The organism is Sporosarcina sp. Y352 (assembly GCF_056786535.1).
In genome coordinates this window covers 288,357-403,699 of record NZ_JBXCJE010000001.1, presented here as the reverse complement: position 1 = coordinate 403,699, position 115,343 = coordinate 288,357, and the positions used below count along the sequence as shown (strand labels likewise).

The following is a 115,343-nucleotide window of genomic DNA, read 5'->3' as shown; positions in this document are numbered from 1 at the left end:
ATTTTTACTAGAGCCAATCTGATTGCTCGCAGGGATGACGGTAACGAAGCAAGATTTTTTAGTAGGAATTTATAATAAATGTATAGTGAATTGGCCTAATTAAGGAAGGAGATTTCAAAATCGCGATTGTAACTTTTCTAATCATTGGATGGATATTAAGTTGGTTTAACTTTAATAAGTTATTTATTCAGGCAATCAAAGAACTATTTAAATTGGAAATTACAAATGCAAGCTACTATTTCGCGTTCTTTTGCAAAGGCTTTTTCGGTGATTTAATTTTATTTATTAAAGGAACTTATGAAATTATTTTACTGGGCTGATGAAAATACAAAATATGTGGAGGGGAAATGAAAAATGAAATCGGTAAAGGTTTATCATTATGATGCATTTAGTAAAGAAGCTAATAAAGGGAATCCAGCAGGAGTTGTTTTTAATGGGGATGACCTAACAGCTGAGATGATGCAAGAAATTGCTTTAAAAGTAGGATTTAATGAGACTGCTTTTCCAGTTAAATCTGAGGTAGCTGACCTTAGAATACGTTATTTTACACCAGGTCATGAAATGGATCTTTGTGGACACGCAACAATAGCTACAATTTATGCTTTAAGAACAAAAGGTTTGTTAGGAGATAAAATAGATATTACGATTGAAACAAAAGCAGGTATTTTACCAATAAAGATTAATGAAACAGCTGATACTGAAATAAACATAACGATGAAACAGATCCCGCCACAGTTTGAAGAATTTAGAGGTTCAAAGGAAGATTTAGCCAACTCAATGGGATTAATCAAAGAGGACATTGATGATGATTTACCGATTCTATACGGTAGTACAGGTACTTGGACACTATTGGTACCTATAAATAAACTTGATGCATTTAAAAAAATGAAACCTATTAATATGCTATTCCCCGCTATATTAAAAGAAATGCCAAAAACATCTATCCATCCTTTTTGTTTGGAAACCTATGATTCCAATGCACATATGCACGCTCGGCACTTCTCTTCACCTTATTCTGGTACTACAGAGGATGCAGTGACTGGAACTGCTTCGGGGGTAATGGGCGCATATTATGCTAAATACATAAACAGCAACTTTGAAAAAAATCTAAATCTAATAGTGGAGCAAGGGCAGGAAATTGAAAAAAATGGTCGGGTTATGGTGCGGGTATCTAAAAATAAAAATAGTTATGATATAGAAATTACTGGAAATGCTGTTTACGTTAAAGATTTCGAAGTGAATTTCTAAAGGTGGAATAAAGTTACTAAACCAAAGGATGCGCCGCATTCGTATCAGATTAATAATAACAACGAAAAAGCATCACCCATTGAAGGATGATGCTTTTTCGAAAAGTACTGATGCTAATAGCTTTATAAAGCATAGCCGCCTTTGCCGTATGGTCTTAGAAAGTTTTAAACCACCACTCCTCAAAGTGGGTGTTCGCAGAAACATTCCTGTATGTCCCAGTTGTCGAAAGAACTGGGCGTGTCATTTCTGTTTCTAGGTAAAACTCCCGTTTACAGCTTAAAGGTTAAAACTTAATGGGTATACGCACAACGCAGCTTCTATATATAGTGTATAACAATCAAAGTATATTATCAAATGAAAAATTTGGAATCCTGTTTTTTTAGCTTGAAAAAAGTCAGCCGCCTTTGCCGTATGGTCTTAGAAAGTTTTAAACCACCACTTCTCCAAGTGGGTGTTCGCAGAAACAATCCTGTATGTCCCAATTATCGAAAGAACTGGGCTTGCCATTCCTGTATCTAGGTAAAACTCCCGTTTACAGCTTAAAGGTTAAAACTTAATGGGTATACGCACAACGCAGCTTGTAAATATAGTTTACATCAACCGATTTGTAATTTCAAATGAAAGTATTGGAAATTCATTGCAAAACATTTGTATGATTTCCGTGTCAGGTGACGTAACAACGTTTATACTAGTAAGGAAAGATTTATGGGGAAAAGGAGAAAACAGCATGACAGGGAAAACACACATCGTAGGCGGCATTGCAGCAAGTCTTGCTTATGCACAATTAACAAATCATGATCCGATTATCATGCTAGGGGCAGGAGTGATTGGCGCATTGCTTCCTGACATCTGCCACGGCGGCAGTAAAATCGGAAGGAAATTGCCTTTGTTATCGAAACTTATCAATATGCTATTCGGTCATCGCACATTTACGCACAGTTTGTTGTTTTTAGTACTAATCGCAGCTTTATTGAATACATTCATTCCTAATGAAGCTGCCAAGGCGGGATTCATGGCAGGAATGGTGAGCCATTACATCCTAGATATGGCGACAAAAAATGGCATTAAACTGCTATTTCCGCTCAAGATGACTGTACGCTTTCCGTTGACGACAAGGACAGGTGGCGCCGTAGAAAACGTCGTATTTAGTATTTTATCGCTTTTATCATTTTATTTTGGATACGAAGCATTCGGTTTCTATATATAATCTTGTTAAATCTAAAAAAATGATGTCATCGCTCGCTTTTTTTCAAATGAGCAAGGCGAAAGAAAGGGATCATAAATTAATGGCAATACAAAAATTCAGGAAAACGGTCTTATTTGAATACATACAGATTATTTTCGGGGCTGCACTTGTTGGCTTGGCCTTCAATATTTTCTTATTACCATCTAGATTAGCTGCAGGCGGAGTATCCGGGATTAGTACAATTTTGTATGAACTTTTCCTATTTAATCCGGCGTACGTGCAATGGTTTATTAATATTCCATTATTATTTCTTGGAGTCATACTTGTCGGCAAGGAATTCAGTTTAAAAACACTAGTCGGTACATTTTTTGTACCGTTTGTTATTTGGTTAACAATGGACATGAAGCTCGCTGTCGACAATCCATTGTTGAGTGCGATTTATGGAGGCATTATGCTTGGTGTCGGTCTCGGCATTGTGTATAGGGGAAACGGTTCGACAGGCGGTACTGCTTTAATCGCTCAATTGGTCAAGAAATACACCGGCCTTTCGAGTGGCTTTTCCCAGTTGCTTGTAGATGGACTAGTTGTCGTCGCTTCGGCATTTGTCTTCAACTTCGAACTTGCACTTTATGCGATGATCGCAATTTATGTTACGAGTAAGGTAATTGACTTTGTTCAGTTGCAAACGTCACCGACTAAATTGGTTCTCATCATTACGGATAAAGAAGAGGAAATCCAAGACATCATCAAAAATGAAATCAATCGAGGATTAACGAAAATCAAAACAATCGGCGGCTATTCCAATCAAGAGAAAACAATGGTTTTATGTGTCGTCGAACAAGCAGAAGCCGTCTATTTCAAAAAGCTTCTTCAAAAAAAGGAGCCGACTTCGTTTGTCATCTTCTTGAATGCATCTGAAATTCTCGGCAGGGGCTTTTCTAAAGCGCAATATGACGTAGACGATATGAAATGATTTTCAACAAAATGACTTGACGCGGAGAGTATTTATCCGTATCAAGTCATTTTTGCTTGTTAAAAGGTTTTATTGTAGCGGATGTCGAAATAGACTGTATGTTTAAATTATTTGATTGATGGGAGGAATAGAGATGGCTTATACAGTAAAACAGGTTGATAATTTAGGGGAAATAGATATTGCCCATTTAGTGAAGGAAAGTGAAACAGAAGGGTATCGATTTTTAACACGGTTGGTCAATGACTATCAGGATGGAACAAATACGTTCAATAAACCGGGAGAAGCGCTTTTATCTGTTCGAAATGAAGTAGGTAATGTAGTAGCAATCGGCGGGGTGAATCAATCACCTTTTTCCGAAGATACACAAGTTGCTCGTTTGCAAAGATTTTACGTGCTGGATGAAGCTAGGCGGCAAGGTGTAGGATCCCTTTTACTCAAAGAAATCGTCGACCATTCACGAAGTACGTTCAATGAAGTGACAGTACGAACAGATTCATTCAAAGCAGATGCTTTTTATAGAGCAAATGGATTCGAATTGGACGACTCCGCTTCCGAGACGACACATTTATTGAAGTTATAGTAGCTGTCAACGGAATCGTTTCTGTGCCTTGCATGGAAGCGATTCTTAATTTTTATGGTCAAATTGAGGGGGATTGGAATGGGTTTCCGCATAGCAAATAGAGAGGATGCAACTGGTGTAACAAAAGTCCAGGTGGATAGTTGGAGGACGACATTCAAAGGGATTGTGCCGGACGATTTTTTGAATAACCTCTCATATGATAAACGGGAGCCGATTTGGAAGCGAGCGATTATCGAGAATAATTTATACATAGCAGAGGATGAAAATGGACATGTGATTGGATTTTCTGCAGGTGGAAAAGAACGTACGGGTACCTACAAAACGTATTTAGGTGAATTATATACGATTTTCATTTTGAAAGAGCACCAAGGAAAAGGGCTTGGGCGATCACTGGTCAAATTGGTAGTAGATGATTTAAAGAGAAATAATTTGAATTCAATGCTCATTTGGGTCATAAAAGAAAATCCAGCATGCCAATTTTATGAGGCATTAGGCGGAAAAGAAATTGACACACGAGAAATTGAAATTGGGGGCAAGAAGTTGAGTGAAGTTGCATATGGATGGAGTGATATATCAGATTAAAAATACTAACCAAATATGTTGAAATAGAGAATCATATTGAATTCGCTACGGCGCTAGGAGGTGCTTTACATAAAACTGGAAATTCACCCCAGCCTTATTTTATACACAGTATTTAATCCTACAACTTTTATAGGGTCATTCGTTGACAACTGGTATTCAAGATTTCTTCAATTAGTGCTTATTACATGGTGGGTATTAATTTAGTAAATCCCACAAACAACTTTTAGAATAGAGGGTAAATGGATGAAAAGGAACAATCATGCTCTAATCATTGGCGGTACGGGTATGCTTGCCGGAGTTTGTATTTACCTTGCAGGTGAAGATTATTCTGTTTCTGTCATTGGGCGTACATTGTCGAAATTTAAACGATTGCAAGAAGAAAGTGCGCCAAATTCTATATTTCCCCTTATGACTGATTACGATACAGATGATATATATGACGAAATTAATATAGCGCTTAGAGAACGTGGTCCGTTTGATCTTATTATCAGTTGGACACCAAATTACAGTGTGCTTGAGCGTATTTGTGAAATGAACCCTGGAGAAGCACCGTTTCGTGTATTTCATGTAAAGGGAAGCCGGCGGTATTTCGAAGATGAACATATCCGTATTCCTAGCTCGTGCAAATACCGGAAAATCTATTTGGGGTTTGTATTAGAAGACAGCGGTTCACGTTGGCTTATGCATAATGAGATTGCAAATGGAGTGATTAAGCAAATTGAAACAGATGAAAAGGTAGGCATAATAGGTCAAATCCATCCCTATGAGGCACGTCCAAAATAACTTTTTATAGTTGGTCGACCTGTTTTCCAGGTCTTCTTACAAAGATGAAAGGAGTGAGCGAGATATTAATTCGGATAGCACAGGTAGATGATGCAAAAGGAATTGCAAAAGTACATGTAGATAGTTGGAGAACGACATACAAAGGCATTGTACCGGACACTTTTTTAGAAAGCCTTTCCTACGAGAAGCGTGAGCTGATTTGGAAAAAGGGGATAACAGAGAATCACGTATACATAGCAGAAGATGAAAATGGGCAAGTCTTAGGATTTTCTACAGGTGGAAAAGAACGTACCGGGAAATATGAAGCATATACAGGGGAATTATATGCGATTTATCTCTTGAAAGAATACCAAGGACAAGGGATCGGGCGATTGCTTTTTCAGGCGGTTGTGGAAGATTTGAAAGATAATAATTTTAACTCAATGCTCATATGGGCGATAGAAGAGAACCCGGCTTGCCTATTCTATGAAGCGTTAGGTGGTAAGAAAATTGAAATTGAAGATATCGAAATTGCTGGTAAGAATTTGAGTGAAGTCGCATATGGATGGGGTGAAATGTGAAAATAAGGAAGTTGAGAAGATTATCTAGATTATTGCCCAAGAAATAATTAAAAAATTTTGTGTAGATAAGGTATATACGGGAATAGAAGTAAAGAACCTGTCATAAATTTAAACTTCCATTTTTTAGGTTATCAAGATGATTGTAAACATTACAATAATTGGCGATAAATCCAATATAGACGTTTTTGAAGTTCTTGAAAAGTGAATGTATCTCCGTTATTAGTTAGTTTCGAGTGCTCTGTTTAGTACTACTGCAATTATCTTTTCCAAGCAATTAGCATACTATCTAAAGAAGCATAATGATGCTCAGGAAAGGTGGAGGCAAATGTATTATCCGTATGCACAACAAATGAGTCGACGGCAACATCGCGTTATGACTGTTACTGGGATTGGGAGTCTTTCAGTTGCCCCGGATACAGCTCAAATTCAATTGGAAGTAATTACAGAAGCTAAACAACTTAGCCATGCACAGCAAGAAAATGCTTATTTGATGAATCAAGTCATTGAATCATTACTGAAATTAGGAATTGCAAGGAAAAATATACAAACTGTTTCGTATAATATACTTCCTGAATATGACTATATTGAAGGTGAACAAATATTTAGAGGATACGAAGTGACAAATGCAATCACTGTAAAAATTTCAGATATTGATCAAGTTGGAAATGTGATAGACGTGGCTGTTCAAAACGGGGCTAACAGGGTTTCAAACATTCAGTTCACTGTTGAAGATGAACAACTTCATTATCAAGAAGCATTGAGCCTAGCATTGAAAAATGCTCTCGTTAAAGCGCAAACCATTGCTGCGACAATGCAGCTGCAACTTGACCCTCAGCCAATTAAAATTGTAGAAGAATTAAAAGCAGAACCCATCTTATATCGTTCTTTTTCAGCGAAGGAAATGGCAGTGGCAACTCCGATTGAACAAGGACAAATCACGATTAACGCTACTGTAAGAGTTGAATTTCAATATTAAAACGGAATCCCAGTAATGATGAAAAATTAAGAGAGTAGGAGAGAAATGGACGCTGAAAAAACTGCTGTATACCAATCACCAGTTGGAAGGATATTTGAAAAATTTAGACGGCAGCGGGACGTATCGTTGGTTTTCGGTGAACCGGTTGAATTTAAAAACAAAAAAGTTCTTCCTGTAGCAAAGATCAATTATATCGTTGGCGGAGGAGGGGGTTATTCAGAAGAAACTGGAAACTCTTCGGTAGGCCAAGGAGAAGGAGGTGGGGGGCGTATTGCCATCCGACCTCTAGGGGTCTATGAAATAGATTCGGAAAAAGTTAAGTTTAGACCTATCATTGACCCTAAATTCACTTTAATACTCTTTTCTGTTTTCACATTGGGTCTAATTCGGTTATTGAAAAATGCTCGTTAAATATGTATTTGTTTAAGGGAGAATCATTATATGCTGTATCGCAGAAAAACGTACAAGATAGAACCGCCGATGTACGAAACGTTTACACAGTTTTTCCACACCTATTTGCTTCCGAATCAGCTGACGCATGGGGCGCAGCTGGTTGGACGGTGGGTTGATGAAGAACTGACGGAGATTATGGCATTATGGTCATACGATAGCAGAGCACATTATGAAACGGTGGATGCCGCCATCCGAGCTTCTGAAATGCATACACAAGCGCAAAGACATCGAAAAACATTCGGTTCGTTATATACCTCATCAAATGAAGAGTTTTTCACTTCGACAGGGGATTATGGGCAATCTAAACAGATTGTTGCTGTTAGTGGTTACATTGTAAATGAGGAAGGACAGGTATTGCTTGTACGGAACAATCACCGAAATGATACATATGAAATGCCGGGTGGACGAGTTGAGCCAGGTGAAACGTTAAAAGAAGCGGTTAAACGGGAAGTGCTAGAAGAAACAGGCATCTACGCTGAAATCGGTGACATGGTCGGCGTTTATCAAAATATCACGGCGGGCATCATCTGTATAGTTTTCCGTGGGAGAGTCATTACTGGTGTGCCGGCTGCACAGCCTCCTGAAACGATTGACGTACAATTTGTTGACTTTGATAAAGAACAAGTAGAAGACTGGATAAAACGCCCGCAATTCGTTTCTAGAGTGAAGGATGCCTTGAATAAAGAGACGATTGCCAATGAGGGTTATGAAGTGAGGCCATATCGATTGGTCGAGCGTTCATGAATAATCACTCTTGGGTTGGAAGTGAAAAGGACTTTATCGATGAACGGGATGTTCGGTGGGTTAATCGGATGGCAGTTGGTCGTTTTGGAGGCAATTCTTCAGCGGGACAAACCAAGAACGAGGATGGCTTTGTTATTTGGCAAAATGAGGATTGGGAATTCGCGGCTATTTTGGATGCACATAAAAGTGCCGAAAGTGCGAAACTTGTCATTGATACACTTGAACAGTTTAAAAGTGATTTTGTAGAGAATATAAACATAAAGGGTTTTCTTGATTTTAAATATTTGGAAGTAAAGCTCCTTGAGATTTTTCAATCCAAGAAGTTTTTGGACAAATGCAGGTGTGTCACAGGAGAAACGGCTTGTCTTATCGTAGTGAGGAAAGCTAATTATGTATGGTGGTTTTCCGTTGGAGATTGCCTAGTATACGTATTACATCCGGATCTGATTGCGCTGAACCAATTTCAACTCAACCAAAGGCAATTCTTCGAGTGGATTGGTCAGGTGAATACGTTTGAGCAAGCAGTACCATGCTACACTTCAGGAACAAGAGAATTGAGAAAAGGGAACAACCTTATTTTTTTGACGACTGACGGTTTGGTGGAATGCCCAGGTGAACCTTTTTCGAATCCATCAAATCTTGTTGCTGAGCTGAATGAAAAAAAACTCGATGAAGGTATTTCACAGTTGTTAACGGAAATTGAAAGACAAAATGTACGAGACAGTACAACAATTGTTGCATGGAATGTGGAAGTAGAAAAGGAAGGCAGCATCCCGAGCGATTATAGGGGATAAAGGAAGATTTAAAGCAAGCGCAGAACGCAGACTGAGTATAAATAAACTCCCGCGTCAGCATGACGCTGGCGCGAGGGTTCATCGTTTTACTTACTCATTTTCTTTTTCTTGCATTTGGATTCATACGTTCTCGCTTTGGTTTCAGGGAACTCAGTTCAGCAAACTCGCGAGCAATTTCTTCACTCATGTCACCAGGTTTTATTTTTTGGTTTTTCGGTGTCTGCGGTAACGAACGCGCATTGTTCCCGCCAGTTTTGTTGTCATCTCTCCCCATTGTAACAGCTCCTTTCATTTCAATAAGTACTTTGTTAAGGTGGCTTTATAAGAGGGATTTATCCGATGAAAATTTTTGCAATAGAAAAAGACCTTTTACAATAGTAAGTTAAGTAGTATAATGGAAGTTAATTAAATATTCTTATCAAGAGAAGCAGAGGGAATTGGCCCTGTGAAGCTTCAGCAACCTCTGACCTAGTCAGGAAGGTGCTACCTCCAACAAGATCAATTCTTGAGAGATAAGAGCTTAGAGCCTAAAAAGAACCCTCTTTTCTTATCATACAGAAAAAAGGGTTTTTTATATTTTAAAAAGGTAGGAAGTTATAAGGTTTTCAATATGAATTGCATCGAGTTGCAGGAGCCTACCGCTATTTAAAAAATCATACATATAAAATCGAAAAGGGGATACGACAAATGCCAATCAATATACCGAAACAATTACCGGCAGTAGAACTATTGAAGAAGGAAAAAATATTCGTGATGGATGAAGATCGTGCAACATCTCAAGATATACGTCCTATGACTATTGCAATTCTAAATTTAATGCCTGAGAAAGAAAGAACTGAGTTACAGCTACTACGATTGCTGGGAAATACACCGTTGCAAGTAAATGTTACATTTTTGAATACAGCAACACATGATTCGAAAAATGTTAGTAAAACACATCTAGATGCATACTATGCGACATTTGAACAAGTGAAACATCGCCGTTTCGATGGCTTGATCATTACCGGTGCACCTATTGAGCATTTGGAATTTGAAGATGTTAACTACTGGAAAGAATTAACGGCAATTATGGAATGGTCAAAATTAAATGTAACATCAGTTTTACATATTTGTTGGGGTGCTCAAGCAGCTCTTTATCATCATTATGGAATTGGAAAATTTGAATTGCCGAAAAAATGCTCAGGCGTTTTTACACATCGTTTATCCGATCCTACCATCAATCTTTCACGAGGCTTTAATGATGAATTCAGAGCGCCGCATTCACGTTATACGTCTGTCTCAATAGAAGAAATTGAAAATGATCCTCGTTTACTTCTACTCGCCAAGTCTGAAGATGCAGGAGCTTTCATAGTCCTTTCCAAAGACAACAAACATATTATGGTTACAGGTCATTTGGAATATGACGCGGATACACTTGCGGAGGAATATGCACGTGACCTTAAAAGAGGGGTAGACATTGAGATACCACAAAACTATTTTCCGAATGATGATCCCACTAAAGAACCTTTGAACACATGGCGCTCACATACTCATTTGCTTTTCTCTAATTGGCTTAATTATTATGTCTATCAAGAAACGCCTTATGTGTGGGAATAACTGTTTAATGACCTTTTTATCGTATAGTGCATAAGATAATACGACAAAGGGGGAAAAAGTGTGGGGTTGTTTATCAATGAAAAAGGGCATCCGAATGTCTTTAAAAATAATGAGGACATTAAAAATCAAAATCAAGAACACTTCAAAATAGACCCTTTAGCGGAATGGATGAAAGAACAGAAGGAAGCGACCGAAACAACCAACCGCCGGTTTAATATGATGGAGAACTTACTGAAACGACAAAGTAAAGCACAATCAAATCGAATGATATCAATCCATGAACAACTATCGGGATTAAAAGAAAATGATATCCGTCGTGAAAGTTTTGAGAAGGAAGCACAAAATTCGTTTTCGAAATTAGAAGATAAGAATCAAGTGCTTCTTGAGAGGTTTTGGAACCTGAGAAATTTGAATCAGGATTATAATTTGCAAGTAAAGGGTATAAGTCAATCAAATCAAGAAATTATAAAGCGCATTGAAATAATTACATCTGCAAACGAGGAAGTACTCTTTAAAATAAATGAGCAGATGAATCAGCAACAGCAATTATCTGACCAATTTTCGCAGCATAAGAACGTTCAAAAGGATGTAATCATAAGGTTGGACAACCAAGAGGGATTGTTGGAGAAGGTAGTAAGACAACTGGATAATCTCCGCTCTGCCCTTTACGAGCGAACATCCTTTTTAACAAGAAAAATAGAAGGCAGCTATAATACGACAACTTCGCGCGTTCCTAAAGTACTGAGCGGACAGGAACAAAATTCGACACGTTTCATGTTGAATCACAAGCAGGAAGAAAAAGAGGAAAATACTGAATGAACAGGTGACGCTCACTTGATTTGAATCCAAACATGGTAATTGATACAGAGAGAGCAGTCCAACAGTCATTTCACATGGCTATTGGATGTGCTCTCTTTTTAATAATTATACTTCAAGATACTTACATGTATAGGCGATAGGTAATAATGGAACACTTCCTCTATAGTGGAGGTGTGGTTTTGGATAAATTTTTAGAAGTGGATTTTTGGGAAATGATCATTAGGACAACGTCTGCATTTCTAGTCCTTCTTATACTTGCCCGGTTTTTAGGGAAAAAGCAAATTTCTCAGCTAACTTTTTTCCATTATGTTACCGGTATTACAATTGGGTCAATTGCAGCAGATATAGCAGGAGAATCTAGAACGCCATTTTTAAATGGGGTGATCTCAATGATCTGGTGGGCATTTTTGACAATGCTAATGAGTTATATTGCATTTAAATCTAAGAAAGCACGAATAATACTAGATGATCAGCCGACTATTGTCATATATGAAGGAAAACTCGTTGAAGAGTCAATGAAGAAATTACGTCTGCATTTAAATGATTTAACGATGATGTTGCGTGAACAAAGTATTTTTTCATATACAGACGACCATTATGCGCTTCTTGAAACAAATGGACAGTTAAGTGTCTTAAAGAAAGTGGAATTACAAGGGGCTACAAAAAAAGACGTAAATGCTAACGCTCCTGCTCCCAAATATCTTCCGACTGAACTAATTGCAGAAGGGAAAATTGCCACAAGGAATTTAAGAGAGCTGAATCTGACGGAAGAGTGTTTGTACGAACAATTAAAAAAGCAGGGTGTTGGTAAAGTTGAACACGTATTCTTTGCTGAAGTACAAACGGACGGCAGTCTCCAAATTGAAATGAAGAAAAATGCGGAAAGTTGAAAAAAACGTCGAAAAAAGGGAGGTATCCCTTTTTTACGACGTTTTTATACTGGTTCTATTTAATGGACAGCGAGCGAAAGGGCAGAAGCCCCTGATTCTATTGCCGCTTTACTCACAGCTTCTGTGACCGCTTTTACAACGCGTTCATCAAAAGGATCAGGAACAATATAGTCTTCATGCAAATCGGAATCGTCAATGACAGAAGCAATGGCAAAAGTAGCTGCAAGCTTCATGCTTTCGTTGATTTCGGTTGCACGCACATCTAGAGCGCCTCGGAAAATACCTGGAAATGCAAGCACATTATTCACTTGATTTGCAAAATCGGATCTACCTGTTGCCATAATACGTACCCCTAATTCCTTCGCTAAAGCAGGTGCAATTTCAGGGTCGGGATTAGCTAAAGCAAAGATAATTGGATTGGAGTTCATGCAGTCGATATCGTCTTTTGATAAAATGTTGGCCGCAGAAACACCAATAAAGACATCTGCACCTGTCATAGCGGTTTGTAAAGACCCTTGTAGACCGTGTGGGTTTGTAATTTGTGCAATTTCGTCTTTAGTCGGATTCATACCATCAGGACGGCCTGTGTAAATAATGCCTTTTGAATCACAGATGACAATTTGTTCAAAACCAATGTTCAACAGGTGTTTTACAATTGCAATCCCGGCGGCACCAGCTCCATTTACAGCTATTCTAAGGGTTGCCATATTTTTTTTGACGACTTTCATAGCATTAATTAATCCAGCGGCAACGACGATAGCAGTACCATGCTGATCATCGTGGAATACTGGGATATTGCATTCCTCGCGTAATCTCTTTTCAATTTCAAAACAGCGCGGGGCTGAAATGTCCTCTAAATTAATTCCGCCAAATGTCGGGCTTATAGCTTTGATTGTTTGAACGATGGTGTCCACATCTTTTGTACCTAAACAGATTGGGAACGAATCAATATTGGCGTATCGCTTTAACAATAGAGCTTTTCCTTCCATTACAGGAAGTGCCGCTTCTGGTCCAATATCACCCAAACCTAACACAGCAGATCCATCTGTAATCACTGCTACTAAATTCCCTTTGATTGTGTAGTCATATACTGCGTTGGGGTTTTTGGCAATCTCTATACACGGTTCTGCAACTCCTGGTGAATAAGCTAGGCTAAGATCCCTACTATTTTCAAGTGGAACCTTTGAAATAACTTCCATTTTGCCCTTGTGAATTTGATGCATTTCTAAAGATGACCGGTAAGAACTCGTCATTTAACATACCCCATTCCATTGTAGTGTTTTTATCTGTTGTTATAAATTATTAACATGAAGCAGATAATAATGCAAGAGTGAAAATTCCGTACAATTAGAAAATTTAGCGAATGGAGCGCTTACATTGCTTTTATATCAGTGTTTGCTTAAAATCAAAAATAATTCGAAAAAAAGCTCATTTAATAAAATTATCGGAAATAATGAATCTTCAAGAAAAAAATATGGTACATTAAAAGGGGCAGGCAACTAAGATTAGAAATGTGAAAGTAGATGCTGACTTTATGAAAAATATAGTAATTATTGGTTTGTTTTATTTAATAGGACTTGCATTATTGTCTTTAGGGATTTGTTTAATGATTCTTTCTGATTTGGGTGCGGGACCTTGGGATGCTCTGTATGTGGGGCTTTCAGATATTATTGGATTTACGGTAGGAAGTTGGGTCTTTATTGTTGGCGTGCTATTGATCATTATAAATAGTGTCCTACTAAAAAAAGTACCGGATTTCTCAGCGATTATAACAATATTAATCATTGGTTCTTTTATCGATTTTTGGTTGCTAATCGTATTTTCTACGTACTCGGTAACCGGAATGGCTATGAGAATCTTCTTATTAACAGCAGGAATTGTTATTATTGGAATAGGTATTTGCTTTAAACTTCAATCAAGTTTTGCTAGAAATCCTGTGGATAACTTGATGATGGCCTTACAATCACTTTCAGGAAAAAGTTTGGCTGTAACAAAAACAGTGATGGAAGTATTTATCCTAGTTTTGGCATTTTTTATTGGAGGACCTATTGGCATTGGAACAATCATTGTTACCTTTGCTATTGGACCACTTATTCATATCATCTATCCGCCAGTAACGAAATTTAGAAACCGAATTTGTATGACAGAAATAAACAAAAAACCAACATCCTTTTGAGTGGATGTTGGTTTTTGTAGTTTGGACGTAGGGTACGTTTAAAATCTGTCATACTGGCTAATTTCAATATATTTTTCGTTTAAACTATTTCCCATTTCCGTTCAGTAGCAATTGCATGTAATCTTGGTTCAGGTCTAACGGCCACGGGGTTACCAACGAGTTCCAAGACGGATAAATCGGACAGGCTGTCACCGTATGCAAAACTATTTTGCCAATCGATATCATAGCCATCTAAAACTTCCTTGATTTTTTCGTTTTTACGTAGTCCTTGTATATGATAAATAGGTGTTTTATAATCGATGATTTCTCCCTTCAGAGGAATCTCGGTGCCGATAATTGTGTCAAATTGCAATTCTTTGGTTACCGATGTTAAAAGAGAAGTATACGCTCCCGAAACAAGCATTATATGTACATTGTCATTCGCATGCTTCTTTAGCCGTGCAATGACTTCAGGATTAAAACCTTCACGTACTTTCTCAGTTAGTTCACCAAAATAGGTATTCATCTCCGCAATGGATGCAATTTGGAGTGCGTTTAAATAGACTTGCATGGATCGTTCTTTCATCTTAGCCTCTGGAACCAACTTTAACTTATGACCGATAAATGGAGGTAAGATAGCACGGTAAAAACGCTTATAATTTGATTTGTAAACGGGGTGGTATCTTAAATGGTTCATGAGAAGTTGGAAAGTCTCATCCGAATACAGTGTTCCATCAAAATCGAATATTGCAACTCGCATAAAAATCCCCTTTTTCTTGCTATTTGTAATTAATTCTTATGTTTAATCATACAGCGTTTGTATTGTTGTAGCAATTTGAGGATAATAAGAGATGAGAGTGAGGCGTATTATATTATGAAAAAAAATCATAAGAATTCTTCTAGCAGAAAAGACGACACAGCAATTTATCTGGTTAAAGAACCTACAGAACTATTACCTTTTTTACTCGAGTCGATGTCTAAGAGCAGTAGGAATTCAGTGAAATCGATACTGACGCGCGGGCAGGTTACAGTTGATGGAAAGGGAATCACGCAACATAATCATCCCCTCAGACCGGGACAGCGTGTTGAAATCCTTAAAAATCAAGCAGCATTGAAAGAGGAAACGCTGGTCGGTGTTACGATTTTACATGAGGATGACGATATTATTGTTATTAATAAAGAGGCTGGACTTCTATCTGTCGCATCGAAAAACCCGGAAGATATGACGGCTATCAGACAGTTAATGGACTATGTAAAAGAATCCAATTCCAGAAACCGTGTTTATATTGTTCACCGCCTTGACCGGGATACTTCGGGTGTGATGTTATTTGCAAAGAACGAAGAAGTGAAGAACGGTTTACAAGCTGCTTGGAATGAGGTCGTGAAGGAACGTACGTACACTGCACTTGTTGAAGGTAAAGTTAGAAAGAAAGAGGGTACAATTTCATCATGGTTAAAAGAAAGTAAAACATATAAAATGTATTCTAATCCTACTGACAACGGTGGACAACATGCTATTACCCATTATAAAACACTGCAGTCAAATGCAAATTACACGTTACTTGAAGTTCAACTTGAGACAGGTCGTAAAAACCAAATTCGCGTGCACATGGAAGATATCGGTCATCCGATAGTCGGCGATAAAAAGTATGGATCTTCTGTAAATCCAATCAAACGTATTGGACTTCATGCAACTGCGTTAGCAATTATACATCCTCGAACTGGAGAACTTGTCCGCTTTACGGCAGACGTACCATCATCTCTTGTTGCCAAATCAAAATAATTGGTTGGAATACACATGAAGACCTAGTCATTAAACAAAAATCAGGTGCCCACTTTAAATTGAGTAGGCACCTGATTTTTGTTTAAAGTTATTTTACTGAAGTTTGTTATTCGGCATACCCGGTTGACCAGTCGATGATGCAAATGCATTTAGTAGTTGCTGCATATCTTGCTCTGCCAATTGTGGAATTTGGTAATAATGATGCTTATTTTGATAAATTGACAGTTCATAAGCCATTTCGATACAGTTTGGAACGGAGTCGGCCAACACACGGCGAAGTACAGGGTTACAGGTTTCCGTAGCTACCATCGTTTTCATCGATGATGCTGCTTTGGCTGACCCTAGTAGAAAACCTGAAATGATCTCGTCCGAAATTTCTGAAACAGATTGCATAGGCTTCTTGGGTTGCGAGGGTTTCATGCCATAGACAAAATCATTTCCTTGTTTCATTTTGTAGCTACCGGTCGGATGTGAAGGATCCTGTCCCGTTTTGAAGGTTTCAACAGTAATATTATATTCGTCTAATGTGAAACGGTATTGGCGATCCAAAATATCAAGTAACTCAGGATCCTGAACGTGTGGACGAAGCAGCATTGCTTGATTCAGGGCTGCCACTGTACCAGATAGTGCCTCATGAACATCGAATAATTCATGACCACCGTGATTCATTTGTTGAGGAACCGTACCCGTATGCATGTTCTCATGAGTTTGATTTTGACCGAATGGATTTTGCGTCACTTAAATAATTCCTCCTAATAATAAAGTTTTTCATCAACAGTAGTATGGTTTGTCATGTAATAGTTATACGCAAAGATCTTCAATTAAAAAAAATGATGCATAACTTCTTCCTAACAAAAATAGTCTAAGGTAGAGGACATTTTTGTCAATGAAAGGCAGATGATGAGTATGCAGATTCATGTGGTTCAAAAAGGGCAAAGTTTGTATAGGATTGCTCAGGCTTATGGAATTAATTACACGGAAATTGCACAAGCTAATGAATTGCCGGACCCATCACGGCTCGTTGTTGGTCAAGCCTTAGTCATTCCGACAACTGGTAGCTTCCACTGGGTTCAGCCAGGTCAATCACTGTATGTCATTGCAGGATTGTATGGTATGACAGTCAATGAGCTAGCAACAATCAACGGGCTTTCACCAACACAAACTCTTCAAATCGGCCAGCGACTATACATCCCGCCAAAACCGAAAAAGCCGGCTGAATCATTACTTTACGTCGAACCCCGGACCCCGGTAACTCAAACGATGATTGATGAAGTGAGAAATCGGGTCGGTGCACTGACGTATCTCGCTATGTTCAGCTATGAAGCACAGCGGGACGGTTCATTAAAAGCGCCTCCGCTGGATGATATTCCGAATATCGCCGAATCAGCGGGTGCGGCAAATGCGCTAGTCGTAACGAACCTGGAAGAGTTCACATTCAATGCTGATCTTGCACATGTATTATTTACAGACGAAGAGGCTCAAAACCGTCTGTTCGGAAATCTCATCCAAGTTGCCAATGATGTCGGATATAAGGACATCCATTTTGACTTTGAACTATTACATCCGGAGGATCGCGAACTGTACAATAGTTTCCTTCGAAAAGCGAGAGATCTTATCCATCAAGCCGGATTCACAATTTCCACTGCGCTTGCGCCTATGACAAGCGACGTCCGGACAGGGATTTATGGCGCCCATGACTATCGTACCCACGGAGAAATCGCGGATTTCGTTTCTTTAATGACATATGAATGGGGATATACGTATAGTGATCCGCAAGCGGTCAGTCCAATCGGTCCTGTACGGAATGTAGTTGAGTATGCTGTCACTCAAATCCCGAGTGAAAAAATATTCTTGGGCCAAAATCTTTATGGCTATGACTGGTCGTCTCCTTACCCTAGTCAAGGCGGATCTGCAGCTAAGGCAATTAGCCCACAACAGGCGATAGAACTTGCAGTAGAGGAAGAGGTTGACATTCAGTACGATTATGTAGCGCAGGCACCGCATTTCAACTACACAGACGACACAGGCGTTCAACATGAAGTATGGTTTGAAGATGCTCGTAGCATTCAAGCAAAATTTGACTTAATTAAACAGTTTAATTTACGAGGAATTATGTATTGGAAGTTAGGGTTGGCGTTCCCACAAAATTGGTTGCTTTTGGAGGATAACTTTACTATACGCAAAATAGAATAAATAAAAAGAACCGCGGTGCTTTAAGCACTCGCGGTTCATTTTTTCATCATCTACACTATAATATTTTGGATAAATAGGTTAGTCTCTATTAAGATAGTTGTTAAAAGCTGACAATAATTCTAAATCTGGATTAAAAATTAATGCAGGTAGGAAAACGAAAGTCATAATCAACATTATATTAGCTCCTACAAATGCACGTATCATTTTTTTGATTTTCATAATCGTTCTCCCTCTTTCTCCTGATTGTCATTTTCTAATAGCATTTAACAGCAATACGGTTTAATATATGCAAAGTCAATTGATACTAGAATAATTAGATAATACACCATTTTCAGAAATATGTAAATGTCTTTTTTTCGTATACATAAAAATAACAAAATGATGTATAATTACTTATTCAGAATCAAAAAAATGTTGAATAATATCATGATTTCAGAGATACTATTAAAACTAACCGTTTAATTCTTAAATGTTATTTGTCTTTGAGAGTGGGGATTCAGCAGTTCCTGCAGTTAATTATATAAGAAAGGGATGAGTGACCCATGACGAAGTTGAATGAAACGCACGCAGAAAATAAAAAAAGAGCAAATGATTATGTTCATGAAGTCTATGAGCTGATTAAAAAGAGAAATCCAGATGAAAAGGAATTCTTACAGGCGACAAGAGAGATTTTCGATTCGCTTCGACCTGTCTTTTCCATGCACCCCGACTATATTACAAATGGTATTTTAGAGCGTATTACAGAACCAGAAAGAATCATCATTTTTCGAGTTGCATGGGAAGATGACAAAGGGAAAGTCCATGTAAATCGTGGTTTCCGCGTTCAATTCAATAGTGATCTTGGTCCTTACAAAGGCGGAATCCGATTTCATCCTTCCGTAAATAGTAGTATCATGAAATTCCTCGCATTCGAACAGATTTTTAAAAATGCCTTAACAGGTCAGCCGATTGGCGCGGGAAAAGGTGGATCTGATTTTGATCCAAAAGGAAAGTCGGATCGTGAAGTTATGCGTTTCACCCAAAGTTTCATTACAGAGTTAAGTAAGTATATCGGTCCCGATACAGACGTGCCAGCTGGCGATATTGGCGTTGGGAAAAGAGAAATCGGTTATATGTTCGGACAGTATAATCGCTTGAAAGGTGGATATGAAGCAGGTGTATTCACCGGGAAAGATCCGAAACACGGCGGTAGTCTTGGGCGTAAAGAAGCGACTGGATATGGAACTGTCTATTTTGTTGAAGAGATGTTGAAAGAAGCAGGTTTAAGTTTTGAAGGACAAAAAGTTATTGTTTCTGGGTCAGGAAATGTGTCGACATATGCAATTGAAAAAGCGATTCAATTAGGAGCGACGGTTCTGGCTTGTAGTGATTCAAGCGGTTATATTTACGATGAAAATGGCATTAATCTAGAGACCATCAAGCGTTTAAAAGAAGTTGAGAACAAACGGATATCTGAATATATTAAAGAACATCCACATGCGGTGTATCATGATGATTGTTCCAATATCTGGACAATTCCATGTGATATTGCGCTACCTTGTGCAACTCAAAATGAAATTGATGAGATAGCTGCACGTATACTGATTGCAAATGGTGTGAAAGCGATTGGGGAAGGTGCGAATATGCCTTGTACGTTGGAAGCAATGTCCGTTTTCCATGAAAACAATGTATTATTTGCTCCAGCTAAAGCGGCAAATGCAGGTGGTGTTGCAGTATCGGCAATGGAAATGTCACAAAATAGCATGCGTTTATCTTGGACGGTTGAAGAAGTTGATGAAAGACTTCAAAACGTTATGAAAAATATATATGCGAGCTGTTTAGATGCTGCAGAGACATATGGCCATCCGGGAAATCTGGTAGTTGGAGCTAACATTGCAGGATTTTTAAAAGTAGCAGATGCAATGGTAGCCCATGGTCTTAGTTAAGGTTATGACAGTCCCCTAAAAAGAGTACACAAAATAGTATTTGTGTACTCTTTTTGTTTATGAAAAATTTATTCAGACCTATTGTATTAATTTTAAAATATGTTATTATAAAAATACAAAATGATGCATAAAGATACAGGCGGATGAATGGGAGGGAAATTTATTATGATTAAGAAAAAAGTAGTATTGGCATATTCCGGTGGACTGGATACTTCTGTAGCAGTTCAGTGGCTAACAGAACAGGGGTACGAAGTTGTTGCAGTTTGTTTGGATGTTGGAGAGGGAAAGGATTTGGACTTCATCCAAGCGAAAGCATTGCAAGTTGGAGCAGTTAACAGTTATGTAATTGATGCGAAAGAGGAATTTGCTCAAGAGTATGCATTACTATCTCTTCAAGCTCAAACATATTATGAAAACAAATATCCACTTGTTTCAGCTCTTTCACGTCCACTCATCTCAAAAAAACTTGTAGAAGTTGCACATAAAGAAAACGCTACGGCTGTTGCACATGGCTGCACCGGAAAAGGTAACGACCAAGTTCGTTTTGAAGTTGCTATTAAAGCACTTGATCCCTCACTTGAAGTAATTGCTCCTGTTCGTGAATGGAGCTGGTCACGAGAAGAAGAAATCGCCTATGCGAAAGAGAAAAACATTCCGATACCAATCGACCTAGGTAGTCCGTATTCAGTTGACCAAAACTTATGGGGACGTGCTAATGAATGTGGAGTTTTGGAAGATCCATGGGCAGCACCACCTGAAGACGCTTTTGGACTAACGGTTTCAATTGAAAATGCACCGGATACGCCGGACGTCATTGAAATTGAGTTTGTAAAAGGTGTACCGGTAAGTATTGATGGTCAACAATATCCGCTTAGTGAATTAATCCTAAAGTTAAATGATATCGGCGGGAAACATGGTGTGGGGAGAATTGACCATGTGGAAAATCGTCTGGTCGGTATCAAATCACGTGAAGTGTACGAGTGCCCGGGTGCTATTACATTATTGAAAGCACACAAGGAACTAGAGGATTTAACACTCGTCAAAGAACTGGCTCATTTTAAACCAATTATTTCACAAAAACTGAGTGAATTGATTTATAATGGTCTCTGGTTTTCGCCGCTTAAAGAGGCGTTGCATGCATTCATTAAAGAAACACAGCAATATGTCAATGGTACAGTCCGAGTGAAACTCTTCAAAGGACATGCAATTGTTGAAGGTAGGAAGTCAGCAAATTCGCTTTATGATATGAACTTGGCAACATATACTTCTGATGACTCATTTGACCAGTCTGCGGCTGTTGGTTTCATAAAACTATGGGGCTTACCGACGGAAGTTCATAGCATGGTAAATAACAAACAAGCAGTGAAAAATTAAATTACTTCATATTTAGAACCTTCTACTAAGGATAGTAGAAGGTTTTTTGACTTATTATTGTATAAAGTTCCCACTCAGAGAATTATATGTAAAAGATTAGTGCTACAAGTAAATGGGTATTTACCGATGTCTTTAGCTGATGCACGCTCTTCTTTTGTCTGAGTGAAATTGAAGGGATTAGATGCTATTTGGCGAATAAATTAAAAGTGTTAGTAATTTAAATAAGGAGGTTGGACAGTATAATTGTACTAACAAGGAAAGTAGCTGAACAAAATTAGATTGGGGGGAAGTACATGAATAAAAATAGGTTTAAACTACCATTACTTTTCGTAGTTGCACTTATGTTCCAGATGGTTGCAGGTCCATTACATTTCTCTGCTGAAGAAGCGAGCGCACTTGATACAAATGCACCGTCTTGGGTAGTACCAGTCGATTATGTGGCACTCGGTGATTCTTTGGCGGCAGGAGTAACTCCAAACAATGAATTAGGGGAAGGCTATACGGATTACCTTGCACAATCAATGCATTCGATTGGTGCATTAAAGTCCTTTAATAAAGGTTTCTCATTTCCAGGGTATACAACAGGAGATATAGTGAAAGACCTTCAGGAGGATGTGACTAAAGATGTTTTCGGTAGTGGCTATAATGTGGAGAAGGTTCAACTTCACCAGTCAATAGCAGACGCAGAAGTGATTACAATTAGTGCTGGGGCTAATGATGTATTACCACTTGTTAAAATAGACTCAACCACTGGTGTTGCAACTGTCGATCAGCAAGCGATGGCAACAGCAATCCAACAAGTAGCACTGAACTATAAACTGACTTTGAAGCAAATTAATAACCTCAATCCAGATGCACAAGTTTATGTAATGGGCTATTACAATCCTTATCCCTATATGTCCGCTGAAATACAACCATTTCTTGAACAACTTCTTAACTCATTGAACAAAGGCATTGAACTGGGGCTCACGGGATCGACAGCGAAATTTGTACCAACCGGCGAAGTAATTGCTACTGATCACTTGGCTCACGTTCCAAACCCTAACAATATCCACCTAAGTGAACTCGGTTATCAAAAGGTGCAAGATCAATTTTGGACACAGATGCTTACTGCGAATCCATGGATACCAGCCAACAGTCTGGTTGCTGAATCGAGTGAAATTGATTCAGTTAACTTAAATTGGCAGCCTGCTACTGATAATCTAGCAGTGACGAGTTATGAAATTTATAGTGGGACAGAACATATTGCCACAGTAAATGGAGATGCTACGGCTTATAAAATAGAAAAATTAGATAAAAATACAGCGTATTTCTTTTCTGTTGTAGCTGTCGATCAAGCTGGAAATAAAAGTATCTATAATCCGATAGTAACAGTAACGACTAAGGATAGAGAACAGTTGCTATTCACAGATATAGAAAATAACGGATTGAAATTGTACATTGAACAGGCAGCAGTGAAAGGGATTATTGGTGGTTATCCAGATGGTACATTTAAACCCAATCAAAATTTGACTAGAGTACAAGCAGCGGCAATCCTTGTACGTGCACTTAAACTAGAAACAAACGAAGCTGCTCCATTTGGTGATATTAACGGTTATGCTGCACAAACCAAGGCGGAAATTAATGCTGCATATAAATATGGAATTATTAAAGGTGACAAAGGAAACTTTAAACCAAGTGCAGAAGTAACGCGAGTTCAACTTGCATTAATGATTGAACGTGCATCTAAAGTTGTGACGGGTAAGGCATATACAGCTACTAAAAAAGCTCCTTATACTGATTTAGGAAATTATAATGCGGAAGCAGTTAATGCCATTTCCATGCTCCGTGAATTAAACATTGCAACAGGATTTCAGGGGAAATTCATGCCTAGCAGTTCCACTACACGTGCACAAGCTGCAAAAATAGTTGTGAATTTCACAACTATATTAAAGCCTGTACAGCAATAGAACAGAAAAATAGTCCGTCACATCTTTAGAAATCAGGATGTGACGGACCGTTTTGTGATTTTATATCAAATTGCTAATGGAATGGAAGGTTGGTTTTTGATCGGTAAACGTAGTGATATACTTGAATCCAGTGGCCTGTAGCAATTCGAGTGATTCACTGAATTGAAATGCAATATCTTCGGGCTTATGTGCATCAGAACCAAGCGTAATTATTTCGCCTCCACATTTTTTATAAAGCTTTAATATATCATCACTTGGCATGCCATTCGCTAATCCATAGCGTACACCAGATGTATTTAGCTCAATACCTTTACCTTCAGGAATGATTATATTGAAAATCTCGGTTATTTCATCATGGAATGGATTATCGCAGGACTTTTGTGTATATCTTTTTACGAGGTCAATATGACCAAGAATGTTAAAACGTTTAAAGTTTTTTACACAGTCCAGCAACTCAGCATAATAAATGCCATATGCTTCCTCTATCGTTTTATTCTCAAAAAACTCTCCGTAATGCATTCCCTTTCTCTCGACTGTATGCATAGAACAGATGACAAAATCGAACGTTTCGTTATCCATTAAATCTTCATATTTGTTTAATAAATGGGGTTGTACGCCGATTTCGACGCCTTTCTTAATTTCAATAAGTCCCTTATACTTTTTCTGCATTTCTAATAATTTATTTGTGTAATCCAATTTATCAAAATCAAAGACGATTGAATCATCAGGGTATTGATAGTCGATATGTTCAGTAAAACAAACCTCTGTCAATCCTTTTTGAATGGCTCCATCAATCATATCTTCCATTGGAATTGAGCAGTCTCCTGAGAACGAGCTGTGCATGTGATAATCAAACATTAATAATCATTCCTCCTGTTGACAAATCGTAGTTATACCTTTATAGTACTAAATAACTTTAGTCTAGTAAAGCAATAAAGTAAGGGGTGCTAAATTTGGTTAGAAATGAAGTGTATCCGGACAGGATGCTTAGTGAGAACGAGAGATTTGAAAGAATCATTAAAACGATAAATAAGCGTTTTACAACATACGGCTATAAACGCCTTAAGACATCTGCATTTGAGCAATATGACTTGTATTCAAAAGTAAAGAGTTCAATCAATCAAAATGAAATGATAAAAGTAATCGATCATACTGGACAAGTCTTAGTATTGAGACCCGATGTTACGATTCCGATAACAAAAGAACTTGTACAAAACTTCCCGGGAATTTCGAGTGAGCTTCGCTATTTCTATGTTCAAGAAGTATTTCGCCAGCCATTAGATAATAATGAAAGCATAGAACGGACACAGGCGGGTATTGAATACTTTTGTGAAAGCTCTCCCGAAGCAGATGCAGAAGTAATCGCACTTGCGTGTCACTTAATGAAAGATTTAGGTTTCAACGATATTAAAATTGAACTAGGTCACGCGGGTTTTTTTAACGAAATTATTCAGAGTCTTCCGCTATCTACACCGCAAATTAATCAATTAAAGTCATTGATACAAGCGAAAAACGTTGTGGAAATTGGACCCTTTCTCAAAAAAATGGAAATCGATGACGATGTGAGAGAGTTAATCGAACGTATCCCATTTTTATATGGAAATCCTAAGGATGTAAGCGAACGTACTAAAGGAATTGCCTTGACGGATAAAATGCAGGAAACGCTCGATTATTTAATGGATGTCTATAGTATATTGGAAATGTATGGACTGGAACAGTATATCGTCATGGATTTAGGCTTAATTAATCATATGGGCTATTATACAGGCGTTATATTCCAAGGTTATGTCGAGAAATTTGGCAAGCCTGTATTAATGGGCGGACGTTACGATGAATTAGGAAACGAGTTTGGCGCTTCCCTCCCGGCGATCGGATTTGCTTGCGAAATTGAGTCATTGGTTAAAGCGACTGATAGCAGGGAAGCCGTATCCCCTTATCCGATTGATATTAAAATCATCTACGAAGATAACGAATTGGAGCAGGCCATAGTTATTGCAAATGACTTAAGGGAACGTAAGTATAGCGTTCTATCATTTTCTGAACAGAAAGAGCTGGCAGATTTACGGCAAAGCGAATACTTGATTCGTTTGGGGCAAGGTCTCAATTCACTTTTATATAAAGATAAAACAACGACATTTTCAGATTTGAATGAGTTACTGGATTTACTTGCAGGAGGATTGAATTGAAATGAACCATTTGACGATTGCGTTGGCAAAGGGACGAACTGCTGACAAAGCATTATTATTTTTTGAAAAAGCGGGAATTCATTTTTCAGACTTTCATGAAAAAAGTAGGAAACTCGTAATCTACGATGACAAAAATACAGTTAAACTCATTTTTGTGAAAGCGGTGGATGTACCGACTTATGTTGAAAAAGGTGCAGCAGACATTGGAATTGTCGGAAAAGATACTATAATGGAGGATCCGGTTGATGTCTATGAATTGCTTGATTTGGGAATAGGAAAATGTCAGTTGGCGGTTGCTGGATTCCCAGATAAACAACTGGAGAGTAGTTCATTATTGACTGTTGCTTCAAAGTATCCGGCCGTAACAAAAGCATATTTTGACAGCAAAGGCATTCGCATTGAAACAATCAAGTTGAATGGTTCGATTGAATTGGCCCCTCTCATCGGTATGGCAGATGTCATTGTTGATATTGTTGAATCAGGTAAGACGCTTAAAGAAAATGGATTGGTCGTATTAGAAGAAATTGCAGATATCAGTGCACGATTAATTGTTAATAAAGCAAGTTACGCTACAAAAACGAGTCAAATCCAGCAATTCATTTCGGACTTAAAAGCCGTATTGGAGTGATAATTCATGAAGATTGTATCATTGAAGCAATATATAGAAGAGAAAGCGCTACACACAACAGGACTAGCATTTGACCTTGAATTTGATCGAACTGTGTTAGGAATTATCGAAGCGGTTCGCAAAGAGGGAGATCAAGCCTTATTAAGTTATACGGCTCAGTTTGACGGTGTCCAACTGGATAACCTGATTGTGACAGCTGAAGAGTTCGCAGAAGCGCAGACGTTGGTTACAGAGTCGTTCATTAGTGCACTCAAAAAAGCGAAACAAAATATTACCGTATTCCATGAAATTCAAAAAGAACAATCATGGTTTATCAATCAAGAACAAGGGATTATGTTAGGCCAGAAAGTGACGCCTTTAAAAAGTGTAGGAATATATGTACCTGGAGGGAAAGCAGCTTATCCATCTACTGTTCTGATGAATGCCATACCGGCAAAAATTGCTGGGGTCGGAAAGATTTCAATGGTCACACCGCCTCAGGCAGATGGCAAAGTAAATCCACATGTACTCGTAGCAGCACAAGAAGCTGGAGTTGATGTAGTTTATAAAGTCGGTGGGGCACAGGCGATTGCAGCACTAGCGTATGGAACGGAAACGGTAGAAAAAGTCGTAAAAATAACGGGGCCAGGAAATGCATACGTAGCACGGGCTAAAAAATGGGTGTTCGGAGACGTCGCCATCGACATGATTGCAGGTCCGAGTGAAATTTGTGTCGTGGCAGATGATAGTGCAATACCGGAATTTGTCGCAGCCGATCTGCTATCACAAGCGGAGCATGATGAAAATGCAACAGCGCTATGTGTGACAACGAGCAGGGGATTTGCTGAGGCACTTCAAAAAGAAGTTTTACGACAAACCGAAATCGCAGAACGCAAGAGAATCATCGACGTTTCTATTAAGAGAAATGGAAGAATTATTTTGGTTGAATCAATAGAAGAAGCTTTTGATTTTGTAAACGAGATCGCCCCGGAACATCTGCAGTTAATGGTTGAAAATCCGTTAGAGCAATTACCCTTCATACACAATGCAGGGGCAATCTTTTTAGGAAACTATTCCCCTGAGGCTTTGGGCGATTATATGGCTGGTCCAAATCATACATTACCGACAAGTGGGACATCCGCATTTTCTTCTCCGTTAGGTGTCTATGACTTTATGAAGAAATCAAGTATCATTCATTATACAAAGCAGGCACTACAAGATGTTTCAGATGACATTATAGCACTTGCAAATGCAGAAGGTTTAACAGCCCATGCAAATTCAATTCAAGTTAGGAAGGCGGATAAGAATGCGTAGAAAATTGATTTCAAGACAGACTGCTGAAACCAAGATTAATTTGGATTTTGCGATTGATGGAACTGGTAAAGGGAACATTAATACAGGGGTTGGCTTTTTCGATCATATGCTGACACTGTTTACGAATCATGGACGATTTGATTTGACAGTTGATTGTGATGGTGACATTGAAGTTGACCAGCATCACTCGGTCGAAGATATTGGTATCGTTTTGGGACAGGCATTTTACGAGAGTATCGGATCAAAGGAAGGCATCGAACGCTATGCAACGGTGTCAACCCCGATGGACGAAGCGTTGTCCACGGTATCCATTGATATTAGTGGTCGTCCGTTTTTCGTGTATAACGTAGAAGGATTGAAAGACAAAGTGGGAGAATTCGATACGGAGCTTGTAGAAGAGTTTTTCCATGCATTTACAAGTCATGCCAAAGTGACATTGCATATTAATTTACAGTACGGGAAAAACAGTCACCATATTATCGAATCCATATTTAAAGGATTTGGACGTGCTTTGCGTGTAGCGAGTACAATCAACCCGGATGTAAAAGGAGTTCCATCAACAAAGGGAATGCTGTAAAAACAGTACCGTACTTCATATAGACATATCTACTACAAATAGGAGGAGAAGGCATGATTTTATTTCCTGCAATTGATATTCGTAATGGTAAGTGTGTTCGGTTAATTCAAGGTGATTATGATCAGGAGATTATCTATAATGATTCACCTACAGAGATGGCAAAGGAATGGGAAAGACAAGGTGCCGAGTACATACACGTTGTAGATTTAGATGGAGCTAAAACAGGAAATTCTTTAAATTTGGAAGCAATCCAGGCGATTGCTAAAAGTGTTGCGATACCAGTTCAAGTAGGTGGCGGTATACGGAACATGGAAATCATTGACGCACATATTGTGGCAGGCGTAAGTCGAGTAATAATTGGAACTGCTGCAATTCAGGACAAACCATTTTTAAAGCAAGCTGTAGAAAAGTATGGAGACAAAATTGCAGTTTCCATCGATGCTAGGTTAGGAATGGTAGCAACGGACGGTTGGACGGAAACGAGTGATGTGTCGGCTGTTGACTTATTACATGAATTGGAGCTAATTGGCATTAAAACAGTCATTTACACAGATATTATGAAAGATGGCATGATGCAAGGCCCTAACTTTCAAGAACTAGAATTAATGGACAAAGCATCTTCCATTAATATTGTGGCGTCAGGCGGCGTTTCTACAGAGACTGACATCGCTCAGTTAGAGGACCTCGATTTATATGGTGCAATTATTGGTAAAGCGTTATATGAAGGTAAAATCTCTTTAGAAAAAGTATTAGGGGGAAGTAGAGGATGACAAACAATCGAATTATACCATGCCTCGATTTTGATAACGGTAAAGTTGTTAAGGGTAAAAAGTTTTTAGAAGTTCAAGAAGTTGCGGATCCACTAACATTAGCGAAGAAATATGTGGCTGATGGCGCCGATGAACTTGTGTTTTATGACATAGCCGCTTCAACAAAAAACCGTCCAATGTTCCTAGACCTAATTGCACAAATTGCAATAGAAGTACCAGTGCCATTTATTGTAGGAGGCGGCATCAGGACAATTGAAGATATCCAGAAGGTATTTGATGCAGGTGGGGATAAAGTATCCATCAATAGTGCAGCGCTCATCGATTCATCTCTAATAGAAGAAGCAGCAAAAAAATTCGGTTCTGGACGAATTATTTTATCGATGGATGTGAATGAAGTGGGACCTTCCAAATGGTCCGTCTTCTCAAATGGTGGCATGAAAGACACAGGTATAGATGCTATTGAATGGGCAAAGCAGGCTGAAAAGTGGGGCGCAGGTGAACTGGTAGTTAATAGTATCGGTGAAGACGGCGTGAAAGACGGGTATAATCTCGAATTGACAAGAACAATTGCTGAAGCAGTTAGTATCCCTGTCATTGCAAGCGGTGGAGCGGGAACGCCTGAACACTTCCACACTGTCTTAACAGAAGGAAAAGCCAACGCTGCACTAGCCGCATCTGTATTTCATTTCGAAGACATTAATATTGGCGAACTAAAAACATATTTAGCAAACAAAAATACCTCCGTTGGGAATGAGTAACTATGACAATACAAATCGACACGGTTGCGTTTGACGAAAATGGATTGATTCCTGCCATTGTTCAAGATGATCGCACCGGTAATGTACTAATGCTCGCATATATGAATAAGGAAGCGTTACAAAAGACGATTGAAACGAAGGAGACTTGGTTTTACAGCAGGTCTAGAAAAGAGCTTTGGAACAAAGGGGCTACTTCCGGCAATCGTCAACTAGTGAAAAGTCTCGCATTGGATTGTGATAGTGATTCCATATTGGTTCAAGTTGCACCTATGGGTCCGGCTTGTCATACGGGGGAAGTTACTTGTTTCCATAAACCTGTATTCGAAGAGAAATTATCGAACCGATCCATTGTTCATGAAATAATAGATGAAATAAAAGATCGCCATGCCAATCCCGTAGAAGGTTCATACACAACGTACCTATTCCGCGAAGGATTAGATAAGATTTTGAAGAAAGTCGGGGAAGAAACAACTGAAGTTGTCATTGGTGCAAAAAACCGTGATAAAGCTGAAGTGACGAGTGAACTTGCTGATTTGACGTACCACTCACTTGTGCTCATGGAAGAGTTAGGCGTAACTGTTGAAGACGTCAAAAAAGTATTGACAAATAGAAGACCTAAAAGTGAAGTACTTCGGGATGAGTAAGTTTTGGAGCACAATGGCGAAAAGAACAGAACCCTATATTCCCGGTGAGCAGGTTGAACAACCCAATATCGTCAAATTGAATACAAATGAAAATCCATATCCTCCAAGTCCAAATGTATCGATTGCTATCCAGGAGGAGATGGCGCGCAACCTTCAATTGTATCCATCACCTACAGCGACGGAACTCTGTGAAACGATAGGGCGGCACTATAATCTTTCTACTGATGAAATATTTGTAGGCAATGGCTCTGACGAAGTATTAGCATTCTCTTTTATGGCATTTTTCGAACCAGGTAAGCTGATTCGCTTTCCTGACGTAACCTATAGTTTTTATCCTGTGTATGCAAAGTTATTTGATATTCCCTATGAAGAAATTCCATTGAATAAAGATTTTACTTTGTCTGCAAAAGATTATTTTGACTCGGAGGGCGGCGTCATTTTACCGAACCCGAATGCACCTACCAGTATTTATGCTGAGCTTGAAGTGATTGAAGAAATTATCCGAAAAAACCCGAATCAAGTAGTTATCATTGATGAAGCGTATATTGATTTTGCTTCAACATCAGCAACCGAGTTGATTCGGAAATATGATAATGTACTCGTCATTCAAACAACATCAAAATCGCGTTCACTTGCTGGTTTACGTGTCGGTTTTGCAATGGGTTCGCATTCTTTGATCGAGGCATTGATACGAATTAAAGACTCATTCAATTCTTATACCTTGGATCGGCTAGCATTAGTCGGTGCAAAGGCGGCATTTGAGGATGTATCTTATTTTACTGAAACAGTGGAAAAAATAATTGTTACGCGGGAAAAAACGATAGAGCTATTGAATCAGCTTAACTTCAAGACATTGCCTTCACAAGCGAACTTTGTTTTCACAACTCATAAAACGGTGCATGCAGAAATTCTTTATAACGAATTGAAAAAAGAAAATGTGCTAGTCAGGTATTTTAATAAACCTGGAATTGATAATTATTTACGCATTACAATTGGTACAGATGAGCAGATGGAACAATTAGTTGATAAATTGGTCAAAATTATCAACTCATATTGAACTACTTGATGCGAAAACGAAATAATTTGGTGTAGTGTGTATTGAAACTGATATAGTTGTGTTAACAAAGGAGTGTCTTACATGGGATCTAAATACATTGATATTGCACTTATCGCATTTATGGGTTATTTTGCATTTACGCGATTTTCAAGTGGACAAACCGGCTTCGGCATTTTTTTCACGGTTCTTGCGCTATTGAACATTTTAACACTTGTTATGAAAATCAATAAAGAAAAAGAAACAAATAAAGATGTTCGATGAATAGGAAATAAGCAACGAAGATTGACTAGTCTCCCTCCAAGGAATATGGAGGGGGCTAGTCTTTTTAACTTTATATAATAGGCATCATTTAGGAGTGTAGATTTCTAGACCGCTTGTCGCTTTGGGGATGCCTCTGGCCCTGAGCCTGGATTGGCGCTTCGCATCCAGGCTCAGGGCTTCGGCTACCCCTTTGCCGCGCCTGCGCTGGTGTGTACATTATCGGGAGAGTTGTAATTCAGAAAGTGGATTGAAGAACGCTTGTCGCTTTGGGGATGCCTCTGGCCCTGAGCCTGGATTAACGCTTCGCATCCAGTCTCAGGGCTTCGGCGACCCCTTTGCCGCGCCTGCGCTGGAGTTTTCCATTATTGAAATTGATTTTGAGATTTATGGACTGAGATTATAATGTGATTACTATTTGATACAAATTACCTTGAAGAAAGAAGCACTACAGGCTACAGGTCTTGTCCCTGATAACGAAATGTGTTTCCAGAGACCATCCACAAAGCGCAGAAGCGGTATTAGCAGGATTTCTGGTTAGTATTATGTAACGAGAGTTTTTCATTGGCCTCGCGTCCTCTGGGATCAAGCTCAATTCAAAATCTGGACGCAATCACACCAAAGCGTGGCGGAAAGTATAGTGAAAAATGATGAATCATAGACTATTTGAATTCAAAGCTTCATAGAATAGGTTAGTAGTGTTAGCTATATAAAAAAGAAGGAAGGGAAGGGGAATTTGAGTAAAAGGTTCCTTAAGATTTCTGTTGTCTATTTCATGATTGGAATTTCATTTGGGCTCTACATGTCTCTCACACACGTCTTTACATTGACGTCTGTACATGTTCACATCAATTTATTGGGGTGGATGTCATTAGCTCTCATAGGGATATTTTATCATCTATATCCGAATCTGGAGAAAACAGGTTTAGCTAAAGCACATTTTTGGCTTCATAACATCGGACTTCCAGTTATGATGATTGCGATTGCTTTGGCGATTCTAGGAGTTGGTAATGTATTTTTCCCGATTGCGACAGCAGGCGGAGCTGCTACACTGATTGGTATATTCTGTTTTGGTTTCAACGTCCTTATGAATATCGATAAACGCACGGCTTGAAAGTAAACAAACCGCTTAAATTTGCCGCTAGATAAATGCGGAAAACAGGCGGTTTTTTTATTACTAAAAAACTCAGTAAATTAAATTAGTTGTTCCATTTTCTAATTTCATGTAGTATAATGTTAAGATTGCATTTTTTGAAATGAGGATTATTAATGAAAAGCTCGATATATGGTCTTACGATAGAACAACTAACAGAATGGTTACTGGAACAAGGACAGAAAAAATTCCGTGCAGCACAAATTTGGGACTGGTTATATAAAAAACGAGTAACAAATTTTGCAGATATGAAAAATATTAATACAGAATGTATCGAACTGCTTGAAGCAAATTACTACATCCAATCATTGGAACAGACTGTTAAGCAGGAATCAGAAGATGGGACGATCAAATTTCTATTCAAAATGCAAGATGGCAACTTGATTGAAACTGTTTTGATGAAATTCCCTTACGGCCAATCGGTTTGTGTAACGACACAAGTCGGCTGTAATATCGGTTGTAGCTTCTGTGCAAGCGGATTGCTGAAAAAGAGCCGTGATTTAAGCGCAGGGGAAATTGTTGAGCAAATCATGGAAGTGCAGCATCACCTCGATGCCAAAGCTGAAGAGGAGCGTGTAAGTCATATTGTTGTAATGGGAATCGGCGAACCATTTGATAATTACTCAAATCTGATGGATTTCCTACGTGTTGTCAACGACCAAAAAGGTCTTTCAATTGGTGCGCGTCATATTACCGTTTCAACAAGTGGAAATCCTCAAAAAATCAGAGAGTTTGCGAATGAAAATATTCAGATTAACTTAGCAGTTTCACTGCACGCACCAAACAATGAACTTCGTACACGTGTTATGAAAATTAACAAAGCGTTCCCGCTTGAAAAATTGATGGATTCTGTTGATTATTATTTGGAAACAACAAACCGCAGAATTACGTTTGAATATATTATGTTATCAGACGTGAATGATCACATTGCGGAAGCACAACAATTAGCAAAACTGCTTGAAGATAAACGTCACCTGTCATATGTTAACTTGATTCCCTACAACCCGGTTGACGAACATGACCAGTATCGCCGTAGCACACCAGAGGCGATAAAAGCATTTTATGAAACGCTTAAGAGAAAAGGTATAAATTGCGGTGTCCGTCTTGAACAGGGTACAGACATTGATGCGGCATGTGGTCAGTTAAGAAGTAAGCAGATTAAGAAAGAAAAAACTGTCTAATATAGGTAAAAAAAGACACATCCATTAAATTGGATGTGTCTTTTTGATTCCGAAATGGAAAATTCGATGAATCTCGTATTTATGAAATTGATTATTTATTTTTCCGCATTAAAATCACAATGAACTGCACGATAAAGGCTAGTCCCAAACCGAAGGAAGAAATGATGAATAAGGACAGCATTCCAAGTGCGTCGCCCATATTATTGGGGTTTATTAGTAAACTACGGAAAAACTCTACAAAACCGATTACAACTGCAACCATAAATATCCTAAAAGCTATCTTCAAATGGTAAAATAATAGTAAAAAAGAAAATGTACCAATGATTAACCCAAAAATACCGAACGTTAAGTAGTTCGTAAAGAGAAGTGTTTGGCCTAGGATAGTACGTACACCTAATATAAGAAGGACAAAACTCGTAAGTCCAGTAAAAAAACCAATCTTCCACAACTTATTCAACATAAACCGCACCCGCTTTCATTATACATCATATCGAATAATGGGGCTCAAATGCCAATAAAAGCATTGTAAGGCTTAATCATTTTCTAAGCTATGAAAAAATCTCAATCCCCAACGAAGGGAATTGAGATTGGATATTTCTTTAATTATTTCTTTGCAATAAGGATTAGTTTACCTTGATCAAGTTCTTCTTCGGCAGAAGCAGCTTGTTCTTTTGTTAGACCTGCACCTTCCATTTTGCTGCGAAGTTCATCGCCACGGGAAGAGAACATATTCTTCATGCTATCCAAGAAACCTTGTTCTTTCATACCGACGGTTTCTGTATCGAGTGCATCAGTAATGTGGTCGCTTCTTTTTTTGTCATGTGCGAAAATATAAATATCATCATGTGTATATCCTTGTGTAAGCAACTCATCGATTTCTTTCTTTGCCTGAATGGCGTTTTCAACAGTTTTTTTAATAGTCATTATAAAATCCCTCCATTTTTTTATCTCTCTCTTTATATACCTTCAACAGGGGGAAACTAAACAAAACTTTTAAAAAGGGAATGATTACCTCCGTAAATTTTTATACGTCAGAATGAAGTGAGTCGGATTTGTATCGACTTCATAGGAAAAGACACCTTGTGTTGTGTGTAAATAGAAAAAACCGTTTCCACTGGAAAAGGGTTTGTATGACATGTCATGTACGTGGTCTAATTTAAAAGTGTGTTGTGCTGTTGAAATCGTATCATTATATAAATGGATTTGGTGAACAGTACGACTTGTTTTTTGGTCGTACCAACCCATAATACGTTCGACTATAATATATGTAAGAGTTGAAACGCTTTGTGTGTCTTTGTCATTCATTGTGATACCTCCAAGCTTTAGTTTGAACATAATATGTAATATCTAAGCATATTGTAACAGAATTGTATTCATATGATGATAAAAGTAAATTGGGTTATTATTTAAATTAGCTTGTACCATAACATCTAATTCTATTACACTTCGTGACAATTTCAGTTGAAAGAAGTATGATGAATGAGGTTGTGCCCATCAGTTTATCTGATAAATAAATTTGAAAGCGAGTTTGTGAATGACTATAATTCAAAATCTAATCAACTTCATATTGCATATAGATCAGCACTTGGTTGAAATTATTCAGAACTTCGGTATTTGGTCTTATGCAATTGTATTTTTAATCGTGTTTGTTGAAACAGGTCTTGTGATTTTTCCTTTTTTGCCAGGTGATTCATTATTGTTTGCAAGCGGTGCACTTGCAGCGATGGACGCATTCAATATCGTCGTTCTACTCAGTGGCTTCTTTATAGCGGCAGTCATTGGCGACACGGTGAATTATCACATAGGTATGAAAGTTGGAATGACAATTAAGCCGGGCAGTTTTATGGGGAAATTAATTAATCAGGATAAGATGAATAAAGCTGAGAATTTCTTTAATAGTCACGGTGGAAAAACAATAGTAATCGCACGTTTTATGCCTTTTGTTCGTACGTTCGTTCCTTTTGTAGCAGGTGCTAGCAGGATGAACTACCGTTATTTCTTAATTTACAATATTGTAGGCGCAGCATTATGGGTAGGTATATGTACAATGGCAGGCTACTTCTTCGGTAATATACCCATTATTAAAGAAAACTTTTCTACTGTTATATTATTAATTATTTTTATATCAGTTTTGCCTGCTATTATTAGTATTGTAAAAAGTCGCTCTCGAAAAAAATACTAACAGCGAAACACCTCCTGATTGTAATTACAGGAGGTGTTTTGGAGATTCAATTTCACAAAAAAAGTTGGACCCGTGCGAAAAGATCACCAGGTAAGAAGTGCTTTGCGATAGAGTTGCTCTGCCAAATTTAAGTCCTTGAAATTTACCCCATTCATCTTCATTTCTATAAACATGCGAATCAGTTCCCTCATTTGCTGTTCATCGCTATAATCATAATGGGGGGTGAATTCAAGATAGGAACTTATTTCAATATAATCATTATTTCCAATAGATATGAAAAACCTGTGAAACATATTATCTCACAATAAGTTCTAACTTATCATTTACTAACATAGCGAACTACGTTAAGTAAAAAGACAACGGGGGGATTTCAATGAAGAGAAAAATTGGAGTGGTATTGGCTGTACTTGTGTTACTAACAATGGCAGCATGCGGTAAAGAGGATGCTGTGAAAAAAGACGCAGCAGGAATAGCACTACCACTTAAAGTAGACCTAACTGTTACAGAAGAGGTTGAAGTGAATGGAACTGTAGAAATGTCTGCTGTCGTTACACAGGGTGAAGACAAAATAGATGATGCAGATGAAGTTGTATTCGAAATCTGGGAAGAAGGTAAAAAAGACGCTAGTGAAAAAGTTGAATCAACAAACGACGAGAATGGAATATACTCAGCCGAAAAAACATTTAATCATGATGGACTGTTCCATATTCAAGTCCATGTAACAGCGAGAGGCTTGCACACAATGCCCGTGAAAGAAGTTACAGTTGGTGACGGCGGGCATTATGAAAAGGCAGCTGAAGGAGAAGTTGAAAATCACCACGCAGACGGATTTTCGATGGACTTTATGGAACGTGAAAATATAAAGTCGGGCGAGGATAATGAATTCATCGTGAACTTGCAATTTGATGGAGAGCCATTTGAAAAAGTGCGTGTACGTTTTGAAATCTGGGATGACGCTAATCCCGACAAACATGATTGGATAGATGCGGAAGAAAAAGTTGCCGGCGAGTATTCAATAACTTATAAATTCACAGAAGCAGGGTCACATAAAATACAAATTCATGTAGAAGACGATAATGAATTACATGAGCACGAAGAACATTCAATTGAAGTTATGGAATAAGTAAGAGTAGGCCTCCCTGACGATGTTAAGGGGGCTTGTTTTTATTTGCAAATTAATCAAGGGGGAAATGACTTTGCATAATTTATTTTCCCCAAGAAGTATTGTGTTATTTCAACTATTCTGATAGCTAATAAATCCTTTTTATGATATAAATAGTAATAACATTTATATCTTGTGGTAAACAGATAGGAATTCAATAGATAATGAGAGGGAGATAAAAATGAAAATGAATGTTGAAAGTTTTAACTTAGATCATACAAAAGTTGCGGCACCGTACGTGCGATTAGCAGGTGTTAAGCAAGGGACCCATGGTGATGAAGTGTATAAATACGATATTCGTTTCAAACAACCGAACAAAGAGCATATGAAAATGGATGCCCTCCATTCTATTGAACATATAATGGCTGAAAATATTCGAAACCATTCGGATAATGTTGTCGACCTAAGTCCCATGGGTTGCCAAACAGGTTTTTACTTATCCGTTATTAATCATGATGATTTTGACGATATTCTAATTGTGTTAGAAAAGACGTTGGAAGATGTACTCACAGCAACAGAGGTTCCAGCTTGCAATGAAGTGCAGTGTGGTTGGGCTGCAAGCCATAGCCTGGAAGGGGCAAAAGGATTGGCGAAAGAAATGCTTGAGAAAAAAGATGAGTGGCGTCAAGTGTTCGCTCAATAAAGGTTTTTTTTAATATGTAAAAATACGCATCTGACGATGAACTAATGAAAACCAGTAAATAACTTGATCGCACACTAGGTACTACTTGTATCTGTGCTTTTGGTTCGCTTTGAATTGAACAAGTTTTATATGCTTATCGAGAGGTCTAAGTAAGTAGGGGATGCGACAAATTCGCATCCCCTACTTACTTTTTCGGCAATCTTATGAAGCTTGTTCATCCGTCGCTCTCCCAAGGAACACGGCAGGTAATTAATCACAATAGGATGCCATACTTGCCCCTCAGTAAAAGTGTCGTTATAATTCGCCGAAAATAGTCCAGTGAAAAAGGTGGTTTTAAAGCCCTGATGTTCCATGCAAGTAATCAACAGTTAAATCTTCAATACGAAATCTTTTCAGTGACCTATTTATCATCACTAACGTAAATCCTCCAAAAATTACAGAAACTTTACACAACTTTTACAGGGTTTTTACATGCTTGTGAGAAAATTGAGTATAAATTCCTGTGAGGTGCTTGTTGAGATGAGGCGAATGGTACAAGAAAAGGCTGTTTGGAGTAAAAGGATTAAATTTTTTAAAATGGGCTCGTCCCTTTTTAAAAAAGTGAAAAGGAAAGTCTTTTCATTAAGGCTAACAACCATCTCATTTAAATTGCGACTTCTAGGTGTAATTTTAGCTATCTTACTAGTATCTACCATTACGATAGGGTTGACAGCATATGAAAAAATGAAAACCAGCACGATTAATCTTGTATCTTCACACTTGGAACGAGAAGTGACAATTGTCAATGATATGGCGAAAACATTGATGTTAGTGCATGTAGGTAATCAAGAAAACTTTATGAAAGAGCTTGAGGGAGTCATAAAAAGGCAACATGTTTCACTAACGCAAGATGGTTATAATCCAACTATATTTTACGGTAAGGATGATCAACTGATCCCTTTTGCTGTTAATGGAAATTCAACTCTGAAGTTGTCTAATCAAATCGCAGAAAAAATTAGTAAAGAAGGAAAAGGTATTTTACATGAAACAATTCAGGGGAATCCATATACCATTAGCTTTTTCCGTATTCAAGAATTAGGCGGAGAATATGTTATTGTCGTTCCAGACAGCGATTACTTATCTGATACGAGAGAAATGAGTAAGGTAATTTATGTGTCAATCCTACTTGCATTAATCATTGCATTACTAGTCATTACACCAACGATTCACCGAATGACGAAACCAATAACTGTATTACAACAAAAAATGCAAATGGTCAGGGAGGGAGACTTAAGTGTCAACCTATCGATTCAATCAACTACACCCGAATTTCATTCCCTTATAAAAAGTTTCCAGATGATGATCAACAATATGTCTCAGATGCTAGTGGAAATTAAAAACACCAGTACACAATTAGCGCAGACCGGAAGTCACTTAAATGAGAATTCAAATACACTTCTAACGAAAAACGATTATTTAAAAGTTCAAGTTTCTGAGTTAGAGAAGATTGCATCGGAGACAGTTTCAGTTTCAGTATCTCAGCAACAAGCTTTTCAGCATATGAAAATGCAAATGGGTGTAATGTTCAATAAAATGGACGAAGTATTTCAAGTGGCAACAGTTACGGAGCAAGTCGTAAAAGCTGGAGAGGATTCGACAATCGAAGCTGCTAATAGTATGCATACCTTCTTTGATAGTATGAAAAGCGTCATTCAAACGATTGATGCTTTACAAAAAAAGTTCTTGTCTGTATCACAAGTTGTTACGACAATTGACAAAATTACGAACCAAACACGCATGCTTGCATTAAATGCGAAAATTGAAGCATCAAGAGCTGGAAATGCAGGAGCGGGTTTCATAGTAGTAGCGAACGAGGTACAACGTTTAGCGGAGCAATCTGCCAATGCAACAGAAGAAATAAAAGGAACGATTTCTGAAATGGAACAATCTGTTGATAATTCTACTGCTTACATAGAAAAAATGAAACAGAAAGCGACGGCTTTTGAGAGCATGACTTATGAAAATAGTAAGAATTTTAAAGAAGCTACAAATCATATTCGACTATTGGATCAAAAGTTGTTCATTATGAAAGAACAATTAGACTTATTGGAAAGCGGCCTACCCTTGTTGGAACAATCTACGCAACAAGTGGGAAATGTTTCAAAGAAAAATAAGAGTAATGCAGTGCTAATGATACAGGCGTTTCAGGAGCAAGTCGAAGCGATGCAAGAAGTTGAGAAAACGGGAGCAGAGCTATCCTTACTTTCAGATAAGCTATTGGAAAATGCCAATCAATTTAATACTACGAATTGAGACCGAAGTGTAAAATAGAATTGTACAGATGATTACAGCAACAAAATATAAGGGGGGCATACACGATGGCAGAACATCACTTTTATTTGAAAGCGGATTGGCCAGGTTTACGAAATGATATCGGAACGATTGATGCTGGGAATTTGAAGACAACAGTGTCAATACCTCCTGAAATGGATGGGCCAGGAGTAGGTACAAACCCTGATGAAATGTTATTAGGAGCAGCCGCCACATGCTATATTATTACGCTCGCTGCGATGATGGAACGCAGCAAGCTTGAAAAGGAAGCGTTGACAATGGAGTCTGTGGGAATTGTCGATGTAACAAACGGTGTCATTACATACAAAAAAATTATACATAAACCCCAAATCGTTTTGAAACTGGATGCGACTGAAAAGGATGAAGCACTTGCTTATAAACTTGCGGAAAAGGCAGAAACATCCTGTATGATTAGCCGGGCGATAAAAGGAAATGTTGAAATTGAATTGAAAGCGAAAGTGGTAAAATAAAATCTCCATTCACAACAGGGGGTGCTGACTTTGGTTCAGAGGCACCACTCGAAGCTTGGATAGCATAAACGTTCAATGCATATCCTGGAAATCCGTTGGTAAATTTGAAGAACTTGGCGTAAGTATGGAAGGTGTTAAAATTTGGTCTAGTTGTTCCGTAATACATTGATATCGATTCGATTGGAGACTTAATAGAATAAGGACAATGATGACTGAGACTCAGTTCCGTTTTGAAACGAACTGAGTTTTTTTGTTTTTTTTATAAAAGTATGTTAACTTTAAATCGGTACGTATAAACAAACTCTTCGGGGCAAGGTGAAATTCCTTACCGACGGTGATCGAGCATAGCTCGTAAGTCCGTGACCCGTCCTTCTTCGTTTAGGAAGGCGGTGGAGCTGGTGAAATTCCGGCACCGACAGTTACAGTCTGGATGGGAGAAGTGTTTTGGCTATACGTACTATGCTTGCAAGCTCTGCCCTTTCAAATAGTGAAAGGGGGAATGCAAATGGAACCTCAACATTATATGAGAGTTGCTCTTGAACTGGTGCGGACTGCACAGGGACAAGCCTCGCCGAATCTACTCGTCGGTGCTGTTTGCGCGAAAGACGGTCTGATATTAGGGACCGGTGCACATTTGCGAGCTAGAACACCTCATACAGAAGTGCAGGCACTGACGATGACAGGTTTGAATTCTGTTGGTGCAGATCTATATTTGGCACTAGAACAGTTTTTCCATAGAAGGAAAACACTTTCGTGTACAGATCTACTTAGATCGTCAGGAATTCAACGTTTCTTTGTTGCGTCTTTCCATCCGAATCCTTCCGTAAAAGGAACAGGAGTCGGGCTTCTTAAAGTAGCGGGAATCGAAGTCATCTCCGGCATTTTACAACAAGAGGCAGAGCAGTCAAACCAAGCATTTTTGTATTTCAGCAAATACGGGACACCATACGACACCTTGAAAGCCGCCGCAACTCTTGACGGTAGACTTTCAACGCAGAATGGGGACAGCAAATGGATTACTTCGGCTGCATTACGAACCGTAGTCCATCACCTCCGCAATATCCATGATGCTATTTTGGCTGGCGTACAAACCGTACTTCACAATAACCCTTTCCTCACCACCCGTTTGCCCCATGGTGGAAAGAATCCAATTCGAACTATTTTAGAACGGCATCTCAGGACGCCCAAAACGGCTAATGTCGTAACTGACTGCGCTACAGAAACAATTTTTTTTACACTCGATTTACCAGAGTCGGAACCTGCTTTTTCGAATATCCTCTCGTTTCAATTGAAAGGATCTCAGAAAATGTACCTTTTTTGAATGTAATTTTAAATCGTCTGGTAAAGATGAAGTTGTTTGTCGAAGGCGACAGCCGTTTCCTTTGCAGTTTCATCACTGAAGGCTTGGCGGATGAACTGTATTTGTAAATGGCACCGAGATTGACTGGCAATAGGCATCTATCTATGTGGACGACACGCAGAACAGGATGGCGGATGAGAATCACTCCGTTTTTTTAATGTGCAACAAATCGGGGACGATATTCGATTGCGTGCCAAGTTCCTGAAGGAGGATTGACTATAATTGTTTACTGGAATTATCGAAGAAATAGGAACAGTTTCAGCGGTCAGACCAGGATCGAATTCAATGCAACTATCAATTCGTTGCGCTAAAGTGCTGAGCGATGTTAAAAAAGGCGACAGTTTGTCAGTGAACGGTGTCTGTTTGACGGTATCGGACTTCTCAAGTAATCATTTTTCTGCCGACGTCATGCCTGAAACAGTCAAGGCGACAACGCTTCATGCATTGCGAACGGGAAGTCCCGTCAATCTTGAGCGTGCAATGGCGGCAGATGGTCGATTCGGTGGTCATATCGTCAGCGGACATGTTGATGGCACCGGAGAAGTCGTGTCAGTAAGACAAAAAGAAAATGCCATTTATGTTGAAATCAGTGTCGAGCCTCAATTGTTGAAGTATTTCATCCCGAAAGGTTCAGTAACAGTGGATGGTACTTCGCTTACTGTCTTTGGTGTGACAGAAGAAAGTTTTATCATCTCACTAATTCCGGTTACACAAGATGACTCAATCATCGGTCGGAAAAGACCAGGGGATAAAGTGAACGTAGAATGCGACATGCTTGCAAAATATATTGAACGGCTTATGACTACTACTAACAAAGAGAAATCAACTGGCGGTTTAACAATGGATACACTTGTCGCAAGCGGATTCCTCAGTTAAGGAGGAAAAAAGATGTACACTACCGTAGAAAAAGCAATCGAAGATCTGAAAAAAGGAAAAGCGATAATTGTTGTTGACGACGAGGATCGCGAAAATGAAGGGGACTTTGTTGCGCTTGGTGAATTTGCAACGCCGGAAATGATTAATTTCATGGCGACTGAAGGTCGTGGATTGATTTGCGTGCCGATAGATGAAGAGAAATCCCAACAGCTTGATCTTGGACTTATGACAAATAATAATACCGATGTAAACGGAACAGCTTTCACGATAAGCATCGATCACGCGCAGTGTCACACTGGTATTTCTGCATTTGAACGATCAGAAACCGTGTTGAAGATGCTGGGGAGTGAAGCCAGACCGACTGATTTTACAAGACCTGGTCATATTTTCCCATTGATTGCCAAGGCTGGCGGTGTCTTAAAAAGGTCAGGTCATACAGAAGCTGCGGTCGACCTTGCGAAGCTTGCTGGGTCAGAGCCGGTGGGCGTGATAGTTGAAATTATGAATGTCGATGGAACGATGGCTAGAGGACCACAGCTAAAAGAAATCGCGGATAAATATGACCTTGTAATTTTAACGATTCAGGAACTGATTGCTTATCGCCGAAAAACTGAAAAACTTGTCGAGCGTATCGTGGATATTGATTTGCCGACGGATTATGGTGATTTCAAAGCAGTCGCTTTTAAAGAAACAGAAACCGGGCATGAACATATTGCTTTGATAAAGGGTGATATTGAAAATGCTGAAAATGTACTAGTCCGCGTTCATTCGGAATGTTTGACAGGCGATGTCTTTGGCTCATGCCGATGTGATTGCGGCCCTCAACTTCAGGCAGCACTCACGCAGATTGAAAAAACCGGAAGAGGCGTCCTGCTGTATATGCGTCAGGAAGGGCGGGGCATCAGTCTTGTCAATAAAATGAAAGCATACAAGCTACAAGAAGAAGGATACGACACGGTTGAGGCTAATGAAAAATCAGGATTCCCGGATGACCTCCGAGATTACGGAATCGGCGCACAAATCCTACGGGAACTCGGTTTAACAACCATTCATCTTTTGACGAACAACCCGCGTAAAATCGCCGGTCTGGGTGGACATGGCTTGGAAGTAACGGAGCGTATTCAAATCGAAATGCCAGTAAAAGAATCAAATAAAGCGTATGTGGACACAAAGAAAAGTAAAATGGGCCATATACTAAATAGTTGAGGGGGAAATAATAATGGGAACAATTTATGAAGGACATTTAATTGGAACAGGGCTTAAAATTGGTATCGTCGTTGCTAGATTCAATGATTTCATCACTGGTAAATTATTGAGCGGAGCGGAAGATGCATTGCATCGTCACGGAGTGGATGAAAGTGATATTGCTGTTGCGTGGGTACCGGGTGCTTATGAAATCCCGCTAATCGCGAAGAAAATGGCTGCTTCCGGTAAGTACGATGCTGTTATCACACTTGGCACAGTCATACGCGGATCAACACCGCATTTCGACTTTGTTTGTAATGAAGTTGCTAAAGGAGTCGCAGCCATCAATCTGCAGGAAGGCATCCCAGTCATCTTCGGTGTCTTGACGACGGATACAATTGAACAAGCAATTGAACGGGCAGGAACGAAAGCTGGAAATAAAGGATGGGATTCAGGGAATTCTGCAATTGAGATGGCGAATTTGTTGAAACAGATTTAATTACTGATAAGTGAAGGCTCAGTATCCGATTACCTGGATACTGAGCCTATTTTGTCTTTATTTTAGTATCTGTGACCAGAAGTCTCGCTAATTTCGCTTGGAATAGTTATGATAGAGGGAGTTGTTATTTTATGAAATGAGGCGATTTACATGAGTGAACAATCAAATGTTAGACTTCCTGAAAAAACATGTTCGATTGAGAGGCTTGTTACGATTCCAAAAGACGTTGAGAAAGTGATAAATGGCGAAAAGACGGCTACACGTCGTAATGGTGTTTATGCAGATCTTGGTGAAATAATGGTACTCGAAGGTAAAGAGTTCAAAGTAGATGCAATATATTCACAGACGCTTGGTGAAATGACGGACGAAAATGCAAAGCAAGAGGGCTACACATCGATGGAGGAATATAAACAATCCATTCTTGCGATGCATGATAAAATGCCATGGATACCGACGATGAGCGTATGGGTGCATGAATATAGCCCCGTGGCGAAATGACGTTCTGAATGAATTCGGGAATCTATGGTGCGATTGTCTTTCTGCACGTTATCAGTGCTGTCCTCGCCATAGGTCCATTATTTATATTAATGCCGATTATTAAGCGATTGCGTGACGTTGAAACTGTAATAGAGGAAACTTATTTATCTGTTATCAACGTCATCATCCGCATCGTCATGCATGCAGGACATTCTCTTGTCTACACCGGTGCCCTCTTATTAATATTTGGACCTTGGCCATGGTATACATCATGGGTAATTTTGACGCTTGCAGTAATGCTTTTATCTGGAGTTTTTCTGGCCAAAGGATTTACAATTGTCTTACGGAAATTTAAAAATCCGGATACTGATAAAAATAAAGTACTTAATCGTTTGAATACAACTTCTTGGATATATATTGGTCTTATGCTGATTATGCTTTGGCTCATGGTTCAAAAACCGATGCTTTGGTGAATATGAATGAGAAGTACTCTTCATACATAGAAAAGGACATGCATTTTAGCTGATGCATGTCTTTTTTGTATTTATAGTGAGTTGCCTGAATAGATTCAATTTGAAAGGGTGCCTGTTACCGGATTAAATCACCATACCGTTCTGAAACGAACTTCAAATCCTGTAAAAATAATGAACGTAAGTTAGGTCGACGTCTAACAGCAAGTGGATGGTAAGCGGCGGCCGTCTGAAATCCTCGTACATCATGCCAACTACCCCGTAATGACTTCACATCGACTTCGGTATTTTGAAAAAAAGATTGGACCGCCACATTTCCCAAGCAAAGAATTAGACTGGGCTTCTTTTCTGTAAGCTGTTGATCTAAATGTTGCATACAGATTTGACGGGTTACCTCTTTTTCATAGGCGCGCACGGGTTTTCTTTTCAAGATAAAAGTGACATACAAATCATCTAATTTTAAGCCTGCCTCACGGGCAACTTCTTGTAGAGTTTGCCGCGTCCCGCAAAGAAATTCCTCACCTTCACGGTCCTCACGTGCTCCTGGATTATCTAGAATAATCATAATGGGCGCATTCGGATTACCTTCACCCCAGACCATCCGTGTTCCGTGTTCATATAAACCGCATAACTTACAATCTACAAGCTGATTAGGGGTTGGTTCCTCCGTCAATGTTTTTGGACAAAAGTCAGATATGGTTTTCATCTCCCTTTACTGGTCAGACTCAATCTTTAAAGCTTTCCTCTAATCAATGGATTTCAAACTACGCTACAGTGTACTGGTCGTTTATGGTAAAATTGGAGTAAGATTTTGAAGAAACTAATTACTGTGAATGGAGTTGGTGGGAATGGAATTGAAGCAATTTGTAGACGTGAATGAATTCGCATTAAAAGCGGAACCGACTTTATTTAAAGAAGAAGATGTCTACAGTCTTTTTCTTGGTGTGTTGCATGCTATCAAAGCAGGAAGGTATGAAAACCCCTTCATGGCAACAATTGAAGAGGATGGGGAAGTGCTAGCACTATTTCAAATGACACCTCCGCATGCTTTAAACCTTGTTTTTACTGATGAAGACAGGTTGGAAGAATGTATGGATTTGTTAATTAGAGAATTAATGGAACTTGGAACCGAAATTAGTTCTATCATTAGTTTGAAACCATGGGCATACTTTTTTGCAGAGAAATGGGAAGCAAAAATAGGTATGACTCATAAATTGTTGATGGATCAAGGAATATACCGACTGGATAACGTAAATGAGTCATTAAAGCACAGCCCGGGTTCCTGGCGTTTTGCAGATAAAGATGACTGTCCGCTAATTGAAAAGTGGTACAGTTTGTTTGAAGAAGATGCAGAATTACCATCTTCAGCTGAAGCAGATGTAAAAAAGAGAGTTGCATCATTTGTAGAAGAACAGGAAGTGTTTTTGTGGGAGGATGACGGGAAAGTCGTATCAATGATGAAAAAAGCGCGCCCGACAAATCATGGCGTTACAGTGTCTCTCGTATTTACACCTAGGGAAGAGAGGAAAAAAGGCTATGCCCGGACGATGGTTGCTACTGGAACAAAAGAACTTCTTAAAGAATATAAGTTCTGCGTTCTTTATACAGATTTATTGAATCAGACATCGAACAAAATCTATCAAGAAATTGGTTATCAACAAATTGCAAATTCTGTTCAGCTTGGTTTTGTAGGGGGATAAATGTGAAATTTAGCATTGCCGTATGATAGTACCTTATTAAGTTGAAATAAAAATTACCAATTTAATGTGCTATAGGCGATAGGTTCTAAAATATAGCGTCATCTATACATTTTAATAGTTGGAGTATTTAAAGATAATTGTATTTGATGATAAATAAGTGTGGAAGTTGAAAGGAGTAGTAAATTGTTAAGTTATTATAGTAGGTTATCTTCTGAAGTCTATGATTTAGACAAACCTATAGGGCATTCATTCGGGGATGTGGAATATTATTTAAATAGATTAGATTCTTGCACAGGACGTATTCTCGAACCCGCCACCGGTACAGGTCGAATCTTGATACCACTTATGGAAAAAGGATTTAAGGTTGATGGATTTGACAGTTCGGCTGATATGTTAACTATCTGTCGTACCAACTGCGAAAAAAGGGGTCTAACCCCTAACCTTTTCGAAGGAGAAATGGAGTCATTTTCACTAAATCAGAAATATGATGCCATAATTATCCCTGCGGGTACATTTTTGTTACTGCATAAAAGAGAAGAGTCTATTGAAGCGTTGAAAAACTTTCACCATCATCTTGCAGATGGTGGAAGGTTAATTGTTGATTTATTTATGCAGTCCGATGTCACGATAGGCAAAGTCTCGACTAGAACTTGGGAATGTGCAAACGGTGATAGTATCACATTGGAAAATAAAACTGTGGAAATTGACTATATCCATCAGTACTCAATAGCGCATGGGCGATATGAGAAATGGCGTAACGGTACGCTTTTACAAACCGAACTTGAACGATTCCCTTTACGTTGGTATGGAATAGAAGAATTCAAGCTAATCTTAGAAGACATAGGGTTTGAAAATATTACAATTTCTTCGGACTATAATTTTGGGGAGTATCCGGTGAACCCAAAACAGGCAATAACGTTTGAAGCTGTGGCTAATAAAGAGTAGATACTATCTTTGTGAAATAAATTGACCATACATTATACGGGGAGTTGACTTTATGTATCGTAAATTCTTTAGGAGGGATCCATCTACCACTCAAAGGGGAAACAAACATCGGGATATCGGATTATTGCTTTCCCTCGCACTTTTTTCATTGCTGATTGCAGCATGTTCGGTAACGGAACCAGAAGACAAAAATAAGGTTGCCATTCAAACTGTACTTGAACATGAATTTACTGCTCCCGACAAAGAATTTACTAGAATTTTTAACGGTTTGATAAAACAACAACGCAACAATCCGGATACACCGCCGGATGATACAGAGTTCACCAACTATCTGGAGAAGATATACGGACCGCATTTCACCGAATTAGGATATGACAGACACATTCTAATTTACCCTTTGAATTATCAAGTTGCAGCTGATAACTCAGGCTATCAAATTACTGTCGACAAGATTGACGTGGAACAAAGCGAGGATCGGGCCAGTGATTACGGCTTTACGGTTCATGTAAAGTATAAAAAAGAGGGCGGCAACAAAAAGAAAGCCGAGATAACGGGCCTTGCGGTATTACCCGAGGAGGGTAAAATAGGAGAGATTCGCTATAATCAGGACTATGGTGAGCTCGAAAAAATCATAAAGGGTGATTTTTAACGCACTACAAAGAAGGGCAGAGATGTTATGACAATGAAAAAAATGCAGTCGAAAATAACCTCCCTGCAAAGTGGAAAAAGAGATTCCGTGTGAATGGAATCTCTTTTTTTTATGCAGTCAGTTATCTCAGCTTATCGTTCAAGACGCTATCACCTAGGACAGAAAATTTATCTCCATATACCTTCGTGATATGAACATCTCCCCATGCACATAGCGCATCCAAAATGCTCCCTAAACTTAAACCATATTCACTTAGCTCATACTCCACTTTCGGGGGAACCTGGTTGTATGCAATCCGGTTAATAACGCCATCCGCTTCCAGTTCACGCAATTGTTGCGTTAACATTTTTTGCGTAATATCAGGCATGAGTCGTTTCAGTTCATTGGTTCGTTTTTTACCATGAGTTAAATGGCAGAGGATGACACATTTCCACTTTCCGCCAATCACTTCTAATGTCGCTTCGACAGATATATTATACTTCTTTTTTGTCATTATAATCCTCCTCTATAGGAACCTAAAAGTACCTATATCACTAATTGGTACCTACAGCACTTTAAAGTGCGTACTTTTCTTTATGACCCTTGTGAATCATACTAACATAAGCGGTGGGTTACACGATATGAATTTTAGCTCTTCGTCGATTTAATCATATAACGTGAGAATAGAAAGGAAAGGAAAAGAATGACTTTAGATAAAAAGAGAAGTATGTTTGCACTGCTTGCCTTAGCTGTCAGTGCATTTGCAATTGGAACAACGGAGTTTATCAGTGTGGGGCTATTGCCGCTGATTTCTCAAGATCTCGATATATCGGTTACAACAGCTGGGCTGACTGTTTCGCTCTATGCACTAGGCGTAATGATTGGTGCGCCAATTTTAACGTCACTCACTTCTAGAATGCCGCGGAAATCATTACTGCTGTGGATTATGGTAGTCTTTATTATAGGGAACGGCATCGCGGCAAGTGCAACAAGTGTTTCGGTCTTACTGCTTGCCCGTGTCATTTCTGCATTTTCACACGGTGTATTTATGTCGATTGGATCGACGATTGCCGCTGACGTTGTTCCCGAAAATCGCAGAGCAAGCGCAATTTCAATCATGTTTACAGGACTCACAGTTGCTACGATTACAGGAGTTCCATTCGGTACATTTATTGGACAGCAATTTGGTTGGCGCTATGCTTTTGTGGCAATCGTAATTATAGGGATTATAGGGTTAATTGCGAATAGTATTCTTGTACCATCCGATTTACGTCAAAGCAAACCCACATCTATTCGGAACCAAGTCAAGCTCGTGACAAATAGTCGGATATTGCTAGTATTGACGATTACGGCACTTGGGTACGGAGGAACATTTGTCGTATTCACATACTTATCACCGATGCTTCAAACGATAACAGGATTTAAACAAGGAACAATCGTGATGATTTTACTTGTTTATGGAATCGCGATTGCAATCGGTAATATGATAGGCGGAAGACTATCAAATAAAAACCCGATCGGTTCGCTATTCTATATGTTTATCGCCCAGGCAATTGTGCTTATTGTTTTGACGTTTACGGTACCATTTAAGGTCGCAGGTCTTATCACAATAATTTTGATGGGCTTATTTGCATTTATGAACGTTTCGGGACTTCAAGTGTATGTCGTCATGTTAGCCGAACGTTTTGTGCCAGGTGCAGTAGACATTGCCTCCGCAATGAACATAGCTGCATTTAATGGGGGAATTGCAATAGGTGCCTACACAGGGGGAGTAGTAACAGATTCGATTGGGCTCATTCATACGGCTTGGATTGGAGGGACAATGGTACTGATTGCCGCACTATTAACAGGAATCAGCGGAGCACTGGAAAGGAAAGATCAGTAAAAACTAGGCACATCCTGAATAAGGGAGCAATTTTAGACGAGAAATGATTGCAATATAGTGGTAATTACAACATTGGAGGGAATTGAATTATGAACAACTTACAATCAACAACAACATTGCAAAATGGCGTGAAAATGCCTTGGTTGGGTCTTGGGGTATTTAAAGTTAAAGAGGGACAAGGACTGGTGAATGCAGTGAAAACTGCAATTACACATGGCTATCGCAGTATCGATACAGCCGCGATTTATGGCAATGAAGTCGGCGTGGGACAAGGTGTTCGTCAAGCAATGGCGGAATCTGGAGTTGCAAGAGAAGATCTATTCATCACATCAAAAGTCTGGAATTCAGAGTTGGGGTACGAAACGACAATCGCAGCTTATGAAGAAAGCTTAACTAAACTAGGTGTAGAATATTTGGATTTATACCTAATTCATTGGCCAGTAGCTGGTAAATATAAAGAAGCATGGCGCGCAATGGAAACCCTTTATAAGGAAGGTCGGGTTAAAGCAATCGGTGTAAGTAACTTCCAGATTCATCACCTGGAAGATTTGATGAAAGATGCGGAAATTAAACCGATGCTAAACCAAGTGGAATATCATCCACGTTTGACACAAAAAGAACTGCATGCATTTTGCCGACAACATGATATTCAATTGGAAGCATGGTCTCCGCTTATGCAGGGAGGGTTGCTCGATAATACGGAACTTCAAGAAATTGCCGATAAATATGGTAAATCCATAGCCCAAGTCATTTTACGCTGGGACTTACAAAATGGCGTTATCACAATTCCGAAATCTACGAAAGAACATCGCATCGCCGAAAACGCTACCGTGTTCGATTTCAAGTTAACAGCAGAAGATATGGCATGCATCGATAGTTTGAATAAGAATCATCGAGTTGGTCCAGACCCGGATAACATTAAATTTTAATATGAATTAACATAAAAGTAAGGGATCAAAACTACACAAGTTTTGATCCCTTACTTTGGTAATTAGATGAGTGGAAATAGTGAATACGGTGTATAAACTGTGCATAGGCTCCATTCAAGGGCAGCCAGAGCCATTCCTTAGCGCAAGCGAAGTTAAAATGATTCTATATTTCAACAGACACAATAATCATTAAGAAAATAGACCGAGTTTTTCAATCCTTGCAATCGCTTCAACTATACGATCTTCTTCTACTAATAAGCCTACGCGTACATAACCTTCGCCATGTTTTCCGAAGGCGTGCCCGGGTGCAACGGCAATGTCCGCTTTATCCAATAGTAAATTGGTTAAAGACTCACTTGTATATCCTATTGGAACAGGCAACCAAGCGAAGAAAGAAGCTGTTGGGGCAACGACGTCCCAACCGATTCGTCTACATTCGGAAATTAGGACATTTCTGCGACCTTCGTAGAGGGATACGAGTTCATCTACACAATCTTGGCTTCCTGTTAACGCAGCCGCAGCCGCGCGCTGAACAGCCGGGAAAATATCAATGAATAGATGGTCTTGTAATAAGTTGATTGCTTCTATGATATCGGCATTACCGATAGCGAAGCCGACCCGCCAACCGGCCATGTTATAGGTCTTTGACAACGTGTACGTTTCAATGCCAACGTCTTTTGCGCCTTCCGCCTGTAGGAAACTGACAGGCTTAACGCCGTCAAAACCGATTCCACCGTAAGCGAAGTCGTGAAGGATGGCAATATCATTGGCTTTTGCCAATGCAACCGTTTCTTCGAAGAAAGGTATATTGGCAGTTGCGCTGGTTGGATTGTTCGGGTAGTTCAGATACATTAATTTTGCTTGTTTTTTTTGTTCTTCCGTTAAGGCATTATAATCAGGTAAAAAATCATTCTCGGCTACCAATGGCATTAAATCATATTTAATGTTTGCCAAGCTTACACTTGATAAATAATCGGGATATCCAGGATCCGGAAGCAAAAGTAATTCACCTTCGTTCATTATGGCAAGCGGTAACTCAACCAAGCCGGGTTTTGTACCAAATAGAATTGCGACTTCTGTTGTCGGGTCAATTTGAACATCGTATTCTCGCTTATAAAAGTCGGCAACCGCCTGTTTTAATTCGGGCGTTCCTCTGAACGGGGAGTACCCGTGTGTTGCTGGATCTTCAACCGCTTCTTGAAGTGCTTTTACAATGTGAGGTGGAGTAGGTTGGTCGGGGTTACCACGCCCCAAGTTAATAACGTCTCGACCTTCCGAAAGAGCTTCTTCAACATTTCTTACAAGTGATGCGAAAAAGTGCGGCGGTAAGTTTTTTAATCGATTTGATAGTGCCATTTAATAACCCCGTTTTCTATATAGTAAAAAACTATTATTTTAAGGTTAGTATACATGGAATGCAACTTAATTGACAATACTTCCGAAAAGGATAGCATGATGATAGGTTGACAAATTAATTAGAAATGACTACTATTAATGGTATATCATCAAAACAATAATATAATGGTACTTATCAAGAGAGACTGAGGGATAGGCCCTATGACGTCCAGCAACCCCTTGTGTAAAGCAAGGAAGGTGCTAACTCCTACAGAGTGAACTTCATTCTGAAAGATGAGCTGAAACCTTTTTCGGTGCTTCTTTCTTATTATGAAAGAAGCATTTTTATATGGTCAGGCATCCAGAGATTTCATACTTCCATTTAAAGAAAGAGGAGATTTATATGATACAAATACAAAACGTGTCGAAAGTATATACAACAAAAGAGAGAGTTGTTACCGGCGTTGATAATGTGTCGTTAGACATAAACACAGGAGAGATTTTCGGAATCGTCGGTTACTCGGGCGCAGGGAAAAGCTCACTTATCAGATGCCTCAACTTATTGGAGAAACCAACGAGTGGAACGATTTTAGTCGACGGTTTAAATCTGATGAATCTAAAAGGAAATAAACTTCGTCTGGCGCGTTTGAAAATCGGAATGATTTTTCAGCACTTTTATTTAATCAGCCAAAAGACTGTATTTGAAAATATTGCATTTGCATTACGAGCTGCAAAAACATCTCCCGATAAAATAAATACACGGGTGACAGAGTTGCTTGAAATGGTCGGCCTTTCTGATAAGCGTGACGTCTATCCTGCACAGTTAAGTGGTGGCCAAAAGCAGAGAGTGGGCATTGCTCGTGCGCTCGCGAATAACCCATCCGTTTTGCTTTGTGATGAAGCAACTTCCGCACTCGATCCGAATACAACACTATCAATCTTACGGCTTTTGAAAAAAATCAATAAGGAATTGCGTATTACAATTGTTCTAATTACGCATGAGATGAATGTAGTGAAGGAAATTTGCGATCGAATGGCGATTATGCAAAATGGCAAAGTGATTGAAGAAGGACAAGTATATGATATCTTTTCAAACCCTCAAGAAACATTAACCAAGGAGTTTATCAGTAGTGTCGTATCGTTTGATGTTCCATCAGCAATATTGAGTAGGTGTACGGGACAACTCGTTAAAGTTATGTTTAAAGGGGATGTGGCGGGCGAGGGAATTATCTCAGATATGGTCCAGCAATTTAGGGTACAAGGTAATTTCCTTCATGGCTCGATTGAATATATTCAAGAAATGCCTCTAGGTACTTTTTTAATGGAACTTAAAGGGGAAGATGACGAAATAGAAAAGGCCATTGCCTATATGTCATCGCGGGCTGCCCAAGTGGAGGTTATTGAATATGGGAATTGATATTCAACATGTTATGGAGTTAATGCCTGATATTACGAAAGCATTTGGTGAGACGCTTTATATGATAGGTATTTCTCTTGTCATCGCGCTGGTTATTGGACTGCCGTTAGGAATCCTATTGTTCACCACGGAAAAAGGACTGTTTTTAGAGAACAGGGTATTGAATTCAGTTCTCGGTTTTATCGTCAATATGGTCCGTTCTGTTCCGTTCATTATTTTACTAGTCGCGCTGATCCCGTTGACTATTTTAATAGTAGGAACTCCGATTGGTCCTGGCGCAGCGAGCGTTTCGTTATCTGCTGCTGCGATCCCGTTTTTTGCTAGAATCGTGCAGACTTCGCTACGTGAAATTGATAAAGGTGTCATTGAAGCTGCAATCGCGGTAGGTGCGACGCCATGGATGATTATCAAAGATGTGCTACTGCCGGAAGCGAAAACAAGTATTATTCAAGGTGTGACAATGACAGTCATTAGTTTAGTCGCCTATTCGGCGATGGCAGGCGTTGTCGGCGGTGGAGGAATCGGCGATTTAGCAATCCGGTTTGGTTATTATCGTTACGACAATACGATTATGGTTGTCACTGTCGTGATATTAATAATTTTTGTACAACTAATTCAATTTGCAGGAGATCGTATTTCAAAAGTTGTTGATAAAAGATGATAGGGAGAGAAAAAATTATGAAAAAGTTTCTATTTGTTGTAGTAGTCCTTATACTTGGAACAGTGCTTGCCGCTTGTGGTGGTAAAGAAGAAGTATCTGATGATAAATCCTTGAAGCTTGGTTCGACTGCAGGACCGTACAGCGATATGTTAAAAAAGGCGATTATTCCCGGACTTGAAGAAAAAGGATATAAAGTGGAACTAGTCGAGTTCAGCGATTATATTCAGCCGAACAACTCCTTAGCAAGTGGTGATATTGATGCAAACTTGTTCCAGAACACGACTTACTTGGAGAATGTTGTGAAAGAAACTAAAGCGGAATTGTCACCACTGATTATCGTTCCAACAGCTCCAATGGGGATATTCTCCAATAAATTCAAGTCTATCGAAGAAATTAAGGAAGGCGCAAAAATTGCCATTCCAAACGATCCTGTCAATGGGGCTCGTGCTCTATTAGTGTTACAAGACGTGGGTCTGATTGAATTCGATCCTAATGCAGAAGTATTAAAAGTATCCGAAAAGGATATCACAATGAACAAGAAGAACTTAGTATTTCAACCTATCGAAGCGGGACAGCTTCCACGCTCCCTTGATGGCACTGATTTAGCAGCCGTTCCTGGAAACTTCGCACTTGCTGCAAGCATGAATTTATTGGATGCGTTGGTTCTGGAAGATATGCTTGATATTTACAGAAATGTTGTTGCAGTAAAAACGGAAAATACCGATAAACAATTTGCTAAAGATATTATTGATATCGTAGAGTCAGCAGAATTTGAAAAAGTGATTGATTCGGATTTTGAAGGTTTTGGTAAACCCGAGTGGATGAAATAAGAATTTCAAAATAGATAGCAAAAAGCTGGCGAGACCATTACGGTTTCGTCAGCTTTTTTTTGAATTTATTGTGAGACATTCGCCTTTTCATTTGCTTCGATATCTTGCGTCAAAACGATGAGTTCATCAATCAAATCACCGATGTAAGCAATTGTGTCACGTAATGGTTGTTCTGTTGTAATATCCACACCTGCCAATTTTGAGAGTTCAGCAGGTGATTTTGTACCGCCCGCTTTGAGGACATCCAGCCATTCATCGACAGCAGGTTGACCTTCTTTCAAAATACGTTTAGACATTTGTGTGGAAATCGTAAGTCCAGCACTATATGTGTATGGATACAAGCCCATGTAATAGTGGGGCTGGCGCATCCATGTTAGCTCGGCACCTTCATTAATCTCTACAGTGTCCCCCCAGAACTCTTCAAGGACTCCGCGTTTAAAGTTATTTAAGACACCCGCATTGACACTACCACCTGAATCGATGCGTTCATACACTTTTCTCTGGTATGCAGCTTCCAATAAATGTGTCACGAAATTGTGATAATACGTGCGTGCAACGATGGATGAAATGACCCAACGTTTGAATTTGAGATCATCCGAGTTTTTTAACAAATGGTTTGCAACAAGCATTTCATTCATCGTTGAAGGGGCCTCGATGAAGTACATGGATGGACGTGCATTGAATACATTCTGCTCACGATTCGCATTATAGAAATGACCTGCATGACCAAGTTCGTGAGCAAGTACAAATACGTCTTCCATGCTACCGGTCCATGAAATGAGAATATATGGGTGGTTACCGTAGGGGCTCGAACAAAAAGCACCCGTCGATTTACCTTTGTTCTGAGCAAAATCTATCCATCGTTCATTATACGAACGATCCACCATGTTAACATAGTCTTCGCCCATGATTGCAAGAGCGTCATCTATATACTTCTTCGATTCCTGAATTGTGATCTTCGGCTCATAAGTCGGATCAAGTGGAACTTTCAGATCGGCAAAAGTCATTTTATCAAGTCCGTGGACTTTTTTTAGAAGGTTTGCATATTTACGCATATGAGGTGCAAGTTCATTCGTGATCAAGTCAATTTGACGGTCATACATGGATTTATCAACTTCTTGATTGAATAATAAGTAGTCAAAAATCGTGTCATATCCACGTAAATCGGATGTTGTTTTTTCTGTTTGAAGATGCATATCGTACGTTTTTGCTGTTGTATGCTGGTAGTCTTTTAATTTTGCAGAAAATGCGTCAAACGCAGCGCGGCGCTTGTCCGTGTCTGCTTCCGATTCCCAGTCACCTTCGAACGATACATAGCTTAATGGATACATTTTTCCATCGACTTCAAAATCATCAAACGACATGTCGACCATTTTCGTCGTATTATACAAGCCGTAAGGAGCGTTGAATGTTGATGAATACGCAGCCAATGTTTTTTCAACCTCAGGATGCAATTGGTACTTCTTTTTACGGATTAATTTCTCCAAATAATTTTTGAACACATCAGATTGTTTCATTGCATTTTCTAATACATCGACAGGTAAGAGGGAAAGTTCGCTGTCAATGAAGGAAAGTTTACTGTTCATTTTTGCCGCAGTAGAACCGAATTTACTTGAACGCATTTGTGCTTCATCATCTGTCTGATCCGTACTGAACGATAAACTTGTATACGTACCGACAGGAACAATTTGTTCGTAAATTGCTGCAAAGCCTTTGAGCGCATCATTTACAGAAGCGGCGTTCTTAATATTTCCTTTGAATTGTTTAACGTATACTTCAACGTTCTTTTCTAACTCGATTATTGCATTGTTATATGCTTCTTCAGTTTTGAAAAGATCCTCTAAATTCCACGTTTCTTCTTTCGGTACATCTGAACGCAGTGGCATACTTTTAACCAATCGAATCACTCCTTTTTATTACGGATGTCGAACTAAATATTAGTATATAGGAGAATTGATAATAATAAAAGATTGAGTCTATATTTTCTTAACCTTCAGAAAGATAAAAGCGTTACTTTGAAAGCCTTTGAATCTCATCGGTTACGACAAAAGCAAGTTCATCATTGCCGAAAAGCTGCAATACATCGAGCATTGTTTCATTGTCAATGTCTATTTCTTCTTCAAATTTTGCTTCTTCTATTATTTTTTTCATCGTTTCGTTTTCTTGTTGCTCTGGATAAGCTTTGCCATACAGTACATGTGGATTTAAGTCGTTATTTGAACACCATTGCAAAAATAACCTGATCATCAGCTGTTCATCCTGCTGATATTTCTGAATGACTTGATCATCGATACTTTTAAATTCCATCACGGAAATACACTCCTTTTTTAATGCCTATTAACAAGTATATACGATAGCTGAAACATTCAACGAGTAATATACAATTGTATTAAAAACGATAAGCAAGTCAACAAAAAAAGGACAAGAAAGTTTCAGGTTTCTTGTCCTTGCAAATTACCTATTTTATAAATAACTGAACTAACCAGTCAACATCTAGTGGTCCGTCAACGACTTCGTAATAGAGTAATGAGTTTTGGATGATTAAATTCTCATTTAGGATAATCGTAATTTCGTTACCGTCTTCATCTTGTAACATAATGCTGTACTCTTCGATATTGTCCTCAAGTCTAATATCTTCCGGCTTCAATTTCCGAATTTTATAATCTTGGAGAAAGTCGAGCAAACTTTCAATCTTATCTTCGTCTTTGGTATATTCGATATTGTAGCCGAGTGGAGAAGCTTTTGTTAGTATAAGTGAAGTGAAAGGGTTTTGAATAGTGTCAAGAAGTACTATAAACTCCTTGTCATCGTAATCGTGGAGGGACTGGACCATTGCGTAAGTTCCACCCATCATTATGGCAAGCAGTATAAGTCCTCTAATTATCATCTTCAATTCCTCCTGTAACTCGTTTATGTAGTATACGCAGACGATTGTGTTTTGAATAGTAATGTGACCAATACTATTATGCTTATTCATACAAAAAGGTTAATAGAAGGGAGTGTGAGCAATTGTTTTTGAAAAGAATTACGCTAATGCATGATGAAGGAAGTTCACTAGATGAGTATCCTTTTTCAATTCCATCTATTCAATCAATGTCAAAACTGGATTTAAAGAAAAGCGTTACGTTTTTTGTAGGAGAAAATGGGTCGGGTAAATCAACGTTACTTGAAGGGATTGCAGATTTATGCGGATTTAATTCAGCGGGTGGCGGAAGAAATAATAGTTACGATGTAGACGCATCTGAAAGTGCGATTAGTGAGTATCTACGCTTGTCGTGGATGCCTAAAGTGACAAAAGGGTTCTTTTTACGGGCCGAATCTTTTTATCATTTTGCTTCACATATTGACAGTTTAGGAGCAGCCGCGCTTGAGAGCTATGGCGGTAAGTCTCTACATGAACAGTCACATGGGGAATCCTTTCTGTCATTATTTTTAAATCGTTTCAATGGAAAAGCCGTTTATCTGTTGGATGAGCCCGAAGCCGCATTATCACCGCAAAGGCAGTTGGCATTTCTGCGTATCATGCATGATCTTGTCCAAGAAGAGGAATGTCAGTTTATCATCGCCACTCACTCACCAATCATTTTAGGCTATCCTGATGCAACCATTTTGAGTTTTGATGATGGAGTGATAAAAGAAACGGAATATGAAATGACAGAGCACTATCAGATTACAAAATACTTCCTTGATCATAGAGAAAAGTTTTTAAAAGATATTTTGAATGATTGATTACTTATCAGAATGTTATAATTAATATGGAATGGGGGAGGTTGGAATAATGGAGACGAAAAGAGAAGTAGTAAATGCAATACAAGATAACTATCCTGATGATTTTGCTTGGTGTTTTGGTTGCGGTAGATTAAATGAAGACGGTTACCACTTCCGTACAGGTTGGCTGGGGGAGGAGACGGTAACTTTTTACGAACCGTCACCAAAACATATTGCAATTCCAGGGTTTGTCTATGGGGGACTTATTGCTTCGCTTATTGACTGCCATGGGACGGGCTCGGCTGCGCTTGCCTTGCACCGGAAAAACGGTAATGAACCGGAGAGCGAAGTAGAACCACCACGTTTCGTCACTGCATCATTGAACGTGAATTACTTAAAACCTACTAAACAAGGAACATTATTAAAAGCGGTAGGTAAAGTAGAAGAAATCCATCCAAAGAAATTTAAGGTATCAGTTGAGGTTTTAGCGGACGAGTCACTTGTTGCAACAGGAGAAGTCGTTGCAGTTGTCATGCCAGCCACCTTTGCACAATAATCATTAAAACAATAATAGTACATGCTGATTGCCATTAGGCAGTCGGCTTTTTTTCGTATTAGTATATAAATAATTAAAGAGTATTGAAAATGAATGCCAAATGAAACAGTTGGGTAGACTGATTTCAGCTCCTTATAATTATATAGAACAAGATAGGGGGCAAGGAGGGAAATGAAAATGAAGACAATAGTCGAAATCCTCGCAACCATCTTACTCGTTGTTATTGGAGGAAAACGCGAGAGCGACTTAATCACCATGAAACGTTGATAGAAATGCCGTTGTAATTGACGCTTTGCATATCTAAAGTAAGAAGCCAAAAGAACAAGCCAAATTGAGTATTCAAACTGGCTTGTTCTTTTTCTATGCTTCAACTATCGGGGTGAGCGCCTTGGTTTGATCTATAAATATAAATGCATCATATCGATTTCCCATTTGGGAAGGAACATAATTTCCGTATGCCTCATTCTCAGGGTTGTAAACGACTCCAATTGCTCGATGACCAATCCAGCTGATGAAGTGTTCCTTGTTTTCTTCGTCAAAGATAAATAACTTATCGAATGCTCCTGTTTGATGTAGCAAAGCTTCCCAAGAATGTTTTCGTGCAGGAGGTACATTTATGACTTTATATGGGACACCCCACTCCTCGGCTGCAATGACAGTGCCCTGGTGTGTACCGAACCCCACCGCGTAGACTTCGTCATCTTTATACTGTTCGCGGAGCAATTGACCGACATTCAGCATTCCATCGTCTTGCATTGTTGTGGCACGTGCGTCTCCGATATGTGTATTATGTTCCCAAACGATTATTTTGGAATTTGTTCCGTAATAATTTTTCACTTCATTAATTACATTCACCATATGTTCGTCGCGGATATTCCAGGATCGTGTATTGTCTTTAATCATGGTGCGGTAATATTCCTCAGCTTTATCAACAATAATTGCGTTCACTTTTAAATTCAAATCGGCTTCATTGGTTTCATCGTAGTTTTTTATATTCGAACGAATTGACGATAGTAATTCGCTAACTTCATTAGTACAGACTTGTGAAAAATGTGCTGTGGAAATTGCATAATGATCCGGCATACCGTTAAAAGGTTCAAAACAGGCAAAAGCTTTCTTCGCAAGCTTAAGGTCCGCACCGTCAGGATTAGTATCTGTTAGATAACGAATAATTTCTTCCATTGATTCCCATAGGCTATATATATCAATGCCGTAAAAACCCACTTTTCTATCCGGGTTTTTATTGTTATTATGCGTTTTTAACCATTCAACAAAATCAGCTATATCTTCATTAGCCCACATCCAAGTTGGCCATCTTTTAAATGCTTTGACAATTTCTGTTGGAGTTGCATCACTTTCGCTGTAACCCTTTATATATTGGTTGACTATTTGTGCAGAAGGCCAATCACCTTCCACAGCAATGGCTGTAAATCCTTTTTGCTCAATCAACTTCTTAGAAATTTCCGCACGTATTTTATAGAATTCAGAAGTACCGTGACTCGATTCACCCAATAGTACAATCGAAGCATCTCCAATTGCATCGATTAGAGTGGCAAATTCCGGATCCGAATCCATTGGAATTGCATATTTTATCACTGCTTCTTCGAGTGTATATTTCAACATTTTGCCCGCCTTTCTTGCAATGTATTATAAAAGTATGCCCCGAAATTTTTATAGTACCCTTATTTAAGTTGAATAAAATAATTAACTTTCTTGTGACTGACAATTCCGATAATGTACAATGGAACTAACAATATGGTAAAGGGGGATTTATATGCTAGAAGGAGTCATAATTGTTGGGCTTGTCATGTGTGTACCGATTATTGCTATTGTTACTGATCACCAGCGTCGTATCGTCAAAATAAAAGGGGAGTTTATGCGCGATGAAATTGAATTGGAAAAACTGAAACAGCAAAACTATATCATGGAAACAGAAAAGATGAAGATAGAATTGGAACGGATGAAACTGGACTATACAACAGGGAGCAGTGAAATAATGAAAGTTTAAAAATAGTAGAAAAAGCGTCGTTACGAGTATGAGCGAAGATAAGTTGAATCCTCCATACAATGATTTAATAGGTGATATTCTAAAGGAATATACAAAATGTGGCCGAATGGATAATTTGGCGGGACATGGAAAACCTTTATCGCAAGAGTATTTTGCTGGTGATAGGTTTCTGCACTTTCAATGAATTGTAAAAGATGCAGGTTATAAACCGCATTGGTTAAATTTGCAGCATGAACAAAGGAGCGATAGTGAATCTTGAGATAAATGAAACTTCCCCTTCTTTCAACCGTATTATAAGCTAATGGAATAAATGGGGGAGGTTTTTGTATTTGGAAAAGACAGGTTTAAAAGTATTGGTTCATGCGAGTGCTTTTTTCGCTCCATTTTTGGTTCCATTCGTTATTTATCTTATTATTGATGATTTAGAAGTTAAAAGAGTGGCAATACAAGCAATCCTTTTTCAATTAGTGATGGGAGCATTGATTTTCGTATCTGCACTACTGATAGTCGTAATTATTGGTATTCCATTAATTCTTGGGTTCCTTTTAATGTGGCTTATCGTTCCAATCATTGGAATTATTAAGGCACTAAATGGGGAATCGTACGATTATCCGATCGTTGGTAGATGGATTTAATAGTGAAAACGAAAGACACGCTCCATATATTGGAACGTGTCTTTTAATCATTGTTAAGTTTTTTAGCTCATCGCTTGGATTAAATCACTTACTACCAGACTTATTGTGATCGGCTTTTTTATTTCGAGTAGTATAGGAGTTTAAGATTTGATCCGATTGTTGCATGATTTGTAGCGTGTTATCGATAGATTGCTGAGTTTTATTGTTACGTGGTTTCTCTTTCATTGTTTCCAAGTTATAGAGCGTTGCGGGTAATCTAGCACTTGGTGCAACGTATAATGAGTCATTGTTTATGAAAGAACTGCCAGGCAAGTAATAACGCATACCAAGTAAATTGTTTTCGTAGTGAAACAAATTGTGACCCATCATCTGCTCATGATGTTGGATACCGAGAAAATTCAATAAGGTCGGCATCAAGTCAACTTGCCCGCCCAAGTGGTTAATCGTTTCACCGCTGAAAAGTCCACCTCCAGTAAAAATGACCGGGATGACAAAACGGTCAGACAAGTTATAGGGATGACCGAGCAAATCCAAAAGTATTGACTCGTCTTTATCTGTGACAGGAGCCCCGTGAATTCCTGAATGATCCCCGTAAATAAGTATCAGCGACTCATCATACAGACCATCCTCTTTCAGTGTATCAACAAAATTCCCGATATGTTCATCTGTATATCGGATGGATTGAAAATAATTGCCAACATACGTGTCGTCATAACTGCCTGGCAGTGTGAGATACTGAAGAGTTTCAGGCATTTCAAATGGAGTGTGGCTCGTCATTGTTATGATGTTAGAGTACATTTTTTTGTTCTTTATTAATTGCGAAGGCAGTTGTTTTAAAACGAAATCAAACAGCACTTCATCTGCCGGTCCGAAGCCTATTTCTAGTTTTTCCGGAATATCTTCATCTGTATAGACATAATCAAAACCGAGTGCAGGGTATAGTTTATCACGACTCCAATAGGTGATGGTATCTGCATGATACGTGGCCGTGCCATAACCCTTTTCCCCTAAAGTGTGTAGGAGGGAGGGAACGGGATCACCAGTTATGACATTGACGGTAGGGTCCATGCCTTCGGGATAGATGGACGTATGCATAAGCCATTCTGTGTCGGATGTGTTGCCAGCACCGATTTGCTGATAGACATTATCAAAATAGACACTATCCTTCAATAAGGCATTTAGATTCGGTGTAATTTCTTGCCCGTTCACTTTCTTACCGATTACAAAGCCTTGCAGCGATTCAACTTGTATGACGAAAACATGTCGATTTTTTGCAATTCCATACGAGGCATGCTTATCCGCTGGGACATAATCATTTCCTTTTAGCTTTTCAATGTCAATTTCAGATAAATTAACATCAGAAGCAAGTGCAATTCCGAAGCCACGTGTGAAAACTTGGACGGCTTGTGATTGCAAATAGCCATTCTCTTTTGCAAAATATGAAACATCGATGAGTGGTTGCCGGAATGCCAATAACGTTGTAATGAGACTGATGCTGCCGAATAGTATGGCTAAACGCCTGCCGACTTTGAATGAGGGTTTAATTTTTTCGTTAGTAAAGTAATAAGCGATCGGAAGTATCAGCACAATATCTAGGAAAAATAGAAAATCATATGGCTTGCTAAGAAGTCCGATAGTTCCTCCCACAGAATTTGATTGGTAAATCTGCCGTAAGTCATAATAGGATGGAATCGTTGAAAAGTAACGTGTGTAGTAGATAATCGCTATGAATAAGACGGATAATGTAATGTTAAATAGAAGGATTCCTGTCCATACTCGTTTTCTTACTAAGATAATAACTAGAGACAGGAAGAATGCCCATAGAGGGAATTCAATGAGTGCAATATGTAAGATGGATTTATTATGAAAAACGACCAATCGGAAGCCGATTATTTTGATGAATAGGAATGTCAAAATGATTATATAAGGATTAGTTAGGATAGATTTAACAGTTTCGCTGAACTTCTTAACCTAAAACACCTCCGATAAAAAATCTATAAACTCAGTGTACCAAAAATAATTTTTGGTGTGAAATAAAGAGTGGAAAGAATAACCCTCAATGTACATTGGTAGAGAATTTCACAAAAGAAGTCATAGTAATGGAACTCTTTCTTTCATGCAAAAGCACCTGAAATAGAACAGCTCACTCAAATGGAATTACCCATTCGAGTGAGCTGTTTTTTAATAAGGATTGGCTTTATGACCCTTTCGCACCGCTTCATCAGGTGCCTTATCACCGTCTCTATTACCGAGAGGTTTTTGACTCGAACCTTCTTTTGTCGAGTGGGCCAATCCGTCACGTAAACGACGCCCGTATTCTTCGTCAGCTTCTTCTGCAAGAGCAATCATTTTGTCTTGGATGCGCTGGTCGCAATTGGAAAGGTCTGACACCAGGTTTGATATTAAATCATCCCGTTCCCAGTCTTCAAACATGCGATACGTATCCCCTGCTTGTTTTGTATTGCTTTGTCGATCAATCGACTCCCTAACGAGATTACCTTGAATGTAAGGTGAGTGTTCTGTTCCATCCTGTGTAGCTTCTTTCAATCCGCCTAAAATTGAAGGCTCATAGTTAATATGCGGGTTCTGACCTGGGGCTCGGTCAACTTTAAGCTGCATCTGCCCACCGCTCTGATTCGTCGCAACCCGCTTTTTTGGTGCATTGATCGGAAGTTGCAAATAGTTTGCGCCGACGCGGTGTCGCTGCGTATCAGAGTAGGAGAATGTACGCCCTTGGAGCATTTTATCATCAGAGAAATCGAGGCCATCTACAAGGACACCTGTACCGAATGCAACTTGTTCCACTTCCGTGAAGTAATCTTCAGGATTTTTGTTTAGTACCATTTTGCCGACAGGTAGCCAAGGGAACTGATCCTCAGGCCATAACTTTGTATCGTCAAGCGGATCGAAATCAAGTTCAGGATGTTCATCGTCGCTCATAACCTGGACTAGCAGCTCCCATTCGGGATATTCGCCGTTTTTGATAGCGTCATATAAGTCCTGTGTCGCGTGATTGAAATTTGTTCCTTGGATTTCACTTGCTTCTTTTTGAGTCAAGTTTTTAATACCTTGTTTCGGTTCCCAATGATACTTGATAAGTACGGCGACCCCGTCCTTATTCACCCATTTATACGTATTGACACCGGAGCCTTGCATCATGCGGTAGTTGGCAGGAATTCCCCAAGGTGAATAAACGAATGTCACCATATGGAACGATTCAGGTGAGCTCGCACAAAAGTCGAAAAATCGTTCACCGTCTTGAATATTCGTAATTGGATCGGGTTTAAAAGCATGAATCATATCGGGAAACTTAATCGCATCTCGGATAAAGAAAATTTTTAAATTGTTCCCGACAAGATCCCAGTTACCGTCTTCTGTATAAAACTTTACGGCGAAACCACGTGGGTCACGAAGTGTCTCAGGCGAGTGCCCACCATGTATAACGGAAGAAAAGCGGACAAATACAGGTGTTTGTTTCCCTTTTTCTTGAAAAAGTTTTGCGCGTGTATACTTGGAAACCGGTTCCTTGCCAGCTGTTCCATATGCTTCAAAATAGCCGTGTGCGCCCGCTCCACGAGCGTGAACGACGCGTTCAGGAATTCGTTCTCTGTCGAAGTGGCTAATCTTCTCCAGAAAATCGTAGTTTTCCAAGACGGCAGGACCTCGATTGCCGACAGTCCTTATATTTTGGTTGTTTGTAACAGGGTGCCCCTGTCTATTCGTCAATGTGTCATCTTGTTCTTCAGTTGATTTATTATTAGATGGAACTTTTGACAAATGATAGCCTCCTCTTTGATGTGATGAAACGTAGGCGATGCAACTCAATCGCTGATTCATCTTAATAAGGTATTTCATTCCTACTCTGCACTATTTTGAAGGAATTAATTCCCGTTTCTTTTTTTATTATAATGAATTGTCGTTATTGGGTTTAGAAATGTTCAAGACAATCATATACATCTATAAAGTATATAAAATAGGTGGGATCCCGCGTACATGTTCGAAAAAGCGTTGACGATATTTATTGGCAGTTTGTTAGTCGCAGTTGGTGTGAATATGTTTCTTGTTCCGTTTGAGTTGTTGGATGGCGGTGCACTTGGGATTAGTTTGATTTTTCATTATGCGATGGATGTTAAGGTGGGTCTTACGTTTCTTATCGTAAGCATTCCAATCTTCATGTTGGCTTGGAAGTACTATCGTTCGTTTTTCTACCACGGAATCCATGGCATGTTACTTTCATCCCTACTTATAGATCTATTGTATCCATTACATATGATTGGAAGGGAATTGGTAACTGTTCCACTAGTAAGCGCGATTTGTGGCGGAATCATTATCGGTACGGGAATAGGCATGATGCTCCGTCTCGACATTAGTATTGGAGGAACTGATTTACTGGCACAAATGATCGCAAGAAAATTGATGATTAATCCAGGCATTATGATATTTAGCGTTGATATACTGATTGTTACAATAGGCAGTCTGCTGATACCTTCAATTCACATAGTATTGTCAATTGCGACAGTGTTCTTTGCCGGTCTAACAATGAGTCTGATTGTAGCTAAAACTGGGAAAGTAAGAGGTGCAAATATGGAGCTGAATTGAACAAATATGTTGAATGAAATTAAATCTTTTATGTTTCTTCTTTAACTCCGACATTATTGAATCCGTTGTAAATATCAATTGAATTTGTCACGATGATCGCTAATAAGATGGAAGTCTTACTTATGTCGATTATGAAAGTGATTTTCTCTGTAGTGCTGTCGTAGAGTTCTACCATATACGGTACAAATTCAGGATTGAACAAGTTCGGATTTAATATAATGGACAAAAGGAGCGCAGTCCAAAGTACATTGACAATAAAATTTCCGCCTGCAATTCTAGTTGTCCATTCTAAACCAGTGGATTTATAAACAGACAAAGACAATTCAAACGTAATTAATATTAATAAGAAAGGAAAGTAATAAAGCATAGTATCCCCATTCAAAGCAAACATGAAAGCATTCCCTTCCGCCGTTGTATGATTATCCTAAAGTATTGCCAAATTAATGATGAAAAATAAGCTCGCGGATATGTTTTTTGAGACAAACTAGGAATGATTGATATGTATGAATAACTTAACCGGAATTTGGAGTTGGATAGTGAAAGAGGGGATACAAAAACAAGACCGAGTGTCGATCCACTAGGTCTTGTTTTTGTCATTATTCATGATTTCAAATACTATCGATGTCTCGCTGCATTGATCATCGAGTAGTGCTATCCGATGATTGTAATATACTTTTCGCCAAGTACTTCCTTTGTTTCAAAATCGGTATTGACCAATTGTTCACTTACGAAAGCTTCAAAATCTTTTTCCTCAATTGCAAAAAACTCTTCGATTTCACGTGAGAATAACAGTTTCTCTTTTTGGATTAAGGTCAATAAGTTGGATAGTTGTTTCGGTTGTATAGTATCCCCCGGGAGGATTTGTTGTAGTGCTGCAATGTACTGTTCAAGCGCACGTGCTCCTACAATTTTGACACCTTTTTTCTCTTCATTCAATATAACGATTGTAGGGAAGCCACGAACGCCTAGTTGCCGCACAAGCTGAAAATCTTCATGCAAAGAAGTTTCCGCTTCTGGCAGTTTCGATTGTCTGATGATTTCTTCCCCGTTAAGTCCGACACTATCGACAAGCTCTATTAACATGTCGTCTTCTGCAATGTTTCTATTGAAAGCGAAAAGAGCCTCCCGTGCACGTCGTAAAAATGCGTTTGCAAGATCCGGGCTTTGCTGATCTATCACTTTAAAAACGCGGGAAGGAATGAAGGAAGATTTGATTGGATTATCATGCCAGAGAGTTCCATCAATCGGCATGCGGGAATGTTCACCAACCTCTCTCCAGTGATCGGCAACGTCCACAGGCCCATTGATGCCATTTGCAGTATCCGAAAAGCCATCCCAGTTTTCCAATAATCCACCCATCAATGTATGCATATTGAAGTATTGACCGTATTGCGATTCAAATTTGCGGAGTACGGGTTCCGATGCCCAGCAATGGGAACAAATTGGATCCGTTACATAATACAAATCGACTTTTTTGGTAGGTGCAGAGAGGTCGATGAATTCCATTACGGTATCACCACCAGGCCCGCATATGCCTGTTTCTAAGTCGCACATCATGTTGTTTTTCGTTTCCATTTCGATTCCTCATTTCTATATTATGACTACTTCAAATTTTTTTAATCAATCCAAGTTGTGAATTCACTAAAATTGGTCTTTTTAAAAGACTTCGGTTCCATTTCGGGATAACCGAGGTAGATAAATGCAAGAACTTCACCTTTTTCGGATAGTCCAAAAAAGTCTCTAACATTCGGATGATAACAAATTGCACCTGTTCGCCAGATTGCACCTAGGCCTAACGCGTGAGCAGTTAACAGCATATTTTGGATACTGCTACTGACAGCGGCATATTCTTCTTTTTCAATGATATTCTCTTTTTCTCCTGGTTCCATACCTACCGCGATAATAACGGGGGAGCGCAGGGGATTCCTTTTGCTTCGTTCAATTTTCGATTGACTACTCTCGGACAGCGGATCTTCCTGTTCAGCACTTGTAATCTCTCCTAGGACTTTACCTAACTTTGTTCTACCATTGCCTCGCAATACGAAGAATCGCCAAGGTTCCGTCCTATGATGGTTGGGTGCATAAGTACCCGATTCAATAATCTTTTCAATAAGTTCCACTGGTACAGCCTGTTCCGTTACAAGTGGAATGCTTCTTCGTGTTTTGATTAGTCGCCTCTTTCTATTGGTGGTCAATCATTACTACATAAGTATATCGACATAAGAAGCTATAATCATTTATTTCGAATTATAAAGCATCCAAATACTCTGAAATTGATATATACTTGTTCTATGAAGTTTTTATCAGCAAAGAAAGGACGTGAGAATCAAATGACAAAAATAAAAGAAGCAGGTCCACTGGGAAATCCCGTATATCCAATCATGTTTGCAATCGGTGGTGTCCATTTGCTGAACGATACGCTGCAAGCAGTGGTTCCTGCAATGTTTCCCGTCCTTGAAAAGGAAAGGGGACTTACCTTCACTCAACTTGGGTTCATTTTTTTCGCTTTGAATATGGTTGCATCCGTTTTACAACCGGTTGTCGGGTATTTCAGTGACCGAAAACCGAAACCATATGCATTACCGATAGGGATGATGTTCTCATTTGTAGGAATAGGAGGGATTGCCCTTTCCCCGGACTACTGGATGATTATTGTCTCTGTTATGTTTCTCGGTTTCGGTTCCGCAATTTTTCATCCGGAAGGGTCAAGAGTATCTTTCATGGCGGCAGGATCGAAGCGTGGACTTTCTCAATCTATTTATCAGGTAGGTGGAAATTCGGGACAGGCACTAGCCCCATTAATCAGTGCATTTATTCTAGTGCCGCTTGGACAAATAGGAGCGGCGTTATTTATGCTTGTCGCAGCACTTGGTATTTTCATCTTACTAAAAATATCCGCTTGGTATAAAAACCAGCTTGATCAGGAGAAGTTGAACAATCGCAAGAAAGTGTTGCTATCATCCATAGGAAAGCTAACCAAAAAACAAGTGGGAACAGCGCTTGTATTACTGCTTGTCATCATTTTTGCCCGTTCATTTTACGTTACGAATATCACTAGCTTTTTCATCTTTCATTTAATGGATAAATATAATCTTATTGATAAAGAAGGGCTATTATACATATTCTTGTTTCTTGCACTCGGAGCAGTGGGGACGTTTTTCGGCGGGCCAATGGCTGATAAATTTGGCAGAAAGAATATCATAGTTCTTTCGCTCGCTGTGCCGATACCCTTATGTCTACTGCTCCCATATGTCCCGTTATGGGCTGTTGCCCTATTACTCATGACCATTGGGTTTTTCATTATGCTCAGCTTTTCAGTTACGGTCGTCTATGCTCAAGAACTCGTTCCGAGCAAAATTGGGACGATGGCAGGGCTCACAGTGGGTCTGGCATTTGGTATGGGAGCGATTGGATCCGTCGTCATCGGAATGTTGATGGACCAGCTTGGTATTTTCCCGACAATGATTATCGTTTCATTCTTGCCGATTATTGGTCTTGTCGGTTTAGCGCTACCACGTGATCGGAAAATGACGGCTGAAACTGCTTTGTAAGGAGAAACGTGATGAATAAATATTGTGGATATGCACTAAACCAGCTGAAGGTTTCCATTAACTCCATTAGTGAGTTAGTAGATCAATTAGATGACCATTCATTACAAATTAGACCTACGCCTAATGAATATTCAATTGGAGAGTTATTGGAGCATTTGGCAACAATTTGTGTAGCAGATTACCAAATCGCTGAAGGTGCAAGCAGGGATGAAATGACAGCGTATTATTCAACGATTAAATTGGCTTCTCTAGAAGAAATTAAAGATGCATTGTTGAGTAATTATACTTTTTTAGAAGAAAAATTCGCCACATTTAATGCTGAAGAATTGCATATGAAAATGACTTCTTATTGGGGGACTACATATTCAAGATATGAATGGTTGCTTGAAATAGTGGCTCACGTCTATCACCATCGAGGGCAACTTCATTCAATGTTAGTCCATTGTTGTGGGCTGGATCATGACGTACAGCTATTTGAATAGTCGTAGCTAAACATGTGCATAGATACTTAGAAATTAGTTGTCTATTGTTAAAATTCATTTCCATATATTTTAAGGTTGGCAGTATCATTACTTACACTATTCATCTAGATGAAGTGGAAAGGTCCTATAAACCTATTGAATTAATATGACAAGTGATCCCCGTACATTGGGATTGCTTGTTTTTTTCTGTTTACTTTACAAGCTTAGGTTGGCGAAGTATGATTAAATAGTTAGCTAGGTAAACAAAGGAGTTAATATGGATGAATCCGCTATTTCATGAACTATTTCAAAAAACCCGTATGTTGAGTAAAGAGTTAAATAAAACGCTGAAAAAATATGATTTATTTGCGGCGCAATGGACGGTGTTATATTGTGTTAAGCAGCATGAGGAAATGAAATTAACAGATATATGGAAGTATTTAAATGTGGAAGCCCCAACAATTACGAGGACTGTCAGTCGCCTTGAAGACCTCGGGTGGGTCAGGACATTTGAAGGAATAGATCGAAGAGAAAAAGTGGTATGTCTTTCTGAAGAAGCGATAACAAAGTTCCCGCTAATAGAGGCATCAATTATTGAATTTGAGAATGAGTTTCTAAAAGAACTGTCAAAAGAAGATGAGCTGTTATTAATGGGTTTATTAAAAAGCCTTGATAAGGAAAGAAGTGAGTAAATTAGTGAAAAAAGAACCCATTTGGACAAAACCTTTTATAAGTTTATTTTTCACAAATATTTCAGTTTTTATCGTATTTTACGGACTCGTCACTACATTGCCACTATATGCGATTGGCGTGTTAAAGCGCACAGACGAAGAAGCGGGTTTATTAATGACGATATTCTTACTATCTGCAATTGTTGTCAGACCTTTTACGGGCAAGATATTGGATATTGTAGGGAAGCGGAAAATGTTATGGAGTGCCCTAGTCCTCTATTTGATATGCACAATCCTCTATTATTTTATCCAACCATTTGCAGGACTTCTAGTATTGCGATTTGTGCAGGGGATATGGTTTAGCATTATCACTACGGCGGCGCTGTCAATAGCTGCAGACATAGTACCGATGAAACGAAGAGGCGCGGGCCTTGGTTATTTTAATATGTCGACCAATTTAGCTGTTGTTCTTGGCCCATTAATTGCGTTATATCTAATTCAAAATTACTCGTTCGATGTGTTGTTTATTGTTCTAAGTATTCTAATGGTTATAGGTGTCCTTACATCCTTATTGGCGCCGGCCGGAAATGTTTCAGCAAAAAGTATTGGACAAACTAAATTGAAAATAGGAGACTTATTTGAAAAAGGAGCGTTGCCGATTGCTATGCTTGGTAGCTTAATCGCTTTGTCATATGCAAGCGTATTGTCGTATCTATCAATTTACGCACAGGAAAAAGGTCTCCTAGCACTCGCGAGCGCTTTTTTTCTAGTGTTTGCAGCTGTGATGCTCCTGACTCGTCCATTTACAGGTATGCTATTTGACGAAAAAGGTTCACAATATGTAATCATTCCCGGATTTATTTCATTTGCACTTGGTCTTTTCCTATTAGCAAATATGGATTCGGCAGTGTCCTTTTTAGTGGCAGGAGCGTTTATTGGATTTGGTTATGGAGCGCTCATACCTAGTTTTCAAACACTTGCTGTACAGTCGACAAATCATGAGAGAAGTGGGTATGCGACTGCTACATTTTTCACGTTTTTTGACACGGGACTTGCTCTTGGATCGTACGTTTTAGGTTTGGTGGCTTTCCATTATGGTTATCAATCAGTTTACCTCATGTCAAGTGCTCTAGTATTCGCTGTATTTATCCTTTATTTACTAATTATACGAAGAAGAAAAAGAAACGAACAAACAATATAATTTGATAGAAAAGTCGAGTTGATAGGATGCACTCCGCCTAGATAGTCTCATTCCCTATAAAAATATGTTTTAAACAATTTCTTTTTCTTGGCCGCCTCAAGTGGTTTAACCGCTAGTCAAACGGCTTCGGCTCCCCCTAAGAAGGCATTAGCGCTCAAAATAGATAAGTGAAAGTTGAACCTGGAATATATGGGTTCATCTTTTTTTTTTTGAAGAAAAACTGAGATATTTTAAATATATTTCATTTAGGTAGACATTTGCACTTTAGAGTGAAGTGCTTTAGGGTATATAGTCATTAACTAAATTAATAGGGGTCGGTTTTCTTTGGACAAAAAGTTTTGGAAGAATCCAGTATTTTCAATTTCAGCATCAGTTATTTTTGTGCTAGTGCTATTAGGAGCGGTTTCACCGATACAATTCGGATATGTAGCAAATTTATTGTATGATTTTACAACGGTGAACTTTGGCTGGTTTTACCTGCTTACTGTATTTATTATAGTCGTATTTCTAGCTGGTCTGGCAATCAGTAAATTTGGTGCAATTAGAATTGGTGGAGATGAAGAGCGACCTGATTATCCATTTTTCACATGGATTGGTATGTTATTTTCGGCAGGATTTGGAGTAGGTCTTGTTTTTTGGGGTGTAGCGGAACCGATGAGTCATTATTTCACCTCACCGATTGAGGGCGTCGAGCCGCATTCAGAACAGGCGGCGCGGGTTGCGATGGGTTACTCATTCTTCCACTGGGGCATTTCACAATGGGCAATTTTTGGAATTGTTGGATTAGTAATCGGTTTTCTGCAGTTCCGAAAGAAAAAAGATGGACTCATTTCAACTGCATTAGAACCACTCATTGGAAACAATAAAAAAGTGAAGATTGGCATTGATTCCTTTTCTGTCATAGCAACTGTCATGGGTATTGCCACCTCACTTGGGCTCGGAATTTTACAAATGAGTGGGGGATTAGAGTCAGTTTTCAAGATTGAAAGTACGTTCACTATACAGTTAATCATCATTTTTATTGTCTTTATATCTTATATGATTTCCGCATCCTCAGGATTGAATAAAGGTATTCGGTATTTGGGGAATTTCAACTTAGTATTGGCAATTGCGATGCTATTATTCTTCTTTATTGTAGGTCCAAAAGTATTTATTTTAGAAACGTTCACTTTAGCACTTGGTGATTACATAACGAATTTCATTCAATACAGTTTACGTTTGCAACCTTATCAAGGAGGAAGCTGGGTACAAGACTGGACAATATTCTATTGGGCATGGACAATTGCTTGGTCACCTTTCGTGGGCGCTTTTGTTGCACGTGTATCCAAAGGGAGAACGATTCGAGAATTCATCGTTGGAGTGATGGTTCTTCCACCGGTTTTCGCATGTATGTGGATTGCAACTTTGGGTGGGACAGCGCTTTACAGTGACTTGAATAACGGCACAAAAATAGCAGAAGCTGTAGAAGCGGATGTTACATCGGCAATTTTTGCGACATTTGAACACATGCCTTTTACAGGATTAATGTCCGGTTTGGCAATTCTATTAATATTCACATTCCTTGTCACTTCCGCAGATTCTGCAACATATATCCTTGCTAGTATGACAACAAATGGGAGTCTATTTCCGCCCCTAATTGTCAAGATGACCTGGGGAGTACTTATGTCCGCAATCGCAGCGGTGTTATTGTACGCGGGAGGTCTGGATGCGCTCCAATCCGCTTCTCTAGTGGCTGCCTTGCCATTCACGGTACTCCTTCTACTACTGGTATTCGGAATGGGGAAATTGTTGAAAAAGGAACCTATTACAGTCAGACCTTCAGATATTAGAAATTTTGAACGTGTGGAAAAGGAAGCGAAGAAAAAGGCAGGAACTGATAAACCGCAAGTACCTTCATCTAAAAGAAGGAACCAACAGAAAAAGTAAATTATAATCAAAAAATGCAAGCCTCTAGGTGATTAGGGCTTGCACTTTTTTTTATTAGTCTACATACTCATCAGTTAACGACGTTTCACATGATTCAAACATACAACAATGGTAGAGTTAGGTAAACAAATTCCATTTACAAAGGAGGATTTCTATGTGTGGTCGATTTACATTGTTTGCCCCTTATTTTGAAATGATCGAACGCTTTGACATTGAAGTAGCATTTCAGGAAAATGATTATATTCCGAGTTATAATATCGCGCCTTCCCAACAAGTTGTTGCCATTATCAATGATGGGAGGAAAAATCGATTGGGTCATTTGCGGTGGGGGCTTATCCCTCCTTGGGCAAAGGATGAGAAAATTGGATATAAAATGATCAACGCAAGAGCTGAGACTGTTTCAGAAAAACCGAGTTTTCGAAATTCATTTAAGAAGAAACGATGCCTTATTCCAGCGGACTCCTTTTATGAATGGCAGAAAGTAGAGGATGGAAAAGTACCGATGCGCATCAAATTGAAATCTGATGAGGTATTTGCTATTGCGGGTCTATGGGAGTCATGGGTTTCAACGGATGGAAGTATCATTCATTCGTGTACAGCCATTACGACAGTGCCAAATGAGTTAGTAAAACCTATTCACAATCGTATGCCTGTCATACTAAAACGTGAAAATGAGGCGGCTTGGCTTGATCCTAAAAATGAAGATATCGAGTTATTAAAAAGTCTATTGATGCCATCCGATGAAAAACAAATGGAGGCATACATTGTTTCTTCTGCAGTTAATTCGCCGAAAAACAATGAAAAATCTCTAATTATTGAAGTTTGTTAAGAAGGAGGACTTCGAATGTTGGCGGAGTTAATGGAGAAATCAAATTATACTATTGTCTATACAGGTGCTGGTATGTCCACAGAAAGCGGTTTACCTGATTTTCGGTCTGCAAAAACCGGGCTATGGGAAAATGAAAGTCCTGATCAAGTTGCAAGTACAGAAGCTTTAAATCTTGATGTAGAACGGTTTTTTTCCTTTTACCGTCAACGTGTGCTTGGAGTAAAAGATTGTAGACCGCATAAAGGCCATAGTATCTTAGCTAAATGGGAAAAGGATGGGCTTATACAAGGGGTAATTACCCAAAATGTTGATGGGTTTCATTCTGTTGCTGGCTCGAAAAATGTGATGGAACTGCATGGCACGCTGCAACAAGTCCATTGTGAATCTTGTGGGAAAGAATTCGGAAATGAGATGTATGAAGAAGAACGTTTCTATTGTAAATGTGGTGGAAAATTGCGACCATCTGTTGTTCTATTCGGAGAAGGGCTACCGGAAGATACTTTCATGAAGGCAGTGGAAGAAAGCGAACGGGCCGAGTTATTCATTGTATTAGGCTCATCACTGACTGTCACACCCGCAAATCAGTTTCCGCTTCTAGCAAAACAAAATGGGGCAAAGCTCGTTATAGTTAATATGGAACCAACGTTATTTGATGATTACGCAAATCTAGTCATTAATGGTCGACGGATTGGTGAAGTACTAATGGAAGCGGACTTCAATTAACTCCGTAATCAAGCAGAAGAAGCGAAACTTACTCGTTTGCCAAACGAACTAATAATAAATCGACTCGATAGGAGATTTATTATGAGCAAGAGATTGGGTGTAATTCTATTATGTTTAAATTTACTTTAAAAAGTAAGAGAAAAGCCTAATACTGTATAGGATTCTTAGAATTAGGCTATTTATTACTGTGAAATTAAGTGAACGCCATCATACGGTCAAGTGGGCCATCTGGTTGGATAATATCCGCGAGATCCAGTATAGGAATCGGGAAGTAAGGGAATCCCCAATAGTATGGCGTGATTTCATAAAGCTGAAAATAGATGACAAGAGATGTATCTGCAATATAAAAGTCTTGGTCGCCGCGAATACCTTTGAATGGAGGATCTAGAAGGTCGATATCCCAATCTTTAATTCTTTCTTCAATAATACCTGACAATTTTTTCACATAATCACTGTCCGTTTTGAATAATTCTTTCAACGAATACGCTTTACCTGTTTTTGTATCAAATGTGAGTGACTTAATGATAGTCATCCCATGCGCACCGCCTGTAAATGAATAAACGATTAAATTCAAACTGAGTATGCCGCGCTGATTGTTTTTTAACTCGTAATAGGCTAATAATTCCACAAGGTCTTTATCGTAAAAACTTTGCTCTACTAGTATTTTATTCAGTGCAGATATAATAGCGTGATTAATTTTGCTTTGAACATTTGAGTTGGGCAATTGGGTAACAACTGGATAATAGACTTTGACGTTTGGTATAGCGTGGGGCAATTTTTTTGTTGCAATTGATACAGGTAAATCCATAGCAGCAATCCTTTCCTTTATATGAGGTAGTTCATCATATGTAAGGATGGATTAGGAAAGTCAAAAAACAGAGAATGAAATCCTAATGTTATTAGAATTTCACACACACACTCTTTTGTAGGACACAGCAAATTTCTGAATTCGGTCTTTAATTTCATCCCGTACTTTTTGGAGAAACCATCCATTTCTCTTCTTCAGATCCTGTCGCACGAGCAGGATCATTGAAACCCCAGTGCAAGTGAGAGATGTGAGGAGGAGTTATCGGACAGTTGTCGTTAGGATTTACACATAGTGTGATGACGTAACTAAGCCATAACTAGAACATTTTCATCAATTAGCTGAGAAGATTATTCGCTAATATCAATTCCAATCTCGCGCATTGCTTCTACAGTTTTCAGATTTTAACCTTGAGCTTCAATTTCTGCTGTTTGGACTTCAAACGTATTACTCAAATCAAAATCTATCTCCCGAAACTTTTGGCAAGCGTTTTTAAATACTATTCAAGTTGGATTGTGATTCATAAACTTCCTCTTACGTAAAATTAAGGCTTAATCAAACTTCATTCATCACCATATAAGCAATTGGTTATGTAACGAAATGGTATTTTATAGGCAACTCGCGTATCCTGTCGAATGACACTCCACGCTGTTCCGTGTACAATTAAGGGAACGGACATTTAAGGTGGAGGTTTAGGTATGCATAAAAAACAAAAAGATTATGAAGATACTATGAAGAATTTCAATCCGGAACTATCTAACCATGTGGCAGAAAACCATTACTCTGATGAAAACTTTTGGAACAAAGTGAAGAAGCACGGGAAGCAAGCAGGGAAGACAACCGTTTATTACAGTTTGCTCCTCTATTATGCGGCGAAAAGTCCAGCGGTACCAAAATCAACGAAATTGATAATTGTAGGGGCGCTTAGTTATTTGATATTCCCAATCGATCTCATTCCAGATTTTATACCTGCAGTCGGATTGGTTGATGATGCGAGTGTCATTGCAACTGCTGTATATAAGGTTATCTCTCATATTGACGCTGATATGAAATTGAAAGCAAAAGTGAGATTGGAAAAATTATTTGGTGATAAATTACACGATGAAGAAATAGACAATCGATTCTTATAAAGGAAAATGCTAACGTGGGAATGAATTCCGCGTTAGCATTTTTTGATTGGTATAATGGTTTTCTTGGAATAATAAAAAGTTATTCATACCCAATTCGGGTTGTTTTACGAATAACAACCTCCCAGTTTGTTCCTGTGCCAACACGGTATGCGTCCGCAAAAGAACCTTGATTGATGGCGATACCGATATTGTCGAGTGAATTTACATAGACGAGGGGCTCACCGATATGCAAATCTGCAAATGACCTTCCGAAGGTCATTATATTGTTATATATGGTTCGGCCATCTGTTGTTATAGAAACTTCAATTGAATCACCGTACTGCTCCACAATTTCCCCGAATTGTAACCTGCTAATATTCGTCCACAGATTGCCGAATGGGCGATCGATAATATCGACTATCCCTGTAATTGTTTCATTCGTAATTGTCGACATTTTTAAAGGTAGTGTAATAATCGTTGAAGGATCAGCTGAAGGACCAATATCTTCAAATTGGATTACCCCAGCAGCAAGCCGGGCACCCGTGTAAGCAAAAATATCACGGCCATGGAACGTATGGGATTCGCCAGAGTTAGGGAGCCGGTTTTTTGTTTCATCGATTACCCGGACTTCAGTAATGTTGATGAATTGCGAAACGTGCGTTAATGTTCCGTTATCCGGTGTAATGATGTATTGGTCATTTGCTGTTTTTGCAACTACAGCACGCCGATCAGAACCTACACCAGGATCTACGATGGATACGAATACGGTTTCGCTCGGCCAATAACCAATCGATTGCAATAAACGATAGGACGCTTCCCAAATATTATATTGAGGAATTAGATGTGTAATCTCAAAAATCGGAATTCCACGTTGAACTGAGTTTGCTACTCCATGCATTGCACTAACTGCGCCATCACTTTTTCCGAAATCCGATTGAAAAACTAATAAACCTTTTGTCATTATTAAACCACTCCTCATTTTTATATAATATGTACTTCTAAACAAAAAAATCCCGCCCAAATCAATCGCCAATCGATTGAAAAGGACGAGATATAAACTCGTGTAACCACCTTTTTTCGCTACTCATTCACATGCGTAGCCTCAACAAGTGCAGAATCCAATCATAACGGATTCTAAACTGTGGTTTTGGTAACGGGTACCAAAACCCGCAAACATCTACTAATGCTAAATTGCACGTTCAATGAAGAGCTCAGAGACCATTTTTCTAGTGGAACCTTTCTGCTTCTTTTCATCTGCCGAAGCTTTCTGTCAGAAATGTACACACTTTACTTTTCTCTTCATCGCCTATTCATATTAATGAATAATTTACATGGTTTCGAATGAAAAGTCAAATGATTCGAGGTTAATGAGATACCAAGAAAAAACCAGTCACTGGATGGACTGGCTTTTTCTAAGTTATACTATTTTCTTGTTTTTCTTGCGGAACTTCCCTGAAAACTCATAAACAATTGGAACAAAAATTAGTGTAAGCAATGTCGAGCTTGTTAGGCCACCGATAACAGTAACACCAAGTCCTTTGGAAATGAGTCCGCTACCTTCTCCACCGATAGCTAGAGGAATCAATGCACCTATTGTAGCGAGTGCTGTCATTAGAATTGGACGCAGTCTTGTAGTGCCCGCTTCCAAAATGGCGTCTCTAGTTGCCATACCTTCATTTTCTTTATTTATGACGCGGTCAATTAAAACAATCGCATTTGTTACGACAATACCGATTAGCATTAGCATCCCAATCATTGCCGAAACACTGATTGTTTCACCAGCAATCCATAAACCAACCAACGCTCCAATTACTGTGAAGGGAAGAGAGAATAAGATTGCTAATGGTGCAAGTCCGCCGCCAAAAGTTACGACCAGGATCAAGTACACGATAGCAATGGCAGCAAGCATTGCAAGCCCAAGCTGAGTAAACGCCTCTGCGATATCTTCTGTTACGCCTGCCGTATTAACTTCTATATTTGAAGGGATATCGAGATTGTCTACTTTTTCCTGGATAGCTGTAGACGCTTTTGCAACATCTTTTGTTGTTATTTCCGCTGAAACACTCGCAAATAATTTACCATCTTTACGAGAAATTGTATCGGAAGTTGTGCCTTCTTGTAAGTCAACTAATTCAGAAATGGCGATTTCCATACCAAGTGGTGACTGTACTTTTTCTTCAAGTAATTCAGTGATTGTTTTATGTTCTTTCTTATCTTCATTGATTAATACTTCGATTGTATTATTACCATCTTCAATTTTAGTCAACACTTCTTGCTGGTTGTTCGGATAGAGGACCATTCCGACTTGTGCAGCAGTTAAACCGTACTGTGTTAACTTTTCTTGATTGGCAACGAGTGTATATTCTTTATATTTTCTAGTTAAACTTGTTTTGACATTCTTTAAGTCATTGTTTTCATTCATAATCTTTTCGATGTCTTCAACAACTGGTTCAATTTCTTTTAAGTTATTTCCGTAAACGTAATAACTCACTGCATTACTGGAACCGCTTGTTGAAAAGTCCTGTGATTTCCATTCACCTTTAGTTGCGCGTTTTTGGAGTTCTAAGATTGTTGTTTCTTTCACCTTCGTAAAATCAACCGTATCATTATCGAACGTCACAAACAGGAGAGCCCCGTTTGAAGCGCCAGGCGCCATCGGATTTTCTCCGCCGACGGAAGCTTGAACGACGTTAACATCTTTCAAATCCAATAGATACTCTTCCGCTGATTCAACATAATTGTTTACAGTTTCAAGCGTTTCGCCAGGTTCTGGGGTAAACGTAATATACATTGTTTTCTGTTCTTCATCTGGAAGGAAACTCACACCGATAACAGGAGCAAGGAATAAGCTACCAACCAAAAGTGCGATTGAAACGAGAGAAGTAATCAGTTTATGATTTAATGTCCAATTTAATATCTTTCTATAAGAAGCGGCCATTTTACTCGGTTTTTCTTTGTGGCTACTCGTAGTCGAGTAAAGCTGTTTTTTGAATAATGAATGTGCAAGCATTGGCACGATTGTAATCGCTACAATTAATGAAGCAAGCAGTGCAAATACGATAGTCAAAGCGAAAGGCATGAACAATTCGCCAATCATGCCGCTAACTAAAGCGATTGGCAAGAAGACTGCAATCGTAACGAGTGTGGACGACATGATTGGTTTAAACATTTCTTTTGTCGCTTCTCGTACAAGTTCTTTACCTTTTAACTTTTCTGTTGGAAGAGACATACGTCTAAATATATTTTCTACAACTACAATGGAGTCATCGATAACACGCGCAATTGCAACAGTCATTGCACCAAGTGTCATCATATTCAATGTAATACCCAACTGATTCAAGAATATGATTGCAATTAGAAGAGACATTGGAATAGACACAATTGAAATTAGTGTCGATTTAAAGTTACGTAGGAACAACATAATAATAATTACCGCAAAGATTGCACCGAACAATGCTTTACTAATCATTGTATCAACGGATTGTTGAATGGGTTCACCTTGGTCAAGTGTTGTTGAAATTTTGACGCCATCGTTCTCTTTTTCAAAATCTTTCATGAGGTCTTTTACTTCATCGACCACCACTAATGTATTGGCATTTTGCGATTTTACAACTTGAACAGCGATCGCTTCTTTACCATTCATTCTTGAAATGGATTCGGCTTTTCCGATATGTTCAATCGTTGCGATCTCACCCAGTTTAATTGAAGGCAGTTGTGCAGTTGTAGGATTCGTGCCGACAGAGGGTGTAGGTGATGCTTCGGGTTGTATTGCAGCGCCTGGAGTACTAGCTGGCATTACTGGAATCAGTATGTTCTCCAAATCTTCAACAGTCGCGATATTACCATCAATGACTACCGATTGCTCTTCTCCATCAAATTGGAACAAACCAAGCGGCATCGTCACATCAGAGCCTTTTACAATTTGTTTCACAGTATCCTCATCCAAGTTGTTTGCGGCTAGTTTTTCTTGATCGAATGTCAGAATGACTTCTTCAATTTGTTGCCCGGAAACTGCAACACTTGAAACGCCGCTAATTCCTTCGAGGTCAGGTACCAAAGAATCTTTAACTTTTACAGTTAACGCTTCTAGGTCAACATTGCTGTCAGAAACACTAAGGGCTAGAATTGGAAATGCATTGATGCTGATTCTACCAACAGTTGGATCCATCGCGTTTTCCGGCAATGTGATTTTAGAAAGAGCTTCGTTTACGTCATCTTCCGCTTGCTTCATGTCAGTCCCAAACGAATATTCAATTTGTAGAGATGAAGCATTTTGGTATGATGTGGAGCTAACCGATGTAACTCCGTTCAAGCTATTTACTGCTTTTTCGAGTGGCTCTGATAGTTCATTCACCACTTGGTCAGGTGTGGCACCCGGGTAAACCGTTGTTACACTAACGATAGGAATTGTAAGATCTGGTATTGTTTCCAAATTCATTTTCGAACCGGAATAAATGCCGGCAGCAGTTATAATAAGTGTGACAAGCCATACAGCTAATTTGTTCTTCATTACAAAATTAATAATTGAATTCATATGTACCTCCATTGAACTTTTTGCTTTGACCTACTAGTCATTATGGTTTATCATTGGATATAACTAGTAAAACTATGCCTTTTCATAATAACTGACCGGTCAGTCATGGGTCAAGTGAAACAATTTTATACGTGGGGGTTTTAATTTGTCAGATAAAAAGTTATTGATTATCGAAAAAGCATCGGAGCTTTTTGCGAAAAATGGTTTTGAGGCAACGTCCGTTCAAGAGATTACAGATGCATGTGGAATTTCAAAAGGTTCTTTTTATCTCTCATTTAAATCAAAAGAGAGTCTTTTTTTTTCGATATTTGAATACTTTAGTACAAAGTTACTAGACCGAATGGGTGGTATCTATCAAATGGAAATCACACCAAGAGCTCGTTATGAACAATTTTTCATTATTCAATTTGAAGAAATAGCCCGTTATTCGGATTTTATTCTAATGCAGATGAAGGAAAAAACCAGTCCTATTAATGAAGAAATGCTTCGCCTCATGAATAAATTACGTGGGAAAGCATATGAGATGTTAGAAACACTTCTATTAGGAGTGTATGGTGAAGATATTCGTGTGCATTTGCCTGATCTCGTTGTCATGTTGAATGGTATTATCCATGGTTATGCGGAAATTGTTGTGTTCAATTTAAAAATGCTGAATTATCCTGAATTGGCAAACTATATCGTTGAACGGTCAGATTCGATTGTTAATGGGTTAACACAACCTTTGTTAAAGAAAGAACAGTTAATAAGTACTGGCGAAGTTGTGTGTTCGATTAAGCTTGAGGAAATAGTTAAAGATATTGACATGATTAAAGAGAAAATTGAAGATAAGGATGACGGGATTTATATAAGTTTAGATGTGATTGGAGCAGAACTTTTAAATAACAATATTCGAAAACCCGTCATTTTCGGTATGATTTCAAATTTGCGGGAAAGTGACTTAACAGAGGAGCTAGTAAATAAAATAACACAGTTCCTAAATCAGTGACTACTTAGCCATTCTTCGCTTTCTAAGCAGTTTTATGGTAGAATTTAAGTTCATAAAAGAAGAGGACGTGACGTTTAATTGATCACAATTACAATACCAAATCCTGATGTAACGATTGTACAACGCAAACAAGAAATGGGTCCGGATGCTGCGCCAATCAAACCAGTTTATGGATTTATTGATTTACATGAAATACCACGTGATAAAGGCGGAATCATCTTGTTTTATAACAACAAAGATGAATTGTTATTTGCAGGAAAAGCCCGCAAACTTCGTCAGCGCGTGAAAAAGCACTTTGAAGATGCTGTCTCACCAATTAAAGACCATCGCAATGAAGTGAATAAGATTTCAATTATCGTTGTCGAAGAACCGATGGACCGTGAAATTTATGAAACGTATATCATTAATACACAACGCGCGAAATATAACGTTGATAAAGTGTTTTTTGAGTAATCAAAAGCGGAAGCGCCTTGGTCAGGGACGACAGGCATAAGACGGACCGGAGAAGAGGCGTTCATTGCCTCGTAGCCGGGGCGACTTATGACCCGAGTCCCTAGGCGCTGGAGTCTAGACGTAATCAAAAGCGGAAGCGCCTAGGCGTGAAATCACATTTATTCAATATATGTGATTTCATGAACTTCTAAGCAACTACTGAGCTGACTGCCATGTGCAATCAGCTCTTCTTTTTGACTACATACATAGGAAAAGGGTGGAGACATGGACAAGAGATTACAAAAGATTGTCGATGAAGCGCAAGAAATTTTTGGTTTAGATGCGTACAACTTGGAAAGACATTCGATCCGTAAAGAAAGGGACACTTCCGGGAATGCATATTATTCGTTCAATATGGAGTGGTTTCCTAAAGCGTTAAATGAGCCAATCGAAGAAGATTATAATCCTGAGGGCACAGCGATTGTTGAATATGCAATTCAAAAGCAATGCTTTAGTTCTGTGTTATTCGTGCAAGGTAAATCATTTTCCACAAAAACTCACTTTCCCAATCAAAGCGTGGAGGAAGTAACCGTGTGGCTTGAAAAAGAAACTGGACTGCTTTACAAACGAGATTTCAAATTAACGCAAGCGACTGCAAATGGTTTTCAATTTAAATCAGATATCCAAGGAATCTATATTTCCCCGAACTGTATGATTGAAGTTGAATTTGATGATGCAGGAAAGCTGACTTCCTATCATTCGTACGGAATGTTCCCTTCACAGGAACTCATTGAGCTATCGAAATTCACTTTGACACTTGAAGAAATTGAACCAATCGTAAAAAGGCAACTTCAACTAGTAAAACTCCCATCTGAAACTGAAAAACGTTTCGTTCCTGTCTATGCAATGGAAGAAGTATATGTAACGGTGGATGGAGAGCGAGTAATCCCGTTTATGGAACATGAACGTTCTGAAGTGAAAATTGAAGAAATAATTGAATGGGACAAGCCGTTGGAAGAGCCAATCAATCGTGAAGAAATCACATTTTTTTCTGACACAAGCGTAGAAGATGCATTCGGCAACGTCGATACTAAAGAAAAATTGACGATGTCAGATGAGCAAATTGAACAGAGTAAAAGCATCGTACGTGATGTCTTACGGACAGAATATCCTAGTGACTCTGGAAAATGGACGCTATCCAAGCTTCAGCGTCAAGAAAAATTCATCGAAGCACATTGTAAAATCAAAGAAATAGATTCAACGCCTTTCACTCGGAAAGTAGTAGTATTCATGAACCCCGAAACGATGGCGGTGCTAAATTATTTTGATAACGGGTCGATGGCCGAAATTTTTGAAGCATTTTCACCTGCTGAAGAAACTGTAGTGACACATGATGAAGCTTTTGAGAAAATGGTTTCTTACATTACGCTTGATCCTACATATGTCTATGATGAAATCACAGGTAAGTATATCCTATGCGGATTGCTTGATGCTGCAGAAGCGGTAGATGCAGTAACTGGTGAAATTATTTTATTGGAAGATATATAAGACTTTACTACATGTGAAAAAAGAGGATGCCATGAAAATGGTATCCTCTTTTTTTGACAGTGTAAATAATTGCAAAACTAATACTTTACATTTAATCTGTTATAACTTATTATGAAGATAATAAGTTTCCTTAGGGAAACAAAAGTGAGATTCATTTTTTTAACCATAAAGTTTCCCTAGGGCAAAAAAATTTACTGTAAAAGTTGCCTTAAGGAAACTTTTGCATATATATATAGATATATGGAGGTGTGTAAATATGAAAGATGCAATAGTAGTTTCGAATTTGCATGTGTCGTATTTCGGAAAAGAAGTGTTACATGATATTGGATTTAGGATAACTGAGGGGAAATCAGTTGGGATCATTGGACCGAATGGAGCAGGGAAGTCCACTTTGCTTAAAGTATTACTAAATTTGATTTCAAAAGATAAAGGTGATATTACAATCCTTGGCTCCACGTTGAAAGACGTACGTAAACGAATTGCATACGTTCCGCAACGCAGTACAATTGATTGGGATTTCCCTATTACTGTAAAAGATACGGTTCTAATTGGTACGTATCCAACAGTAGGACTATTGAAAAGACCCGGTCGGAAAGAGAGAGAATTGGCTCTGAAATGTCTTGAAAAGGTAGATATGAAAGAGTTTCAGAATCGGCAAATTGGAGAGTTATCTGGCGGCCAGCAGCAGCGTGTTTTCTTGGCCAGAGCACTTGCTCAGCAGGCGGATTTGTTTTTACTCGATGAACCATTTGTAGGGATTGATGCTACGAGTGAAGAGATGATTGTGAAGATTTTAAAAGAGTTACGAGATGAAGGGAAAACGATCATTGTTGTTCATCATGATTTGAATAAAGCGGAAAAGTATTTTGATGAACTGCTGTTATTAAACAAAGAGTTAATTGCGAAGGGCAGTGTCAAAGAGGTATTTACGCCTAAAATGATTTCAAAAGCGTACGGCGGACAATTATCATTTTTAGATGGGGTGATGGCGAAATGATTCATTTCTTTGAAGCTGTCATGCAATATGGTTTTCTGCAAAAAGCGCTCATTACATCTGTGATGGTTGGTATCATTAGTGGCGTTATTGGTTGCTTTATTATATTAAGAGGAATGGCCCTCATGGGGGATGCGATATCTCATGCTGTATTACCTGGTGTCGCAATTTCCTTTATGCTGGGCATCAATTTCTTTATCGGGGCAGTAATAACAGGTATTTTAACGGCTGTAGGTATCGGTTTCATCAACCAGAATAGCCGTATCAAAAATGATTCAGCAATAGGCATCATGTTTACAGCAGCATTTGCTGCTGGGATTATTCTAATCACTTTTCTAAAGAGCAGCACGGATTTGTATCATATCCTCTTTGGGAATGTGTTGGCGGTTAGACCTTCTGATATGTGGATGACACTTGTTGTTGGTATTTTCGTTTTGTTAAGTGTGTTTTTATTTTATAAAGAATTGCTTGTCAGCTCGTTTGACCCGATTATGTCTCAGGCATATGGACTTCCGACTAAAATGATTCATTACTTTTTAATGGTTTTGCTAACACTTGTCACTGTTGCATCGTTACAAACAGTGGGCATCATTTTAGTAGTTGCGATGCTCATTACACCTGCTTCTACAGCTTATTTATTGACTGACCGACTATCTTCAATGATCTTCTTATCAGCAATATGTGGAACGATTTCAGCGGTCATCGGTTTGTATTTGAGTTTTACGTACAATCTCGCTTCTGGCGCAACGATTGTACTCGTCGCAACTGCATTATTTTTTACAGCGTTTATATTATCACCGAAACAAGGACTATTGTGGCGGGCTATTCGAACAAATAAACAAAAATCAGCCGTTTCTTAAATGCAAATTCAAAATAGGGGGAAAGTTTTTTTATGAAAAAAAATATTATGCTGGTTACGATGATTGTTGTAGGAGTCTTTTTGTCGGCATGTGGCCAAGGTACGTCTGCTCCAAAAGAGAAGGGTGAAAAACTGCAGGTTGTTGCAACGTATTCAATTATCTACGATATTGTAAAAAATGTCGGAGGAGACTTGGTTGATGTTCGAAGTCTGGCACCGATTGGATCAGACCCACACCAATACGATCCACTTCCGGAAGATGTCGTTTTGACGACAGATGCGGATGTTGTTTTTTATAATGGGCTAAATTTAGAAGAAGGAAATGCATGGTTTACGAAATTGATGGAAACGGCCGGGAAGTCGGGCGAAGATGCGCCAGTATATCGTGTAAGTGAAGGAGTTAAGCCGATGCTCCTCAATTCGGAGGACCATAAAGGGGAAGAAGATCCCCATGCTTGGCTCGATGTACGAAATGGCATAAAGTACACAGAGAATGTCCGTGACGCATTGAAGAAATTAGACCCAGATAATGCGGCTAAGTATGATGCTAATGCGGATGCTTATAGTGCTGAACTTCAAGCCCTTCATGAAGAGATTATACAAAAAATGAATGAAATTCCTAAAGAACACCGTATACTCGTAACTAGCGAAGGTGCGTTCAAGTATTTCTCAGATGCGTATGATTTTAGTGCGGCTTACATTTGGGAAATCAATTCACATCATGAAGGAACTCCTGAACAGCTGACAAATATCATTTCTACAATTAAAAGCGAAAATGCTCGGGGCTTATTTTTAGAAACGAGTGTCGATCCCCGAAGCATGGAAATGGTATCTCGCGAAACTAATGTGCCAATTAAAGGGAAAATATTTACAGATTCCTTAGGGAAACCAGGTGAAGATGGGGATACGTATATAAAAATGTTGAAATGGAACACGGACATGATTTTTAATGGTTTGAATGACCAATAGACTACAAAGCGGCCTGAACTTTCAAATGGAAAGTTCGGGCCGCTTTTGTCATTTTAGATTAATAAAAATACCATCTAGATTTACATCTTTCTTTAATAATCCATATTCCTTCATCCATTCGGCAGTTACTTTCCATGTTTCTTCATCTTGTTCCCCAAATGTATGAGGAGCTTTCATTTTGGGCAGTAGAATTGACAGAGATTCTTTTTCAACCTCTTCTACGAGTGGGAAATTGGCTGTATCCTGATTTTTCAATAGAATCGATAGTGCTGCTTCAGGATCTTTTTCAATATCATCAAACGCTCTTGCAGAAGCTCGCCAAAATGCTTCAATGTTCTTCTGATCTTTCTTCCATGTATCATCACTCGTTACGACAACAAGCTCATAAAACGAGGGTACGCCGTAATCTGTAGGATCAATCACCCCAGTTGGGTAACCTTCAAATTCGAGCAGGGGTACTTCATGATTGATGTATGCACCAATTACAGCTTCTGCACTTTTCGAAACGAGTGATGAATTCAATTCAAATCCTACGTCTACCATTTTCGTTTTATTATAATCGGCTCCGTCCGCTTCCATCATTGTTTGGAGAATGGCTTCGTTCAGTGGAATCCCTGTATAACCAATTGTCTTCCCCTCTAAATCTTTAGGTGTTTTAATCCCGGTTTCTTTTAGAAATGCGACATGATTAAGCGGAGATCGGACTAGGGCTCCGACCGATTTAACATCTATGTTCTGCTCGGATTTTGCGATAATGACATCCGGTTGATAGGTGATTCCCAGAGTTACTTTACTAGCGGCTGCAAGATTAATGGGATCTGTTGGATTTGCAGGAAATTGAATATCAACTACAATTCCTTCTTCTTTAAAATAGCCTTTTTCCTGTGCGACATACAAGAAACTGTGAACCGCATTTGGATACCAGTCGAGCATGATGCTTACTTTATTGTCTTTTTCTGCATTACAAGCGCTCAGCAGTAAAATAAGTGCGATGCATGATAGGGATAATATGATTTTCCTCAATTTTTAGTCCTCCATTTTAACAGTCGATTTTCAATGAATGTGATTCCCATGAAAAATGTAATTCCAACGAAGGTCAGTACAAGAATAGGTGCAAATACAGCTGCACCATCGAACTGCGTCATCATTCGGCGACTAAAGTATCCAAGACCAGCCTGCGCCCCGAGCCATTCCCCGATTGCTGCGCCAATCACACTCAGTGTAACGGCAATCTTCAATCCTGAAAAGAAGTGGGGTAGGGCAGTGGGAACAGAATATTTCAAGAAAATATCCTGTTTTTTTGCGCCCATTGTTAAAAAAAGCTCGCGCATTTCTTTACTTCCAGAAGATAGCCCGTCGTATGTATTTACAGTAATCGGGAAAAAGGTGATGAGTACTGTAACTGCGACTTTACTCCAAATTGTGTATCCGAACCAGAGTACAAAAATAGGTGCAAGTGCAATAATAGGAATCATTTGTGAAGATATTAAAATCGGATAGAGCGCTTTTCGAACTCTGGGACTGGAAGACATCCAAACGGCGATTGCAACTCCTGAAATAATTGAAATGACTAGTCCGATGATAATTGTTAGCAAAGTCATCGGTAAGTGCTTTAACAACAGTATTTCTTTTAGCTCCCAAAAACGGATTAAAATTTGAATAGGAGAAGGCAAGATGAATGGTTTATCGTAAAGTCTTGCACCTAGCTCCCAGATGCTACCGAATAATACAATGATCAGAAGGGGGGTAATGTTTTTCATTGCATTACCTCCCTACGTAGCGTATTTAGCAATTGTTCCTTTAGCTCAAGCAAATCCGTTCGATGTAAATCACTTCTTGTTCTAGGCCTTTCAAGTGGAACTCTGATTTCTTCGAATGAAGTCACCGGCTCATTTCTTAACAGGAAAATACGGTCTGATAAAAATAGCGCTTCTTCAACGTCATGTGTAATGAATAACACAGTAGATTGATGTATCTTCCATTGATCAATTAGCCACTCTTGCATTGATAACTTAGTTATCGCATCTAATGCAGAAAATGGTTCATCCAGCAGGAGAAGGGAATTTCCGGAAAGGACAGCGCGCAAAAAAGCGACTCGCTGTTTCATCCCGCCAGAAAGTTCTGCCGGATATTTTTTTTCTGTACCGCCAAGACCGAACTCCTTTAATAACGGTAATACCTGATTGCTTGCAGACTGCTGTTTCATCCCTTTTAGTTCAAGTGGGAGACATGCATTTTCTAAAATCGTGCGCCAAGGCAGAAGTAAATCCTGCTGCGGCATATAACCGACGCTACCAAGGCGGCGGTTGTTTTGAACCCCATCGAGTGAAATGGTGCCAGAAGTAGGTTCATCTAATCCTGTTACAAGTCGGAAGATGGTACTTTTACCGGAACCACTAACCCCGATTATTGAAATGAATTCACCGGGTAGTACATTAAATGATAGATTTTCCAGTATGTTGTTGCTTGAATGATAAGCGAATGATACATTGTCAAACGATAACATTGGAGTTTTCAACCTCGGGCCACATCTGTTTCGTATTGGCACTATCCCAAAACATATATTCATAGCGAGTTGTATTAAGGAAGATTTCTTCGAGCTTTAATAGTTCATGTTCAGGTTTTCCTTCTGCAGATTTATTCATCAAATCGATACACCAGATTGCGAGGTCGCCGAAATCTTCGGACGAATACATGCGTATCCAATCACCGTATAACGGATGTTCAGCTGCACCTGGAATCGCATTTAGCTCTTTACCTATTTCCCAGTAACTCCACGCGCATGGAAGAAGTGCAGCCATAACTTCGGCGACAGTACCGTTTTGGCTGACATGTAACATGTAGTGCGTATAGGCAAGCACGATAGGAGAGGGCTTTGCATTTTCTAGTTCATGTTCAGAAATACCGAACCGGAGCGCATAACTACGATGTAGTGCCATTTCTGTATTCAGTGTGCCATCAAGTAGCGTAGCGAACTTGCCCATTGTTTCCAAGTCGTCGGCTTTTACAGCACCAATTGCAAAAACTTTTGCATAATCAATCAAATATAAATAATCTTGTACCATGTAGAATCTAAATTTATCGGGGTCTAGGGTACCATTGCCAATCCCTTGAACGAACGGATGGCTGTGATTCTGTCTCCAAATTGGTGTTATTTTTTCCAGTAAGCGGTCAGTAAACTTCATCTCTCCAACACTCCCTAAAATTGATAGCCAACCAAAAAACCCACTCCTTGAAAAAGAAGTGGGTTGTAGACTGTCAATTGTATCTGCAAAAACAGACTGGCAGAAATATTGTGTCAGCACCTCTTCCTTACGCTGGTATTAACCAGTTCAAGTTATAAGGGTCAAGACACATGCCTCTCTCAGCTCTGTTAGAGCACCCCTAGCGGTGGATCTTATGAAATTGGATTCATCTCTAATATAAGCATAGAAAAATTGGGAGGTCAACCTTAATTTTGGAATTGAAAAAAGGAATGCATGTTTCATTTTTCTCGGTTTGTCCTGTAAAGTAGTAGAAAAGATCATTGAAAGGGGAAATGACAGTGAAGTTTTTCCATACTGCAGACTGGCATTTAGGTAAGCTTGTTCAAGGCATTTACATGACAGACGGACAACGGTATGTTCTTGACCAATTTATAGAGGCAATCATAGAGGAGAAGCCCGATGCGGTCGTCATCGCAGGGGATTTGTATGACCGGGCAGTACCGCCAACAGAAGCCATTGCGTTGCTCGATGAAGTGCTCGAACGAATCACCATAGAACTAGGGACGCCGGTCCTCGCTATTAGCGGTAACCATGATAGTCCTGGGCGTCTCCATTTTGGCAGCGGATTGATGCGAGCAAACGGTTATCATATAGCCGGTCAACTGACGAAAGTTATTGTGCCGGTCGTTTTGACGGATGAATTCGGCGAAGTCCATTTTCACCTGGTTCCATTTGCAGATCCTTCCGTCGTGAAACATATACATGGAGATGAAACGATTGCGAATCATAATGACGCGATGAAAAAAGTGATAGAAGGGATTCGCTCCCAGATGTCAAATAGTGCGCGACACGTTTTTGTTGGACATGCGTTTGTAACACCTCATGGAGAAAGCGAAGACAACACAAGTGATTCGGAACGGCCACTCGCGATTGGCGGTGCGGAATACGTATCGGCACATCTTTTTGAACCGTTCCATTACACGGCACTTGGTCATTTGCATCAGGCGCATTATGTATTGAATGAGTCAGTCCGTTTTGCAGGTTCGCCGATGAAATATTCGATTTCAGAAGAACATCATAAAAAAGGTTTTTTCATTGTCGATATGGACGCTGATGGACACACCATTATTGAAAAACGTGAGTTGAAACCGGAACATGATATGCGGACGGTCGAAGGTACGATGGAAGATATCTTATTGCATCCTATAAGTGAGGATTATGTTTTCGTGAAATTGCTGGATGAAACGCCGGTTTTATTTCCAATGGAAAAAGTTCGTTCGGTCTATCCGAATGCGATGCATGTTGAGCGTAAAATGGTCAAGCCGACTGCGAATAGAGTGGACGAACAACAGAGGACGGAACATGGTAAACACGATGATTTAGCATTATTTAAAGCATTTTACGAAGAAATGAAAGGCGAGGCGGCAGATGCGGAAACGGAAGAAATGTTTGCGCAAGTTCTCCATGAAGTTATGCAGAAGGAGGCGACGGGACTTTGAGACCTATTCAATTGACGATGACAGCGTTCGGTCCGTATAAAGGGATGGAAACAGTCGATTTTAGGGAATTGAAAGACAATCGGCTATTCGTCATTTCAGGCGCGACCGGGGCTGGGAAAACGACGATATTCGATGGAATTTGTTTTGCATTGTACGGCCAGGCGAGTGGAGAAGACCGGACGGATATCCGGGCGATGCGAAGCGACTTTGCTGACGATACAGTCCAGACAGCCGTCGAGCTGACATTTGAGATACATAACAAGAAGTACCGTATCATGCGTCAAATCCCTTATCTGAAAAAAGGAAACAAGTCCGAAACGACTGCGCGCAGCGAGTTTTATGAACTTACGGTAAACGGGGAAGTACCGCTGGTCGATAGGCAAATCGTTTCTGAAATCAACAAAAAGGCGGAAGAACTGATTGGTTTCACACAGGCGCAATTCAGTCAGATTGTTATGTTGCCTCAAGGAGAGTTCCGGAAATTTCTGACATCTGATACAGAAAACAAAGAAACAATTATGCGTAAAATATTCAAGACGGATCAGTACCGTGAAATTGTGGAGCAGTTGAAAGGGCAGAAAGACGGTGCACAGGCGACGCTTACCAAAGAAATGCAATTAAGCGAAGGGCATATTGGTCAAATAACATCCTTACTGCCGGAACGGGAATCCTCAGTTTTTACTGTCTTGGCAAATGAATATTATAACGTGAACCAAGTCGTACTAGGATTGGAAGAGGAACTCACATTTTATCAAGAAAATACAGTTATCGTTAAAAAAAGCTATGATGACGCCTATTTGAAGCATACAAAAATGCAAGAAATGTATCACGCTGCGAAAAGCATGAATGAACGCTTCGTTGAACTGCAGCAAAAAGAGTCGAATTTAAACGGGTTAATAGAACAATTGCCAATTATGGAGCGTAAAGAGCAACAGATAGTCAATGCGGAACGGGCTGTTTCCATTGGTGAAATCGAGATGCAGTTTCTCTCATTGAAAGCGGAAGCTGTAACCAAATCAAATGAATTTCAGATAGCCAAGCAAGCAGTGCAGGTTGCAGCAGAAAAGATGGAAGATGCTAAACACCAATTTCATGTTGAAGAAGGAAGAAAAGTGCAACGTGAAAAACTGGCTGAAAACTTGACTCGATTAAATGACTATCTTCCGGCAGTTGCAAGTTTAGCGGCTAAAGAAGAGGCTTTAGATGTACTGAAAAAAGAAAACATTCGTTTAGAAAAAGAGCTCGCTGCATTGGTTGGGAAAACAGAAGAAGAAAATGGTAAGCTTGACAGTTTGAAACTAGAAATCGATAACTTTGAAAAAAGGCTTGTTATGTATGATGAACGTATTGATCAACTAAATGAAGTGAATGAAAAATGTAAAGTGCTGGATCAATTCATCGCCATGCAAAATCGGGTGAATGTATTGGAAAAAGAAAAGAGCGTCCAAGAAACGAATTATAAGACGTGTAAATCGGAATATGATGCAGTGGAACAACTGTGGTTGGATAACCAGGCAGCGATGTTGGCGGAGTCACTTATAGACGGGGAATCGTGCCCGGTGTGTGGAAGCGAACATCATCCCGTCAAATCGCATAAAACAATTGAAGTGGTCGTATCAAGGGAACAGCTTGAGTCGGAAAAAGCTCGGCTAACAGAAGTCGAGGGGCAATTCCGAAATACGACAATCGCCTATCAAAATGCAGTCGAACAGGGAAATGGCATAGAATTAGAAATGAAACGGCTTACAATAGAAGTAGATGAAAATAATCTGCATGAGTCCAAAGTAAATTTAGAAAGAGAAGTAGCTGTTCTTCGTAATGAAAGGAAACTACTTGTTGAACTAAAAGAGAAAGCAAAAAAGCAAGAAATAATTGCCACGCGATTCGTGACAACTAAATCTGAGATGGAACTGACATTGTTTCAACAGCAATCTTCTTACAATACTCAATTAGCCGTTTTGCAATCGACAGTACAGACAATCCCGGAAGACGTCCGCATCCATTCTCTTTTACAGCAGCGAATTCTCGAAACAGAAAAGAGTAAATCGGAGTTGGACAGTGCTTGGGAAACGGTGCAGAAAGTACGTGAAGAAGCAATACAGCAACTGACAACGGCAAAATCCTCTGAAATTCATTCAGTAAAATCTTTAGAGGAAATAGAAGAGAAGAGAAACCATGCCGAAAATAGATTCAAAGAAGTTTTACAAAAATCGGCGTTTCCGACTGAACAGGCTTATCGTGAGTCAAAAATGACTGAAGCAGACCGTAATTCATTGAAGGAACAAGTTGTGGAGTTTAAACAGCGGCTTCATACTTTGCGCGAAACTGTAGCAGAGTTACGATTGATGCTTGAAGGAAAAGAAATGACGGATCTAGCCACCCTGGAAATAAAAGTGACTGAATTAAAAAATGGCTATGAATCAGCCCTTACTGACTACAATTCATCATCAGAATATGAAAAGATTGCATTTGGTTTGAAAACGAAACTTGTGGAATCGTCTGCAAAAGTGATTGAACTTGAGCGGATATACGGAAAAATTACTGACCTTTACGATGTTGTTAGAGGACAGAACGGATTGAAGCTATCATTCGAACGCTATATTCAAATTGAGTACTTGGAACGAATCATTCAATCTGCGAATGAACGGTTGAAAGAAATGTCGAATGGCCAATTTGCCTTAATCAGAAGTGATAGGCAGGAAGTGAGAGGCAGGCAAAGTGGGCTAGGTCTTGATGTTTACGATGCTTATACAGGACAAACGCGGGATGTGAAGACACTGTCAGGCGGTGAAAAGTTCAATGCATCCCTCTGCTTGGCATTAGGTATGGCGGATGTCATTCAAAGCTTCCAAGGATCGGTTTCAATTGATACGATGTTCATTGATGAAGGATTCGGTTCACTTGATGAAGAGTCACTGAACAAAGCGATTGATACGCTAATTGACCTGCAAAAGTCAGGGCGCATGATTGGTGTCATTTCTCACGTTGAAGAACTGAAAGCGGCATTCCCTGCGATTCTTGAAGTGAAAAAGTCGAAAGAAGGGCATAGTCAAGCAAAGTTTTTGATCAAGTAAACCATAGAGTAGCTTAGGTGAAGTTAACTTTTTACGGAATCGGGATTGTAATTAATGCTGCGGACGAAATCGTTAGTAGGCTGGGCGTTGCGCGTTTCCTAGATTGCGCCATGAGTTGATTTATGTCTTGGACTTAAGTTGTACAAGGGTTTCAGAAGACGGTAAACATAAATTATTTTTATTGATTAAAGGAATATTTAGATTTGTAAAAAGATACCTGTTGCTGTTATGAGCTACAACAGGTATCTTTAATTAACTCAAAGTGATATATTGCATTTAGGAAGAAATAAGCGTATTATTATTTTAGCAATATATTGCATACAGAAAATGGACGCTAACATCAAGGGGGAACTAGAATTATGCAAAAGCAGTTATCATTTTCATCGTATCTTGCCATTGGCTTGATGCTATTCGCACTATTTTTCGGAGCAGGGAACCTTATTTTCCCAGCACAGCTTGGGCAATACGCTGGAACGAACATGTGGCCGGCTGTAATCGGGTTTTTGATTACTGGCGTTGGGCTTCCATTTCTCGGTATCCTAGCAATGGGCTTCTCAGGAAGCCAAAATCTACAACAACTTGCAAGTCGGATTCATCCAGTTTATGCAATTATTTTCACATCACTTCTCTATTTAACAATTGGTCCGCTCTTCGCAGCTCCACGTACTGGTGCAGTTGCATTTGATATCGGAATCGCTCCATTTATTAGCGAGGATTATATGCAGATTGGTTCAATCATCTTTACTTTGTTATTCTTCGGTCTAACATTATGGTTATCATTAAATCCCGCGAAAATTGTTGATCGGGTTGGTAAAATCCTTTCACCAGCACTCATCGTTCTGCTAATGGCTTTGTTGGCCATGGTTATTATAAAACCAATGGGTGTAATTCAGCCCCCGCATGGCGATTATACAAGTGGCGCATTAGTAAAAGGAGTAATGGAAGGCTATAATACTATGGACGCACTCGCTTCACTCGTCTTCGGAATCATCGTCATTAACGCCATCCGTGCGATGGGTGTGACGAGTAAGCGTGATATTTTACTAGCTACAGCCAAAACAGGAGCGATTGCGACAGCATTTCTGGGTCTTATCTATGTGGGGATTGCTTACTTAGGGGCGACAAGCACGGAATTATTTGGTCTGCTAGACACAGGTGGCCCAGTCTTGAGTGGCGCATCTTCTCATTACTTAGGGACATTTGGATTAGTTATGCTCGCTGTTGTAATCATTCTCGCATGTTTGACCACGAGTATCGGATTGATCACAGCATGTGGAGAATATTTCAATACAATTCTACCGAAAATCAGCTACAAAGCATTCGTAATTTTCTTCTCAACATTCTGTTTTGTTATTGCGAATTTTGGATTGGCAAATATCATTACTTATTCAATTCCAGTTTTGATGTTTTTGTATCCGCTCGCGGTCGTATTAATGATCCTTACGTTCTTATCACCATTATTCAACCATTCACGTATGGTGTATGTATCAGCTACGGTCGTAGCATTTATGATTAGTGTAATTGATGGATTCAAAACACTTTGTACTTCACTGGAAATAGATTATTTTGGCTGGTTAGCGCCAATTGTATCATTTTATGAACAAGTGCTTCCTTTCTATAGTCAAGGACTTGGCTGGTTACTACCGGTTTTCATAGTTATATTAATAACTGGAATAATTGCACGCATACAGAAAAAAACGATAACAGAAGCATAATAAAAAGCCGGTCCTCATTGAGGGCCGGCTTTTTACATGGTTCTTTGTCAAATGACGTTGGCGAAGAATAGTAGCCAACCATAATTTGGTTATTGTAGGGCTATCCAAGAAGTCAGTAAAGCTGATTTTTTAGGATAGTCCTTTTTCATATAGTCCTCCATGTATCCCGTTGTTTTCCGTTCCAGATGGACGCTTTCCGCGGGCACGGCTTCAGCCTCCTCGTCGCGAAAAGCACGCTCCTGTGGGGTCTTCAGCTCGTGCTGTTCCCGCTGGAGTCGCCATCTTGCACTCCAAACAACTACTATTGCACTTGTATAGGACACGAAAATAGACAAATGAATTTCAAACCTATAAAACCCACATAAATGTTATGCAGCTTCAAAATGGGATTGTCCTTGTTTTTGCTGTTTAACCGATGGTTTTAACTTAAAGTGTAATAGGATTCGTTTTCTGTAGTTCTGGAAGTTTCTATATCCATAGGCGACACGATTCAATACTTTAATCTTATTGTTATTCCCCTCAATTCTTCCGTTATTATAGGGGTAAATAAAACTATTTTCTATAAACGGAAGATGTTTTCTCAACGTATTTAAATTCGTTCTCATATAATTTGAAATAAAAGGTGAAACAGGTGTTGTCAAACAAGACGATAGTGCCGGGAAGTTCTTATTTGACATGAATTCCATTATCTCTTGATAAAGTTCATAGTTCTCTTTTAGTGCAGGATCATAATCCAACATCTCGTCTACAATACTTTGTCCTGTACGTTGTCCAAACAATGAGTAATACTTATATTCTACGCTGGATAATTGTGTCCCGTTTTTATAGAATGTAAAGTCGGTATTTTTCACACCGCATTTCACGCAATGTGTGGGAGTATAGGTTAACTTCCCGGAAATGTATTTACACCTTTTTCCTTTATAGGTTCCTTCTTTTACACAATTTTCGTCAACATTAATGTTTTCGTCTTGAATATCAAGCAAAGATTTAATACTATTAGAATATGACAAGTGAATTCCCTCCTGGATGATGGTTTTAGTCGACTTTTATTCTACAGGGAATCTCACTTGTCTTCTATTTATATCGAACTTATGACTCCTACACTTTCTAGCTTATTGGAGTGCAGAGCGGCGACTCCTGCGGGAACAGCGCGAGCCGAAGACCCCACAGGAGCGCGATCTTCGCGACGAGGAGGCTGAGGCCGTGCCCGCGGAAAGCGTCCGCTCGGAACGGAAATCAGCGGGTAGCAGGATTACTTTGTCCCATATATTTATAAAAAATGACGTTAGTGAAGATCCTCCTCATCTCCTTTAAAAGGGATGGGGGTTTTCTTTCACCAACGTCATTTATTGTACAACCTTTTACATTTATTCGGATTTTATAGAATGAAATTCCTCGATTGCACGTAACCAATTTCCACGCATAATAGAGGAAACTGCCAAAGCATCTCGTTCTTTCATTGAATTGATGATTAAATCATGCTCATCAATCGACTTTTCAGTCAAAATAATCGAGTTATGGAAGAACAATCGTCTGACGTGTGCTTGAAGTGATGCTACCATGGTTGTGATGTATGAATTATTCGCTACATCAACGATGATCTGGTGGAACTCTTCGTCGATTTTCAATGCTGCAAAATAATCTTCCGTATAGACTGCACGAGCGAATCTTCTATTCGTGCTATCAAGTAAGTTAATCGTCTCTTCTGTTAGCTGGGGAATTGCCAATTCAGCGGATAATGCTTGTAACGCGGCAAGCGGTGGTAAAAGGTCTGTGATGGAGTCTTTTTCCACTTCTGTCACTTGCGTTGCTTTACCAGGGTACATCTTCACAAATCCCTGTACTTCTAGCAGTTGCAGGGATTCCCGGATAGGTGTCCTGCTTACGCCCAAAGCCTGAGCGAGTTCTGTATCATTCAGCTTTTCACCTGGATGTAAAGTACCATCAATAATCCATTGCTGTAATTGGTTAAATGCATTTTCTTTCGCTGAAACTCGAAGCGGCATTGCATGATTTGTCGGTACCGGCATTGTGAATCACCATCCTGTATTTGTCGTCGCTTCTCTAGTATACAATAAATTGAAGCTGGTTGGAAGATATGCAATATATTACGTTCGATATTTTTATTTTTTATAAAGACGGACAAATGCAGGGGAATATTTTCTAACAATACGGTAGGCACTGTAACCAAGTATGCTACCTACTGTATTCAACCATAAATCATCGATATCACTGCTTCGAGCCTGAAATAATTGAGTTGTCTCTATAATAAGAGAGAGAAGGAAACCGACAAGTGCAACTTTCCAAAATTGGTTGAACCTGATCCATAATAATGGAACCATAAAGCCGATTGGCACAAAGATACATATATTACCCAAAAAATTAATGATGAACGGCTGCCAAAAGTTTAATTCTGTAATGGCATAATAATTATCCTGGAAAACTCTGAAAGGTATTAGATTTAAATTTGAAAAAGTACGTGTAACAACTGGTCCTGTGTAGAGAAAGGTTAGGATTGTTTGAGATAATACCGCAGTCATGAATAAAAGAAAGACAACGACACCGGTTTCGTGGAACCCATTAATTTTCTCGGAACCATGGAATTTATTGTAAACAATCCGAAAAAACAGTATGAAGGGCAAAGCAATTAGTAAATAAGGAATCATTTCCAAGATATATCCTATTATAGTTGTCATCGCATTCACCTAACTTTATTTTATGTATCGCTTATACTTCAATGATATATCTTGATCTTCCACGGATGTACCATATGCAAGCTCTTCGTGCTGAAAGATGAATCCGCGTGCCTCATAAAAAGGAATGCCGTAATCGTTTCCTTTTGCGACAGAAACCCACTGCTCGCTTGCCCCGTATGAATGCTTTTGTATTTTAGTGGCAAAATCCAGTAGACGTGTACCAATTCCCATTCCAAGCATTTCAGGATCCAAATAAAAGACATATATTTCGCCAGAATTACTATTCGTCATACCGCCAGCGATTGCTCCGACAATCTTCCCGTTCATTTCAGCTATAAAGTAACCGTGCCACTCATTACTAATTGAGACGATTTCCTGTTCAATACGTTGCACGTTGTAATATTGTTTAATCAATTTTTTAATATAATCTTTGGAATATAGCCTATCATATGTGAACCAGTGACTTTTCACGAGTAGTTCAGTAACAGCTTTGGTGTCATTTCTTGTCGCATTACGAATAGATATTTTTTTCATTACATACCTCTCTTTGTTTGTAATATGTGTCCTGTTTTTGTAACGCTAAAGGTAGCTAAATGTAATGTTCTTGTAATAAACGATTGTTAGTATTAATTATAGACTAAATAGCAGGGAGTAGAAAAATTGAGAAAACTTCTATTGACACTCGTTCTTACGATGGCATTGCTAGTCAGCGGTGCTCAAGAAAGCATGGCAGCATCTTCAAGTTACACAGTGAAGAAAGGCGATTCGTTATATAAAATTGCCAAGGTTCATAATGTATCTGTTTCTAAGTTAAAATCATGGAATAACCTCAAGTCAAACACAATACACCCGAATATGAAACTGAAAGTCACTTCCGCAGGGAAAGTAGTTAAGAAGAAAGCTACACCCAAAAAAGCAGTCAAATCCACTAAAAAAACACCATCTCGGTCAGACTCCGATAATGTAGTTAAAGAATTCACGGTTTCAGCAAGTGCTTTTACTGCGAGTTGTAATGGATGTTCGGGGATTACAAAAACAGGTATTAACTTGAAAAGTAATCCACACTTGAAAGTAATTGCTGTCGATCCGAAAGTCATTAAGCTTGGAACGAAAGTATATGTAGAAGGTTACGGTTACGCAGTCGCCGGCGATACAGGAAGCGCCATCAAAGGAAATAAAATCGATGTGTTCTATCCGACAAAAAGCGAAGCGTTTAAATGGGGCCGAAAAAACGTGAAAATAAAAATACTTAAATAACAAAAGGCCATTATTCCAATTGGGATAATGGCCTTTTGTGAGTTGCTAAGTTACATAGTATCGCACCTTCATTAACTACAATAAGAGAAATGTTGATTCTGGTTATAAACCGCTTCGATTCTAGAGAAATAATTTAATGGGCTTTTTTGGTTATTTGTAATGGAAAAGACAACTCGTTGTAACGTTCTTGTAATACAAGGTGGGGAAGCTGACACCTTAGAATACAAAACAAGGAGACGAGTAAATGAAAAACTTTCTTTTGGCACAAGTATTGACAATCGTTTTATTGGTTAGTGGAGCACAGGCGGTTTCTGCATCATCTCAAACAGATATAGTTAGAATCGGAGATACGCTATACCAAACACCCAAAATGTTAAATGAAACAAAGAAGGAATCTACATCAACTTCAAACTATACAGTTAAAAGGGGAGACACGCTTTTCAATATTTCTAGAATGCATAATACAACAGTCGCAAATATTAAATCAAGTAATAATTTACAGTCGAATATAATATCTCCAAATCAAGAAATAATTATTGATTCAAATGCGAAGGCAAGTGGGGTATCAACCGCAGCTGCAGAAAAGCCTACTTCAAAGATTGTATCGCGTTCAGCTGCCACTAATGTCGTCAAAGAGTTCACCGTAACAGCAACTGCTTATACAGCTTATTGTAGCGGTTGTTCCGGTATAACGAAAACAGGTATTAACTTAAGAGAAAATTCAAATCTGAAGGTGATTGCAGTTGATCCGAATGTTATTGAGCTCGGTACAAAAGTTTTTGTCGAAGGATATGGATATGCAATCGCAGGTGACATTGGCAGTGCCATCAAAGGGAATAAAATCGATGTCTTCATTCCTACAAAGAACGAAGCATTTAAATGGGGACGCAAAACCGTTAAATTATCTATTATCGAATAAGTGTATTTTTACGTCAAAAACATAATTTGAACGTGTAAATATGATAAGGGCTAGTATATAAACTGTACCTCCAATTGAGTTACAGTTTATATAGATAGCCCTATTTTTGTTTGCATATATTTGCTATACAATAAATTAAGGTGTAAAATTACACTAATTGGTGTTATTAGTAACCTAGGAGATGGAAATGATGAATAAAGGGCAGGTAATCGAAATTATTTCAATAAAAATGAGACTAATTCGGTTGGAAAAAAGTTATTCACAAGAGAAAATGGCAGACATTATAGGTATTTCAAAAAAGACACTTATTCAAATCGAAAAAGGAAGAACGTTAGCGGGTTGGACAACTGTAATTACGGTTTGTGCATTATTCAGGGACAGTGAAATTTTGCGGTCTGTTTTAGGGGATGAACCTCTAGAAATCATTGAAACACTTGCACATAACGGAATAGATAGGCCAAGAGATAAATCCATGGGGGGCAGAATTTGGTGGAATGAAATTGATTGTAAAGGGAATTTTCGATTGCAACAAAATGTGATCAGCAAACATTATAGAATTTTAGATAACAATAATTATCGTTGGTTTAGTTCGTTTGAAGAGCATGAAGCTATCATGCGTTTAAGCGAGTTGTCGATTGGGGAGTGAATGGATAGTTATGAGGGGTTTCATGAAAATACTATGGTTGATTGTTTCATTAATACCGGTATCTTTCCTATTTCACTACTATGAATATGGGCAGCATATTAAGCGAGAGGAAGCAACATTTCTATTTGTTGGTTCTATATTATTCATTCTAGTAACAGGTTTATTATCGAGAAATATAAAATTAAGGTATGTTTTCTTAGTCAATATTGTTACTGGAATATGATCGTTATTGTTGGCTTCAAATTTCATTGATGACGGTGGTTGGTTTAAACCCGTTGGCAGAGATGGGGCAGTTATAATTAGTTCGTTCGTATTTCTGATAGGACAGCTGTTAGTAAGATTGATTTCTCGAAATTTCTTAAAATGATTAACATGGAATTTTATTGAGTATGTATACAGAAAAGGTGGAATGAATATGTATATTCGATAATGGTATAGGCGTCGTTCAATTCAAAGCGAATCAATAGCAATTCTACACGTAGTGCTCAGTGTGTGATTAATTTATTTACCGGTTGTTTATGCTTAATCAACAGACGTAGTTCAATATACAATTTTACCAACTCATCATCTATAATAAAATACACCAAAAAAGGTTGCAACTGATTTAATAACAATCAGAGCAACCTTTTATTTATTCCACTTGTTTAACTATTTTAAAGTCTTTCATTTTTTCCATAGCAATCAAAAATGGAGGGTTATTTCGTTGATTGATCATCTGGTAACGAATTACGTGTACGTCTGCCTGGTGCAAACTTGTTACATAATCTAAAAGTGCGTCCCGTTCTTCAGCGCCGCCTTCATGTCCATCATAGACAGAAATCGCAATTATACCGCCTTTTTTTAACAATCCAAGCATCTTGTGGATAGCTGAAATTGTGGATTCTGATTGTGTAACAATCGATAGATCTTCACTATGTGGCAAATAGCCGAGGTTGAAGACCGCACAACCAATTTGCCCATCGACGTACTTTTCAACGTTCGCATGACTATCCAATATGAGTGAGACCCGTTCTTTTAAGTCGCCTAAATGTTCAGAAGTTGAATCGAGTGCGGATTGCTGTATATCGAAAGCAAAGACGCGGCCAGTTTCACCGACATGTTCTGCTAGGAAAAGCGTATCATTCCCGTTCCCAGCCGTTGCGTCGATAACGGTTTCGCCTACATGAACTGTATCTTTGAATAATTGTCTTGCAAAAGGGAGAATCCGATGCAACTTCAAATCAATTCGACCGCCCTTTTGTAATGTTTCCCTTGCCAGCTATCACGACGTTCGAGTTCTTTGTCAATGCCGTTTAATACTTCCCATTTTGTGACACTCCACATCGGTCCTATCATCAATTCAATCGGACCATCGCCTGTAATACGGTGAACAATCATTTCAGGGGGGAGGATTTCAAGTTGATCAGCTACAAGATCAATGTACTCCTGCTTTTCTAGAAATTCAAGCTGACCTTTTTCGTATTGCTTTACCATTGGTGTCCCTTTTAATAAATGCAAAAGATGAATTTTTATACCCTGGACGTCAAGTTTTGCAACTTCACGTGCTGTTTCCATCATCATATCGTAATCTTCAAGTGGTAAACCATTAATGATATGGGTACATACCCTGATGCCATGTTTACGCAGTTTCTCGACACCTTCTACGTATGATTTGAAATCATGAGCTCGATTGACAAGATTTGCGGTCTTTTCATGGACGGTTTGAAGTCCTAGTTCAACCCACAAATAAGTACGTTCATTCAGTTCTGCCAAATACTCCACAACATCATCGGGCAAGCAATCTGGACGCGTCGCGATTGACAATGCGACAACACCTTCTTGCGCCAATGCTGCTTCAAACTTCTCTTTTAACTTAGGGAGTGGAGCGTGTGTATTTGTATACGCCTGAAAATAAGCCATGTATTTGCCGTCTTTCCATTTCTTATGCATTCTTTCACTAATCTCTGCAAATTGGACCTCGATTGGGTCAACACGATCTCCGGCAAAATCACCAGAACCTGCAACGCTGCAAAATGTACAGCCACCGAAAGCGACCGTACCATCTCGGTTGGGGCAATCAAAACCTGCATCAAGTGCAACTTTCATCACTTTAAATCCGAATTCATCCTTTAAGTGTCGTGACCATGTATGATATCGTTTCCCTTCAGTAGGGAATGGTAAGTTCAATTTATTCACTTCATTCACTCCTCTAACAGTTGATTATATCATGGTTTTACATTGTAGTAACATTTGAATTATGGAACATAAGGTGTTTGTCTTGTCGGAATATAAAGAAAGTCATTAGCTTCAGTTGCTTTGAGTGTGAACAGAGGCGGTCTGTTTATCTAAAAAGTATGGCATCTCATTATTGGGATGTTTATTAACGTCATCGAAAATTCACTTTTATTAAATTTAGAAATGATTAATACCATTATGATTAGATGCTTTCATTGCAAGATCTTCTATAGAATGATTTAATTGAAGGGATAGATAATTGTGACTTAATTAGCAATATTTAAAAGGGGGATGTAAAATGAAACCGATTTATAAGTCAGCAAAAGATGCTGTTGCACAGGTAGAGGATGGCGCAACATTAATGGTTGGTGGATTTGGGCTCGTAGGGATTCCTGAACAGCTCATTTTAGCACTAGTTGAAAAAGGCGTAAAAGACCTTACTGTCATTTCAAATAACTGTGGAGTCGATGAATGGGGACTTGGACTTCTACTAAAGAATAAACAGATTAAGAAAATGATTGGCTCATATGTGGGAGAAAATAAAGAATTTGAACGACAAGTGCTTTCCGGTGAAATTGAAGTCGAGTTAACGCCCCAAGGAACGTTAGCCGAAAAAATCCGTGCAGGCGGAGCTGGTATTCCGGCATTTTTCACGCCGGCCGGTGTTGGTACATTGGTAGCTGAAGGAAAAGAAGTTCGGATTTACGATGGCAAAGAATATGTCCTAGAAGAAGCGTTGCGCGCAGACTTTTCACTTGTCCGTGCAGCAACAGCCGATCAATTTGGTAATCTGATTTACAATAAAACAGCACAAAACTTTAATCCGATGATGGCGGCAGCAGGGAAGTTCACGATTGCTGAAGTAGAGGAAATCGTTGAAACGGGAGATTTAGATCCTGCAGCAATTCATACACCGAGTATCTATGTGCAAGGACTTCTACAAGCTAAACAGGAAAAACGAATTGAGCGTCTGACGACTCGCTAATGAAAGGGGAATGTGTGATATGGGAGAAGTGAATGTAAGGGAAAGAATTGCTAGACGGGCTGAAAAGGAAATCGAAGATGGGAACTATGTCAATCTTGGAATAGGTATGCCAACGCTTGTCGCAAACTATATTTCGCCGGACAAAACAGTCGTGCTTCAATCAGAAAATGGACTACTGGGTATCGGACCTTATCCGAGCTCCGATGAAGTCGATCCGGACCTGATTAACGCAGGAAAAGAGACGGTCACATCAATTCCAGGTTCTGCATACTTTAACAGTGCAGAATCGTTTGCGATGATTCGCGGAGGACATGTCGATGTTGCCATTCTAGGTGCCATGGAGGTTTCCGAAAATGGAGACCTCGCCAACTGGATGATTCCTGGTAAAATGATTAAAGGAATGGGAGGCGCGATGGATCTCGTTCATGGCGCTCGCAAAATAATCGTTATAATGGACCACGTTGCAAAGGATGGCTCTGCAAAAATTAAAAAAGAGTGCTCGCTACCGTTAACAGGGAAAGCAGTCGTTCATAAAATAATTACAGAACGTGCTTTAATAAATGTGACTCCTGAAGGACTTGAGTTGAAAGAAGTGTTTGAGGATTTTACAATTCAAGAAGTTATCGATTCGACGGAAGCTGAATTAATTGTAAAAGACGTTATTGAAGGCGTGAAATGAAGGTTGTTAAAGTGCCACAATTCGGGTAAACTAGAAGCAATAGCTTTGGCGTAGATGAGGAATAGTAATCTTTGCTGTCGATTTTAGAGAGCAGGCGGTTGGTGAAAGCCTGTACGATGGAGATGAACTCGCCTCGGAGCCTGCATTGGTGAACTACTAAACAGTAAATCAGTAACCCGTGCCGTTGTCCGCGTTAAGGAATCAAGTTGGGCGGTTTTTCCGTCAATTTGGGTGGCACCGCGGGAATCTATAGTACTCTCGTCCCTTATCTTTTTAAGGGACGGGAGTTTTTTATTTTCATTCAGCCGGTGTTCATGCACCGGCTGAATGAAAATAAAGCCTCCGGCGGATGTCACAGATTTTGAAGGGAGTTAAGAGGGCAGTCTAATTTCGCGACGTCCTGTCGCAACGACTGCATGACCTACATCCTGTAGGCCTCAAGCTCGATTCAAAATCTGGACGCAATTACGCCGAGGCGCAATTGATTTAAATAGGAGGAATTGTAAATGAGTTATAATCACGGACAAATTGAAAAGAAATGGCAACAGCACTGGAAGGACAATAAAACATTTAAAATGATGGATGATCCATCAAAACCGAAGTTCTTTGCGTTAGATATGTTTCCATATCCATCGGGGGCGGGTCTCCATGTTGGGCATCCCCTAGGCTATATCGCGACAGACATTTTAAGTTCATTCAAACGGAAGCAGGGCTATAATGTCCTTCATCCGATGGGCTGGGATGCCTTTGGACTTCCGGCCGAGCAATATGCGCTTGATACAGGAAATGATCCCGCTGAATTTACAGCGAAGAATATAGCGACGTTCAAACGTCAAATGAATGATCTCGGATTTTCATACGATTGGGACCGTGAAATTAATACAACGGATCCATCTTATTATAAATGGACGCAATGGATTTTCATCCAACTTTACAACAAGGGCTTGGCTTATGTTGATGAAGTAGCTGTTAACTGGTGCCCAGCACTAGGTACGGTTTTAGCGAATGAAGAAGTGATTGACGGCAAGTCAGAACGTGGCGGTCATCCAGTCGAGCGACGTCCGATGCGCCAATGGGTACTGCGTATTACAAATTACGCAGATCGTCTTCTTGAAGATTTGGATGAACTGGACTGGCCGGAAAGCTTGAAGGATATGCAACGTAACTGGATTGGTCGTTCAGAAGGGGCGCAGCTGACGTTCGAAATTGATGGAATTGATCTGACGTTTGAAGCATTTACAACACGTCCGGATACGATTTTTGGTGCGACATATGCAGTGCTTGCACCAGAATTAAAATTGGTTGAACAAGTGACTACTGCAGAACAGAAAGATGCAGTCGAAAAATATCTAAATGAAGTGAAAATGAAAAGTGATCTTGAACGAACAGATCTTGCGAAAGAAAAAACTGGTGTCTTTACGGGGGCTTACGCAATCAACCCTGCAAGCGGTGAAAAAATGCCAATCTGGATCGCTGATTATGTTCTTGCGACTTACGGAACGGGTGCAATCATGGCGGTTCCTGCACATGATGAGCGTGACTATGAGTTCGCAAAAGAATTTGACCTTCCAATCATTGAAGTTGTAGCAGGCGGCGACGTTTCTGCAGAAGCGTATGTTGGAGATGGCAAACATGTCAATTCAGGTTTCCTTGACGGATTAGGGAAAGATGAAGCAATTGAAAAAGCCATCGCTTGGTTTGTTGAAAATGGCAAAGGCGACAAGAAGATTACATTCCGTCTTCGTGACTGGCTGTTCTCAAGACAACGCTACTGGGGCGAGCCGATTCCAATTATCCACTGGGAAGATGGCACGATGACACCTGTTGAAGAAGCGGATTTACCACTCGTATTACCGGTAACGGATAATATCAAACCAAGTGGAACGGGTGAGTCTCCACTTGCAAACATCGAGGAATGGATAAATGTGACACATCCTGAAACAGGTATGAAAGGTCGCCGCGAAACGAATACGATGCCGCAATGGGCGGGAAGTTGCTGGTATTACTTGCGTTACATCGATCCGGATAACGATGAGATGATCATCGACCCTGAACTTGCGAAACGTTGGTTGCCTGTAGATATCTACGTAGGTGGCGCAGAACACGCGGTTCTACATCTGCTTTACGCACGCTTCTGGCATAAAGTACTTTACGATATCGGTGTTGTACACACGAAAGAGCCATTCCAGAAGTTGTTCAACCAAGGAATGATTCTTGGTGAAGGCAATGAGAAAATGTCGAAATCTAAAGGCAATGTTGTCAATCCTGATGATATTGTTCATTCACACGGGGCAGATTCACTACGTCTTTATGAAATGTTTATGGGACCTTTAGAAGGTTCAAAAGCATGGACGACAAATGGTCTCGATGGTGCTCGTCGATTCCTTGACCGAATCTGGCGCTTGTTTGTCAATGAAGATGGATCTCTAAGTACGAAAATTGGTGGAAAAACAGGTGGGGCACTTGAAAAGGTCTACCATCAAACAGTGAAAAAGGTGACGGAAGACTTTGAGGGAATGCGTAATAATACTGCGATTTCTCAGTTGATGGTTTTCATAAACGAAGGCTATAAAACAGATACAATTCCAAAAGAATATGTAGAAGGTTTCGTGAAAATGATTTCTCCAGTGGTACCCCATCTTGCAGAAGAGCTATGGGAGAAGTTGGGCCATACGGAGACGATGACGTATGAAACTTGGCCAACATATGACGAATCGAAGCTTGTCGATGATACTGTCGAAATGGCTGTTCAAATTAATGGGAAAGTGCGTGCTAAAATCATCGTATCGAAAGATGTTACGAAGGATGAGCTTGAAAAGCTTGCACTGGAAGATGAACATGTGAAAACACTTCTTGAAGGCAAAGAAGTGAAGAAAGTCATCGCGATTCCAGGAAGACTTATTAATATTGTTGCAGTAGGATAAAGAAAGAAAATCTGCCGAAAGAGATGTATCTCTTCCGGCGGATTTTTTTAGTTGGGTTTCTTGAATCTGGCGTATAGTTTTTCTATTCTCAATGTTTATAAATCAGTCGCGTGCTGTCCTGCATTCATGCCCGCAATCCTGCCGGTAACAAGTGCAGAAGTGATGTTATAACCGCCTGTATAGCCGTGAATATCCAAAATTTCACCGCAGAAGTAGAGTCCTTCTTTCTTGCGGGAACCAAACGTTTTTGGAACGATTTCTTTGACAGAGACCCCACCGCCTGTGACGAATGCTTTTTCAATTGGTTGAGTACCATTGACGTTCATTGAAAAAGCCTTTAATAATTTTGTCAAAGTACGAATTTTTTCTACTTGCATCTGGGCTCCGGTTTCAGCTGGGTCAATTCCCGCCCGGTCGAATAAAAACAGCATCCAGCGTTCAGGTACAATTCCTTTTAACACATTCTTCACGGCTTTCGTTGAATCCGTTTTTAATGATGTGTTGAGCAGTTGGAAAACTTTTTCTTCATTCAGTGTAGGCATTGAGTCGATTCTCATTTCAACGGGCTTGTTGCCGTTTTTCATCCGTTCTTTCACAACGAATTGACTGCATCGTAAAATCGCAGGACCGCTTAAGCCGAAATGGGTGAACAACATGTCCATTTGATGCGTGATAAGGTTCTTGCCTTTGGCGTTTAGGACGGATACCGCCACGTCACGAAGCGCAAGACCTTGTAGATCCTTTGAGACAATGAAAGGTTCATTTGATAGTAAAGGAACTTCTGTTGGATAAAGTTCTGTCACGGTATGGCCGGCTTTTTCCGCCCATGGATAGCCGTCGCCTGTTGAACCGGTTTGAGGAACCGCTTTTCCACCGACCGCTACAACAACAGCATGCGAGCGGATTTCCTCGCCAGAATCGAGTCTGACACCAAGAATTTGTTCTTCATTCATCAAAAGTTTTTTTACGCGCGTTTCTAATCTCACTTCAACATTTAAACGATCCATTTCTTCAAGCAATGCATTGACAACATCCTTTGCTTTATTCGAAACGGGGAACATTCTACCGTGATCTTCTTCTTTCAATGCAACGCCAAGACCCTCGAAAAAGGTAATGATGTCTTCATTATTAAAAACGGCGAAGGGACCGTACAAAAAACGTCCATTGCCTGGAATGTTTTTAACGATTTCTTCTTGAGGCAAACGGTTTGTAACGTTACAACGTCCGCCCCCTGAGATGGCCAGTTTAGTGCCAAGTTTTTTACCTTTTTCAAGCAGGAGAACTTTCCTTCCGTTTTCAGCAGCAGCGATTGAAGCCATCAATCCTGATGGGCCTCCGCCAATGATGATGACGTCTGCATCAACATAATTAGTAGTCATTGTATTATCAAGCCTTTCGGTAATGAATTATTAAGTATTAGTTTAACACAGCATCATTAAAAAGCATTGAGGTGGTTGAAAAGGAGAAATGTAGCAGATGAAAAAATAGCAACCGCATGTGGTACAATTATCATACATGTGAGATTTAAGTGAAGATGTCTTAGAATGGGTACTCAAGCGGATTTGATGGTGTTTTTCATTTGGTTGCAAACTTCTTTACAAAGACTGAGACGGTACATGTATTGAATTTTAAAGATGAGGAAGCAAAGTTAATGTACATGAGTATATTTGCTTTGACGAAGAATCGGGAGAGTGTACGGAATGACTATAGATGAAAATAGCGAAGTTGAAGGACATAGTAGTGAGCAAGTTGAAAATCAAGAGAAAACGTATTTAACAAGCGCAGAGAAAGAGCAAATAAGACACGAAGCGTTTCAACAAAAAGAGTGTCAGCGTATCTATAATAAACTGATTAGCCATGCAGGAGGTACGGATATAGTCAGGAAAGGCAGGAGATTGATAGCGAAAAAAATTGCTACCACTTGCTTCCTAAATGCAACAGAGCCTGACTATGAAGAATTTAAGCAAGGTGTACTGATTGCTAACGAAAAAATTAAGTTAAAACGAGATTAACCACATTAAACTTGCCTTGCGTTATGAGACATATATAGACTCCCTTCAGGTTGTCTTTTTCCATGACTAAATGGATGAAGGTAGCCTGATTTATCTTTATTCAGCAAATGTTTTTGTACTGAAAGCGAAGCGTCAGCTACAGAAAACTCTTGCCTCCATATGTGGGAGATGAATACGGGTTTTATTCCTATTCAGCGGGTGTCCATAGGCCCGCTGAACAAAGAAAAAGCCTCCGGCGGATGTCACAGATTTTGAAAGGAGTTAATGAAGGCAACCTAAGATCGCCGCGTCCTGCGGCAACGGTTGCATGACCTACATCCTGTAGGCCTCAAGCTCGATTCAAAATCTGGACGCAATTACGCCGAGGCGTAATTGATCTTTAATTTAATCCCCATTATACGAACTCTGCGATTTTTTATTTGGCGACTGCCCCTTTGTTTCACTGGTCTATACGTTTTACTCAAACCTTTGTAAGATGCCGACGTCATACATAATGTAAACCACGCTTACAGTTTTTTCAATTCGACACATTTCGCCGTTATTCATTGTGAAAAACGGCGTGTGGGGGTAAACTGTAAAGTAGATTTAGGGAGATTGGAAGGATCAATTATGTCATCAAATCTTGTAAAAGGGACCGCCATACTTACGGTGGGGCTGTTTTTATCTAAAGCACTTGGGCTTTTGTATTTAATTCCGCTTTATGCAATTGTAGGAGAAGAAAATATCGGATTATATCAATACGCTTATATTCCTTACAATATTGCATTGGCCATCGCTATTTCTGGAGCACCATTAGCAATATCAAAATATGTCTCGAAATATAATGCCTTAGGTGATTATGCAACCGGACGGAAACTGCTGAAGTCTGGAATGCTTGTGATGACGCTGACAGGTATTGTTTCATTTATTACTCTCTATTTATTGGCTGAGCCAATTGCTCACCTCGTTCGTAGAGATGAAGAACAAATATTTACGATAGATGATATTGCCGGCGTTATCCGTTGGGTTAGTTATGCACTTCTTGCTGTACCACTTATGAGTATCGTGCGTGGCTTCCTTCAGGGATATCAGAAAATGGAGCCGACAGCAGTGTCGCAACTTGTCGAACAGATTGTTAGAATCATTGTCGTTCTTGGGGGCGCATTTATTGTCGTTAATGTCCTGGATGAATCTCCAAAAGCAGCAATCAGTTTTGCAGTATTCGCAGCATTTATCGGAGCACTAGCAGGTCTTGTAGTCCTCTTTAAATACTGGAAGTCCTATAAGCCTGAACTGGATCATTTGCTTTCGAATAGTCCTCCAGCGAGTAATATTTCTTTCAAAGAGATGTATACAGAAGTATTTGCTTATATATTGCCATTCGTTCTCGTTGGCGTGATCAATCCTCTTTATCAGTTCGTTGACATGATCACATTTAATGAAGCCATGAAATCAATCGGAATGTCTAAGGTTTCCGATACTTACTTAGGGATGTTGAATCTACTGACCCATAAGTTTGTTATGATTCCGGTGATGGTAGCAACTGGATTTTCAATGGCTTTGATTCCGGTCATAACTAGTTATTATGCAAAAAAAGACCAAAAAGGAATCACACGTTCACTTGATCAAACATTTCAAATTATGTTGTATTTGACAGTTCCGATGGTTATCGGATTAATCATCTTATCAAATGAGCTTTACCAATTTCTTTATAGTGAAAGTGCTGTCGGAGCAGGAATTCTGGCAAGTTATGCACCAGTCGCTGTTTTGTTCGGATTATATTCAGTGACAGCTGCAATTCTTCAAGGTATTGATCGGCATAAGTGGATTGTGTTTACTTCTTTACTGGGCCTGTTATTTAAGCTTGCACTCAATATACCGCTCATTCAAATGTTTGAAACGAATGGTGCTATTCTTGCAACTGCAATTGGATACTCAATCGCAGTAGGCATCAATATTGTCATCATTTCAAAAACCCTTCATTACAAATCGAAGATGGTATTTAGAAGACTAATCCTAATCGCTATATTGAATATCATTATGTTATTTGCGGTTATGTTTACGCTGAAAGGCTTGACGGCGCTCAGTCCTGCTGACGGAAAAATGCAGTCTCTCTTGTACATTTTTATATGTGCAACAGTTGGTGCAGTCATTTATGGGTATCTGTCACTTAAAACTGGTCTCGCACAGAAGTTATTCGGTGAGCGATTGACTAAATTCACGAAGAAATTAGGCTTTTTAGGAGGAAAATAATGCGTTTAGATAAATTATTGTCAAATATGGGATACGGCACTCGTAAAGAAGTTAAGCAACTTATGAAAAAAGGGGCTGTTCGAGTAAATGAAGATACAGTAAAAGATTCCTCAATGCATGTCAATGTGG

General features: G+C 39.2%; 116 protein-coding genes, 2 other RNA genes, 4 riboswitches and 1 other annotated feature (1 of these 123 only partly in view). Of the genes, 81 read left to right on the top strand and 37 right to left on the bottom strand.

Translation table 11 applies throughout. The features are described from left to right. Window positions 1-354: 354 nt before the first annotated feature. Window positions 355-1,248 (top strand): PhzF family phenazine biosynthesis isomerase, encoded by an 894-nt coding sequence (locus AC1TO6_RS02125; RefSeq protein WP_482099950.1) that lies wholly within the window; start codon window positions 355-357, stop codon window positions 1,246-1,248. 128 nt (window positions 1,249-1,376) lie between these two features. Here the strand turns inward: AC1TO6_RS02125 and ssrS (AC1TO6_RS02120) are convergent. Together ssrS (AC1TO6_RS02120) and ssrS (AC1TO6_RS02115) are read right to left on the bottom strand one after the other, a co-directional pair. Continuing rightward, a non-coding RNA gene (gene ssrS / locus AC1TO6_RS02120) (6S RNA) lies at window positions 1,377-1,568 on the bottom strand. Window positions 1,569-1,639: 71 nt separating this feature from the next. Beyond that, window positions 1,640-1,831, bottom strand: a non-coding RNA gene (gene ssrS / locus AC1TO6_RS02115) — 6S RNA. A gap of 144 nt (window positions 1,832-1,975) precedes the next feature. Here ssrS (AC1TO6_RS02115) and AC1TO6_RS02110 point away from each other — a divergent pair. From AC1TO6_RS02110 to AC1TO6_RS02065, 10 genes are all read left to right on the top strand, one after another. Continuing rightward, window positions 1,976-2,455 (top strand): metal-dependent hydrolase, encoded by a 480-nt coding sequence (locus AC1TO6_RS02110; protein ID WP_482099949.1) that lies wholly within the window; start codon window positions 1,976-1,978, stop codon window positions 2,453-2,455. 79 nt (window positions 2,456-2,534) lie between these two features. After that, window positions 2,535-3,407 (top strand): YitT family protein, encoded by an 873-nt coding sequence (locus AC1TO6_RS02105; RefSeq protein WP_482099948.1) that lies wholly within the window; start codon window positions 2,535-2,537, stop codon window positions 3,405-3,407. Between the two features lie 133 nt (window positions 3,408-3,540). Next, on the top strand, window positions 3,541-3,987 hold the full coding sequence (locus tag AC1TO6_RS02100) for a GNAT family N-acetyltransferase (protein ID WP_482099947.1): 447 nt from the start codon (window positions 3,541-3,543) through the stop codon (window positions 3,985-3,987). Between the two features lie 78 nt (window positions 3,988-4,065). Beyond that, the gene (locus AC1TO6_RS02095; RefSeq protein ID WP_482099946.1) at window positions 4,066-4,569 is read left to right on the top strand and encodes an N-acetyltransferase family protein; all 504 of its coding nucleotides are present in this window, start codon (window positions 4,066-4,068) and stop codon (window positions 4,567-4,569) included. A 243-nt stretch (window positions 4,570-4,812) separates the two neighbouring features. Beyond that, the gene (locus AC1TO6_RS02090; protein WP_482099945.1) at window positions 4,813-5,352 is read left to right on the top strand and encodes a Rossmann-fold NAD(P)-binding domain-containing protein; all 540 of its coding nucleotides are present in this window, start codon (window positions 4,813-4,815) and stop codon (window positions 5,350-5,352) included. 53 nt (window positions 5,353-5,405) lie between these two features. Further along, on the top strand, window positions 5,406-5,912 hold the full coding sequence (locus tag AC1TO6_RS02085; RefSeq protein ID WP_482099944.1) for an N-acetyltransferase family protein: 507 nt from the start codon (window positions 5,406-5,408) through the stop codon (window positions 5,910-5,912). A 325-nt stretch (window positions 5,913-6,237) separates the two neighbouring features. Further along, complete coding sequence (locus AC1TO6_RS02080) at window positions 6,238-6,888, top strand: SIMPL domain-containing protein (protein ID WP_482099943.1); 651 nt, start codon at window positions 6,238-6,240, stop codon at window positions 6,886-6,888. A gap of 45 nt (window positions 6,889-6,933) precedes the next feature. Beyond that, a complete protein-coding gene (locus AC1TO6_RS02075) occupies window positions 6,934-7,299 on the top strand; it encodes a spore germination protein GerW family protein (protein ID WP_482099942.1) in 366 nt (121 codons plus the stop codon). A gap of 30 nt (window positions 7,300-7,329) precedes the next feature. Further along, on the top strand, window positions 7,330-8,085 hold the full coding sequence (locus tag AC1TO6_RS02070) for an NUDIX domain-containing protein (protein ID WP_482099941.1): 756 nt from the start codon (window positions 7,330-7,332) through the stop codon (window positions 8,083-8,085). Beyond that, on the top strand, window positions 8,082-8,879 hold the full coding sequence (locus AC1TO6_RS02065; protein ID WP_482099940.1) for a PP2C family serine/threonine-protein phosphatase: 798 nt from the start codon (window positions 8,082-8,084) through the stop codon (window positions 8,877-8,879). Before AC1TO6_RS02070 ends, AC1TO6_RS02065 begins: the two co-directional genes overlap by 4 nt. 94 nt (window positions 8,880-8,973) lie before the next feature. Here AC1TO6_RS02065 and AC1TO6_RS02060 read toward each other — a convergent pair whose 3' ends face one another. Then, complete coding sequence (locus AC1TO6_RS02060) at window positions 8,974-9,153, bottom strand: hypothetical protein (RefSeq protein ID WP_482099939.1); 180 nt, start codon at window positions 9,151-9,153, stop codon at window positions 8,974-8,976. Between the two features lie 138 nt (window positions 9,154-9,291). Beyond that, a riboswitch (SAM riboswitch) is annotated at window positions 9,292-9,398 on the top strand. Window positions 9,399-9,566: 168 nt separating this feature from the next. On the opposite strand from AC1TO6_RS02060, the gene metA reads away from it, so the two are divergent. From metA to AC1TO6_RS02045, 3 genes are all read left to right on the top strand, one after another. Continuing rightward, a complete protein-coding gene (metA, locus tag AC1TO6_RS02055; RefSeq protein ID WP_482099938.1) occupies window positions 9,567-10,475 on the top strand; it encodes a homoserine O-acetyltransferase MetA in 909 nt (302 codons plus the stop codon). Window positions 10,476-10,535: 60 nt separating this feature from the next. Further along, the gene (locus AC1TO6_RS02050; RefSeq protein ID WP_482099937.1) at window positions 10,536-11,294 is read left to right on the top strand and encodes a hypothetical protein; all 759 of its coding nucleotides are present in this window, start codon (window positions 10,536-10,538) and stop codon (window positions 11,292-11,294) included. Window positions 11,295-11,473: 179 nt separating this feature from the next. After that, window positions 11,474-12,184, top strand: coding sequence for a YetF domain-containing protein (locus AC1TO6_RS02045; RefSeq protein WP_482099936.1), 711 nt, complete (start codon window positions 11,474-11,476; stop codon window positions 12,182-12,184). Window positions 12,185-12,243: 59 nt separating this feature from the next. Here the strand turns inward: AC1TO6_RS02045 and AC1TO6_RS02040 are convergent, their stop codons facing one another. Continuing rightward, complete coding sequence (locus tag AC1TO6_RS02040; RefSeq protein WP_482099935.1) at window positions 12,244-13,437, bottom strand: NAD(P)-dependent malic enzyme; 1,194 nt, start codon at window positions 13,435-13,437, stop codon at window positions 12,244-12,246. Window positions 13,438-13,697: 260 nt separating this feature from the next. On the opposite strand from AC1TO6_RS02040, the gene AC1TO6_RS02035 reads away from it, so the two are divergent. Further along, complete coding sequence (locus AC1TO6_RS02035) at window positions 13,698-14,360, top strand: YczE/YyaS/YitT family protein (protein ID WP_482099934.1); 663 nt, start codon at window positions 13,698-13,700, stop codon at window positions 14,358-14,360. A gap of 79 nt (window positions 14,361-14,439) precedes the next feature. Here AC1TO6_RS02035 and AC1TO6_RS02030 read toward each other — a convergent pair whose 3' ends face one another. Then, window positions 14,440-15,099, bottom strand: coding sequence for an HAD family hydrolase (locus AC1TO6_RS02030; RefSeq protein WP_482099933.1), 660 nt, complete (start codon window positions 15,097-15,099; stop codon window positions 14,440-14,442). A 114-nt stretch (window positions 15,100-15,213) separates the two neighbouring features. Here AC1TO6_RS02030 and AC1TO6_RS02025 point away from each other — a divergent pair, with 114 nt between their 5' ends. Then, complete coding sequence (locus AC1TO6_RS02025; RefSeq protein ID WP_482099932.1) at window positions 15,214-16,122, top strand: RluA family pseudouridine synthase; 909 nt, start codon at window positions 15,214-15,216, stop codon at window positions 16,120-16,122. 93 nt (window positions 16,123-16,215) lie between these two features. On the opposite strand, the gene AC1TO6_RS02020 is transcribed toward AC1TO6_RS02025, so the two are convergent. Beyond that, on the bottom strand, window positions 16,216-16,860 hold the full coding sequence (locus AC1TO6_RS02020; RefSeq protein WP_482099931.1) for a spore coat protein: 645 nt from the start codon (window positions 16,858-16,860) through the stop codon (window positions 16,216-16,218). 168 nt (window positions 16,861-17,028) lie between these two features. On the opposite strand from AC1TO6_RS02020, the gene AC1TO6_RS02015 reads away from it, so the two are divergent. Beyond that, the gene (locus AC1TO6_RS02015; protein WP_482100115.1) at window positions 17,029-18,315 is read left to right on the top strand and encodes a LysM peptidoglycan-binding domain-containing protein; all 1,287 of its coding nucleotides are present in this window, start codon (window positions 17,029-17,031) and stop codon (window positions 18,313-18,315) included. Window positions 18,316-18,393: 78 nt separating this feature from the next. Here AC1TO6_RS02015 and AC1TO6_RS02010 read toward each other — a convergent pair whose 3' ends face one another. Then, a complete protein-coding gene (locus AC1TO6_RS02010) occupies window positions 18,394-18,534 on the bottom strand; it encodes a hypothetical protein (protein ID WP_482099930.1) in 141 nt (46 codons plus the stop codon). A 323-nt stretch (window positions 18,535-18,857) separates the two neighbouring features. On the opposite strand from AC1TO6_RS02010, the gene gdhA reads away from it, so the two are divergent. From gdhA to AC1TO6_RS01995, 3 genes are all read left to right on the top strand, one after another. Beyond that, window positions 18,858-20,240, top strand: a complete 1,383-nt coding sequence (gdhA, locus tag AC1TO6_RS02005) for an NADP-specific glutamate dehydrogenase (RefSeq protein ID WP_482099929.1) — start codon at window positions 18,858-18,860, stop codon at window positions 20,238-20,240. Window positions 20,241-20,405: 165 nt separating this feature from the next. Then, the gene (locus AC1TO6_RS02000; RefSeq protein WP_482099928.1) at window positions 20,406-21,614 is read left to right on the top strand and encodes an argininosuccinate synthase; all 1,209 of its coding nucleotides are present in this window, start codon (window positions 20,406-20,408) and stop codon (window positions 21,612-21,614) included. Between the two features lie 293 nt (window positions 21,615-21,907). Further along, on the top strand, window positions 21,908-23,563 hold the full coding sequence (locus AC1TO6_RS01995) for an S-layer homology domain-containing protein (protein ID WP_482099927.1): 1,656 nt from the start codon (window positions 21,908-21,910) through the stop codon (window positions 23,561-23,563). A gap of 60 nt (window positions 23,564-23,623) precedes the next feature. Here the strand turns inward: AC1TO6_RS01995 and AC1TO6_RS01990 are convergent, their stop codons facing one another. Continuing rightward, window positions 23,624-24,421, bottom strand: a complete 798-nt coding sequence (locus AC1TO6_RS01990; RefSeq protein WP_482099926.1) for a histidinol-phosphatase HisJ family protein — start codon at window positions 24,419-24,421, stop codon at window positions 23,624-23,626. 95 nt (window positions 24,422-24,516) lie between these two features. Here AC1TO6_RS01990 and hisZ point away from each other — a divergent pair, with 95 nt between their 5' ends. From hisZ to rlmN, 11 genes are all read left to right on the top strand, one after another. Continuing rightward, a complete protein-coding gene (gene hisZ, locus AC1TO6_RS01985) occupies window positions 24,517-25,749 on the top strand; it encodes an ATP phosphoribosyltransferase regulatory subunit (RefSeq protein WP_482099925.1) in 1,233 nt (410 codons plus the stop codon). 1 nt (window position 25,750) lies between these two features. Beyond that, window positions 25,751-26,377: an ATP phosphoribosyltransferase gene (hisG, locus tag AC1TO6_RS01980; protein ID WP_482099924.1), complete on the top strand. Its 627-nt coding sequence runs from the start codon at window positions 25,751-25,753 to the stop codon at window positions 26,375-26,377. A 6-nt stretch (window positions 26,378-26,383) separates the two neighbouring features. Beyond that, window positions 26,384-27,670, top strand: a complete 1,287-nt coding sequence (gene hisD / locus AC1TO6_RS01975; RefSeq protein ID WP_482099923.1) for a histidinol dehydrogenase — start codon at window positions 26,384-26,386, stop codon at window positions 27,668-27,670. Next, window positions 27,663-28,247, top strand: coding sequence for an imidazoleglycerol-phosphate dehydratase HisB (hisB, locus tag AC1TO6_RS01970; RefSeq protein WP_482099922.1), 585 nt, complete (start codon window positions 27,663-27,665; stop codon window positions 28,245-28,247). Before hisD ends, hisB begins: the two co-directional genes overlap by 8 nt. Window positions 28,248-28,300: 53 nt before the next feature. Then, window positions 28,301-29,017 carry a 1-(5-phosphoribosyl)-5-[(5-phosphoribosylamino)methylideneamino]imidazole-4-carboxamide isomerase gene (gene hisA / locus AC1TO6_RS01965; protein ID WP_482099921.1) on the top strand — a complete coding sequence of 239 codons (717 nt, stop codon included), beginning with the start codon at window positions 28,301-28,303 and terminating at the stop codon, window positions 29,015-29,017. Further along, window positions 29,014-29,775: an imidazole glycerol phosphate synthase subunit HisF gene (hisF, locus tag AC1TO6_RS01960; RefSeq protein ID WP_482099920.1), complete on the top strand. Its 762-nt coding sequence runs from the start codon at window positions 29,014-29,016 to the stop codon at window positions 29,773-29,775. The genes hisA and hisF overlap by 4 nt, the downstream gene beginning before the upstream one ends. A gap of 2 nt (window positions 29,776-29,777) precedes the next feature. After that, window positions 29,778-30,419: a bifunctional phosphoribosyl-AMP cyclohydrolase/phosphoribosyl-ATP diphosphatase HisIE gene (gene hisIE, locus AC1TO6_RS01955; RefSeq protein WP_482099919.1), complete on the top strand. Its 642-nt coding sequence runs from the start codon at window positions 29,778-29,780 to the stop codon at window positions 30,417-30,419. Further along, complete coding sequence (gene hisC / locus AC1TO6_RS01950) at window positions 30,412-31,476, top strand: histidinol-phosphate transaminase (RefSeq protein ID WP_482099918.1); 1,065 nt, start codon at window positions 30,412-30,414, stop codon at window positions 31,474-31,476. The genes hisIE and hisC overlap by 8 nt, the downstream gene beginning before the upstream one ends. A gap of 81 nt (window positions 31,477-31,557) precedes the next feature. Continuing rightward, entirely contained in the window at window positions 31,558-31,737 is a 180-nt protein-coding gene (locus AC1TO6_RS01945) for a hypothetical protein (RefSeq protein ID WP_482099917.1), read from the top strand. A 733-nt stretch (window positions 31,738-32,470) separates the two neighbouring features. Further along, window positions 32,471-32,848 (top strand): cytochrome-c oxidase, encoded by a 378-nt coding sequence (locus AC1TO6_RS01940; protein WP_482099916.1) that lies wholly within the window; start codon window positions 32,471-32,473, stop codon window positions 32,846-32,848. A 155-nt stretch (window positions 32,849-33,003) separates the two neighbouring features. Further along, window positions 33,004-34,068, top strand: coding sequence for a dual-specificity RNA methyltransferase RlmN (rlmN, locus tag AC1TO6_RS01935; RefSeq protein WP_482099915.1), 1,065 nt, complete (start codon window positions 33,004-33,006; stop codon window positions 34,066-34,068). Window positions 34,069-34,159: 91 nt separating this feature from the next. Here the strand turns inward: rlmN and AC1TO6_RS01930 are convergent, their stop codons facing one another. From AC1TO6_RS01930 to AC1TO6_RS01920, 3 genes are all read right to left on the bottom strand, one after another. Continuing rightward, window positions 34,160-34,528: a hypothetical protein gene (locus AC1TO6_RS01930; protein ID WP_482099914.1), complete on the bottom strand. Its 369-nt coding sequence runs from the start codon at window positions 34,526-34,528 to the stop codon at window positions 34,160-34,162. A 143-nt stretch (window positions 34,529-34,671) separates the two neighbouring features. Continuing rightward, the gene (locus AC1TO6_RS01925; protein ID WP_482099913.1) at window positions 34,672-34,992 is read right to left on the bottom strand and encodes a YflT domain-containing protein; all 321 of its coding nucleotides are present in this window, start codon (window positions 34,990-34,992) and stop codon (window positions 34,672-34,674) included. 84 nt (window positions 34,993-35,076) lie between these two features. Further along, on the bottom strand, window positions 35,077-35,373 hold the full coding sequence (locus AC1TO6_RS01920; protein ID WP_482099912.1) for a hypothetical protein: 297 nt from the start codon (window positions 35,371-35,373) through the stop codon (window positions 35,077-35,079). A 229-nt stretch (window positions 35,374-35,602) separates the two neighbouring features. Here AC1TO6_RS01920 and AC1TO6_RS01915 point away from each other — a divergent pair, with 229 nt between their 5' ends. From AC1TO6_RS01915 to AC1TO6_RS01865, 11 genes are all read left to right on the top strand, one after another. Beyond that, window positions 35,603-36,250 (top strand): DedA family protein, encoded by a 648-nt coding sequence (locus tag AC1TO6_RS01915; protein WP_482099911.1) that lies wholly within the window; start codon window positions 35,603-35,605, stop codon window positions 36,248-36,250. A gap of 373 nt (window positions 36,251-36,623) precedes the next feature. Further along, window positions 36,624-37,373 (top strand): FixH family protein, encoded by a 750-nt coding sequence (locus AC1TO6_RS01910; protein ID WP_482099910.1) that lies wholly within the window; start codon window positions 36,624-36,626, stop codon window positions 37,371-37,373. A gap of 220 nt (window positions 37,374-37,593) precedes the next feature. Then, the gene (locus AC1TO6_RS01905) at window positions 37,594-38,055 is read left to right on the top strand and encodes an S-ribosylhomocysteine lyase (protein WP_482099909.1); all 462 of its coding nucleotides are present in this window, start codon (window positions 37,594-37,596) and stop codon (window positions 38,053-38,055) included. Between the two features lie 528 nt (window positions 38,056-38,583). Beyond that, window positions 38,584-40,347 carry a methyl-accepting chemotaxis protein gene (locus AC1TO6_RS01900; protein WP_482099908.1) on the top strand — a complete coding sequence of 588 codons (1,764 nt, stop codon included), beginning with the start codon at window positions 38,584-38,586 and terminating at the stop codon, window positions 40,345-40,347. A 65-nt stretch (window positions 40,348-40,412) separates the two neighbouring features. Then, entirely contained in the window at window positions 40,413-40,856 is a 444-nt protein-coding gene (locus AC1TO6_RS01895; RefSeq protein WP_482099907.1) for an OsmC family protein, read from the top strand. A gap of 297 nt (window positions 40,857-41,153) precedes the next feature. Further along, window positions 41,154-41,302, top strand: a riboswitch (FMN riboswitch). Window positions 41,303-41,361: 59 nt separating this feature from the next. Beyond that, the gene (gene ribD, locus AC1TO6_RS01890) at window positions 41,362-42,177 is read left to right on the top strand and encodes a bifunctional diaminohydroxyphosphoribosylaminopyrimidine deaminase/5-amino-6-(5-phosphoribosylamino)uracil reductase RibD (protein WP_482099906.1); all 816 of its coding nucleotides are present in this window, start codon (window positions 41,362-41,364) and stop codon (window positions 42,175-42,177) included. Between the two features lie 261 nt (window positions 42,178-42,438). After that, window positions 42,439-43,092 carry a riboflavin synthase gene (gene ribE, locus AC1TO6_RS01885; RefSeq protein WP_482099905.1) on the top strand — a complete coding sequence of 218 codons (654 nt, stop codon included), beginning with the start codon at window positions 42,439-42,441 and terminating at the stop codon, window positions 43,090-43,092. Window positions 43,093-43,104: 12 nt separating this feature from the next. Next, the gene (locus tag AC1TO6_RS01880) at window positions 43,105-44,298 is read left to right on the top strand and encodes a bifunctional 3,4-dihydroxy-2-butanone-4-phosphate synthase/GTP cyclohydrolase II (RefSeq protein ID WP_482099904.1); all 1,194 of its coding nucleotides are present in this window, start codon (window positions 43,105-43,107) and stop codon (window positions 44,296-44,298) included. A gap of 13 nt (window positions 44,299-44,311) precedes the next feature. Continuing rightward, complete coding sequence (gene ribH, locus AC1TO6_RS01875) at window positions 44,312-44,776, top strand: 6,7-dimethyl-8-ribityllumazine synthase (RefSeq protein ID WP_482099903.1); 465 nt, start codon at window positions 44,312-44,314, stop codon at window positions 44,774-44,776. A gap of 150 nt (window positions 44,777-44,926) precedes the next feature. Beyond that, window positions 44,927-45,274, top strand: coding sequence for an ASCH domain-containing protein (locus AC1TO6_RS01870; protein WP_482099902.1), 348 nt, complete (start codon window positions 44,927-44,929; stop codon window positions 45,272-45,274). A gap of 8 nt (window positions 45,275-45,282) precedes the next feature. Next, entirely contained in the window at window positions 45,283-45,726 is a 444-nt protein-coding gene (locus tag AC1TO6_RS01865; RefSeq protein ID WP_482099901.1) for a hypothetical protein, read from the top strand. A 115-nt stretch (window positions 45,727-45,841) separates the two neighbouring features. Here the strand turns inward: AC1TO6_RS01865 and AC1TO6_RS01860 are convergent, their stop codons facing one another. Beyond that, on the bottom strand, window positions 45,842-46,420 hold the full coding sequence (locus tag AC1TO6_RS01860; protein ID WP_482100114.1) for a uracil-DNA glycosylase: 579 nt from the start codon (window positions 46,418-46,420) through the stop codon (window positions 45,842-45,844). Window positions 46,421-46,571: 151 nt separating this feature from the next. Between AC1TO6_RS01860 and AC1TO6_RS01855 the strand changes: the two genes are divergently transcribed. The 3 genes from AC1TO6_RS01855 (at window position 46,572) to AC1TO6_RS01845 (ending at window position 49,017) form a co-directional block, all read left to right on the top strand. Beyond that, entirely contained in the window at window positions 46,572-47,423 is an 852-nt protein-coding gene (locus tag AC1TO6_RS01855) for a GNAT family N-acetyltransferase (protein ID WP_482099900.1), read from the top strand. 183 nt (window positions 47,424-47,606) lie between these two features. After that, entirely contained in the window at window positions 47,607-48,368 is a 762-nt protein-coding gene (locus tag AC1TO6_RS01850; protein WP_482099899.1) for a class I SAM-dependent methyltransferase, read from the top strand. Window positions 48,369-48,420: 52 nt separating this feature from the next. Further along, complete coding sequence (locus AC1TO6_RS01845; protein WP_482099898.1) at window positions 48,421-49,017, top strand: hypothetical protein; 597 nt, start codon at window positions 48,421-48,423, stop codon at window positions 49,015-49,017. A 121-nt stretch (window positions 49,018-49,138) separates the two neighbouring features. Here AC1TO6_RS01845 and AC1TO6_RS01840 read toward each other — a convergent pair whose 3' ends face one another. Beyond that, complete coding sequence (locus AC1TO6_RS01840; protein WP_482099897.1) at window positions 49,139-49,510, bottom strand: winged helix-turn-helix transcriptional regulator; 372 nt, start codon at window positions 49,508-49,510, stop codon at window positions 49,139-49,141. A 189-nt stretch (window positions 49,511-49,699) separates the two neighbouring features. On the opposite strand from AC1TO6_RS01840, the gene AC1TO6_RS01835 reads away from it, so the two are divergent. Together AC1TO6_RS01835 and AC1TO6_RS01830 are read left to right on the top strand one after the other, a co-directional pair. Then, window positions 49,700-50,881 carry an MFS transporter gene (locus AC1TO6_RS01835; protein ID WP_482099896.1) on the top strand — a complete coding sequence of 394 codons (1,182 nt, stop codon included), beginning with the start codon at window positions 49,700-49,702 and terminating at the stop codon, window positions 50,879-50,881. 86 nt (window positions 50,882-50,967) lie between these two features. After that, on the top strand, window positions 50,968-51,810 hold the full coding sequence (locus AC1TO6_RS01830; RefSeq protein WP_482100113.1) for an aldo/keto reductase: 843 nt from the start codon (window positions 50,968-50,970) through the stop codon (window positions 51,808-51,810). A gap of 189 nt (window positions 51,811-51,999) precedes the next feature. On the opposite strand, the gene AC1TO6_RS01825 is transcribed toward AC1TO6_RS01830, so the two are convergent. After that, window positions 52,000-53,166, bottom strand: a complete 1,167-nt coding sequence (locus AC1TO6_RS01825; protein WP_482099895.1) for an aminotransferase class I/II-fold pyridoxal phosphate-dependent enzyme — start codon at window positions 53,164-53,166, stop codon at window positions 52,000-52,002. 169 nt (window positions 53,167-53,335) lie between these two features. Further along, a riboswitch (SAM riboswitch) is annotated at window positions 53,336-53,446 on the top strand. 102 nt (window positions 53,447-53,548) lie between these two features. Between AC1TO6_RS01825 and AC1TO6_RS01820 the strand changes: the two genes are divergently transcribed. The 3 genes from AC1TO6_RS01820 to AC1TO6_RS01810 are packed head-to-tail and all read left to right on the top strand — an operon-like array spanning window position 53,549 to window position 56,053. Continuing rightward, the gene (locus AC1TO6_RS01820; RefSeq protein ID WP_482099894.1) at window positions 53,549-54,562 is read left to right on the top strand and encodes a methionine ABC transporter ATP-binding protein; all 1,014 of its coding nucleotides are present in this window, start codon (window positions 53,549-53,551) and stop codon (window positions 54,560-54,562) included. After that, window positions 54,552-55,223 (top strand): methionine ABC transporter permease, encoded by a 672-nt coding sequence (locus AC1TO6_RS01815; RefSeq protein WP_482099893.1) that lies wholly within the window; start codon window positions 54,552-54,554, stop codon window positions 55,221-55,223. The genes AC1TO6_RS01820 and AC1TO6_RS01815 overlap by 11 nt, the downstream gene beginning before the upstream one ends. Before the next feature lie 17 nt (window positions 55,224-55,240). Beyond that, window positions 55,241-56,053: a MetQ/NlpA family ABC transporter substrate-binding protein gene (locus tag AC1TO6_RS01810; protein WP_482099892.1), complete on the top strand. Its 813-nt coding sequence runs from the start codon at window positions 55,241-55,243 to the stop codon at window positions 56,051-56,053. Between the two features lie 65 nt (window positions 56,054-56,118). On the opposite strand, the gene pepF is transcribed toward AC1TO6_RS01810, so the two are convergent. The 3 genes from pepF to AC1TO6_RS01795 form a co-directional block, all read right to left on the bottom strand. After that, window positions 56,119-57,939, bottom strand: a complete 1,821-nt coding sequence (gene pepF / locus AC1TO6_RS01805) for an oligoendopeptidase F (protein WP_482100112.1) — start codon at window positions 57,937-57,939, stop codon at window positions 56,119-56,121. A 124-nt stretch (window positions 57,940-58,063) separates the two neighbouring features. Then, complete coding sequence (locus AC1TO6_RS01800; RefSeq protein ID WP_482100111.1) at window positions 58,064-58,360, bottom strand: hypothetical protein; 297 nt, start codon at window positions 58,358-58,360, stop codon at window positions 58,064-58,066. A 151-nt stretch (window positions 58,361-58,511) separates the two neighbouring features. Then, the gene (locus AC1TO6_RS01795; RefSeq protein WP_482099891.1) at window positions 58,512-58,940 is read right to left on the bottom strand and encodes a hypothetical protein; all 429 of its coding nucleotides are present in this window, start codon (window positions 58,938-58,940) and stop codon (window positions 58,512-58,514) included. 122 nt (window positions 58,941-59,062) lie between these two features. On the opposite strand from AC1TO6_RS01795, the gene AC1TO6_RS01790 reads away from it, so the two are divergent. Both AC1TO6_RS01790 and AC1TO6_RS01785 read left to right on the top strand, forming a co-directional pair. Continuing rightward, window positions 59,063-59,782: an AAA family ATPase gene (locus AC1TO6_RS01790; protein WP_482099890.1), complete on the top strand. Its 720-nt coding sequence runs from the start codon at window positions 59,063-59,065 to the stop codon at window positions 59,780-59,782. A gap of 49 nt (window positions 59,783-59,831) precedes the next feature. Next, window positions 59,832-60,317 (top strand): PaaI family thioesterase, encoded by a 486-nt coding sequence (locus AC1TO6_RS01785; protein WP_482099889.1) that lies wholly within the window; start codon window positions 59,832-59,834, stop codon window positions 60,315-60,317. Between the two features lie 360 nt (window positions 60,318-60,677). Here AC1TO6_RS01785 and AC1TO6_RS01780 read toward each other — a convergent pair whose 3' ends face one another. Continuing rightward, window positions 60,678-61,940 carry an erythromycin esterase family protein gene (locus AC1TO6_RS01780; RefSeq protein ID WP_482099888.1) on the bottom strand — a complete coding sequence of 421 codons (1,263 nt, stop codon included), beginning with the start codon at window positions 61,938-61,940 and terminating at the stop codon, window positions 60,678-60,680. A 151-nt stretch (window positions 61,941-62,091) separates the two neighbouring features. Here AC1TO6_RS01780 and AC1TO6_RS01775 point away from each other — a divergent pair, with 151 nt between their 5' ends. Then, window positions 62,092-62,325, top strand: a complete 234-nt coding sequence (locus AC1TO6_RS01775) for a hypothetical protein (RefSeq protein ID WP_482099887.1) — start codon at window positions 62,092-62,094, stop codon at window positions 62,323-62,325. Between the two features lie 329 nt (window positions 62,326-62,654). Then, window positions 62,655-62,960, top strand: a complete 306-nt coding sequence (locus tag AC1TO6_RS01770; RefSeq protein WP_482099886.1) for a magnetosome magnetite crystal formation protein family — start codon at window positions 62,655-62,657, stop codon at window positions 62,958-62,960. 84 nt (window positions 62,961-63,044) lie between these two features. Here the strand turns inward: AC1TO6_RS01770 and AC1TO6_RS01765 are convergent, their stop codons facing one another. After that, a complete protein-coding gene (locus tag AC1TO6_RS01765; RefSeq protein WP_482099885.1) occupies window positions 63,045-64,838 on the bottom strand; it encodes an LTA synthase family protein in 1,794 nt (597 codons plus the stop codon). A gap of 303 nt (window positions 64,839-65,141) precedes the next feature. Beyond that, complete coding sequence (locus tag AC1TO6_RS01760; protein ID WP_482099884.1) at window positions 65,142-66,737, bottom strand: catalase; 1,596 nt, start codon at window positions 66,735-66,737, stop codon at window positions 65,142-65,144. Window positions 66,738-66,953: 216 nt separating this feature from the next. Here AC1TO6_RS01760 and AC1TO6_RS01755 point away from each other — a divergent pair, with 216 nt between their 5' ends. After that, window positions 66,954-67,559: a YitT family protein gene (locus tag AC1TO6_RS01755; protein WP_482099883.1), complete on the top strand. Its 606-nt coding sequence runs from the start codon at window positions 66,954-66,956 to the stop codon at window positions 67,557-67,559. A 28-nt stretch (window positions 67,560-67,587) separates the two neighbouring features. Here the strand turns inward: AC1TO6_RS01755 and AC1TO6_RS01750 are convergent, their stop codons facing one another. The 3 genes from AC1TO6_RS01750 to AC1TO6_RS01740 all read right to left on the bottom strand — a co-directional run bounded on the left by AC1TO6_RS01750 (window position 67,588) and on the right by AC1TO6_RS01740 (window position 69,754). Then, complete coding sequence (locus AC1TO6_RS01750) at window positions 67,588-67,950, bottom strand: hypothetical protein (RefSeq protein WP_482099882.1); 363 nt, start codon at window positions 67,948-67,950, stop codon at window positions 67,588-67,590. A 260-nt stretch (window positions 67,951-68,210) separates the two neighbouring features. Then, the gene (locus AC1TO6_RS01745) at window positions 68,211-69,134 is read right to left on the bottom strand and encodes a DsbA family protein (protein WP_482099881.1); all 924 of its coding nucleotides are present in this window, start codon (window positions 69,132-69,134) and stop codon (window positions 68,211-68,213) included. 41 nt (window positions 69,135-69,175) lie between these two features. After that, a complete protein-coding gene (locus AC1TO6_RS01740; RefSeq protein WP_482099880.1) occupies window positions 69,176-69,754 on the bottom strand; it encodes a nitroreductase family protein in 579 nt (192 codons plus the stop codon). A gap of 135 nt (window positions 69,755-69,889) precedes the next feature. Between AC1TO6_RS01740 and AC1TO6_RS01735 the strand changes: the two genes are divergently transcribed. The 7 genes from AC1TO6_RS01735 (at window position 69,890) to AC1TO6_RS01705 (ending at window position 76,921) form a co-directional block, all read left to right on the top strand. Beyond that, window positions 69,890-71,110: an MFS transporter gene (locus AC1TO6_RS01735; RefSeq protein ID WP_482099879.1), complete on the top strand. Its 1,221-nt coding sequence runs from the start codon at window positions 69,890-69,892 to the stop codon at window positions 71,108-71,110. 11 nt (window positions 71,111-71,121) lie between these two features. Continuing rightward, the gene (locus tag AC1TO6_RS01730; RefSeq protein ID WP_482099878.1) at window positions 71,122-71,592 is read left to right on the top strand and encodes a DinB family protein; all 471 of its coding nucleotides are present in this window, start codon (window positions 71,122-71,124) and stop codon (window positions 71,590-71,592) included. 260 nt (window positions 71,593-71,852) lie between these two features. Then, window positions 71,853-72,263, top strand: coding sequence for a MarR family winged helix-turn-helix transcriptional regulator (locus AC1TO6_RS01725; RefSeq protein ID WP_482099877.1), 411 nt, complete (start codon window positions 71,853-71,855; stop codon window positions 72,261-72,263). Continuing rightward, a complete protein-coding gene (locus AC1TO6_RS01720; protein ID WP_482099876.1) occupies window positions 72,256-73,443 on the top strand; it encodes an MFS transporter in 1,188 nt (395 codons plus the stop codon). The genes AC1TO6_RS01725 and AC1TO6_RS01720 overlap by 8 nt, the downstream gene beginning before the upstream one ends. A 324-nt stretch (window positions 73,444-73,767) precedes the next feature. After that, window positions 73,768-75,369, top strand: a complete 1,602-nt coding sequence (locus AC1TO6_RS01715) for a BCCT family transporter (protein WP_482099875.1) — start codon at window positions 73,768-73,770, stop codon at window positions 75,367-75,369. Between the two features lie 154 nt (window positions 75,370-75,523). After that, entirely contained in the window at window positions 75,524-76,198 is a 675-nt protein-coding gene (locus AC1TO6_RS01710) for an SOS response-associated peptidase (protein ID WP_482099874.1), read from the top strand. Window positions 76,199-76,213: 15 nt separating this feature from the next. Beyond that, window positions 76,214-76,921, top strand: a complete 708-nt coding sequence (locus AC1TO6_RS01705) for an NAD-dependent deacylase (protein WP_482099873.1) — start codon at window positions 76,214-76,216, stop codon at window positions 76,919-76,921. Between the two features lie 193 nt (window positions 76,922-77,114). Here the strand turns inward: AC1TO6_RS01705 and AC1TO6_RS01700 are convergent, their stop codons facing one another. After that, entirely contained in the window at window positions 77,115-77,729 is a 615-nt protein-coding gene (locus AC1TO6_RS01700; protein ID WP_482099872.1) for a DUF3298 and DUF4163 domain-containing protein, read from the bottom strand. Window positions 77,730-78,424: 695 nt separating this feature from the next. On the opposite strand from AC1TO6_RS01700, the gene AC1TO6_RS01695 reads away from it, so the two are divergent. Then, window positions 78,425-78,856 carry a YkvA family protein gene (locus AC1TO6_RS01695; protein ID WP_482099871.1) on the top strand — a complete coding sequence of 144 codons (432 nt, stop codon included), beginning with the start codon at window positions 78,425-78,427 and terminating at the stop codon, window positions 78,854-78,856. Between the two features lie 79 nt (window positions 78,857-78,935). Here AC1TO6_RS01695 and AC1TO6_RS01690 read toward each other — a convergent pair whose 3' ends face one another. Further along, entirely contained in the window at window positions 78,936-79,796 is an 861-nt protein-coding gene (locus AC1TO6_RS01690; protein ID WP_482099870.1) for an SAM hydrolase/SAM-dependent halogenase family protein, read from the bottom strand. Window positions 79,797-80,252: 456 nt separating this feature from the next. Beyond that, on the bottom strand, window positions 80,253-83,369 hold the full coding sequence (locus AC1TO6_RS01685) for an efflux RND transporter permease subunit (RefSeq protein WP_482099869.1): 3,117 nt from the start codon (window positions 83,367-83,369) through the stop codon (window positions 80,253-80,255). Window positions 83,370-83,514: 145 nt separating this feature from the next. Between AC1TO6_RS01685 and AC1TO6_RS01680 the strand changes: the two genes are divergently transcribed. The 6 genes from AC1TO6_RS01680 (at window position 83,515) to AC1TO6_RS01655 (ending at window position 89,156) form a co-directional block, all read left to right on the top strand. Then, the gene (locus AC1TO6_RS01680) at window positions 83,515-84,354 is read left to right on the top strand and encodes a TetR/AcrR family transcriptional regulator (RefSeq protein WP_482099868.1); all 840 of its coding nucleotides are present in this window, start codon (window positions 83,515-83,517) and stop codon (window positions 84,352-84,354) included. 78 nt (window positions 84,355-84,432) lie between these two features. Beyond that, complete coding sequence (locus AC1TO6_RS01675) at window positions 84,433-84,807, top strand: nucleotide excision repair endonuclease (protein ID WP_482099867.1); 375 nt, start codon at window positions 84,433-84,435, stop codon at window positions 84,805-84,807. 264 nt (window positions 84,808-85,071) lie between these two features. Further along, window positions 85,072-86,334: a hypothetical protein gene (locus tag AC1TO6_RS01670; protein WP_482099866.1), complete on the top strand. Its 1,263-nt coding sequence runs from the start codon at window positions 85,072-85,074 to the stop codon at window positions 86,332-86,334. Between the two features lie 256 nt (window positions 86,335-86,590). Then, window positions 86,591-87,331, top strand: coding sequence for a metal ABC transporter ATP-binding protein (locus AC1TO6_RS01665; protein WP_482099865.1), 741 nt, complete (start codon window positions 86,591-86,593; stop codon window positions 87,329-87,331). Beyond that, the gene (locus AC1TO6_RS01660; RefSeq protein ID WP_482099864.1) at window positions 87,328-88,188 is read left to right on the top strand and encodes a metal ABC transporter permease; all 861 of its coding nucleotides are present in this window, start codon (window positions 87,328-87,330) and stop codon (window positions 88,186-88,188) included. The genes AC1TO6_RS01665 and AC1TO6_RS01660 overlap by 4 nt, the downstream gene beginning before the upstream one ends. A 32-nt stretch (window positions 88,189-88,220) precedes the next feature. Then, a complete protein-coding gene (locus AC1TO6_RS01655; protein ID WP_482099863.1) occupies window positions 88,221-89,156 on the top strand; it encodes a metal ABC transporter substrate-binding protein in 936 nt (311 codons plus the stop codon). 48 nt (window positions 89,157-89,204) lie between these two features. Here AC1TO6_RS01655 and AC1TO6_RS01650 read toward each other — a convergent pair whose 3' ends face one another. From AC1TO6_RS01650 to tenA, 4 genes are read right to left on the bottom strand one after another with little or no spacing between them, the layout of a single operon-like run. Then, window positions 89,205-90,179 (bottom strand): ABC transporter substrate-binding protein, encoded by a 975-nt coding sequence (locus tag AC1TO6_RS01650; RefSeq protein ID WP_482099862.1) that lies wholly within the window; start codon window positions 90,177-90,179, stop codon window positions 89,205-89,207. Further along, entirely contained in the window at window positions 90,176-90,916 is a 741-nt protein-coding gene (locus tag AC1TO6_RS01645; RefSeq protein WP_482099861.1) for an ABC transporter permease, read from the bottom strand. The genes AC1TO6_RS01650 and AC1TO6_RS01645 overlap by 4 nt, the downstream gene beginning before the upstream one ends. Then, window positions 90,913-91,662 carry an ABC transporter ATP-binding protein gene (locus tag AC1TO6_RS01640; protein ID WP_482099860.1) on the bottom strand — a complete coding sequence of 250 codons (750 nt, stop codon included), beginning with the start codon at window positions 91,660-91,662 and terminating at the stop codon, window positions 90,913-90,915. Before AC1TO6_RS01640 ends, AC1TO6_RS01645 begins: the two co-directional genes overlap by 4 nt. Continuing rightward, a complete protein-coding gene (gene tenA / locus AC1TO6_RS01635; RefSeq protein WP_482099859.1) occupies window positions 91,649-92,341 on the bottom strand; it encodes a thiaminase II in 693 nt (230 codons plus the stop codon). Before tenA ends, AC1TO6_RS01640 begins: the two co-directional genes overlap by 14 nt. A 107-nt stretch (window positions 92,342-92,448) precedes the next feature. After that, window positions 92,449-92,552: riboswitch (TPP riboswitch) on the bottom strand. Between the two features lie 148 nt (window positions 92,553-92,700). Between tenA and AC1TO6_RS01630 the strand changes: the two genes are divergently transcribed. The 3 genes from AC1TO6_RS01630 to brnQ all read left to right on the top strand — a co-directional run bounded on the left by AC1TO6_RS01630 (window position 92,701) and on the right by brnQ (window position 98,650). Then, complete coding sequence (locus tag AC1TO6_RS01630) at window positions 92,701-93,861, top strand: exonuclease SbcCD subunit D (protein ID WP_482099858.1); 1,161 nt, start codon at window positions 92,701-92,703, stop codon at window positions 93,859-93,861. Beyond that, window positions 93,858-96,935 (top strand): AAA family ATPase, encoded by a 3,078-nt coding sequence (locus AC1TO6_RS01625; protein ID WP_482099857.1) that lies wholly within the window; start codon window positions 93,858-93,860, stop codon window positions 96,933-96,935. The genes AC1TO6_RS01630 and AC1TO6_RS01625 overlap by 4 nt, the downstream gene beginning before the upstream one ends. A 359-nt stretch (window positions 96,936-97,294) precedes the next feature. Continuing rightward, entirely contained in the window at window positions 97,295-98,650 is a 1,356-nt protein-coding gene (gene brnQ, locus AC1TO6_RS01620; RefSeq protein WP_482099856.1) for a branched-chain amino acid transport system II carrier protein, read from the top strand. A gap of 368 nt (window positions 98,651-99,018) precedes the next feature. Here brnQ and AC1TO6_RS01615 read toward each other — a convergent pair whose 3' ends face one another. The 4 genes from AC1TO6_RS01615 to AC1TO6_RS01600 all read right to left on the bottom strand — a co-directional run bounded on the left by AC1TO6_RS01615 (window position 99,019) and on the right by AC1TO6_RS01600 (window position 101,880). After that, window positions 99,019-99,660, bottom strand: coding sequence for an ISL3 family transposase (locus AC1TO6_RS01615; protein WP_482099855.1), 642 nt, complete (start codon window positions 99,658-99,660; stop codon window positions 99,019-99,021). A gap of 357 nt (window positions 99,661-100,017) precedes the next feature. Continuing rightward, window positions 100,018-100,680 (bottom strand): GntR family transcriptional regulator, encoded by a 663-nt coding sequence (locus tag AC1TO6_RS01610; protein ID WP_482099854.1) that lies wholly within the window; start codon window positions 100,678-100,680, stop codon window positions 100,018-100,020. Window positions 100,681-100,773: 93 nt separating this feature from the next. Further along, window positions 100,774-101,346, bottom strand: coding sequence for a VanZ family protein (locus AC1TO6_RS01605; protein WP_482099853.1), 573 nt, complete (start codon window positions 101,344-101,346; stop codon window positions 100,774-100,776). Window positions 101,347-101,361: 15 nt separating this feature from the next. Further along, complete coding sequence (locus AC1TO6_RS01600) at window positions 101,362-101,880, bottom strand: GNAT family N-acetyltransferase (protein ID WP_482099852.1); 519 nt, start codon at window positions 101,878-101,880, stop codon at window positions 101,362-101,364. A 126-nt stretch (window positions 101,881-102,006) separates the two neighbouring features. Between AC1TO6_RS01600 and AC1TO6_RS01595 the strand changes: the two genes are divergently transcribed. From AC1TO6_RS01595 to AC1TO6_RS01585, 3 genes are all read left to right on the top strand, one after another. Continuing rightward, window positions 102,007-102,603, top strand: coding sequence for a 3D domain-containing protein (locus AC1TO6_RS01595; protein ID WP_482099851.1), 597 nt, complete (start codon window positions 102,007-102,009; stop codon window positions 102,601-102,603). Between the two features lie 244 nt (window positions 102,604-102,847). After that, window positions 102,848-103,522, top strand: coding sequence for a 3D domain-containing protein (locus tag AC1TO6_RS01590; protein ID WP_482099850.1), 675 nt, complete (start codon window positions 102,848-102,850; stop codon window positions 103,520-103,522). A gap of 190 nt (window positions 103,523-103,712) precedes the next feature. Next, window positions 103,713-104,168: a helix-turn-helix transcriptional regulator gene (locus AC1TO6_RS01585; protein ID WP_482099849.1), complete on the top strand. Its 456-nt coding sequence runs from the start codon at window positions 103,713-103,715 to the stop codon at window positions 104,166-104,168. Between the two features lie 631 nt (window positions 104,169-104,799). On the opposite strand, the gene mnmM is transcribed toward AC1TO6_RS01585, so the two are convergent. Together mnmM and mnmL are read right to left on the bottom strand one after the other, a co-directional pair. Further along, the gene (mnmM, locus tag AC1TO6_RS01580; RefSeq protein WP_482099848.1) at window positions 104,800-105,387 is read right to left on the bottom strand and encodes a tRNA 5-(aminomethyl)-2-thiouridylate-methyltransferase MnmM; all 588 of its coding nucleotides are present in this window, start codon (window positions 105,385-105,387) and stop codon (window positions 104,800-104,802) included. Then, window positions 105,384-106,343, bottom strand: coding sequence for a tRNA modification radical SAM protein MnmL/YtqA (gene mnmL, locus AC1TO6_RS01575; RefSeq protein WP_482099847.1), 960 nt, complete (start codon window positions 106,341-106,343; stop codon window positions 105,384-105,386). Before mnmL ends, mnmM begins: the two co-directional genes overlap by 4 nt. A 337-nt stretch (window positions 106,344-106,680) precedes the next feature. Here mnmL and AC1TO6_RS01570 point away from each other — a divergent pair, with 337 nt between their 5' ends. The 3 genes from AC1TO6_RS01570 (at window position 106,681) to leuS (ending at window position 110,970) form a co-directional block, all read left to right on the top strand. Then, a complete protein-coding gene (locus AC1TO6_RS01570; protein WP_482099846.1) occupies window positions 106,681-107,367 on the top strand; it encodes a CoA transferase subunit A in 687 nt (228 codons plus the stop codon). Window positions 107,368-107,386: 19 nt separating this feature from the next. Then, window positions 107,387-108,046: a 3-oxoacid CoA-transferase subunit B gene (locus AC1TO6_RS01565; RefSeq protein ID WP_482099845.1), complete on the top strand. Its 660-nt coding sequence runs from the start codon at window positions 107,387-107,389 to the stop codon at window positions 108,044-108,046. A gap of 42 nt (window positions 108,047-108,088) precedes the next feature. After that, window positions 108,089-108,315, top strand: a binding site (T-box leader). Between the two features lie 237 nt (window positions 108,316-108,552). Next, window positions 108,553-110,970 carry a leucine--tRNA ligase gene (gene leuS / locus AC1TO6_RS01560; RefSeq protein ID WP_482099844.1) on the top strand — a complete coding sequence of 806 codons (2,418 nt, stop codon included), beginning with the start codon at window positions 108,553-108,555 and terminating at the stop codon, window positions 110,968-110,970. A 95-nt stretch (window positions 110,971-111,065) separates the two neighbouring features. Here the strand turns inward: leuS and AC1TO6_RS01555 are convergent, their stop codons facing one another. After that, window positions 111,066-112,349 carry a BaiN/RdsA family NAD(P)/FAD-dependent oxidoreductase gene (locus AC1TO6_RS01555; protein ID WP_482099843.1) on the bottom strand — a complete coding sequence of 428 codons (1,284 nt, stop codon included), beginning with the start codon at window positions 112,347-112,349 and terminating at the stop codon, window positions 111,066-111,068. 321 nt (window positions 112,350-112,670) lie between these two features. Between AC1TO6_RS01555 and AC1TO6_RS01550 the strand changes: the two genes are divergently transcribed. The 3 genes from AC1TO6_RS01550 to AC1TO6_RS01540 all read left to right on the top strand — a co-directional run. Then, window positions 112,671-112,982 carry a hypothetical protein gene (locus AC1TO6_RS01550; RefSeq protein ID WP_482099842.1) on the top strand — a complete coding sequence of 104 codons (312 nt, stop codon included), beginning with the start codon at window positions 112,671-112,673 and terminating at the stop codon, window positions 112,980-112,982. Between the two features lie 609 nt (window positions 112,983-113,591). Beyond that, the gene (locus tag AC1TO6_RS01545; protein WP_482099841.1) at window positions 113,592-115,214 is read left to right on the top strand and encodes a putative polysaccharide biosynthesis protein; all 1,623 of its coding nucleotides are present in this window, start codon (window positions 113,592-113,594) and stop codon (window positions 115,212-115,214) included. Continuing rightward, window positions 115,214-115,343: the 5' end (the start) of a pseudouridine synthase gene (locus AC1TO6_RS01540; RefSeq protein ID WP_482099840.1), read on the top strand. 590 nt of this gene lie beyond the right edge of the window; only the first 130 of its 720 coding nucleotides appear in the window; the start codon lies at window positions 115,214-115,216; its stop codon lies off the right edge, out of view. The genes AC1TO6_RS01545 and AC1TO6_RS01540 overlap by 1 nt, the downstream gene beginning before the upstream one ends.

What these genes read in the sequence shown, in the direction of transcription:
- AC1TO6_RS02125 (WP_482099950.1), top strand. Translation starts at nt 355, where the DNA reads ATGAAATCGGTAAAGGTTTATCATTATGATGCATTTAGTAAAGAAGCT.
- AC1TO6_RS02110 (WP_482099949.1), top strand. Translation starts at nt 1,976, where the DNA reads ATGACAGGGAAAACACACATCGTAGGCGGCATTGCAGCAAGTCTTGCT.
- AC1TO6_RS02105 (WP_482099948.1), top strand. Translation starts at nt 2,535, where the DNA reads ATGGCAATACAAAAATTCAGGAAAACGGTCTTATTTGAATACATACAG.
- AC1TO6_RS02100 (WP_482099947.1), top strand. Translation starts at nt 3,541, where the DNA reads ATGGCTTATACAGTAAAACAGGTTGATAATTTAGGGGAAATAGATATT.
- AC1TO6_RS02095 (WP_482099946.1), top strand. Translation starts at nt 4,066, where the DNA reads ATGGGTTTCCGCATAGCAAATAGAGAGGATGCAACTGGTGTAACAAAA.
- AC1TO6_RS02090 (WP_482099945.1), top strand. Translation starts at nt 4,813, where the DNA reads ATGAAAAGGAACAATCATGCTCTAATCATTGGCGGTACGGGTATGCTT.
- AC1TO6_RS02080 (WP_482099943.1), top strand. Translation starts at nt 6,238, where the DNA reads ATGTATTATCCGTATGCACAACAAATGAGTCGACGGCAACATCGCGTT.
- AC1TO6_RS02075 (WP_482099942.1), top strand. Translation starts at nt 6,934, where the DNA reads ATGGACGCTGAAAAAACTGCTGTATACCAATCACCAGTTGGAAGGATA.
- AC1TO6_RS02070 (WP_482099941.1), top strand. Translation starts at nt 7,330, where the DNA reads ATGCTGTATCGCAGAAAAACGTACAAGATAGAACCGCCGATGTACGAA.
- AC1TO6_RS02065 (WP_482099940.1), top strand. Translation starts at nt 8,082, where the DNA reads ATGAATAATCACTCTTGGGTTGGAAGTGAAAAGGACTTTATCGATGAA.
- AC1TO6_RS02060 (WP_482099939.1), bottom strand. Translation starts at nt 9,153, where the DNA reads ATGGGGAGAGATGACAACAAAACTGGCGGGAACAATGCGCGTTCGTTA.
- metA (WP_482099938.1), top strand. Translation starts at nt 9,567, where the DNA reads ATGCCAATCAATATACCGAAACAATTACCGGCAGTAGAACTATTGAAG.
- AC1TO6_RS02040 (WP_482099935.1), bottom strand. Translation starts at nt 13,437, where the DNA reads ATGACGAGTTCTTACCGGTCATCTTTAGAAATGCATCAAATTCACAAG.
- AC1TO6_RS02030 (WP_482099933.1), bottom strand. Translation starts at nt 15,099, where the DNA reads ATGCGAGTTGCAATATTCGATTTTGATGGAACACTGTATTCGGATGAG.
- AC1TO6_RS02025 (WP_482099932.1), top strand. Translation starts at nt 15,214, where the DNA reads ATGAAAAAAAATCATAAGAATTCTTCTAGCAGAAAAGACGACACAGCA.
- AC1TO6_RS02015 (WP_482100115.1), top strand. Translation starts at nt 17,029, where the DNA reads ATGCAGATTCATGTGGTTCAAAAAGGGCAAAGTTTGTATAGGATTGCT.
- AC1TO6_RS02010 (WP_482099930.1), bottom strand. Translation starts at nt 18,534, where the DNA reads ATGAAAATCAAAAAAATGATACGTGCATTTGTAGGAGCTAATATAATG.
- gdhA (WP_482099929.1), top strand. Translation starts at nt 18,858, where the DNA reads ATGACGAAGTTGAATGAAACGCACGCAGAAAATAAAAAAAGAGCAAAT.
- AC1TO6_RS02000 (WP_482099928.1), top strand. Translation starts at nt 20,406, where the DNA reads ATGATTAAGAAAAAAGTAGTATTGGCATATTCCGGTGGACTGGATACT.
- AC1TO6_RS01995 (WP_482099927.1), top strand. Translation starts at nt 21,908, where the DNA reads ATGAATAAAAATAGGTTTAAACTACCATTACTTTTCGTAGTTGCACTT.
- AC1TO6_RS01990 (WP_482099926.1), bottom strand. Translation starts at nt 24,421, where the DNA reads ATGTTTGATTATCACATGCACAGCTCGTTCTCAGGAGACTGCTCAATT.
- hisG (WP_482099924.1), top strand. Translation starts at nt 25,751, where the DNA reads ATGAACCATTTGACGATTGCGTTGGCAAAGGGACGAACTGCTGACAAA.
- hisD (WP_482099923.1), top strand. Translation starts at nt 26,384, where the DNA reads ATGAAGATTGTATCATTGAAGCAATATATAGAAGAGAAAGCGCTACAC.
- hisB (WP_482099922.1), top strand. Translation starts at nt 27,663, where the DNA reads ATGCGTAGAAAATTGATTTCAAGACAGACTGCTGAAACCAAGATTAAT.
- hisA (WP_482099921.1), top strand. Translation starts at nt 28,301, where the DNA reads ATGATTTTATTTCCTGCAATTGATATTCGTAATGGTAAGTGTGTTCGG.
- hisF (WP_482099920.1), top strand. Translation starts at nt 29,014, where the DNA reads ATGACAAACAATCGAATTATACCATGCCTCGATTTTGATAACGGTAAA.
- hisIE (WP_482099919.1), top strand. Translation starts at nt 29,778, where the DNA reads ATGACAATACAAATCGACACGGTTGCGTTTGACGAAAATGGATTGATT.
- hisC (WP_482099918.1), top strand. Translation starts at nt 30,412, where the DNA reads ATGAGTAAGTTTTGGAGCACAATGGCGAAAAGAACAGAACCCTATATT.
- AC1TO6_RS01945 (WP_482099917.1), top strand. Translation starts at nt 31,558, where the DNA reads ATGGGATCTAAATACATTGATATTGCACTTATCGCATTTATGGGTTAT.
- rlmN (WP_482099915.1), top strand. Translation starts at nt 33,004, where the DNA reads ATGAAAAGCTCGATATATGGTCTTACGATAGAACAACTAACAGAATGG.
- AC1TO6_RS01930 (WP_482099914.1), bottom strand. Translation starts at nt 34,528, where the DNA reads ATGTTGAATAAGTTGTGGAAGATTGGTTTTTTTACTGGACTTACGAGT.
- AC1TO6_RS01925 (WP_482099913.1), bottom strand. Translation starts at nt 34,992, where the DNA reads ATGACTATTAAAAAAACTGTTGAAAACGCCATTCAGGCAAAGAAAGAA.
- AC1TO6_RS01920 (WP_482099912.1), bottom strand. Translation starts at nt 35,373, where the DNA reads ATGAATGACAAAGACACACAAAGCGTTTCAACTCTTACATATATTATA.
- AC1TO6_RS01915 (WP_482099911.1), top strand. Translation starts at nt 35,603, where the DNA reads ATGACTATAATTCAAAATCTAATCAACTTCATATTGCATATAGATCAG.
- AC1TO6_RS01910 (WP_482099910.1), top strand. Translation starts at nt 36,624, where the DNA reads ATGAAGAGAAAAATTGGAGTGGTATTGGCTGTACTTGTGTTACTAACA.
- AC1TO6_RS01905 (WP_482099909.1), top strand. Translation starts at nt 37,594, where the DNA reads ATGAAAATGAATGTTGAAAGTTTTAACTTAGATCATACAAAAGTTGCG.
- AC1TO6_RS01900 (WP_482099908.1), top strand. Translation starts at nt 38,584, where the DNA reads ATGGTACAAGAAAAGGCTGTTTGGAGTAAAAGGATTAAATTTTTTAAA.
- AC1TO6_RS01895 (WP_482099907.1), top strand. Translation starts at nt 40,413, where the DNA reads ATGGCAGAACATCACTTTTATTTGAAAGCGGATTGGCCAGGTTTACGA.
- ribD (WP_482099906.1), top strand. Translation starts at nt 41,362, where the DNA reads ATGGAACCTCAACATTATATGAGAGTTGCTCTTGAACTGGTGCGGACT.
- AC1TO6_RS01880 (WP_482099904.1), top strand. Translation starts at nt 43,105, where the DNA reads ATGTACACTACCGTAGAAAAAGCAATCGAAGATCTGAAAAAAGGAAAA.
- ribH (WP_482099903.1), top strand. Translation starts at nt 44,312, where the DNA reads ATGGGAACAATTTATGAAGGACATTTAATTGGAACAGGGCTTAAAATT.
- AC1TO6_RS01870 (WP_482099902.1), top strand. Translation starts at nt 44,927, where the DNA reads ATGAGTGAACAATCAAATGTTAGACTTCCTGAAAAAACATGTTCGATT.
- AC1TO6_RS01865 (WP_482099901.1), top strand. Translation starts at nt 45,283, where the DNA reads ATGAATTCGGGAATCTATGGTGCGATTGTCTTTCTGCACGTTATCAGT.
- AC1TO6_RS01855 (WP_482099900.1), top strand. Translation starts at nt 46,572, where the DNA reads ATGGAATTGAAGCAATTTGTAGACGTGAATGAATTCGCATTAAAAGCG.
- AC1TO6_RS01845 (WP_482099898.1), top strand. Translation starts at nt 48,421, where the DNA reads ATGTATCGTAAATTCTTTAGGAGGGATCCATCTACCACTCAAAGGGGA.
- AC1TO6_RS01840 (WP_482099897.1), bottom strand. Translation starts at nt 49,510, where the DNA reads ATGACAAAAAAGAAGTATAATATATCTGTCGAAGCGACATTAGAAGTG.
- AC1TO6_RS01835 (WP_482099896.1), top strand. Translation starts at nt 49,700, where the DNA reads ATGACTTTAGATAAAAAGAGAAGTATGTTTGCACTGCTTGCCTTAGCT.
- AC1TO6_RS01825 (WP_482099895.1), bottom strand. Translation starts at nt 53,166, where the DNA reads ATGGCACTATCAAATCGATTAAAAAACTTACCGCCGCACTTTTTCGCA.
- AC1TO6_RS01820 (WP_482099894.1), top strand. Translation starts at nt 53,549, where the DNA reads ATGATACAAATACAAAACGTGTCGAAAGTATATACAACAAAAGAGAGA.
- AC1TO6_RS01815 (WP_482099893.1), top strand. Translation starts at nt 54,552, where the DNA reads ATGGGAATTGATATTCAACATGTTATGGAGTTAATGCCTGATATTACG.
- AC1TO6_RS01810 (WP_482099892.1), top strand. Translation starts at nt 55,241, where the DNA reads ATGAAAAAGTTTCTATTTGTTGTAGTAGTCCTTATACTTGGAACAGTG.
- pepF (WP_482100112.1), bottom strand. Translation starts at nt 57,939, where the DNA reads ATGCCACTGCGTTCAGATGTACCGAAAGAAGAAACGTGGAATTTAGAG.
- AC1TO6_RS01800 (WP_482100111.1), bottom strand. Translation starts at nt 58,360, where the DNA reads ATGGAATTTAAAAGTATCGATGATCAAGTCATTCAGAAATATCAGCAG.
- AC1TO6_RS01795 (WP_482099891.1), bottom strand. Translation starts at nt 58,940, where the DNA reads ATGATAATTAGAGGACTTATACTGCTTGCCATAATGATGGGTGGAACT.
- AC1TO6_RS01785 (WP_482099889.1), top strand. Translation starts at nt 59,832, where the DNA reads ATGGAGACGAAAAGAGAAGTAGTAAATGCAATACAAGATAACTATCCT.
- AC1TO6_RS01780 (WP_482099888.1), bottom strand. Translation starts at nt 61,940, where the DNA reads ATGTTGAAATATACACTCGAAGAAGCAGTGATAAAATATGCAATTCCA.
- AC1TO6_RS01775 (WP_482099887.1), top strand. Translation starts at nt 62,092, where the DNA reads ATGCTAGAAGGAGTCATAATTGTTGGGCTTGTCATGTGTGTACCGATT.
- AC1TO6_RS01755 (WP_482099883.1), top strand. Translation starts at nt 66,954, where the DNA reads ATGTTCGAAAAAGCGTTGACGATATTTATTGGCAGTTTGTTAGTCGCA.
- AC1TO6_RS01750 (WP_482099882.1), bottom strand. Translation starts at nt 67,950, where the DNA reads ATGTTTGCTTTGAATGGGGATACTATGCTTTATTACTTTCCTTTCTTA.
- AC1TO6_RS01745 (WP_482099881.1), bottom strand. Translation starts at nt 69,134, where the DNA reads ATGGAAACGAAAAACAACATGATGTGCGACTTAGAAACAGGCATATGC.
- AC1TO6_RS01735 (WP_482099879.1), top strand. Translation starts at nt 69,890, where the DNA reads ATGACAAAAATAAAAGAAGCAGGTCCACTGGGAAATCCCGTATATCCA.
- AC1TO6_RS01730 (WP_482099878.1), top strand. Translation starts at nt 71,122, where the DNA reads ATGAATAAATATTGTGGATATGCACTAAACCAGCTGAAGGTTTCCATT.
- AC1TO6_RS01725 (WP_482099877.1), top strand. Translation starts at nt 71,853, where the DNA reads ATGAATCCGCTATTTCATGAACTATTTCAAAAAACCCGTATGTTGAGT.
- AC1TO6_RS01710 (WP_482099874.1), top strand. Translation starts at nt 75,524, where the DNA reads ATGTGTGGTCGATTTACATTGTTTGCCCCTTATTTTGAAATGATCGAA.
- AC1TO6_RS01705 (WP_482099873.1), top strand. Translation starts at nt 76,214, where the DNA reads ATGTTGGCGGAGTTAATGGAGAAATCAAATTATACTATTGTCTATACA.
- AC1TO6_RS01700 (WP_482099872.1), bottom strand. Translation starts at nt 77,729, where the DNA reads ATGGATTTACCTGTATCAATTGCAACAAAAAAATTGCCCCACGCTATA.
- AC1TO6_RS01695 (WP_482099871.1), top strand. Translation starts at nt 78,425, where the DNA reads ATGCATAAAAAACAAAAAGATTATGAAGATACTATGAAGAATTTCAAT.
- AC1TO6_RS01690 (WP_482099870.1), bottom strand. Translation starts at nt 79,796, where the DNA reads ATGACAAAAGGTTTATTAGTTTTTCAATCGGATTTCGGAAAAAGTGAT.
- AC1TO6_RS01685 (WP_482099869.1), bottom strand. Translation starts at nt 83,369, where the DNA reads ATGAATTCAATTATTAATTTTGTAATGAAGAACAAATTAGCTGTATGG.
- AC1TO6_RS01670 (WP_482099866.1), top strand. Translation starts at nt 85,072, where the DNA reads ATGGACAAGAGATTACAAAAGATTGTCGATGAAGCGCAAGAAATTTTT.
- AC1TO6_RS01665 (WP_482099865.1), top strand. Translation starts at nt 86,591, where the DNA reads ATGAAAGATGCAATAGTAGTTTCGAATTTGCATGTGTCGTATTTCGGA.
- AC1TO6_RS01660 (WP_482099864.1), top strand. Translation starts at nt 87,328, where the DNA reads ATGATTCATTTCTTTGAAGCTGTCATGCAATATGGTTTTCTGCAAAAA.
- AC1TO6_RS01655 (WP_482099863.1), top strand. Translation starts at nt 88,221, where the DNA reads ATGAAAAAAAATATTATGCTGGTTACGATGATTGTTGTAGGAGTCTTT.
- AC1TO6_RS01645 (WP_482099861.1), bottom strand. Translation starts at nt 90,916, where the DNA reads ATGAAAAACATTACCCCCCTTCTGATCATTGTATTATTCGGTAGCATC.
- AC1TO6_RS01640 (WP_482099860.1), bottom strand. Translation starts at nt 91,662, where the DNA reads ATGTTATCGTTTGACAATGTATCATTCGCTTATCATTCAAGCAACAAC.
- tenA (WP_482099859.1), bottom strand. Translation starts at nt 92,341, where the DNA reads ATGAAGTTTACTGACCGCTTACTGGAAAAAATAACACCAATTTGGAGA.
- brnQ (WP_482099856.1), top strand. Translation starts at nt 97,295, where the DNA reads ATGCAAAAGCAGTTATCATTTTCATCGTATCTTGCCATTGGCTTGATG.
- AC1TO6_RS01610 (WP_482099854.1), bottom strand. Translation starts at nt 100,680, where the DNA reads ATGCCGGTACCGACAAATCATGCAATGCCGCTTCGAGTTTCAGCGAAA.
- AC1TO6_RS01605 (WP_482099853.1), bottom strand. Translation starts at nt 101,346, where the DNA reads ATGACAACTATAATAGGATATATCTTGGAAATGATTCCTTATTTACTA.
- AC1TO6_RS01600 (WP_482099852.1), bottom strand. Translation starts at nt 101,880, where the DNA reads ATGAAAAAAATATCTATTCGTAATGCGACAAGAAATGACACCAAAGCT.
- AC1TO6_RS01590 (WP_482099850.1), top strand. Translation starts at nt 102,848, where the DNA reads ATGAAAAACTTTCTTTTGGCACAAGTATTGACAATCGTTTTATTGGTT.
- AC1TO6_RS01585 (WP_482099849.1), top strand. Translation starts at nt 103,713, where the DNA reads ATGAATAAAGGGCAGGTAATCGAAATTATTTCAATAAAAATGAGACTA.
- AC1TO6_RS01570 (WP_482099846.1), top strand. Translation starts at nt 106,681, where the DNA reads ATGAAACCGATTTATAAGTCAGCAAAAGATGCTGTTGCACAGGTAGAG.
- AC1TO6_RS01565 (WP_482099845.1), top strand. Translation starts at nt 107,387, where the DNA reads ATGGGAGAAGTGAATGTAAGGGAAAGAATTGCTAGACGGGCTGAAAAG.
- leuS (WP_482099844.1), top strand. Translation starts at nt 108,553, where the DNA reads ATGAGTTATAATCACGGACAAATTGAAAAGAAATGGCAACAGCACTGG.
- AC1TO6_RS01555 (WP_482099843.1), bottom strand. Translation starts at nt 112,349, where the DNA reads ATGACTACTAATTATGTTGATGCAGACGTCATCATCATTGGCGGAGGC.
- AC1TO6_RS01550 (WP_482099842.1), top strand. Translation starts at nt 112,671, where the DNA reads ATGACTATAGATGAAAATAGCGAAGTTGAAGGACATAGTAGTGAGCAA.
- AC1TO6_RS01545 (WP_482099841.1), top strand. Translation starts at nt 113,592, where the DNA reads ATGTCATCAAATCTTGTAAAAGGGACCGCCATACTTACGGTGGGGCTG.